Annotated in this window: 107 protein-coding genes and 1 pseudogene (1 of these 108 running past the window's edge); 43 read left to right on the forward strand and 65 right to left on the reverse strand. The window is 64.3% G+C overall.

Annotation, left to right across the window (positions count from 1 at the left end):
• The 4 genes from ACXAED_RS15955 to ACXAED_RS15970 form a co-directional block, all read right to left on the reverse strand.
• Positions 1-644 carry the 5' end (the start) of an amidase family protein gene (locus ACXAED_RS15955; protein ID WP_475051322.1) on the reverse strand. The gene continues 802 nt to the left of window position 1, outside the view, so 644 of the gene's 1,446 nt are visible here — the first part of the coding sequence; it begins with the start codon at positions 642-644; its stop codon lies off the left edge, out of view.
• Positions 645-789: 145 nt separating this feature from the next.
• The gene (prpE, locus tag ACXAED_RS15960; RefSeq protein WP_475051323.1) at positions 790-2,679 is read right to left on the reverse strand and encodes a propionate-CoA ligase PrpE; all 1,890 of its coding nucleotides are present in this window, start codon (positions 2,677-2,679) and stop codon (positions 790-792) included.
• 263 nt (positions 2,680-2,942) lie between these two features.
• Positions 2,943-3,335 carry a GFA family protein gene (locus ACXAED_RS15965; protein ID WP_475051324.1) on the reverse strand — a complete coding sequence of 131 codons (393 nt, stop codon included), beginning with the start codon at positions 3,333-3,335 and terminating at the stop codon, positions 2,943-2,945.
• Between the two features lie 48 nt (positions 3,336-3,383).
• Positions 3,384-5,657, reverse strand: a complete 2,274-nt coding sequence (locus tag ACXAED_RS15970) for an NADP-dependent malic enzyme (RefSeq protein WP_475051325.1) — start codon at positions 5,655-5,657, stop codon at positions 3,384-3,386.
• Positions 5,658-5,821: 164 nt separating this feature from the next.
• Between ACXAED_RS15970 and ACXAED_RS15975 the strand changes: the two genes are divergently transcribed.
• The 6 genes from ACXAED_RS15975 to ACXAED_RS16000 all read left to right on the forward strand — a co-directional run bounded on the left by ACXAED_RS15975 (position 5,822) and on the right by ACXAED_RS16000 (position 12,145).
• Entirely contained in the window at positions 5,822-6,910 is a 1,089-nt protein-coding gene (locus tag ACXAED_RS15975) for a cupin domain-containing protein (RefSeq protein WP_475051326.1), read from the forward strand.
• A 65-nt stretch (positions 6,911-6,975) separates the two neighbouring features.
• On the forward strand, positions 6,976-7,392 hold the full coding sequence (locus ACXAED_RS15980) for a cytidine deaminase (RefSeq protein ID WP_475051328.1): 417 nt from the start codon (positions 6,976-6,978) through the stop codon (positions 7,390-7,392).
• Complete coding sequence (locus tag ACXAED_RS15985) at positions 7,392-8,696, forward strand: thymidine phosphorylase (protein ID WP_475051329.1); 1,305 nt, start codon at positions 7,392-7,394, stop codon at positions 8,694-8,696. The genes ACXAED_RS15980 and ACXAED_RS15985 overlap by 1 nt, the downstream gene beginning before the upstream one ends.
• Positions 8,696-9,907, forward strand: coding sequence for a phosphopentomutase (locus ACXAED_RS15990; protein ID WP_475051330.1), 1,212 nt, complete (start codon positions 8,696-8,698; stop codon positions 9,905-9,907). The genes ACXAED_RS15985 and ACXAED_RS15990 overlap by 1 nt, the downstream gene beginning before the upstream one ends.
• Before the next feature lie 75 nt (positions 9,908-9,982).
• Complete coding sequence (gene upp / locus ACXAED_RS15995; protein ID WP_475051332.1) at positions 9,983-10,615, forward strand: uracil phosphoribosyltransferase; 633 nt, start codon at positions 9,983-9,985, stop codon at positions 10,613-10,615.
• A 180-nt stretch (positions 10,616-10,795) separates the two neighbouring features.
• Positions 10,796-12,145, forward strand: a complete 1,350-nt coding sequence (locus tag ACXAED_RS16000; RefSeq protein WP_475051334.1) for an SPOR domain-containing protein — start codon at positions 10,796-10,798, stop codon at positions 12,143-12,145.
• Positions 12,146-12,230: 85 nt separating this feature from the next.
• On the opposite strand, the gene ACXAED_RS16005 is transcribed toward ACXAED_RS16000, so the two are convergent.
• From ACXAED_RS16005 to ACXAED_RS16015, 3 genes are all read right to left on the reverse strand, one after another.
• Positions 12,231-13,043 carry a class I SAM-dependent methyltransferase gene (locus tag ACXAED_RS16005; protein WP_475051336.1) on the reverse strand — a complete coding sequence of 271 codons (813 nt, stop codon included), beginning with the start codon at positions 13,041-13,043 and terminating at the stop codon, positions 12,231-12,233.
• Between the two features lie 112 nt (positions 13,044-13,155).
• A complete protein-coding gene (locus ACXAED_RS16010) occupies positions 13,156-14,166 on the reverse strand; it encodes a hypothetical protein (protein WP_475051337.1) in 1,011 nt (336 codons plus the stop codon).
• A gap of 104 nt (positions 14,167-14,270) precedes the next feature.
• Positions 14,271-15,899: an AMP-binding protein gene (locus ACXAED_RS16015; RefSeq protein WP_475051339.1), complete on the reverse strand. Its 1,629-nt coding sequence runs from the start codon at positions 15,897-15,899 to the stop codon at positions 14,271-14,273.
• Between the two features lie 75 nt (positions 15,900-15,974).
• Here ACXAED_RS16015 and ACXAED_RS16020 point away from each other — a divergent pair, with 75 nt between their 5' ends.
• The 3 genes from ACXAED_RS16020 to ACXAED_RS16030 all read left to right on the forward strand — a co-directional run bounded on the left by ACXAED_RS16020 (position 15,975) and on the right by ACXAED_RS16030 (position 18,570).
• Positions 15,975-16,898: a DMT family transporter gene (locus ACXAED_RS16020; RefSeq protein ID WP_475051340.1), complete on the forward strand. Its 924-nt coding sequence runs from the start codon at positions 15,975-15,977 to the stop codon at positions 16,896-16,898.
• Between the two features lie 143 nt (positions 16,899-17,041).
• A complete protein-coding gene (locus ACXAED_RS16025) occupies positions 17,042-17,707 on the forward strand; it encodes a sulfotransferase family 2 domain-containing protein (protein WP_475051342.1) in 666 nt (221 codons plus the stop codon).
• Positions 17,708-17,889: 182 nt separating this feature from the next.
• Complete coding sequence (locus tag ACXAED_RS16030) at positions 17,890-18,570, forward strand: Hint domain-containing protein (protein ID WP_475051344.1); 681 nt, start codon at positions 17,890-17,892, stop codon at positions 18,568-18,570.
• Positions 18,571-18,640: 70 nt separating this feature from the next.
• Here the strand turns inward: ACXAED_RS16030 and ACXAED_RS16035 are convergent, their stop codons facing one another.
• From ACXAED_RS16035 to ACXAED_RS16075, 9 genes are all read right to left on the reverse strand, one after another.
• The gene (locus ACXAED_RS16035; protein ID WP_475051345.1) at positions 18,641-20,842 is read right to left on the reverse strand and encodes a 3-hydroxyacyl-CoA dehydrogenase NAD-binding domain-containing protein; all 2,202 of its coding nucleotides are present in this window, start codon (positions 20,840-20,842) and stop codon (positions 18,641-18,643) included.
• A complete protein-coding gene (locus tag ACXAED_RS16040) occupies positions 20,839-21,324 on the reverse strand; it encodes a cupin domain-containing protein (protein WP_475051347.1) in 486 nt (161 codons plus the stop codon). The genes ACXAED_RS16035 and ACXAED_RS16040 overlap by 4 nt, the downstream gene beginning before the upstream one ends.
• Positions 21,324-22,535, reverse strand: a complete 1,212-nt coding sequence (locus tag ACXAED_RS16045) for an acetyl-CoA C-acetyltransferase (protein ID WP_475051348.1) — start codon at positions 22,533-22,535, stop codon at positions 21,324-21,326. The genes ACXAED_RS16040 and ACXAED_RS16045 overlap by 1 nt, the downstream gene beginning before the upstream one ends.
• 10 nt (positions 22,536-22,545) lie before the next feature.
• Entirely contained in the window at positions 22,546-23,178 is a 633-nt protein-coding gene (locus ACXAED_RS16050) for a glutathione S-transferase family protein (RefSeq protein ID WP_475051349.1), read from the reverse strand.
• A 278-nt stretch (positions 23,179-23,456) separates the two neighbouring features.
• Positions 23,457-24,605: an acyl-CoA dehydrogenase family protein gene (locus tag ACXAED_RS16055; protein WP_475051351.1), complete on the reverse strand. Its 1,149-nt coding sequence runs from the start codon at positions 24,603-24,605 to the stop codon at positions 23,457-23,459.
• Between the two features lie 26 nt (positions 24,606-24,631).
• Complete coding sequence (locus tag ACXAED_RS16060; protein WP_008556741.1) at positions 24,632-24,844, reverse strand: hypothetical protein; 213 nt, start codon at positions 24,842-24,844, stop codon at positions 24,632-24,634.
• 73 nt (positions 24,845-24,917) lie between these two features.
• Positions 24,918-26,699, reverse strand: coding sequence for an acyl-CoA dehydrogenase C-terminal domain-containing protein (locus ACXAED_RS16065; RefSeq protein WP_475051353.1), 1,782 nt, complete (start codon positions 26,697-26,699; stop codon positions 24,918-24,920).
• 75 nt (positions 26,700-26,774) lie between these two features.
• Entirely contained in the window at positions 26,775-27,176 is a 402-nt protein-coding gene (locus ACXAED_RS16070) for a MerR family transcriptional regulator (RefSeq protein WP_475051355.1), read from the reverse strand.
• Between the two features lie 413 nt (positions 27,177-27,589).
• Positions 27,590-27,958 (reverse strand): MerR family transcriptional regulator, encoded by a 369-nt coding sequence (locus ACXAED_RS16075; protein WP_475051356.1) that lies wholly within the window; start codon positions 27,956-27,958, stop codon positions 27,590-27,592.
• Positions 27,959-28,082: 124 nt separating this feature from the next.
• On the opposite strand from ACXAED_RS16075, the gene ACXAED_RS16080 reads away from it, so the two are divergent.
• From ACXAED_RS16080 to ACXAED_RS16090, 3 genes are read left to right on the forward strand one after another with little or no spacing between them, the layout of a single operon-like run.
• Positions 28,083-28,505, forward strand: a complete 423-nt coding sequence (locus tag ACXAED_RS16080) for a PaaI family thioesterase (RefSeq protein WP_475051358.1) — start codon at positions 28,083-28,085, stop codon at positions 28,503-28,505.
• A complete protein-coding gene (locus tag ACXAED_RS16085; RefSeq protein ID WP_475051359.1) occupies positions 28,502-29,020 on the forward strand; it encodes a PaaI family thioesterase in 519 nt (172 codons plus the stop codon). The genes ACXAED_RS16080 and ACXAED_RS16085 overlap by 4 nt, the downstream gene beginning before the upstream one ends.
• Positions 29,021-29,024: 4 nt before the next feature.
• Positions 29,025-30,344, forward strand: coding sequence for an MATE family efflux transporter (locus ACXAED_RS16090; protein ID WP_475051361.1), 1,320 nt, complete (start codon positions 29,025-29,027; stop codon positions 30,342-30,344).
• 111 nt (positions 30,345-30,455) lie between these two features.
• Here ACXAED_RS16090 and arsC read toward each other — a convergent pair whose 3' ends face one another.
• Genes arsC through ACXAED_RS16105 form a run of 3 tightly spaced genes read right to left on the reverse strand, consistent with a single transcriptional unit; the run spans position 30,456 to position 32,187 of the window.
• The gene (gene arsC, locus ACXAED_RS16095) at positions 30,456-30,797 is read right to left on the reverse strand and encodes an arsenate reductase (glutaredoxin) (protein ID WP_475051363.1); all 342 of its coding nucleotides are present in this window, start codon (positions 30,795-30,797) and stop codon (positions 30,456-30,458) included.
• Positions 30,794-31,852: a quinone-dependent dihydroorotate dehydrogenase gene (locus ACXAED_RS16100; protein WP_475051364.1), complete on the reverse strand. Its 1,059-nt coding sequence runs from the start codon at positions 31,850-31,852 to the stop codon at positions 30,794-30,796. Before ACXAED_RS16100 ends, arsC begins: the two co-directional genes overlap by 4 nt.
• Positions 31,849-32,187, reverse strand: coding sequence for a DUF952 domain-containing protein (locus ACXAED_RS16105; RefSeq protein ID WP_475051366.1), 339 nt, complete (start codon positions 32,185-32,187; stop codon positions 31,849-31,851). The genes ACXAED_RS16100 and ACXAED_RS16105 overlap by 4 nt, the downstream gene beginning before the upstream one ends.
• A 253-nt stretch (positions 32,188-32,440) precedes the next feature.
• Here ACXAED_RS16105 and ACXAED_RS16110 point away from each other — a divergent pair, with 253 nt between their 5' ends.
• Positions 32,441-34,021, forward strand: coding sequence for a bifunctional metallophosphatase/5'-nucleotidase (locus ACXAED_RS16110; protein ID WP_475051367.1), 1,581 nt, complete (start codon positions 32,441-32,443; stop codon positions 34,019-34,021).
• A gap of 152 nt (positions 34,022-34,173) precedes the next feature.
• Positions 34,174-34,482 carry a DnaJ family domain-containing protein gene (locus ACXAED_RS16115; RefSeq protein WP_475051368.1) on the forward strand — a complete coding sequence of 103 codons (309 nt, stop codon included), beginning with the start codon at positions 34,174-34,176 and terminating at the stop codon, positions 34,480-34,482.
• A gap of 6 nt (positions 34,483-34,488) precedes the next feature.
• Here ACXAED_RS16115 and ACXAED_RS16120 read toward each other — a convergent pair whose 3' ends face one another.
• Entirely contained in the window at positions 34,489-36,237 is a 1,749-nt protein-coding gene (locus tag ACXAED_RS16120; protein ID WP_475051369.1) for a tetratricopeptide repeat-containing sulfotransferase family protein, read from the reverse strand.
• A gap of 90 nt (positions 36,238-36,327) precedes the next feature.
• Between ACXAED_RS16120 and ACXAED_RS16125 the strand changes: the two genes are divergently transcribed.
• Positions 36,328-37,017, forward strand: coding sequence for an SOS response-associated peptidase (locus ACXAED_RS16125; RefSeq protein WP_475051371.1), 690 nt, complete (start codon positions 36,328-36,330; stop codon positions 37,015-37,017).
• A 4-nt stretch (positions 37,018-37,021) separates the two neighbouring features.
• Here ACXAED_RS16125 and ACXAED_RS16130 read toward each other — a convergent pair whose 3' ends face one another.
• Positions 37,022-37,513 (reverse strand): MarR family winged helix-turn-helix transcriptional regulator, encoded by a 492-nt coding sequence (locus ACXAED_RS16130; RefSeq protein ID WP_475051372.1) that lies wholly within the window; start codon positions 37,511-37,513, stop codon positions 37,022-37,024.
• A 163-nt stretch (positions 37,514-37,676) separates the two neighbouring features.
• Between ACXAED_RS16130 and mnmH the strand changes: the two genes are divergently transcribed.
• The gene (gene mnmH / locus ACXAED_RS16135; RefSeq protein ID WP_475051373.1) at positions 37,677-38,729 is read left to right on the forward strand and encodes a tRNA 2-selenouridine(34) synthase MnmH; all 1,053 of its coding nucleotides are present in this window, start codon (positions 37,677-37,679) and stop codon (positions 38,727-38,729) included.
• Between the two features lie 171 nt (positions 38,730-38,900).
• Here the strand turns inward: mnmH and selD are convergent, their stop codons facing one another.
• From selD to ACXAED_RS16170, 7 genes are read right to left on the reverse strand one after another with little or no spacing between them, the layout of a single operon-like run.
• The gene (selD, locus tag ACXAED_RS16140; RefSeq protein WP_475051374.1) at positions 38,901-41,063 is read right to left on the reverse strand and encodes a selenide, water dikinase SelD; all 2,163 of its coding nucleotides are present in this window, start codon (positions 41,061-41,063) and stop codon (positions 38,901-38,903) included.
• 48 nt (positions 41,064-41,111) lie between these two features.
• Positions 41,112-41,510 carry a Na+/H+ antiporter subunit G gene (locus ACXAED_RS16145; protein WP_475051375.1) on the reverse strand — a complete coding sequence of 133 codons (399 nt, stop codon included), beginning with the start codon at positions 41,508-41,510 and terminating at the stop codon, positions 41,112-41,114.
• A 9-nt stretch (positions 41,511-41,519) separates the two neighbouring features.
• The gene (locus tag ACXAED_RS16150; RefSeq protein ID WP_421056042.1) at positions 41,520-41,789 is read right to left on the reverse strand and encodes a K+/H+ antiporter subunit F; all 270 of its coding nucleotides are present in this window, start codon (positions 41,787-41,789) and stop codon (positions 41,520-41,522) included.
• Positions 41,786-42,283: a Na+/H+ antiporter subunit E gene (locus ACXAED_RS16155; protein WP_475051376.1), complete on the reverse strand. Its 498-nt coding sequence runs from the start codon at positions 42,281-42,283 to the stop codon at positions 41,786-41,788. The genes ACXAED_RS16150 and ACXAED_RS16155 overlap by 4 nt, the downstream gene beginning before the upstream one ends.
• Entirely contained in the window at positions 42,280-43,818 is a 1,539-nt protein-coding gene (locus ACXAED_RS16160; RefSeq protein ID WP_475053128.1) for a monovalent cation/H+ antiporter subunit D, read from the reverse strand. The genes ACXAED_RS16155 and ACXAED_RS16160 overlap by 4 nt, the downstream gene beginning before the upstream one ends.
• A complete protein-coding gene (locus tag ACXAED_RS16165; RefSeq protein WP_475051377.1) occupies positions 43,818-44,171 on the reverse strand; it encodes a Na+/H+ antiporter subunit C in 354 nt (117 codons plus the stop codon). Before ACXAED_RS16165 ends, ACXAED_RS16160 begins: the two co-directional genes overlap by 1 nt.
• A 2-nt stretch (positions 44,172-44,173) precedes the next feature.
• The gene (locus ACXAED_RS16170) at positions 44,174-47,035 is read right to left on the reverse strand and encodes a monovalent cation/H+ antiporter subunit A (RefSeq protein ID WP_475051379.1); all 2,862 of its coding nucleotides are present in this window, start codon (positions 47,033-47,035) and stop codon (positions 44,174-44,176) included.
• 281 nt (positions 47,036-47,316) lie between these two features.
• On the opposite strand from ACXAED_RS16170, the gene ACXAED_RS16175 reads away from it, so the two are divergent.
• Positions 47,317-47,790 (forward strand): rhodanese-like domain-containing protein, encoded by a 474-nt coding sequence (locus tag ACXAED_RS16175; RefSeq protein ID WP_475051380.1) that lies wholly within the window; start codon positions 47,317-47,319, stop codon positions 47,788-47,790.
• Positions 47,787-48,626 carry a CE1 family esterase gene (locus ACXAED_RS16180; RefSeq protein WP_475053129.1) on the forward strand — a complete coding sequence of 280 codons (840 nt, stop codon included), beginning with the start codon at positions 47,787-47,789 and terminating at the stop codon, positions 48,624-48,626. Before ACXAED_RS16175 ends, ACXAED_RS16180 begins: the two co-directional genes overlap by 4 nt.
• 270 nt (positions 48,627-48,896) lie before the next feature.
• Here the strand turns inward: ACXAED_RS16180 and mdoH are convergent, their stop codons facing one another.
• The 11 genes from mdoH to ACXAED_RS16235 all read right to left on the reverse strand — a co-directional run bounded on the left by mdoH (position 48,897) and on the right by ACXAED_RS16235 (position 62,839).
• The gene (gene mdoH / locus ACXAED_RS16185) at positions 48,897-50,783 is read right to left on the reverse strand and encodes a glucans biosynthesis glucosyltransferase MdoH (protein WP_475053131.1); all 1,887 of its coding nucleotides are present in this window, start codon (positions 50,781-50,783) and stop codon (positions 48,897-48,899) included.
• 2 nt (positions 50,784-50,785) lie between these two features.
• Positions 50,786-52,294: an OpgD/OpgG family glucan biosynthesis protein gene (locus ACXAED_RS16190; protein ID WP_475051381.1), complete on the reverse strand. Its 1,509-nt coding sequence runs from the start codon at positions 52,292-52,294 to the stop codon at positions 50,786-50,788.
• Positions 52,291-53,553 (reverse strand): OpgC family protein, encoded by a 1,263-nt coding sequence (locus tag ACXAED_RS16195; protein ID WP_475051383.1) that lies wholly within the window; start codon positions 53,551-53,553, stop codon positions 52,291-52,293. The genes ACXAED_RS16190 and ACXAED_RS16195 overlap by 4 nt, the downstream gene beginning before the upstream one ends.
• 24 nt (positions 53,554-53,577) lie before the next feature.
• On the reverse strand, positions 53,578-54,939 hold the full coding sequence (locus tag ACXAED_RS16200) for a tetratricopeptide repeat protein (protein ID WP_475051384.1): 1,362 nt from the start codon (positions 54,937-54,939) through the stop codon (positions 53,578-53,580).
• Between the two features lie 261 nt (positions 54,940-55,200).
• Complete coding sequence (locus ACXAED_RS16205) at positions 55,201-56,400, reverse strand: CaiB/BaiF CoA transferase family protein (RefSeq protein WP_475051386.1); 1,200 nt, start codon at positions 56,398-56,400, stop codon at positions 55,201-55,203.
• Positions 56,387-58,000, reverse strand: a complete 1,614-nt coding sequence (locus ACXAED_RS16210) for a thiamine pyrophosphate-binding protein (protein WP_475051387.1) — start codon at positions 57,998-58,000, stop codon at positions 56,387-56,389. Before ACXAED_RS16210 ends, ACXAED_RS16205 begins: the two co-directional genes overlap by 14 nt.
• A gap of 147 nt (positions 58,001-58,147) precedes the next feature.
• Entirely contained in the window at positions 58,148-58,618 is a 471-nt protein-coding gene (locus ACXAED_RS16215) for a DUF302 domain-containing protein (RefSeq protein ID WP_475051388.1), read from the reverse strand.
• 154 nt (positions 58,619-58,772) lie between these two features.
• Entirely contained in the window at positions 58,773-60,806 is a 2,034-nt protein-coding gene (locus tag ACXAED_RS16220) for a PhoX family protein (RefSeq protein WP_475051390.1), read from the reverse strand.
• Between the two features lie 171 nt (positions 60,807-60,977).
• Positions 60,978-62,036, reverse strand: a complete 1,059-nt coding sequence (locus tag ACXAED_RS16225) for a YeeE/YedE family protein (protein WP_475051392.1) — start codon at positions 62,034-62,036, stop codon at positions 60,978-60,980.
• Positions 62,037-62,056: 20 nt separating this feature from the next.
• Positions 62,057-62,395 (reverse strand): ArsR/SmtB family transcription factor, encoded by a 339-nt coding sequence (locus tag ACXAED_RS16230; RefSeq protein WP_475051393.1) that lies wholly within the window; start codon positions 62,393-62,395, stop codon positions 62,057-62,059.
• Between the two features lie 60 nt (positions 62,396-62,455).
• Entirely contained in the window at positions 62,456-62,839 is a 384-nt protein-coding gene (locus ACXAED_RS16235; RefSeq protein WP_475053133.1) for a hypothetical protein, read from the reverse strand.
• Positions 62,840-62,948: 109 nt separating this feature from the next.
• Here ACXAED_RS16235 and ACXAED_RS16240 point away from each other — a divergent pair.
• From ACXAED_RS16240 to ACXAED_RS16280, 9 genes and pseudogenes are all read left to right on the forward strand, one after another.
• A pseudogene (locus ACXAED_RS16240) lies at positions 62,949-63,687 on the forward strand (cytochrome c biogenesis CcdA family protein).
• Between the two features lie 19 nt (positions 63,688-63,706).
• Positions 63,707-64,288: a thioredoxin family protein gene (locus tag ACXAED_RS16245; RefSeq protein WP_475051395.1), complete on the forward strand. Its 582-nt coding sequence runs from the start codon at positions 63,707-63,709 to the stop codon at positions 64,286-64,288.
• Positions 64,289-64,415: 127 nt separating this feature from the next.
• Positions 64,416-64,892: a sulfur oxidation c-type cytochrome SoxX gene (gene soxX / locus ACXAED_RS16250; RefSeq protein ID WP_475051396.1), complete on the forward strand. Its 477-nt coding sequence runs from the start codon at positions 64,416-64,418 to the stop codon at positions 64,890-64,892.
• Positions 64,893-64,950: 58 nt separating this feature from the next.
• The gene (gene soxY / locus ACXAED_RS16255; RefSeq protein ID WP_475051397.1) at positions 64,951-65,367 is read left to right on the forward strand and encodes a thiosulfate oxidation carrier protein SoxY; all 417 of its coding nucleotides are present in this window, start codon (positions 64,951-64,953) and stop codon (positions 65,365-65,367) included.
• A gap of 44 nt (positions 65,368-65,411) precedes the next feature.
• On the forward strand, positions 65,412-65,741 hold the full coding sequence (gene soxZ, locus ACXAED_RS16260; RefSeq protein ID WP_475051398.1) for a thiosulfate oxidation carrier complex protein SoxZ: 330 nt from the start codon (positions 65,412-65,414) through the stop codon (positions 65,739-65,741).
• A 75-nt stretch (positions 65,742-65,816) separates the two neighbouring features.
• A complete protein-coding gene (soxA, locus tag ACXAED_RS16265) occupies positions 65,817-66,668 on the forward strand; it encodes a sulfur oxidation c-type cytochrome SoxA (RefSeq protein ID WP_475051401.1) in 852 nt (283 codons plus the stop codon).
• Between the two features lie 99 nt (positions 66,669-66,767).
• The gene (gene soxB / locus ACXAED_RS16270; protein ID WP_475051403.1) at positions 66,768-68,465 is read left to right on the forward strand and encodes a thiosulfohydrolase SoxB; all 1,698 of its coding nucleotides are present in this window, start codon (positions 66,768-66,770) and stop codon (positions 68,463-68,465) included.
• A 117-nt stretch (positions 68,466-68,582) separates the two neighbouring features.
• Positions 68,583-69,854 (forward strand): sulfite dehydrogenase, encoded by a 1,272-nt coding sequence (gene soxC, locus ACXAED_RS16275; RefSeq protein WP_475051405.1) that lies wholly within the window; start codon positions 68,583-68,585, stop codon positions 69,852-69,854.
• Between the two features lie 88 nt (positions 69,855-69,942).
• On the forward strand, positions 69,943-70,989 hold the full coding sequence (locus ACXAED_RS16280) for a c-type cytochrome (protein WP_475053134.1): 1,047 nt from the start codon (positions 69,943-69,945) through the stop codon (positions 70,987-70,989).
• A gap of 68 nt (positions 70,990-71,057) precedes the next feature.
• Here ACXAED_RS16280 and ACXAED_RS16285 read toward each other — a convergent pair whose 3' ends face one another.
• Together ACXAED_RS16285 and ACXAED_RS16290 are read right to left on the reverse strand one after the other, a co-directional pair.
• Positions 71,058-72,413 carry a hypothetical protein gene (locus tag ACXAED_RS16285; protein WP_475051407.1) on the reverse strand — a complete coding sequence of 452 codons (1,356 nt, stop codon included), beginning with the start codon at positions 72,411-72,413 and terminating at the stop codon, positions 71,058-71,060.
• A 413-nt stretch (positions 72,414-72,826) separates the two neighbouring features.
• Positions 72,827-73,834: a GlxA family transcriptional regulator gene (locus tag ACXAED_RS16290; RefSeq protein WP_475051408.1), complete on the reverse strand. Its 1,008-nt coding sequence runs from the start codon at positions 73,832-73,834 to the stop codon at positions 72,827-72,829.
• Between the two features lie 255 nt (positions 73,835-74,089).
• On the opposite strand from ACXAED_RS16290, the gene ACXAED_RS16295 reads away from it, so the two are divergent.
• From ACXAED_RS16295 to ACXAED_RS16320, 6 genes are all read left to right on the forward strand, one after another.
• Positions 74,090-74,722, forward strand: a complete 633-nt coding sequence (locus ACXAED_RS16295; RefSeq protein ID WP_058287204.1) for an ATP-dependent Clp protease proteolytic subunit — start codon at positions 74,090-74,092, stop codon at positions 74,720-74,722.
• Positions 74,723-74,871: 149 nt separating this feature from the next.
• The gene (clpX, locus tag ACXAED_RS16300; protein WP_475051411.1) at positions 74,872-76,140 is read left to right on the forward strand and encodes an ATP-dependent Clp protease ATP-binding subunit ClpX; all 1,269 of its coding nucleotides are present in this window, start codon (positions 74,872-74,874) and stop codon (positions 76,138-76,140) included.
• Between the two features lie 142 nt (positions 76,141-76,282).
• Positions 76,283-76,648 (forward strand): RidA family protein, encoded by a 366-nt coding sequence (locus ACXAED_RS16305; RefSeq protein WP_475051412.1) that lies wholly within the window; start codon positions 76,283-76,285, stop codon positions 76,646-76,648.
• A gap of 137 nt (positions 76,649-76,785) precedes the next feature.
• The gene (locus tag ACXAED_RS16310; protein ID WP_027237966.1) at positions 76,786-77,172 is read left to right on the forward strand and encodes an NADH:ubiquinone oxidoreductase subunit NDUFA12; all 387 of its coding nucleotides are present in this window, start codon (positions 76,786-76,788) and stop codon (positions 77,170-77,172) included.
• A gap of 23 nt (positions 77,173-77,195) precedes the next feature.
• Entirely contained in the window at positions 77,196-77,648 is a 453-nt protein-coding gene (gene mlaD, locus ACXAED_RS16315; RefSeq protein WP_475051415.1) for an outer membrane lipid asymmetry maintenance protein MlaD, read from the forward strand.
• Positions 77,645-78,007, forward strand: coding sequence for a DUF2155 domain-containing protein (locus ACXAED_RS16320; protein ID WP_475051417.1), 363 nt, complete (start codon positions 77,645-77,647; stop codon positions 78,005-78,007). The genes mlaD and ACXAED_RS16320 overlap by 4 nt, the downstream gene beginning before the upstream one ends.
• On the opposite strand, the gene aat is transcribed toward ACXAED_RS16320, so the two are convergent.
• From aat to ACXAED_RS16340, 4 genes are all read right to left on the reverse strand, one after another.
• Positions 77,971-78,603 carry a leucyl/phenylalanyl-tRNA--protein transferase gene (aat, locus tag ACXAED_RS16325; RefSeq protein ID WP_475051418.1) on the reverse strand — a complete coding sequence of 211 codons (633 nt, stop codon included), beginning with the start codon at positions 78,601-78,603 and terminating at the stop codon, positions 77,971-77,973. The genes ACXAED_RS16320 and aat overlap by 37 nt on opposite strands.
• 74 nt (positions 78,604-78,677) lie before the next feature.
• Complete coding sequence (accC, locus tag ACXAED_RS16330) at positions 78,678-80,027, reverse strand: acetyl-CoA carboxylase biotin carboxylase subunit (protein ID WP_475051419.1); 1,350 nt, start codon at positions 80,025-80,027, stop codon at positions 78,678-78,680.
• Positions 80,028-80,036: 9 nt separating this feature from the next.
• Positions 80,037-80,540 carry an acetyl-CoA carboxylase biotin carboxyl carrier protein gene (accB, locus tag ACXAED_RS16335; protein WP_475051421.1) on the reverse strand — a complete coding sequence of 168 codons (504 nt, stop codon included), beginning with the start codon at positions 80,538-80,540 and terminating at the stop codon, positions 80,037-80,039.
• Positions 80,541-80,708: 168 nt separating this feature from the next.
• Entirely contained in the window at positions 80,709-81,245 is a 537-nt protein-coding gene (locus ACXAED_RS16340; RefSeq protein WP_475051424.1) for a LuxR C-terminal-related transcriptional regulator, read from the reverse strand.
• Between the two features lie 88 nt (positions 81,246-81,333).
• Here ACXAED_RS16340 and ACXAED_RS16345 point away from each other — a divergent pair, with 88 nt between their 5' ends.
• The gene (locus ACXAED_RS16345; protein ID WP_475051426.1) at positions 81,334-82,830 is read left to right on the forward strand and encodes a class I adenylate-forming enzyme family protein; all 1,497 of its coding nucleotides are present in this window, start codon (positions 81,334-81,336) and stop codon (positions 82,828-82,830) included.
• A gap of 7 nt (positions 82,831-82,837) precedes the next feature.
• Here ACXAED_RS16345 and ACXAED_RS16350 read toward each other — a convergent pair whose 3' ends face one another.
• The 8 genes from ACXAED_RS16350 to ACXAED_RS16385 all read right to left on the reverse strand — a co-directional run bounded on the left by ACXAED_RS16350 (position 82,838) and on the right by ACXAED_RS16385 (position 89,759).
• Positions 82,838-83,389, reverse strand: a complete 552-nt coding sequence (locus ACXAED_RS16350) for a helix-turn-helix transcriptional regulator (protein WP_475051428.1) — start codon at positions 83,387-83,389, stop codon at positions 82,838-82,840.
• 2 nt (positions 83,390-83,391) lie between these two features.
• Positions 83,392-83,928, reverse strand: a complete 537-nt coding sequence (locus tag ACXAED_RS16355; protein WP_475051430.1) for a cytochrome b/b6 domain-containing protein — start codon at positions 83,926-83,928, stop codon at positions 83,392-83,394.
• A gap of 61 nt (positions 83,929-83,989) precedes the next feature.
• On the reverse strand, positions 83,990-84,241 hold the full coding sequence (locus tag ACXAED_RS16360) for a PepSY domain-containing protein (RefSeq protein WP_475051432.1): 252 nt from the start codon (positions 84,239-84,241) through the stop codon (positions 83,990-83,992).
• A 278-nt stretch (positions 84,242-84,519) separates the two neighbouring features.
• A complete protein-coding gene (locus ACXAED_RS16365) occupies positions 84,520-85,275 on the reverse strand; it encodes an ABC transporter ATP-binding protein (RefSeq protein WP_421056005.1) in 756 nt (251 codons plus the stop codon).
• Positions 85,276-85,287: 12 nt separating this feature from the next.
• On the reverse strand, positions 85,288-86,043 hold the full coding sequence (locus ACXAED_RS16370) for an ABC transporter ATP-binding protein (RefSeq protein WP_475051434.1): 756 nt from the start codon (positions 86,041-86,043) through the stop codon (positions 85,288-85,290).
• Positions 86,044-86,055: 12 nt separating this feature from the next.
• Positions 86,056-87,258, reverse strand: a complete 1,203-nt coding sequence (locus ACXAED_RS16375; RefSeq protein ID WP_475051435.1) for a branched-chain amino acid ABC transporter permease — start codon at positions 87,256-87,258, stop codon at positions 86,056-86,058.
• A gap of 3 nt (positions 87,259-87,261) precedes the next feature.
• A complete protein-coding gene (locus tag ACXAED_RS16380; protein WP_475051437.1) occupies positions 87,262-88,284 on the reverse strand; it encodes a branched-chain amino acid ABC transporter permease in 1,023 nt (340 codons plus the stop codon).
• Between the two features lie 128 nt (positions 88,285-88,412).
• A complete protein-coding gene (locus tag ACXAED_RS16385; protein WP_475051439.1) occupies positions 88,413-89,759 on the reverse strand; it encodes a substrate-binding protein in 1,347 nt (448 codons plus the stop codon).
• Between the two features lie 231 nt (positions 89,760-89,990).
• On the opposite strand from ACXAED_RS16385, the gene ACXAED_RS16390 reads away from it, so the two are divergent.
• The 5 genes from ACXAED_RS16390 to ACXAED_RS16410 all read left to right on the forward strand — a co-directional run bounded on the left by ACXAED_RS16390 (position 89,991) and on the right by ACXAED_RS16410 (position 96,173).
• Positions 89,991-91,289: a short-chain fatty acyl-CoA regulator family protein gene (locus ACXAED_RS16390; RefSeq protein WP_475051441.1), complete on the forward strand. Its 1,299-nt coding sequence runs from the start codon at positions 89,991-89,993 to the stop codon at positions 91,287-91,289.
• Between the two features lie 92 nt (positions 91,290-91,381).
• Positions 91,382-91,762: a response regulator transcription factor gene (locus tag ACXAED_RS16395; RefSeq protein WP_475053136.1), complete on the forward strand. Its 381-nt coding sequence runs from the start codon at positions 91,382-91,384 to the stop codon at positions 91,760-91,762.
• Complete coding sequence (locus ACXAED_RS16400) at positions 91,759-92,103, forward strand: hypothetical protein (protein WP_475051443.1); 345 nt, start codon at positions 91,759-91,761, stop codon at positions 92,101-92,103. The genes ACXAED_RS16395 and ACXAED_RS16400 overlap by 4 nt, the downstream gene beginning before the upstream one ends.
• Complete coding sequence (locus tag ACXAED_RS16405; RefSeq protein ID WP_475051444.1) at positions 92,103-94,781, forward strand: ATP-binding protein; 2,679 nt, start codon at positions 92,103-92,105, stop codon at positions 94,779-94,781. The genes ACXAED_RS16400 and ACXAED_RS16405 overlap by 1 nt, the downstream gene beginning before the upstream one ends.
• An 84-nt stretch (positions 94,782-94,865) precedes the next feature.
• Positions 94,866-96,173 carry a FliM/FliN family flagellar motor switch protein gene (locus ACXAED_RS16410; RefSeq protein WP_475051445.1) on the forward strand — a complete coding sequence of 436 codons (1,308 nt, stop codon included), beginning with the start codon at positions 94,866-94,868 and terminating at the stop codon, positions 96,171-96,173.
• Between the two features lie 323 nt (positions 96,174-96,496).
• Here ACXAED_RS16410 and ACXAED_RS16415 read toward each other — a convergent pair whose 3' ends face one another.
• The 4 genes from ACXAED_RS16415 to ACXAED_RS16430 are packed head-to-tail and all read right to left on the reverse strand — an operon-like array spanning position 96,497 to position 98,681.
• Positions 96,497-96,922 carry a protein tyrosine phosphatase family protein gene (locus tag ACXAED_RS16415; RefSeq protein WP_475051448.1) on the reverse strand — a complete coding sequence of 142 codons (426 nt, stop codon included), beginning with the start codon at positions 96,920-96,922 and terminating at the stop codon, positions 96,497-96,499.
• A gap of 10 nt (positions 96,923-96,932) precedes the next feature.
• On the reverse strand, positions 96,933-97,367 hold the full coding sequence (locus ACXAED_RS16420; protein WP_475051450.1) for a DUF6691 family protein: 435 nt from the start codon (positions 97,365-97,367) through the stop codon (positions 96,933-96,935).
• On the reverse strand, positions 97,367-97,795 hold the full coding sequence (locus tag ACXAED_RS16425) for a YeeE/YedE family protein (protein ID WP_475051451.1): 429 nt from the start codon (positions 97,793-97,795) through the stop codon (positions 97,367-97,369). Before ACXAED_RS16425 ends, ACXAED_RS16420 begins: the two co-directional genes overlap by 1 nt.
• Positions 97,796-97,817: 22 nt before the next feature.
• Positions 97,818-98,681 (reverse strand): MBL fold metallo-hydrolase, encoded by an 864-nt coding sequence (locus ACXAED_RS16430; RefSeq protein ID WP_475051453.1) that lies wholly within the window; start codon positions 98,679-98,681, stop codon positions 97,818-97,820.
• A gap of 290 nt (positions 98,682-98,971) precedes the next feature.
• Between ACXAED_RS16430 and ACXAED_RS16435 the strand changes: the two genes are divergently transcribed.
• Positions 98,972-99,187, forward strand: a complete 216-nt coding sequence (locus ACXAED_RS16435) for a hypothetical protein (RefSeq protein WP_475051454.1) — start codon at positions 98,972-98,974, stop codon at positions 99,185-99,187.
• Between the two features lie 20 nt (positions 99,188-99,207).
• On the opposite strand, the gene ACXAED_RS16440 is transcribed toward ACXAED_RS16435, so the two are convergent.
• Complete coding sequence (locus tag ACXAED_RS16440) at positions 99,208-99,426, reverse strand: hypothetical protein (protein WP_475051457.1); 219 nt, start codon at positions 99,424-99,426, stop codon at positions 99,208-99,210.
• Positions 99,427-99,619: 193 nt separating this feature from the next.
• Here ACXAED_RS16440 and ACXAED_RS16445 point away from each other — a divergent pair, with 193 nt between their 5' ends.
• A complete protein-coding gene (locus ACXAED_RS16445; protein WP_475051459.1) occupies positions 99,620-99,886 on the forward strand; it encodes a DUF2312 domain-containing protein in 267 nt (88 codons plus the stop codon).
• A 1,213-nt stretch (positions 99,887-101,099) separates the two neighbouring features.
• Here ACXAED_RS16445 and istB read toward each other — a convergent pair.
• The 3 genes from istB to ACXAED_RS16460 form a co-directional block, all read right to left on the reverse strand.
• Positions 101,100-101,831: an IS21-like element helper ATPase IstB gene (istB, locus tag ACXAED_RS16450; protein ID WP_027234437.1), complete on the reverse strand. Its 732-nt coding sequence runs from the start codon at positions 101,829-101,831 to the stop codon at positions 101,100-101,102.
• Positions 101,828-103,327 carry an IS21 family transposase gene (gene istA, locus ACXAED_RS16455; protein ID WP_475046390.1) on the reverse strand — a complete coding sequence of 500 codons (1,500 nt, stop codon included), beginning with the start codon at positions 103,325-103,327 and terminating at the stop codon, positions 101,828-101,830. Before istA ends, istB begins: the two co-directional genes overlap by 4 nt.
• Positions 103,328-103,392: 65 nt before the next feature.
• Positions 103,393-104,064: a TetR/AcrR family transcriptional regulator gene (locus ACXAED_RS16460; protein ID WP_475051460.1), complete on the reverse strand. Its 672-nt coding sequence runs from the start codon at positions 104,062-104,064 to the stop codon at positions 103,393-103,395.
• Between the two features lie 181 nt (positions 104,065-104,245).
• On the opposite strand from ACXAED_RS16460, the gene ACXAED_RS16465 reads away from it, so the two are divergent.
• Both ACXAED_RS16465 and ACXAED_RS16470 read left to right on the forward strand, forming a co-directional pair.
• The gene (locus ACXAED_RS16465; protein ID WP_475051462.1) at positions 104,246-104,482 is read left to right on the forward strand and encodes a gamma-butyrobetaine hydroxylase-like domain-containing protein; all 237 of its coding nucleotides are present in this window, start codon (positions 104,246-104,248) and stop codon (positions 104,480-104,482) included.
• A gap of 48 nt (positions 104,483-104,530) precedes the next feature.
• A complete protein-coding gene (locus tag ACXAED_RS16470) occupies positions 104,531-104,908 on the forward strand; it encodes a TauD/TfdA family dioxygenase (RefSeq protein ID WP_475051464.1) in 378 nt (125 codons plus the stop codon).
• An 89-nt stretch (positions 104,909-104,997) separates the two neighbouring features.
• Here ACXAED_RS16470 and ACXAED_RS16475 read toward each other — a convergent pair whose 3' ends face one another.
• The 4 genes from ACXAED_RS16475 to ACXAED_RS16490 are packed head-to-tail and all read right to left on the reverse strand — an operon-like array spanning position 104,998 to position 110,065.
• The gene (locus ACXAED_RS16475) at positions 104,998-105,639 is read right to left on the reverse strand and encodes a sarcosine oxidase subunit gamma (RefSeq protein WP_475051466.1); all 642 of its coding nucleotides are present in this window, start codon (positions 105,637-105,639) and stop codon (positions 104,998-105,000) included.
• Positions 105,626-108,529, reverse strand: a complete 2,904-nt coding sequence (locus ACXAED_RS16480; protein ID WP_475051469.1) for a sarcosine oxidase subunit alpha family protein — start codon at positions 108,527-108,529, stop codon at positions 105,626-105,628. Before ACXAED_RS16480 ends, ACXAED_RS16475 begins: the two co-directional genes overlap by 14 nt.
• Positions 108,526-108,795: a sarcosine oxidase subunit delta gene (locus tag ACXAED_RS16485; protein WP_222505217.1), complete on the reverse strand. Its 270-nt coding sequence runs from the start codon at positions 108,793-108,795 to the stop codon at positions 108,526-108,528. The genes ACXAED_RS16480 and ACXAED_RS16485 overlap by 4 nt, the downstream gene beginning before the upstream one ends.
• 16 nt (positions 108,796-108,811) lie before the next feature.
• A complete protein-coding gene (locus ACXAED_RS16490; protein ID WP_475051472.1) occupies positions 108,812-110,065 on the reverse strand; it encodes a sarcosine oxidase subunit beta family protein in 1,254 nt (417 codons plus the stop codon).
• Between the last annotated feature and the right edge of the window lie 124 nt (positions 110,066-110,189).

Consider the following 110,189-nt stretch of genomic DNA (forward strand, 5'->3'; position numbering starts at 1 on the left):
AGCAGCCCGCGTTCGACCGTCTGGCTGGGGTTCCAGGCAGGCACGCGCCCCAGGCCCGGCTTCACAGTGACGGCGCCGTTGGCCGCGGCGGGAAACCGCAGGGAGCCGCCGATGTCATTGCCGTGCGCCAGCGCGCCGATCCCGGCCATCACGGCCGCCCCCGCGCCGCCCGAGGATCCGCCGGGCGAGATATGGCGCCCCCAAGGGTTATGGGTGCGGCCAAACAGCGGGTTCTCTGTGTCTGCGCGGAAGGAGAACTCCGGAGTATTGGTGCGCCCGATAACCACCGCGCCGGCCTTGTGCAGGTTCTCCACCACCGGGGCGTCCGCCGGGGCAATCAGGTCTTTCAGCGCGGTAACGCCGTTGGAGGTGGCGTGGCCCTTCTGGTCAACGTTGATCTTGATGGTGACCGGCACCCCTTGCAGCGGGCCGGGCTGCGCGCCGCCTGCACGCGCCGTGTCCAGCGCGCGGGCGCGTTCCAGCGCCTCGGCACTCAGATCCTCAACCACTGCGTTCAGGCCGGGGTTCACCGCGTTCATCCGGCTGATGGAGGCTTGCACTGCGTCCTCGGCGCTCAGATCCCCGGCGCGGGTCAGGGCAGTCAGTTCAGTGGCGCTCAGTTGCCAGAGTTCCGGTTTTGTCATGCTCAAGCCTCCCTGGCCGCAGCCTAGGCGGGCAGGGCGGAGTTGCAAGCAAAACCGGACGGAAAACAGGCTCCGCCTGCGGGCGGAGCCTTCAAAAAATCCTCGCAGGATTTTTGGCCGTTTCCCGTGCCGGGAAACGCGCGCGTTACTTGGCGTAGCCGATGGTCTGCAGCGCCGCCGTGATCTCGTCCAGGATCGCGGGATCGTCGATGGTCGCAGGCATCTTCCAGGGCGTGCCGTCGGCGATGTTCACCATGGTACCGCGCAGGATCTTGCCAGAGCGGGTCTTGGGCAGACGGTCGACCACAACCGCCAGCTTGAAGGCAGCCACCGGGCCGATCTTCTCGCGTACCAGTTTCACGACCTCGGACACCACTTCGCCATGATCGCGGTCCGCACCCGCGTTCAGGCACAGGAAGCCCACGGGCATCTGCCCCTTGAGGCTGTCCGCCACGCCGATCACCGCGCATTCGGCGACATCCGGATGGCCCGCCAGTACTTCCTCCATGCCGCCTGTCGACAGCCGGTGGCCGGCCACGTTGATCACGTCATCGGTGCGCGCCATGATGTAGAGGTAGCCGTCCTCGTCCTTCATGCCGGCATCGCCCGTCTCGTAATAGCCGGGGAAAGTGGTGAGATAGCTCTTCTTGAACCGGTCTTCCGCATTCCACAAAGTCGGCAGCGTGCCCGGCGGCAGTGGCAGCTTTACCGCAATTGCGCCCAGCTCGCCCGCCGCGACCGGGTTGCCGCCCTCGTCAAGGATATCCACTTCATAGCCCGGCATCGGAACCGCAGGCGAGCCAAGCTTGGTCGGCAGCTCCTCGATCCCCAGCGGATTGGCGGCAATCGACCAGCCGGTCTCGGTCTGCCACCAGTGGTCGACGACCGGCACCTTCAGCTGCTCCTGCGCCCAGGTGATGGTGTCCGGGTCAGCGCGCTCGCCCGCCAGATAGACTTGGCGAAGGCAGCTGAGGTCGTACTTCTTGACGTACTCGCCCTTGGGATCCTCCCGCTTCACCGCGCGGAATGCGGTGGGGGCGGTGAAGAAGCTTTTGACTTTGTGCTCCGAAATCACCCGCCAGAAGGTCCCTGCATCCGGGGTGCCGACCGGCTTGCCCTCGAACACGATGGTGGTGTTGCCGTGGATCAGCGGCCCGTAGCAGATGTAGCTGTGGCCCACGACCCAGCCCACGTCCGACGCGGCCCAGAACACATCGCCGGGATCGACGTTGTAGATGTTCTTCATGGTCCAGTTCAGCGCCACCAGCTGGCCTGCGGTGTGGCGGATCACCCCCTTGGGCTGGCCAGTGGTGCCGGAGGTGTAGAGGATGTAGGAGGGGTGGTTGCCCTCGACCGGCACACATTCGGCCGGTTCCACGCCGTACTGGAAGCCGTGCCAGTTCACGTCGCGGCCCGGGATCAGCTCTGCCACTTCTTGCTCGCGCTGGAAGATCACGCAGAACTCCGGCTTGTGCTCCGCCAAGTCGATGGCGCCATCCAGCAGCGGCTTGTAATGCACGATGCGGCCCGGCTCGATGCCGCAGGAGGCAGCGATGATCGCCTTGGGCTTGGCATCGTCGATCCGCACCGCCAACTCGTTAGAGGCAAAGCCGCCGAATACCACCGAATGCACCGCGCCAATGCGGGCGCAGGCCAGCATCGCCTCCAGCGCCTCGGGGATCATCGGCATGTAGATGATGACGCGGTCGCCTTTCTCCACCCCCTTGGCGCGCAGCGCGCCGGCCAGGGTGGCCACGCGGTTGCGCAGCTCGACATAGGAGATTTCACGCTTGGTATGGGTGACCGGGCTGTCATAGATGATCGCGGTTTGCTCGCCGCGCCCCTCTTCCACATGGCGGTCAACAGCGTTGTAGCAGGTGTTCACCTTGGCATCGGCAAACCACTCATAAAGGCCGTCGCCCTTGTCAAACAGCGCCTGCTTCGGGGCCTCGTCCCAGCTGATGCCCTTGGCGGCCTCCATCCAGAAACCTTCCGGGTCCTGTTTCCAGGCGGCGTAAATGTCCTGATATCCCATGGTGTCTATCTCCTCCTGCCAAATGGGTAGGCGAGGAACCGGGGAGCGGGCAAGTTTTGCCGTTTCCGTACGCAAGGTTCGTCAAGGAATTTACAGGTTTCACCCGGATTCGCGCAGATGGTTTACCAGATTTACAAGTCTTGGCCGGTTTGCAGCCCGTCTGCTTTGCAAACCGGAGTTTGCTGCAGAATAATCCGGCAAGGCGCCGAAATTTTGCAAACCTGCAAATTCAGTTGCGGCCCCGCAGGCCCTGCCGCCGGGAATCACCCGGTAGAGGATTTGGCGTAGCGCGGCAGGCTGTCTTTCAGCTCCAGCCAGCTCACGTGGTCGGAATGGAACACATGGAACCTGGGCGGCATAGCGGCGGGGCTTTCCAGCGTGGCCGTGTAGAGGTGAATGTTCACCGGATCGCGGGCGGTGCGGTAGGCCATCTGGGTGCCGCAGGCGCCGCAGAACAGGCGTTCGACGCCTTCCGATGAATTGTAGACCTTGGGTTCCGCACCGGACCAATTGACCGCCTCATGCGGCAGTCCGAAGAATGCGGTGACAGGTGCCGCGCAAATACGGCGGCAGTCGGCGCAGTGGCAATAGCAGCTCCAGGCCGCCTCGGCCTGGCTTTCCCAATGCACGGCGCCGCAGTGGCAATGCCCTTTCATGGCTGGCCTCCCTGGATGGGCGGCCAGCGGTAATTCGCGGCCGCGCAGTTAACCGTAGTGCGCCACCGGGGTGCCGGCAATGGCGGCCATGTTCAGTAGCCCGCGCGCGGTGATCGAGGGTGAGACGATGTGGGCGCGGTTGCCCATGCCCATCAGGATCGGCCCCACTTCCAGCCCGCCGGCCCGCATCTTCAGAATGTTACGCACGCCCGAAGCCGCATCGGCATGGGCAAAGATCAGCACATTCGCCGCGCCCTCCAGCCGCGAATTGGGGAAGATCCTTTCCCGCAATTCCGGATCCAGCGCGGTGTCGATATTCATCTCGCCCTCATAGGCAAAGTCCCGGCGCTTGTCGTCGAGGATCTCCAGCGCGGCGCGCAGACGGCTGCCGGTATCGCAGGAGATATTGCCGAACTGCGACTGCGAGCACAGCGCGATCTTGGGCTCGATCCCGAAGCGGCGCACGTGGCGGGCCGCCCCGATCACCGTTTCGGCAATCTGCTCCGGCGTCGGTTCGATCCGCACATGGGTGTCGGCGATGAACAGCGGCCCGTCCTCCAGGATCATCATCGACAGTGCCCCATGCGGGGAATAGCTGTTGCCGCCCAGAACCTGCTGCACATAGTTCAGATGCCAGCGGTACTCGCCGAAGGTGCCGCACAGCAGGCTGTCCGCCTCACCGCGGTGCACCATGATGGCGCCAATTGCGGTGGTATTGGTGCGCATGATCGCCTTTGCCAGATCCGGCGTCACGCCTTGGCGCTGCATCACCTTGTGATAGCTGTTCCAGTAATCGTAATAGCGCGGGTCGTTTTCCGGGTTCACCAGCTGGAAATCGCGGCCCGGACGCACGTCCAGTCCCAGCTTCTCGCAGCGGCGCTCGATCACCTCGGGCCGGCCGATCAGGATCGGGGTTTCGGTGGTCTCCTCCAGGATCGCTTGCGCCGCGCGCAGCACACGCTCGTCTTCGCCTTCGGCAAAGACAATGCGGCGGGCAGCGGCACGGGCGGCCTCGAACACCGGGCGCATCAGCAGGGCCGATTTGAAGACCGTCTGGTTCAGCTTCTGCTTATAGGCTTGGATGTCCTCGATCGGGCGGGTCGCAACACCGCTCTCCATCGCGGCCTTGGCCACGGCAGAGGAGACCACTGCCACCAGCCGCGGATCAAACGGCTTGGGGATCAGGTAATCGGCGCCAAATGTCAGCTGCTCACCCTTGTAGGCCGCTGCCGCCTCGGCCGAAGTGGTGGCGCGGGCCAGCTCGGCGATGCCGTCGACGCAGGCAATCTGCATCTCGTCGTTGATCTCGGTCGCCCCCACGTCCAGCGCCCCGCGGAAGATGAAGGGGAAGCACAGCACGTTGTTGACCTGATTGGGGAAATCGCTGCGGCCTGTGGCAATGATCGCATTCGGCGCGACCTTGCGCGCCAGGTCGGGCATGATTTCCGGGGTCGGGTTGGCGAGCGCAAAGATGATCGGCCGCTCCGCCATCTTCTCCACCATCTCCGGCTTCAGCACATTGGGGCCGGAGAGACCAAGGAACAGGTCCGCACCATCCATCACCTCATCCAGCGTGCGCAGGTCCGAGGACTGGGCAAAGGCCGCCTTCTGCGGGTTCATGTCCTCCTCGCGGCCCTCGTAGACCAGCCCGTGAATGTCGCACAGCCAGATGTTTTCCCGCTTCACGCCCAGCTTCACCAGCATGTTGAGGCAGGCAATCCCCGCCGCGCCGCCGCCGGTGGAGACGATCTTGATCTCCTCGAACGACTTGCCCGCTACGTGCAGCGCGTTCTTGGCCGCGGCGCCGACCACAATTGCGGTGCCGTGCTGGTCGTCGTGGAACACCGGAATGTTCATGCGCTCGCGGCAGATCTTTTCCACCACAAAGCAATCCGGCGCCTTGATGTCCTCCAGATTGATGGCGCCAAAGGTCGGCTCCAGCGAGCAGACGATGTCGGCCAGCTTTTCCGGATCGCTTTCGTTGACCTCAATATCGAAGCAGTCAATGCCCGCGAAATTCTTGAACAGAACCGCCTTGCCTTCCATCACCGGCTTGGAGGCCAGCGCGCCGATGTTGCCCAGCCCCAGCACCGCCGAGCCGTTTGACACCACCGCCACCAGGTTCCCGCGCGAAGTATAGCGGGCCGCATTGGCTTCATCCGCCTTGATCTCGGTGCAAGCCTCCGCGACGCCGGGCGAATAGGCGCGCGCCAGATCGCGCCCGTTGGCCATCGGCTTGGTCGCCCGGATCTCCAGCTTACCGGGGCGCGGAAACTCGTGATAATTGAGTGCGGCTTGGCGCAGGTTCTGTGAATCGGACATCTGGCGCTCCTCGAAAATCGTATTGTTTAGCGTTAAACCATTTTTCCTGCCGGAAACCTAGCGCAAACTGACGCAATCGGACGCGGCGGCGGGCAAGCGGCGGCTTCTTGCATAAATCCTGCCCCGCGGCCACAGTTCCGGGCAAATGAAAAGGGAGTGAAAACGTGAGCGATACAATCGCCGAAATCCGCCTGCCCACGCAGGAACTGCGCGACGATATTCCGTTCTACACCAAGGTCTTGGGCATGAAGATGGACATGATCTATCCGGCGGATGATCCGCGCACCGCAGTGTTTTCCGGCCACGGGCTGCGCCTGCGCATCGAAAAAGGGGCAGAGGAAAGCCCCGGCACAATCCGCATTCTGACTGAAAATCCTGATGGATTTGCCGAAGGCCAGCGCCGCCTGACCGCGCCCAATGGCACCAAAGTCGAGATCGAGGAGCGCCACCCGCCGATGGTGATGCCGGAGACGGTGCACAGCTTCGTGGTCCGCCGTCTCAAGGACCAGGCGCCCTGGATCATTGGCCGTGCGGGGATGCACTACCGCGACCTGGTGCCGGACCGTTTGGGCGGCTCGATCATTGCCAGCCACATCCGTATCCCGGACGGCGGCCCGGTGCCGGACATGGTGCATTTCCACCGCGTCGGCTTCCAGCTGATCTTCTGCATCCACGGCTGGGTCGATGTGGTCTATGAGGACCAGGGAGACAAGATGCGCCTGACCGCAGGAGATTGCTTCATCCAGCCGCCGGAAATCCGCCACCGGGTGCTGGAGGCCAGCGACAACGTGCAGGTGATCGAGATCGGCGTGCCCGCAGAACATGTCACTGAAATCGACCACGAGATGACCCTGCCGACCCCGCACTACCGCCCCGAACGGGAATGGCAGGGCCAGCGCTTTGTCTACAACAAGGCCGAGGGCGCCGCGTGGATGCCGTTCCGCCTGCCGGGCTACATCTGCCGCGACACCACGATTGCTGAGAACACCAAGGGCGTGGCCGGCGTGCAGGTGGTGCGCCGGGGCGAGGGCGCGCCGCAATGGGCGGCGCATGATACTGACATCCATTTCACGTTCGTCATGAACGGCGAGGTGACGCTGGAGGGCGAGGGCCGCGAGCACTACCGGCTGGAGCAGGGCGACGCCTTTGTCATCCCGCCCGGCATGAAGACCCGCCTCAGCGAGCCGTCGCAGGACGTGGAACTGCTGGAGGTGACCTTGCCCGGCGTGTTCAATACCATGCTGGGGCAGTGACGGAACCGCACCCGGGGGCTTTCGCTTCCCGGGCCGTTTCCGCTATCCTGCGGCATCTTGACCAAATGATCAAAAACCGGGGAATCGCCATGAGCCTCAAAGCCGCTGCCGCCGCCGTCCGCGAAAACGCCCACGCGCCTTATTCCAACTTCAAGGTCGGCGCTGCCGTGCGCTCTGCCTCCGGCCAGATCTACGTTGGCTGCAACGTCGAAAACGTCGCCTATCCCGAAGGCACCTGCGCCGAGGCGGGCGCCATTGCGGCAATGGTGGCCGCGGGGGAGACGGAGCTGGCAGAGGTCTATGTGATCGCAGACTGCCCGACCCCGATCACGCCCTGCGGAGGCTGCCGTCAGAAGATCAAGGAATTCGCCAGCGGCGATGTGAAGGTCATCATGGCGACCACCGACGGCGCTGAGCAGGAGACCACCATTGGCGGCCTGCTGCCGGGGGCCTTTGACGCGGATCACATGGAGCGGAGCTGATGGACGCCCGTGCCATCAACGCAAAGCTCCGGCGCGGCGAGACACCGGGCGAAGCGGACTTGCGCTGGTTTGCCGAAGGCCTGGCCAGCGGCGCGGTTTCTGACGCGCAGGCCGGGGCTTTTGCCATGGCCGTCTGCCTGCAAGGCCTCAGCGTCGAGGGCCGCCGCGCCCTGACGCTGGCGATGCGTGACACCGGCGATGTGCTGCAATGGGATCTGGACGGCCCGGTGCTGGACAAGCATTCCACCGGCGGGGTGGGGGACTGCGTCTCGCTGCTGCTGGCGCCGGCGCTTGCGGCCTGCGGCGCCTATGTGCCGATGATTTCGGGGCGCGGGCTTGGGCACACCGGCGGCACACTGGACAAGCTGGAGGCCATTCCCGGCGTCTCCATCAACGTCAGCGAAGACCATCTGCGGGGCATGATGCGGGATGCTGGCTGCGCCATTGTCGGCGCTACTGCCCAGATAGCACCTGCGGACAAGCGGCTCTATGCTATCCGCGATGTAACCGCGACCGTGGAAAGCGTCGACCTGATCACCGCCTCAATCCTGTCCAAGAAACTGGCCGCGTCCCCGGACGCGCTGGTTCTGGACGTGAAAATCGGCTCCGGCGCCTTCATGAAAACCGCCGATGAGGCCCTCGCGCTGGCGCAATCGCTTTGCGATACGGCCAACGCGGCGGGCTGCCGGACCTCGGCGCTGATCACCGATATGAACCAGCCGCTGGCGCCCGCGCTTGGCAACGCGCTGGAAGTGGCGGAGGTAATGCAGGTGCTGACAGGCGATGCGTCCGGCCCGCTGGCGGAAATCTCCGCGGTGCTGGGCGGCGAGCTGCTGGCCCACGCCGGTCTGGCCGTGGATGCGGCAAAGGGTGCGGCTCAGATCGCCGCCACGCTCTCCGATGGCCGCGCTGCGGACCGCTTTGCCCGGATGATATCGGCCTTGGGCGGCCCTGCGGATTTTGCCGCCACGTGGCAGGACCATCTGCCCGGTGCCGAAGTCGTGCGTGACGTCAAGGCACCATCGGCGGGTCATATCTCTGCCATGAACGGCGAGGCGCTGGGGCTGGCCGTTGTCAGCCTGGGCGGCGGCCGCATGGTGGAAAGCGACCGCATCCACCCCGGCGTCGGGATTTCGGACATCGTCCGCTTGGGCCAGCAGGTCGGGGCAGGGGACACTCTTGCCCGCATCCACGCGGCCAGCGATGATGCGGCAGAGGTGGCGGAGGCGGCCATTCTCGCGGCAATCTCCATCGGGGAGGCGCCGGACGCCCTGCCGCCGCTGGTTCACGAAAGGATCTCCTGATGCCCCGTGCCTTTCTTGTGGTGATGGACTCCGCCGGCATCGGCGGCGCGCCGGATGCCGGGACCTTTTTTAATGGCGACTTGCCGGACCTGGGCGCCAATACGCTGGCCCATATCGCCCAGGCCTGCGCTGCCGGCAAAGCGGAGGACGGCCGCAGCGGGCCGCTGCACGTGCCGAACATGGAACGCCTCGGTCTCGGCGCAGCAATGCGGCTGGCGTCCTCGGTCCCGTTTCCGGGGCTGGAGGCAGAGCCGCAGGGCCGTTGGGGCTGCGCCCGCGAACTGAGCCGCGGCAAGGACACGCCCTCAGGCCATTGGGAGCTGGCGGGCCTGCCGGTCCCCTGGGACTGGCACTATTTCCCTGATCAGGCGCCGTCCTTTCCCGATGACCTGACCGCCTTCGTCGCGGAGCAGGCGGGCACCGATGGCATCCTGGGCAACTGCCACGCCTCCGGCACGGTAATTCTGGACGACCTCGGCGCGGAACACATGCGGACCGGCAAACCGATCTGCTATACCTCCGCCGACAGCGTTTTCCAGATCGCCGCGCATGAGGAGACCTTCGGCCTCGACCGTCTCCTGAAACTGTGCGAAGCCATCGCCCCGCGCCTTCACGCGATGAAGGTGGGCCGGGTCATTGCGCGTCCCTTCCTTGGCTCGGCGGAGGAGGGCTTCACCCGCACCACCAACCGCCGCGACTACGCCATCACCCCGCCGGCACCGGTGCTGACCAATTGGGTGCAGCAGGCGGGCGGCAAGGTCCACGCCATTGGAAAGATCGGCGATATCTTCTCCATGTCCGGTATCGACACACTGAATAAAGGCTCTGATGCCAGGCTGATGGAGCACTTGGTTGAAGCGGTGGAGACGGCGGAGGACGGCAGCTTTACATTCGCCAACTTCGTCGAGTTCGACAGCCTGTTCGGCCACACCCGCGATATCTCCGGCTATGCCCGTGCGCTGGAGTGGTTCGACGGTGAAATCGGCCGCCTGCTGCCCAAGCTGCGCAAGGGCGACATGCTGGTGCTGACCGCCGATCACGGCAATGATCCCAGCTGGCCCGGCTCCGACCACACCCGCGAACAGGTGCCGGTACTGATCGCGGGGCTTGACGCAGGCCCCATCGGGCAGGTCAAATTCGCCGATGTGGGCGTCTCCGTCGCGGCCCACCTGAATGTCCCGGCCCAAGGCCCCGGCAAGAGTTTTCTTTGACCTCATGGTCAAATCCCGCTTGCCTGCCGCGGCCAAGCCCGTAAAAGCGCTGCAACCAAATCTGAGGAGTGCCCCATGACCGACCACCTGACCGTTGTTGATCACCCGCTTGTGCAGCACAAGCTGACCCTGATGCGGGACAAGGGCACGTCCACCGCGGGCTTCCGCCGCCTGCTGCGCGAGATCACCCAGCTGCTGGCCTATGAAATCACCCGCGAGATGCCGCTGACCACCACCAACATCGAAACCCCGATGGAGGAAATGGAAGCGCCGATCCTGGCGGGCAAGAAGCTGGCGCTGGTCTCCATCCTGCGGGCGGGCAACGGCATGCTCGACGGCGTGCTGGAGCTGATCCCCTCGGCCCGTGTCGGTTTTGTCGGCCTCTACCGCGACGAGGAAACCCTGCAGCCGGTGCAATACTACTTCAAGGCGCCCGAAGGGTTGAAGGACCGGCTGGTGATTGCTGTGGATCCGATGCTGGCCACCGGCAACAGCTCCGCTGCGGCCATTGACCTGCTGAAAGAAGCAGGCGCCAACAACATCCGCTTCCTGTGCCTGCTGGCCTCGCCCGAGGGCGTTGCCAAGATGAAGGAAGCCCACCCCGACGTGCCGATCGTCACCGCCTCGCTGGACCGCGAGATCAACGCCAAGGGGTATATCCTGCCGGGCCTGGGCGATGCCGGCGACCGGATGTTCGGCACCAAGTAACCGCTGGTGCGCCAAGGCGCCGCCGCGCGCCTTGGCCGCTTTCCGGGACAATCCGGAACCGGTGCCAATTAGGTTCAATTGGCGCAAAAATTGCCGGGATGCGGCCGTATTGTTGCCGCAGAATCTTTACTCACTGACCAGAGTCGGGCATCCTGCAGCCATATTTTGTGGGGCGCAGGAATGAAAATAACTAGAATTATTGCACTGGCCATCATCGCGGGGACAACAGGCGCAGCAGGTATACAGGCACAAACCCTGCGTCCGTCCAGCCCGCCGTCCGAGTATCCGCCAGCCTCTTACAAGGGGCGGCAATTCGTCGACAGCCGCGGTTGTGTCTACATCCGGGCGGGCATTGACGGCAATGTAACCTGGGTGCCGCGGGTAACCCGCTCGCGCAAGCAGGTTTGCGGATACAAGCCGACCAGGCTGGCCGGGACCACACGGCAGCAGCCGCAAGCCTCGGCGCCGGAACTGATCACGCTGGAACCCAGCCAGCAGCCCGCTCAGTCCGCAGCCGCCAAGCCAGCCCCCGCGAAACCTGCGCCTGCCGCGGCCCAGCCGGCGGCGGCCAGCCCGCCGCCCAAGGTGGTGACCACCTCCAAGCCGCGGCGCACGCCGCAAACCACCAGCGCCCGTCCAGCCCCCGCGGCCGCCCCGTCGCCCAAACCCGCAGCCAGAAAAGTGGTGCGTACGGCCCCGAAACCGGCACCGGCACCGGCACCGGCCGCTGCTGCGCCGCAGCCCTCCGCCGGCAGCCCCTGCGCAGGTATTTCGGAGATCAGCCGCAAGTACACGAACTCCACCGGCGCGCGCTGCGGCCCGCAAACAGCCCCGCCTGTTACCTACGTTGGGCCGCAATCGTCTTTGCGGCTGACACCCAACACACGCGTTGTGCAGGCACACATCCACCAGGACCGCCGCCTCAGCAACAGTTTCACGGTGCCCAAGGGCTACCGCCCGGTCTGGACCGACGGCCGCCTGAACCCGCAGCGGGCGACACGCACGGTGCGCCCCGCGGTGGTGACCGGCTTCTCCCAAACTCCTGCCGGGTATCTGATGGTGGAGCGCGCGGATGGCCGCCTGAACCCCATGCGCGGTGTCCGCACGCCTCAAGGGGACGCGCAGATGGCGCAAATCTGGAGCGACGGCGTGCCGCGCAAACTGGTGCAGCTGCCGCTCGACCGCCCCACGGTCAGGCTGCCGCGCGAAGCCCGCCGCAGCCCGGCTGAGGCCAGGGTATCAAAGCTGCGCCTTTCCACCCGCTCTGCCCCCGGCGCGGCTGCGCCCAAGCAAGCCGTGACCGCGCAGCGCTATGTCCGGGCCGCAACCTATGCAAACGCGGATCAGGCCCGGGCCGCCGCCCGCAAGCTGGCGGCGTCCGGCCTGCCGGTGCGGATGGGGACCGTCAGCCGCAAGGGGAGGCCCCTGAAAGTCGTTCTGGCGGGACCGTACCGCGATAGCGGCCAGGCAGCAGCGGCATTGGCCAAGGTGCAGCGCGCAGGTTTCAGCGGCGCCCGGCTCAGCAAGTAGCATCATTGGCGCAATCGGATGCAAAGGCCGGGTTTCTGCCCGGCCTTTTGACGTTGTGTTGCCGGCAAAAGCCCGCGGCGGGCTGCTACTGCCGCCGGCAGGTAAACACGACAGCGGCAAGGGGCATTTGCAACGGCGGCGGCCCGAAGCGGCGGCGCAAGGCGTCGAGAATGGCACTGGCGACTTCGTCGGGATCCACCCCGCCGCGGGAACGGATTTCTTCGATCAGCGGGTTGCCATAGACCAGCGCTTCGGCAAATCTTTCCGCGTCACCGATGGGTTTTTCCAGCCTGACCCCGTCGTGGCTGACATCTGCCCAGTCGTCACCGTTCAGGTCTGCGGTCACAGCCGCGATATCGCCATAGTGGAACGGCACCTTGTAGAACCCCGGCGGATCATCGGGAAAAAACTGTGCTGCTTCAGCGTGGGCAATCTCTGCAAACGGGTTCTCCGTCATGGGTGCCCACACACTGAAAAGATAGTGCCCGCCGGGTTTCAGCACCCGCGCGGCCTCCCGGAAGGCGGCAGCCTTGTCCGGAAAGAACATCACCCCGAACTGGCAGGCAACCAGGTCAAAGCTGCCGTCCTCAAAAGGAAGCTTCATCGCATCGGCAGCGTGAAAAGATACATTCGTGATGCCGGACAGCTTGGCCTGCGCCAGTTTCAGCATCGGCTCGTTGAGGTCCGTGACGGTCAGTTTGCTTTCCGCAGGCAGCCTCCTCCTCAGCCGCTGCGACACGATCCCGGTTCCTGCGGCAAGCTCCAGGACATCTTTCGGGCTGTGTCGGCGGCACCGGTCCGCCAGATCATCTGCATAGTCATGAAAAATGACCGGCCCCAGGCCCCTGTCGTAATGGCTTGGAATATCCCCCGTGAAACTGGTTGCATTCCCCGGCATGGCGCAATCCCCCCTGAATGTGCATGTGCCCAGATGCGGCGGATCATAGCAGATCCGGCACGTTCAGGCGATTGCCGGGGACTTCAAGCGGGCCGGAGGGCAGCAGGCAGGGTCAGCCGCAGATGTTTTGCAGCTGCACCCAGTCACGGTCGTTCAGCACCGGCTGCAACTCGCGGCCGGCCATCGGGTCGGCCTCGATCAGCCCCAGAACCGACTCGCCGGTGATGTCCAGCGCATAGGCATAGGGCGAGGAGGGCAGGGCGGCGCGGGCGAACTCCGCCAGCAGCACCTGGTCCGGCACAGCGGGCCGCGGGCTGGCCAGGGTGGCTTCGGAATAGGCGTCCAGCGTGGACCGGTCCAGATCCCCGGTGGTCAGCAGCTTGAACGCGGCTGTCACCCCGCCTGCCTGCAGCAGCTCGTGCATCGGATCGCTGGCTTCAGCGCGCGCGCGTTCAGCCAGGATCGCGCCGGCCGCAACCGCCGGATCTTCGAAGTCCTCAACAAAGGACCGGTTCAGCAGCACGATGCCGCCGGGCAGATGCAGGCTGCCGGGAATGCCGGAGCGCAGGATCGCCAGCTGCCGGACCCCGGTCCGCTGCGCCAGGTCCCTCAGGATCGGGGCCGCTTCGGGGGTGGCGCAGGCAGGGCCGGAGACCCGCTCGATCCGGCCCAGCAGGGCCTGGCCGATGGCCTTGCGCTTGATCTCAGGCACCACGCTGACGGCATGGCGGGTGACCGCCCCCGGCAGCCACAGCACCATCAGCGCCAGAACCAGCGCGAGGGCCCCCAGGATACTCACCGCACGCAGCCGCCCGGGGTGCGCGCGGGACCGGCCGATGGCGTTCTGCACCCGTGCAATCGCTTCCAGCATTGCGGTCTCGTCCTGGGTGATTTCCAGCGTCTCGCCCGGGTCGCCATCAGGGTGGAAGAGGGCCGGAAACTCGCCGGGATTGGCCCGCTCCACCGCGGCCAGCGACCAATGCGCCAAAGGGCGGTCGTTCATGCTGGCAATGGTCAGCGTCGCATCGCCCAGCGAGATGATCACATCCCGCCGCTGTGCCTCAGGATCTGCGCGCCACAAGCCCGCAGCCTCCAGCCGCTCAAATTCCTTCAATGCCGTCATGCAGCCTGCCCGGCCCCCGTGTTTTTGATTGCCGCCAGAATAATCACATAAAACAGGGGCGGCAATTTGCTTTGCCGCCCCGGATGCCATTTCGTCCGAAAATCTTAGAGCGACTTGGCGATTTTTCTCAGTTCGAACTTCTGGATCTTGCCGGTGGAGGTCTTGGGCAGCTCCTGGAACACCACTTTCTTGGGCGCCTTGAACCCCGCCAGGGTCTCCCGCGAGAAGGCGATCAGCGCGGCCTCGTCGGTGCTGGAGCCGGGTTTCAGCTCTACAAAGGCGCAAGGCACCTCGCCCCATTTCTCATCCGGCATCGCCGCAACCGCGGCCAGCAGCACATCAGGATGCGCCATCAGCACGCCCTCCACCTCGACAGAGGAGATATTCTCGCCGCCCGAGATGATAATGTCCTTGGCGCGGTCGGCGATCTGGATATAGCCGTCCGGGTGCTGCACGGCGAGGTCGCCGGAGTTGAAATAGCCGCCTTTGAAGGCCTCGGCGGTGGCCTCCGGGTTCTTCAGATAGCCCTTCATCACCACATTGCCGCGGAGCGCGATTTCACCCTGGCTCTGGCCGTCCATCGGCAGCACATTGTGCTCGCTGTCGCGCACCACCACCGGCTCCAGCATCGGCATCGCGACACCCTGGCGGGATTTCCTGGCGGCAATACCCGCCTTGTCCAGCCCGTCCCATTCGCCTGCCTTCCAGTAGCATTCGGTTACATGGCCGAAGGTCTCGGTCAGCCCGTAGACATGGGTGATGTTGAAGCCGAGGTCCTCGATCTTCGACAGCGTTGCCGGGGCGGGCGGGGCGCCTGCGGTGAACACCTCGACCGTGTGATCGAACGTGCGGCGCTCTTCATCCAGGGCGTTGACCAGCATGTTCAGCACGATCGGAGCGCCGCCGAAATGGGTGACGCCTTCGTAATGGATGGCGTTGTAGATGTTTTGCGCACTGATATCGCGGCAGCACACCAGGGTGCCGCCGACCAGCGGCATCATCCAGGTGTGGTTCCACCCGTTGCAGTGGAACAGCGGCACGATGGTCAGATAAACCGGGTGCAGCACCATCCGCCAGGACACCACCGTGCCCATGGTCATGAGATAGGCGCCGCGGTGGTGGTAGACCACGCCCTTGGGCCGCCCGGTGGTGCCGGAGGTGTAGTTCAGCGCCAGGCTTTCCCACTCGTCCTCAGGCATGATCCACTGGAACTCCGGATCGCCGCCGGCCAGCAGTGCCTCATATTCCGTATGCCGGCCGGTCGCGTGCCAGCTTGCCTGATCATCCGCCACCTCGATCAGCACCGGGGCGGGGCCTTCCATCTCTTCCACCGCGGCCTCGGCCAGTTCCAGGAACTGGGGGTCGACCAGCACTGCCTTGGCCTCGCCGTGATCAAAGATGTAGGACACCGTGCCCGCATCCAGCCGGGTGTTTATGGTGTTCAGCACCGCGCCGCAGGCAGGCACGCCGAAATGCGCCTCGGCCTGGGCCGGGATGTTGGGCAGCAGAGTCGCCACCACATCGCCAGGTTTCACCCCCAGCTTCGCCAGGCCCGAGGCGAGGCGGCTGCAGCGCCCGTGGTACTCGGCATAAGTCTTGCGGTGCTTTCCATAGCTTACTGCCAAGTGGTCCGGGAACACCTGCGCCGCCCGTTTCAGATGCGACAGCGGCGTCAGCGGCACATAATTCGCGGCGGTCTTCTCCAGACCGGTTTCATCCGCCATCCACCCCATCAGTTTCCTCCCTGAATCACTTTGATGTCGTTTAGAGAACAGATATTGCGGAAAGTTGCGGGCAATGGGAAGAGCATGAAACAAACAGCAACGCTTAATGCGGAGACCAGCAGCCAGGCGGCAGCAGCCCAAGCCATGCTTACGGCCATGCTGATCATCGGCATCACCGACAATGCCGTGCCGCTGATGGCTGAGCATATCGGCCTGGGGCAGTTCTATCTGATGCGCAGCTTTGTGGCGCTGCCGTTCCTGTGGCTGATGGCACGGGCCGGGCTGGGCGGGCTCCGCTGCCGCAACTTCGGCGCCGTGCTGTTGCGCGCGGTTCTGGTGGCGGTGTCGATGGTGTTTTACTTCTCCGCCGTGGCGCTGATGCCGATTGCGCAGGCGCTGGCGGGGCTGTTCACCTCGCCGATTCTGATCGTGGTGATCTCTGTCCTGTTCCTCAGAATGCGGATCGGCTGGGTCCGGGTTGCGGCCGTGCTCTGCGGCTTTGCAGGCGTGCTGATGGTGCTGCAGCCTGATCCCGCGGCCTTCAACTGGCTGATCCTGGTTCCGGTGGCGGGCGGGCTGTTCTATGCGCTCGGTTCGCTGGCGACCGGATTGTACTGCCAGGGGGAAAGCACAGTTGCGATGCTGTTCATCTACCTGCTGGTCCAGGGTTTTCTGGGCGCGATGCTGCTGGCCGGGCTGGAGATCTGGCCGCAGGCGGTGCCCGCGGGCGCCGATGGCTTTGTCACCCGCGGATGGGTCTGGCCGCTGTGGGATATATCGCATCTGATCCTGCTGCAGGGCTGCGCCGCGGTCGGCGGCGTGTTCCTGATCACCAAGGCCTACCAGCTCGGCGAGGCGTCCTTTGTGGCAGTTTTCGAGTATTCGGTGATGATCGTCGGCCCGGGCGTTGCCTGGGCCTATTGGGGGCAAGCCCTGAACGTCTGGCAGCTGCTGGGGATCGCGCTGATCATCGCGGCGGGGTCCACCATCGCGCTGCGGTCGCGATAGCCGGGGCAGGGGCGCTGCCCCTCTTGGCCCCTCGGGCCAATTCACCCCGGAGTATTTTTGCAAAGGTGAAACGGCGGGGGCGTCTGAGCCGGCGGGTGCGGATCGGCATTTCCATCTCCGGATCAATGCCATAGGGTTTGCTCATGATCCTGTCTCAAGGCCGCCGGTACGTCTTTATCCATATTCCCAAGACCGGCGGCACCGCGCTGTCGCTGGCGCTGGAGGCGCGCGCCATGGCGGACGACATGATGCTGGGCGACACGCCGAAAGCGCTGAAACGCCGCCGCCGGCTGAAGGACGCACAGGCGCGCGGCCGTCTGTGGAAGCACTCCTCCCTTGCCGATATCGACGGGCTGGTGCCGGAAGAAACCCTGCGCGGGCTGTTTGCCTTTACCATGGTGCGCAACCCCTGGGACCGCGCGGTGAGCTATTATCACTGGCTGCGGGAGCAAAGCTTTGATCATCCGGCCATCGGCCTGGCGCAAAGCCTGGCGTTCCGCGCCTTTGTGCAGCACCCTGATGTCATCAAAGCCTTCCGCGGCAGCCCGGCGTCCTCCTACATGCGCCATGCCGACGGGACTGAGCAGTGCGGTCTCTATATCCGGCTGGAGCATTTCAAGGACGACGCGCAGCCGCTGTTCGACCATCTCGGCTTTGCGCTGGATCTGCCGCGCGCCAACGAAAGCGGACGGCAGCGCGACTGGCGGCCCTATTATGACGAGGCCTCTGCTGACGCCATTGCCACCGCCTGCGCGCAGGATATCGCGCAATTTGAATACTCTTTTAACGATTCCCTCCTATCCAAGTGACGTGATGCAGCGCTGAGATTGCCAGGCTGGGACTTGAACCGGCACCGGCCATCCTGATTGGCGCGAAAACGTAAACATTGACCGGTTTTTGCCTCAATTCCGGCCCATAAGCGGCAAGGAATAAAAGAAAAGATCGGATCGGCCAAAGGGCGCGCCGCCTTGGCTGCAGGAAAGGAACGCAGATGCTGGATTGGCTTCTGAAACGCTCACAGGTGCCGATGGAACGCGCCATGAACAGCGGCTTTCCCCTGATCCCTGTGGGTCAGGGCGGTTTTCTGGCGGGCACGCATGTGGCCTCCAACCTGGGCTGGCGTCCGGTGGAGGCACTGACGCCGGGCGACAAGGTGCTGACTTTTGATCACGGAATGCAGGTGATTGCGGAACTGCAGCGCGAAACCATACTGCCGGGCGAGGGGGAGCTGGAACCGGCCCGATGCCCGCTGCTGGTGCCGCGCGATGCGCTGATGAACCGGGTGCCCCTGTGGCTGATGCCGGATCAGGGCGTGCTCTTGGAGAGCGAGCTGGTCGAGGACGCACAGGGCGACCCATTTGCTGTTGTTCCGGCCTGCGCGCTGGAAGGCTACCGCGGCATCCGCCGCATGCATCCGGGCGCGCAGCTGGATCTGGTCACGCCGCGCTTTGCCCAGGACCAGGTGATCTATCTGGAGGCCGGCATGCTGGGCTTCTCAGCCGCGCCGCGCAACCTGATGTGCGGCCGGGTGTTCCAGGAGGACAGCGCCTACAGGGTGCTGCCGCCCGAGGAGGCGCGCGGGCTGGTGCTGTCGATCATGGCTGAGGATGAGCATTGGACTGCCCCTGGCGCCGGCGGGGTCCGGGCAGACTGCCAGCCGCCGCTGAGCTGATAGGCGGCACCGGAGTTTCAACTGAAAACGGCCAGGGTCATCCCTGGCCGTTCTGTGTTTACAAAGGCCGTCAGGCCGCCGCGGAGTCTTCCGGGGCAAAGCGGGTGTAGAAGCTCTGGCCTTTCTCCGCCATCTCGCGCAGCAGCGCCGGGCAGGTGAAACGCTCGCCGAACTTCTCCGTCAGGCTGTCGCAACGCTCGGCTGCGTAGGGCGTGCCCAGGATGTCCAGCCAGCTGAGCGGCCCGCCCGACCAAGGCGCAAAGCCCCAGGCCAGGATCGCGCCCACGTCGCCCTCGCGGATGTCCATCAGCACGCCTTCCTCCAGCGCCCGCACGGCCTCAAGCACCTGCGCAAACATCAGCCGTTCCTGCACTTCGATCAGATCGGGCTGTTCGGCCGCCAGCGGGTATTTCTCCTGCAGGCCCTTCCAGTATTCGACGCGCTTGCCCTTGTCGTCGTATTCGAAGAAGCCCGCATTGGCCTTGCGCCCCAGACGGCCCTGTTCCTCCATCCAGAAGATCAGGTCATCCGCCGGGCTTTCCGGATAGGCATCGCCCATCGCCGCCTTGGTGGCGCGGGCAATCTTGGCCCCCAGATCAATCGAGGTCTCATCGGTCAGCTGCACCGGCCCCACCGGGAAGCCCAGCTGCCGCGCCGCGTTGTCGATCAGCACGGGCGAGACGCCCTCGGTGATCATCCGCATCCCTTCGTTGATGTAGGGGATGATGCAGCGGTTGGCGTAGAAGAAGCGCGCATCGTTGACCACGATCGGCGTCTTGCGGATCTGGCGCACATAGTCCAGCGCCTTGGCCACCGCGCGGTCCCCGGTTTCCTTGCCCTTGATGATCTCCACCAGGAACATCTTCTCGACCGGCGAGAAGAAGTGGATGCCGATGAACTGCTCCGGACGGCTCGAGGCCTTGGCCAGCTCGGTGATCGGCAGGGTGGAGGTGTTGGAGGCAAAGATGCAGTCCTCGGGGATGATCGCCTCGACCTTCTTGGTCATCTCGGCCTTGACACCCGGATCCTCGAACACCGCCTCAATGATCAGGTCGCAGCCCTTCAGCGCCTCCAGATCGGTGGTCGCGGTGATCTGTGCGAGCAGCGCTTCCTTCTTCTCCTCGGTCGCCTTGCCGCGCTTGATGCCCTTATCCATATAGGACGCGGAATAGGCCTTGCCCTTGTCGGCAGCCTCCTGGTCGCGGTCGATCAGCACCACTTCCATACCCGCCTGGGCGGAGACCAGCGCGATGCCTGCGCCCATCATGCCGGCACCCAGCACGCCGACCTTCTTGACCGACTGGTCCGGCACACCCTTGGGCCGCACCGCGCCTTTTTCCAGCGCCTGCTTGTTCAGGAACAGCGAGCGGATCATGGCGGAGGACGAGGGGTTCATCAGCACCGAAGTGAAGTGCCTTGCCTCGATCTTCAGTGCGGTGTCGAAATCGACCAGGGCGCCCTCATAGATCGACGACAGCAGCGCCTTGGCCGCCGGAAACGCGCCTTGGGTCTTGCCGTGCACCATTGCCGAGGCGCCGACAAAGGTCATGAAGCCCGCGGGGTGATAGGGCGCGCCGCCCGGCATCTTGTAACCCTTGGCGTCCCAGGGCTTGACCAGATCGGCGTCCTTGGCGTTCAGCACCCATTCCTTGGCCGCCGCCAGCGGATCCTCGGCCACGGCGTCGATCAGCTGCGCGCCCTTGGCCTTCTTCGGGTCCATCATCTTGCCTTCCAGCAGGACCGGAGCCGCCGCCATCGCGCCCACCATACGGGAATAGCGCATGGTGCCGCCGCCGCCGGGGAAGATACCGATCATGATTTCCGGCAGGCCGATCTTGGCCTTCGGGTTGTCGGTCATCACCCGGTGATGGCAGGCCAGCGCAATCTCGGTGCCGATGCCCGCGCAGGTGCCGTTGATGGCGCAGGCCACCGGCTTGCCGCCCTTCTTGGTCTTCGGGTCCATGCCCGCCAGCTCCAGCTTGCGCAGGATGCGGTGGCCGCCCATGGTGAAGTCGAACAGGCCCTGGGCCGGGTTGTCGCCAAACTCCTCGCGGATGGTGGCCAGCACGTTCAGATCCATGCCACCGGCAAAGTCTTTCTTGCCAGAGGTGATGACGATGCCTTTGACGGCTTCGTCTTCCAGTGCCCGGTCAACATATTCTTCCACCAGGCCAAAGGCTTCGCGGGTGAGCACGTTCATGCTCTTGCCCTCGGCGTCCCAGGTGATGATTGCGACGCCGTCCGCGTCCACGTTGTATTTGAAATCGCTCATGAATTTTCTCCAGTCTGGTCAGCCGTCAGCGGGCTGCCGTCCTTACGGGTGAAGGTGAACTGCCCTTCGGCAAATTTCACCATCATGTCCAAATCGCTGTAATAGCCGGTCTCGGTTGCGGTGCGGGTGCCCGCCACCAGAAAGGCGGCAGGCTTGTCCGACCGGTTCACCAGATGATGGCCGTTCTCGTCTCCCGCCGGGAAGGCGGCGCAGTCGCCCGGCATCATCTCGTGCGCGCCCTGATCGTCGATCAGGGTGCAGGTGCCCTCAGTCACCATCACGAACTCGTCCTGCTCCATGTGGTAGTGGCGCAGGGACGACATCGCGCCCGGCTCCAGCCGCACGATGTTGACGCCGAACTGGCTGAGCCCGCCCGGATCGCCCAGCGGCTGCACGCTGCGGCCGGCACAGGCCTCAGCCAGCTTGCCGGGGTAGCCCGAGCCGGTCCGCCAGGGGAGCTGGGAAAGGTCCAGCTTCGGCATCAGACCCGCTCGATGATGGTGGCTGCACCCATGCCGGATGCAATGCACAGGGTGGCGAGACCGGTCTGCTTGTCCTGCCGTTCCAGCTCATCCAGCAGGGTGCCGATGATGATCGCGCCGGTGGCGCCCAGCGGGTGGCCCATAGCGATGGAGCCGCCGTTGACGTTCACCAGCTCCGGGTCGACGTCAAAAGCCTGCTGGAACCGCAGCACGACAGAGGCGAAGGCTTCATTGACTTCGAACAGGTCGATGTCGCCGATCTGCATGCCGTTGTCGGCCAGGATTTTCTCGGTCACCGGCACCGGGCCGGTCAGCATGATGGTGGGATCGGTGCCGATCTTGGCGGTCGCCTTGATCCGCGCGCGCGGCTTCAGGCCGTGCTTCTCGCCAAACTCCTTGTTGCCGATCAGCAGCGCCGCGGCGCCGTCGACGATGCCGGAGGAGTTGCCCGCATGGTGAATGTGGTTGATCCGCTCCAGATGCGGATACTTCAGCATCGCCACCTTGTCGAAGCCCGGCATCTGTTCGCCCATCATCTGGAAGGCCGGGTTCAGCGAGCCAAGCGCCTGCATGTCGGTGCCGGGGCGCATGTATTCGTCATGATCCAGGATCGGCAGGCCGTTCTGATCGCGCACGGTAATCACCGACTTCTCGAACCGCTTCTCTTCCCACGCCTTCGCCGCGCGGCGCTGGGATTCCATCGCCAAAGCGTCCGCCTGATCGCGGGTAAAGCCGTATTCGGTTGCGATGATATCTGCCGAGATACCCTGCGGCACGAAATAGGTCTCCATCGCGAGACTCGGGTCAACGGCAATCGCGGCGCCGTCGCTGCCCATGGCCACCCGGCCCATCATCTCGACGCCGCCCGCGATATAGGCATCGCCCGCGCCGCCCTTCACCTGGTTTGCGGCCAGGTTCACGGCTTCCATGCCGGAGGCACAGAAGCGGTTGATGGCGAGGCCCGGAATGCGCTCATCCAGATCAGAGGCCAGCACGGCGGAGCGCGCCAGGCAGCCGCCCTGTTCCATCACCTGGGTCACGTTGCCCCAGATCACATCCTCGACCGCGTGGCCTTCCAGATTGTTGCGCTCCTTGATCGCGTTCAGCGTCAGGGCGGAGAGGCGCACAGAGGTCACCTCATGCAAGGAGCCGTCCTTGCGTCCCTTGCCGCGCGGGGTGCGCAGCGCGTCATAGATATATGCGTCTGTCATCTTGCTCTCCTCAGGCCCGGTCCGACGGGTTGCCGGGCATCAAGTCATAGGGGTGTTTCCAGCCGGGCAGGGCGCTGATGCGGTCCAGCCAGGCGTCGATATGGGGCCATGCGGCCCGGTCGAAGCCAAAGGGCTCCGGGTAAAACAGATAGCCGCAGCAGGTCAGATCGGCGTTGGTGACGCCGTCGCCCACGATCCACTCGCGGCCCTGCAGATGGGTGTCCAGGGTTTTGAAGGCAGCCTTCAGGCGGCCCTGCATGAAGGCAATCACCTCCTGCGGGCGTTTGTCTTCGGGGATGAAGTTCATCAGAAAGCGGGTCATGCCGGCCTGGCTGGACAGTTTGTGGTTGTCCCACAGCACCCAGCGCAGCACTTCGTACTTGTCTTCCGGCGCGCCGGCGAACTTGCCGGTCTTGTCGCTGATGTATTGCTGGATCACGCCGGACTGCGACAGGCGCAGATCGCCGTCCACCAGCACCGGCGCTTCGGCCATCACATTGAGGCCGCGATAATCATCGGTGCGGTGCGCGCCGCCGAAGAAATCGACAAACACCGGCTCCCAGGCCAGGCCCGACAGCTCCAGCGCCAAGGCTGCCTTGTAGGAATGGCCGCTTTCGCCGAAGCAATGCAGTTTGATTGTCATGTGTTGCTCCCTGTGTCTGCTGGCGGAGCGGGGGTTTCACACCCCCGCGCCCCCGTGGAGTATTTTTGGAAAGATGATGGGGCATTAACCCGCGTCTGCGCGCGGCGTGCTACCCTGGTCTTGCGGTACAGGCTGGAGAGCCGATGGCCGTGAAAGGTGAAGACGTCCCTGCCCATTTGGCGAAGGCTTGGGGGCAGGGACACTGCCTTTGCTTCATCTTTCCCCAAATACTCAAAATCCATCATCGGCATCCCGCGTCGCGGCCGCGGCCCCTGTGCCTACAGCGACCGCGCAATCAGCTCCTTCATGATCTCATTGGTGCCGCCATAGATCCGCTGCACCCGGGCATCGGCCCACATCTCGCCCACCGCATATTCCTGCATGTAGCCATAGCCGCCGTGCAGCTGCAGGCATTCGTCCAGCACCTCGCCTTGGGTGTCGGTGATCCAGTATTTCGCCATCGCCGCCTTTTCGACGGTCAGCTTGCCCTCCAGGTGCTCGGCGATGCATTCGTCGAGGAAGGCGCGCGCGACCTTGGTCTTGGTCAGGCATTCGGCCAGCTTGAAGCGGGTGTTCTGAAATTGCAGGATCGGGCCGCCAAAGGCTTCGCGCTCCTTGCAGTAGGCGATGGTGCGCTCCACCGCGCCTTCCATCGCGCCGACCGCGCCGCAGGCGATGATCAGGCGCTCTTGCGGCAGCTGCTGCATCATCTGGTAGAAGCCCTGGCCTTCGGCACCGCCCAGGATGTTCTCCGGCGGGATCTCCACGTTATCAAAGAACAGCTCAGAGGTATCCGCCGCGTGGCAGCCGATCTTGTCGAGGTTACGGCCGCGGCTGAAGCCCGCGGCGCCGTCGGTTTCCACCGCCACCAGCGACACCCCCTTGGCACCTGCCGCCGGGTCGGTCTTGGCCGCGACCAGGATCAGGTTGGCGTGCTGGCCGTTGGTGATGAAGGTCTTCTGGCCGGTCAGCCGGTAGGCGTTGCCGTCTTTCAGCGCTTTGGTCTTGATCGCCTGCACGTCGGAGCCGGTGGAGGGCTCGGTCATCGCCAGCGCGCCGACCAGCTCGCCGGTCACCATCTTGGGCAGCCAGCGCGCCTTCTGCTCCTCTGTCCCGTAGGACAGGATGTAATGCGCCACGATGCCGGAGTGGATGCCGTGGCCCCAGCTCGCCAGATTGGCGCGGCTGCCTTCCATCAGGATCACAGCTTCATGCCCGAAATCGCCGCCCGCGCCGCCGTGTTCTTCGGGAACCGAAGGGCACAGCAGGCCCAGTTCGCCGGCCTGCTGCCAGGTCTCCCGGTCCATCATGCCCTGCTTGCGCCAGGTCTCGAACTTGGGCGTCCATTCATTGGTGATGAACTGAGCCGTCATTTCGGCAAGCATCTGGTGCTCTTCGGTCATCCATGCGGACTGCGTGCTGGTCATCTCTCTCCCCTTGGCCGCGTGCGGCCCTATTTCTTGCGTGCCTCCAGCTCGGCGTTGAACAGCCGCAGCCGGTGGGTCAGGTTCTCTTGGTCCGTCACACTGTCGAAATGCTCGAACAGGAATGACAGTGCTTCTCCCTCATCCAGCCCGGCCTCCTGGGCAAACTTCCTGAGCTTGCGGTAGCCGTCCTCGGTCATCGCGACAGGGAAGCGGCGGGTCAGGCGGAATCGTTTCGGCATTGTTCGGTCCTTTGCATGTCAAGGCACCGGCCGGGGCTGGTCCGGGCGCCCCGCGAGGGGGCGCCCAAAGGCATCAGAAGGCGTCCGCGTCCAGTGCCATCACCGTGTCCGCGCCGCTTTCGATGCGGGCCAGGTGCAGCTTGGTGGCGGGCAGCCGACGTGCCATATAGTACCGGCCGGTTGCGAGCTTCGTCTCATAGAACGCCGCGTCATCGGCCCCGGCGTCAAGCGCTTCCTGCGCCGCCTTGCCCATCTTGGCCCACATCAGGCCCAGGCAGACCTGACCGAACAGATGCATGAAGTCATAAGAGCCCGCCAGCGCATGGTTGGGATCCTTCATGCCGTTCTGCATGAAGAACATGCCAGCCGCCTGCAGATCCTTGGAGGCCGCCTGCAGGGGTTTGATGAAGTCCTTGGTGTAGTCCTCGGAAATATCTTTGTTTTCCTGGCAGAAGCTCTTCACCAGATCAAAGAACGCGAGGACGTACTTGCCGCCGTGCTGGCCCAGCTTGCGGCCCACCAGGTCCAGCGCCTGCACGCCGTTGGCGCCCTCGTAGATCATCGCGATGCGGGCGTCGCGGGTGTATTGCGACATGCCCCATTCCTCGATGTAGCCGTGGCCGCCATAGACCTGCTGCGCCTGCACGGTCATGTCATAGCCCTGATCGGTCAGGAAGCCCTTGATCACCGGCGTCATCAGCGAGATCAGGCCGTCGGCGTCCTTGTCGCCCGCACGGTGCGCCTGGTCGATCAGGGTGGCGCCCCACAAAAGGAACGCGCGCGCGCCTTCGGCAAAGCTTTTCTGGTCCATCAGCGAGCGGCGGATGTCCGGGTGCACGATCAGCGGATCGGCGGGGCCGTCCGGGTTCTTGGCGCCGGTCACGTCGCGGCCCTGCAGCCGGTCCTTGGCGTATTCCAGCGCGTTCTGATAGGCGGCCTCGGCCTGCGCCAGACCCTGCATGCCGACACCCAGGCGCGCTTCGTTCATCATGGTGAACATGGCGCGCATGCCCTTGTGCTCTTCGCCCAGCAGCCAGCCCACCGCGCCGTCATAGTTCATGACGCAGGTGGAGTTGCCGTGGATTCCCATCTTCTCTTCGATCTTGCCGACCGAGACGCCGTTGCGCTCGCCCAGCGAACCGTCCTCGTTCACCAGGAATTTGGGCACGATGAACAGGCTGACACCCTTGATGCCCTCGGGGCCGCCGGGGATCTTGGCCAGCACCAGGTGCACGATGTTGTCCGCCATGTCGTGATCGCCGGAGGAGATAAAGATCTTCTGGCCGGAGATGCGGAAGCTGCCGTCGCCCTGCGGTTCCGCCTTGGTGCGCATCAGGCCCAGGTCGGTGCCGCAATGCGGCTCGGTCAGGTTCATGGTGCCGGTCCACTCGCAGGAGACCATCTTGGGAAGATAGGTGTTCTTCTGCGCGTCGGTGCCATGCGCCAGGATCGCCGAGGCGGCGCCGTGGGTCAGGCCCTGGTACATCGTGAACGCCTGGTTCGCGGCCGAGAAGAACTCGCCCACTGCGGTGCCGATCACATAGGGCATGTTCTGGCCGCCGAACTCTTCCGGCATGTCGATGCCCGGCCAGCCGCCTTCCTTGACCTGCTCAAAGGCTTCCAGGAACCCTTTGGGCGTGTAGACCACGCCGTTTTCCAGGCGGCAGCCCTCCTGGTCGCCCACCACGTTCAGCGGGTGCAGCACTTCGCTGGCGATCTTGCCCGCTTCTTCCAGCACGGCACCGGTGAACTCCGGCTCCAGCTCGTTGTAGCCGGGAATATCCTGGCCGGAGACCTTCAGGACATCATGCAGGATAAACTGAGCGTCTTTCGCGGGGGCTGTATAAGAAGGCATTAGGATCCTCTTCGGGGGGCTTGTTGGACTTGGTTTGGGTGCCGGACAAGCCGGCAGATGGGGCAGGTCGGCTGCCTATTCGGCAGCCTTTTTCTGGGCCCGCATTGAGGCGATCATCTTTTCACCCCAGGCGAGCTGGTCTTTCAGGTCCTCGATCGCCTCGGTCAGCTCCTCGCGCTGGCGCTCCATATCGTTGAGCCGGTCCTTGGCAATCTCGTATGTCTTGGTCAGCTGCGTCACCTGCTGGTCGCCGACATGGTACAGGTCCAGCAGCTGGCGGATTTCCTCCAGGCTGAATCCGAACCGCTTGCCGCGCAGAATCAGCTTCAGGCGGGCGCGGTCGCGTTTGGTGAACAGCCGCTTCTGGCCGTCACGGATCGGGAACAGCAGTTCCTTGGCTTCGTAGAACCGCAAGGTACGGGGCGTTACGTCAAAGGCCTCGCACATCTCGCGGATGGTCATGGTTTTCTCTGTCATCATCGTCACTCTTACGGCTTGGTGCAGGCCTAAGCTGAGCACTTCCGGCTTTTCGATCAAGACTGACTTTACGTTTACGTAAGTTGTACGTTACGTCACTTCTGGGGGCGGTAACAGTTCGCAAAACGAACGTTAAATGACGCAACGTATCAATGAAGGGCAGAGGCCCGACCGGCAGCGGCCCCTGCTTGAAAGGGGCGGGCAGGGCCAAATCCGGTGGCCGGAACGCAGGCCGCAGGCACCGGGCCAGCGCCTGCCTGCGTCACGCGGGCCGGTGCTATTGCGGTGCAGAAGCTTGTTCAGAAATGAGAGCTGGCAGGCAGGGAATAGGTTGCCAGCACGCGGTGCCGGCGCCATCCCGCCGGAGGGGGCGCTAGTCCGGCAGGCGCTTGCGCCAAGCCGGACCTGGCGTCTTATTTCAGCTGCGCCTTGGTGCTGGCGCGCAGAGCGCTCAGCTCGTCGATGGCTTCGGTGATCTGTTCGCGCTGCTTTTCCAGCTCCACCAGCTGGCGGTCGGCCATTTCCATAAAGGCGTGGTTCTGGGCGTCGTTGCCCTCTTCCTCATAGATCAGCAGCCACTGGCGGATCTCTTCCAGCTGGAAGCCGAATTTGCGCCCGCGCAGGATCAGCTTCATCCGGGCGCGCTCGCGCGCACCGTAATACCGCGACCGGCCTTCGCGGTCCGGCTGCAGCAATTCGATGTATTCATAGTAGCGCAGCGTCCGCGGCGTAACGTCGAACTCTGCGCACATTTCTTTGAATGACAATCTGTTGTCGGTCATCCGTCGTCTCCCTTGCCGGGAACCTATGCACTTGCAGCGAACAGTGCAACCTCCGTGGCGGCACACTTGCGCTTTCGCCGGGCGGCAGCCAAAGATAGGGCAGAGATTTCAAAGGGACAGCCCCATGGCCGACAAGACCCAGCTCGCTCGCCAGTTCATCGAAGCGATCCCCCATGCCAAGCAACTGGGGATGAAACTGACGGAGATCGGCGACGGCACTGCAGAGATCCGCATGGCCTATGACGAAAAGCTGATCGGCGACCCGGCGACCGGGGTGATTCACGGCGGCGCGGTGTCGGCCCTGATGGACACATGCTGCGGCGCGGCTGTGATGAGCCACCCTTCGGCCCCCGGCGGCACCGCCACCATCGACCTGCGCATCGACTATATGCGGCCCGCCACACCCGGCCAGGCAATCACCACCCGCGCCACCTGCCACCACATCACCCGCACCGTTGCCTTTGTCCGCGCCGTGGCGATGGATGAGGACGCGGACCGCCCCGTCGCCACCGCCGCAGGCGCCTTTACCGTGGAGAAGAAGTTTTGAGCCGCCCCCGTCCCGAACCGATCCAGGTGGTCAAACAGCGCCGCGATGCCGCGCTGTCGGCGCTGGTGGACTCGGTGCCGTACATCCGCTTCCTGAACGTGACCTTCGACCGCCGCGGCGATGAGCTGACGGCGCAGCTCAACTTCGATGACAAGCTGATCGGCAATCCCTTCCTGCCGGCCATCCACGGCGGCGTGACCGCGGCGTTTCTCGAGATCACGTCGATGGTCACTCTCAACTGGTCCTTCCTCTGGCCGCGCATCGAATCCGGCGATCTGGACCCGGCGGAGATGGCCAAGGGCAACCTGCCGCGCCAGCCCAAGACCATCGACTTCACCGTCGACTACCTGCGCTCCGGCCTGCCGCGCGATGCCTATGCCCGCGCCCGGGTGAACCGCTCCGGCCGCCGCTACGCCTCGGTGCATGTGGAGGCCTGGCAGGACCACAAGGACAAGCTGTTTGCCCAGGCCACCGGCCATTTCCTGATGCCGCAGGACCCGAACGGCGAAGGCTGATTTCATGACCAGCGCGGCTTCGGACATCACCCACAAACGGGTGCTCAGCATCGCGTTGCCGATTGTCCTGTCCAATGTCACCGTGCCGATACTGGGGGCCGTGGACACCGGCGTGGTCGGCCAGATGGGCGAGGCCGCACCGATTGGCGCAGTCGGCATCGGTGCCGCGATCCTGGCGGCGGTCTACTGGATTTTCGGCTTCCTGCGCATGGGCACCACCGGCCTCGCCGCTCAGGCGCGCGGGGCAGGGGACTGGGCCGAGACCGGGGCGCTCCTGATGCGCGGGCTGCTGCTGGCCTTTGCCGCCGGAGCGCTGTTTATCATCGCGCAAGCCGCGGTGTTCTGGGGCGCCTTCGCGCTGGCACCTGCCAGCCCGGAAGTCGAAACCCTGGCTCGCGGTTATTTGGAGATCCGCATTTGGGGTGCGCCGGCCACCATCGGCCTTTATGCAGTGACCGGTTGGCTGATCGCGGTGGAGCGCACCCGCGGCGTGTTTCTGCTGCAGGTCTGGATGAACGGGTTGAACATCGTTCTGGACCTGTGGTTCGTGCTGGGCCTTGGCTGGGGCGTGGAGGGTGTCGCCCTGGCCACGCTGATTGCCGAATGGACCGGTCTGGCGCTGGGGCTGTACCTGTGCCGCGATGCCTTTGCCGGCGATCAGTGGCGCGACTGGGTGCGGGTGTTCGATGCGGTGCGGCTCAAGCGGATGATGCAGGTGAACGGCGACATCATGGTGCGCTCGGTTCTGCTCACGGGGTCCTTCACCACCTTCCTGTTCATCAGCTCAGGCGTGGGTGACGTGAACTTGGCCGCCAACCAGATCCTGCTGCAGTTCCTGTCGGTCACCGCCTTTGCGCTGGACGGCTTTGCCTTCGCCGCCGAAGCGCTGGTGGGCGGTGCGGTCGGCGCCCGGGCCCGCGTCAGGCTGCGCCGTGCGGCGGTGATTGCCGCGCAATGGAGCACCGGCGGTGCGCTGCTGCTGGGGGCGGGGTTCGCCTTGGCCGGACCTGCGGTGATCGACCTGATGGCCACCGCGCCGGAGGTGCGCGATGCGGGCCGTGTCTATCTGCTGTGGGTGGTGCTGGCGCCGGTGCTGAGCGTCGCGAGCTACATGTTCGATGGCATCTATATCGGCGCCACCTGGACCCGCGAGATGCGGCGGGCGATGGTGCAGGCGGTGGCGGTCTATGTGCTGGCACTGCTGCTGCTGGTGCCAGCGTTCGGCAATCACGGGCTGTGGGCGTCGCTGATGGTTCTTAACGTGGCCCGCGGAGTGACCTTGGGCCTGCGCTATCCGCGGCTGGAGGCGCAGGTGGGGGCTTGAGCGCACCGGAATTCTGCGAGAATTCCGGCCCGTTTTCCGGCGCGGAAAACAGGCGCTTCGCGCCAAAAAATCCTCGCAGGATTTTTGGCCGTTTCCCGCGCCGGGAAACGTTTACAGCAGCGTTTCAATTGCCTCGGTGGGGCGGCCGATCACCGCTTTGCCGTCTTTGATTGCAATCGGGCGTTCGATCAGGATCGGATGCGCGGCCATCGCCGCCAGCAGGTCCGTTTCGGCGCTGTCTTTCGTAAGGCCCAGCTCCTTGAAGACCTTCTCGCCGGTGCGCATCATCTCCACCGCGGATACGCCAAGCGCGGCTTGCACCTGCTTGATCTCCTCAACTGACGGTGCGTCCTGCAAATAGAGCCGCGGCTCGACCTCAGCGCCGCGCTCTTCCAGCAGCGCCAGGCCGGCCCGGGATTTCGAACAGCGGGGGTTATGCCAGTAGGTGATCACAGCCAATCCTTCCGTTTCGTGCCAACCGCTTGCGCGACGTTCTCAAATCCGTCGCGGGCCAGCAATTCATCCAGCCCGCGGGCAATATCGCCCGCCAGCGACAGCCCGCCATAGACCATCGCGGTGTAGAACTGCACCGCCGAGGCGCCGGCGCAGATCTTGGCATAGGCCTGTTCCGCCGTGCTGATGCCGCCGACACCGACCAGCGGCACTTGGCCCTCCAGAAGCTCCGACAGCTGCGCCAGGACCCGGGTGGATTTCTCAAACAGCGGCGCGCCGGACAACCCGCCGGCCTCGCCCTTGTGGGCGCTCCGCAGACCGTCGCGGGACAGGGTGGTGTTGGTGGCAATCACCGCATCGATGCCGCTCTCAACGGCGACGGCGGCAATGTCCTCGATCCCGGCGCGGTCCAGATCCGGCGCGATCTTCAGGAACACCGGCACCCGGCGGCTGAGGCTGTTGCGGGTTTCAATCACACCGGCCAGCAGCGCCGACAAGGCCGCCTTGCCCTGCAGGTCGCGCAGCTTCTCGGTGTTGGGCGACGACACATTGACGGTAGCGAAGTCCAGATGCGCGCCGCAATGCGCTAGCACCTTGGCGAAATCCGCAGCGCGGTCGGCGCTGTCTTTGTTGGCGCCCAGGTTCAGCCCGATCACTGCATCGCGCGGCCGCTGGGAGAGGCGCATGCCAATCGCCTCCATGCCCTCGTTGTTGAAGCCGAAGCGGTTGATCGCGGCCTTGTCCTCGGTCAGGCGGAACAGGCGCGGTTTGGGGTTTCCGGGCTGCGGGCGGGGCGTTGCTGCGCCGACCTCAATGAAGCCGAAGCCTGATTCCGCCAGCGGCGCCAGCGCCTCAGCGTTCTTGTCATAGCCCGCGGCCAGACCAACCGGGTTCGGCAGCTCAACCCCCGCCAGCGTGGTCTTCAGCCGCGCCGAAGTCACCGGGCCGGGAGCAGGCGCGAGCCCCATGGTCAGCGCCTTGACCGACAGCCCGTGCGCTGCTTCCGGATCAATCCGGTGCATCGCCGCCAGGGCCAGTTTCTCCGTCAGCTTCATGCCATCTCCTCCGGGAAACGGTGGCTGCCCTCCACCAGCGGCAGCGGCTTGGCCCAGATCACGTCGGACATGCGGATGTTGCGGTAGAGATGCGGGAACTTGGCACCGCCGCGGGACACTTCCCACTTCAGGTCATCGCCCATCGCGTCTGCATCGCAGGCCAGCAGGGTCAGCCCCGCGGCGCCTGCAAAGTGCTTGGCTGCGGTTTCCGCGGCCTGGGTTGCGGTGGAGAAATGGACATAGCCGTCCGCCACATCAATCGGCGCGCCCGGCGTCTCGCCCTCGGCTTGCAGCGCGGCCCATTCGTCCGCCCGGAAAATCTTGTAAATCAGCATGCAGGCCTGATGCCCTGCGTCGGCGGATGAATCAAGGGGGATTGGGGATAACTGCAATTTCGGAGGGCCGCGCCTGACCCTGGGAGGGTGTGAAAGCGCCCTCCCGTGGGGAGGGTCGGGCGCGGCCCGGGCTTTTGCCCGGACCAATATGTTCTGCTGACGTGAGGGGACACAGACTTCTGTCTTTTCCCCTTTGACCGGCGCGGGCTTTGGGCGCAGGCTTGGTCAAAACGGAACAACGGGAGCGCTCCTCATGATTGCACGCATTCTCACATCGGTTGCAGCCCTGGCCCTGACCGCCGGTGCGGCGGCGGCGGAGTACAAGCTGACCATCCTGCACACCAACGACTTCCACTCGCGGTTCGAGCCGATCAACAAATACGACAGCACCTGCGATGCCGAGGATCAGGCCGAGGGGAAGTGCTTTGGCGGCACCGCGCGGCTGGTGACGGCCATAGCGGACGCGCGGGCGCGGGCGGAGAATGCGATCCTGGTGGATGGCGGCGACCAGTTCCAGGGCTCGCTGTTCTACACCTATTACAAGGGCAAGGCCGCGGCGGAGTTCATGAACCAGCTGGACTATGACGGGATGACCGTCGGCAACCATGAGTTCGACGACGGCCCGGAGGTGTTGCGCGGCTTCATGGATGCGGTGGGTTTTCCTGTCCTGATGTCCAATGCGGATGTGTCCGCCGAACCGGCGCTGGCCGATGTGCTGAAGAAATCCACGGTGATCGAGCGGGGCGGCGAGAGGATCGGCCTGATCGGCCTGACGCCGGAGGACACGCATGAACTGGCGAGCCCCGGCAAGAACGTGCATTTCTCTGATCCCGTGGCGGCGGTGCAGGCGGAGGTGGACCGGCTGACCGCCGAAGGGGTGAACAAGATCGTGGTGCTCAGCCACTCCGGCTATGGCGTCGACCAGCGGGTGGCGGCGGAAACCACCGGAGTCGATGTGATCGTCGGCGGTCATTCGAACACCTATCTGTCCAACACCTCGGACAAGGCTGTTGGACCGTATCCCACCGTGGTGAATGGGGTACAGATCGTGCAGGCCTATGCCTATGGCAAGTTCCTGGGCGAGCTGAACGTGACCTTCGACAATGCAGGCAATGTGGTCAGCGCCGTTGGCGAGCCGCTGATCATGGATGCCGCGGTCAGTGAGGACGCGGACACCCTGGACCGGATTGCTGAGCTGGCGCAGCCCTTGGACGAGATCCGCAATAAGGTGGTGGCGGAGGCGGCTGAACCCATCGAAGGAAGCCGCGAAGTGTGCCGGGTGCAGGAATGCCAGATGGGCAATCTGGTGGCTGACGCGATGCTCGACCGGGTCAAGGATCAAGGCGTGACCATCGCCATCGCGAACTCTGGCGGGATCCGTGCCAGCCTGGACGCGGGGGAGGTCACCATGGGCGAGGTGCTGACCATCCTGCCATTCCAGAACACGCTTTCCACTTTCGAAATTGACGGCAAAACGCTGGTGGCAGCGCTGGAAAACGGGGTCAGCCAGGTGGAGGACGTCAAGGGCCGCTTCCCGCAGGTGGCGGGGCTGAAATTCAGCTGGGACAGCTCTGCCGCGCCGAACGCGGGCCGCATCACCGAGGTGATGGTGGCAGAGGGGGATGGCTTCGTTCCCATTGATCCCGCCAAGACCTATGTGGTGGTCACCAACGACTATGTCCGCAATGGCGGTGATGGCTATGCGATGTTCGAAGGGGACGACAAGAACGCCTACGACTTTGGCCCGGACCTGGCCGATGTTTTGGCGGAATACCTGGCGGCGCAAGGCCCGTATACGCCCTATACCGACGGGCGGATTGCGCAGGTGAACTAAGCGTCTGCATATAGGTCCGGACCGGACCTAATGTTGCGCGCGCGAAACATTCGGGCAGGAGGGCTGCCGCATTATTTTGAGAGGCTGGCAACCTTTGCCGGCGCTTCGTTAACGGGCTGGCGGGTGGCTTGGCGGCATGGCAGAATGCCCCCATGGACCACCCGCTGATCGACCTCATCAACGCCCGCATCGAAGCAGCCGAGAAGGATGGCGCCTTTGACAATCTGCAAGGCGCGGGAAAGCCGCTGCCCAAATGCGATGACCCGGAAAATGAGCTGGTCAACCGGCTGGTGCGCGAGAGCGGCGGGGTGCCGGAGTTCGTCAGCCTGTCGCGTGAGCTGCAGCGGCTGCGAACCGAACTGCGCGAGACCGGCGACCGCAGCCGCCGGCAGGAGATCCTGAAAGAGATGTCGATGATGGACGCGCGGATCGAGCTGGCGCGCAAGGCCTACGCGAAGTAGGCCCTTTTATCCTTTGATTTCCGGCCAGATTTCCGGGTCCAGCCCGTCGATGAACGGCGCCAGAACGTCCGCGTATTTCTCCCACTTGCCGATCGAGCGGGTGTGCGCCGTCTGCCGGACCTGGGTGTTTGAGAGCGTCAGCACCTGGCCCTCGTGCCGTTCCGGGTGGGCCATGTCTTCGACCCAGTCCAGTCCGCAGAAGTCTGCCAGCTTGCGGCTTTCGCCCTCGATATCCGCAACCAGATCTTCATAACGCAGGTCATAGATCCGCCCCGGCATCACCTGCCGCCAGTGCTGCATCAGCTGGCCGTAGAGGTTGAAGCGGTGCGCCATCGCCTTGAGGTCGTAGGCATAGGTGAGCGAGCTGCCGGAGAAATAGCCGCGCCAGATCGACAGCGCCACATCGCGCGGGTCGCGGCAAAGATGAACAAAGCGTGCATCCGGGCAGGCGGTCAGCAGATGGCCCAGGAGGCGGTAATTGTCGGGCATCTTGTCGACATAGGCCGTGGTGCCTTCGGGCATCTCCGGCAGGCGGCTGATGTCCTCCGCTGCGAAATTGCGGGCGGCCTCGGGCGTGAACTCCTGGTCCTTGTCGATATAGGGATGCAGCAGGAAGGCCGGCACGCCGCGTTCGCCCAGCGGGAACACATCGGGATGCAGGCCGATCACGGTTTCGGTGAGAGTGGTGCCAGAGCGCGGCATCCCCACCACATAGATCGGGCGCGGGCCTTCGGGTGCGGTGTCTGCCGGGGTGATCTGGCCTGGGAAGGCGGCCATGATGCGGCTGAACTGGCGTTCGCTTTCCTCGTAGTCATAGGGGGTCTGCGCCGCCATACAGGCGTTGGCCTCGTCATTGTGGGCTGCAAAGGCCTCCTTGTCGCCGGCCTGATCGGCAATCCGGGCCAGAGCAAAGGCGGCGTTGGCGCGGTCGAGCGAGCGGGCCGGTGCCGCCTTGAGCGCTTTCTGTGCGATGGGCAGCAGTTCCGCGTTCTGCTCGCGGCTGTTGATCCGGGCCAGCATCTCCAGCACCTGGGTGTCCTTGGGGTCCAGCTCCAGCAGCGCTAGGCAGTGGCCGCGGGCTGCGGCGGAGTCACCGTTGGAGATCAGCTGGCTGGCCAGGCGCCTGCGCGCCTCAATGTTTTGCGGCGCCGCGGCGACGGCCTTTTGTGCGGCCTCGGTGGCCTCATCCTGCCGCATCAGGCGGGCGAGCAGCAGGCTGGCGTTCTGCAGCGCGTCAGCGTCGTTGGGGTTCACCTTCAGCGCCGCCTGGTAATCCGCCAGCGCCGCCTTTTCATCGCCCAGCGTGTTCCAGGCAGTGGCGCGCAGCCGCAGCATCCGCGGCTGGCGCGGGTCGCGGGCCAGCGCGGCGGTGGCGGTCTCAATCGCGGCCTCGGGGGCGTTCATAACCAGATGCGCCTGCGCCTGCAGATACAGTGCCGCCTGATCTCCGGGCTGGTCCTTGAGCACCCGGTCCAGCAGCTTCATCGCCGGTTCGCCCTGCTGCAGGAACAGCAGCGTCTGCGCCAGGTTCTTGCGGGCGTCGTGAAAGCCGGGGGCCAGCGCCAGTGCTTTTTTGAAATACGGGACGGCATCGCGGTGCTTGCCGAGGCCGGACAGGGAGATGCCGGCGATATTGGGAAAGTCCGGGTGGCTCTTGTGCCGCTTCATGCCGCCCTTGGATTGTTTCAGCGCCTGCTTGAATTTGCCCTGATTGAGAAAGCCCAAGGCGGACTGGAGATCATTCTGAAAAGTCATGAGGCCTATCTATCATCCTGTCAGGGCGGCTGAAAACCGGCGGCCAAGGGAAGCTTTGCATCTGCGCCCCGGCCCGGGTTAGAAATCAGCATGTGCGGACGATTTGCCACAACCCTGCCTGCGGATGCAATGGCACAGCTGTTTGCGGCGCAGCCCGCGAATGATCTGCCCAAGGTGCCCGATTACAACGTCTGCCCGACCAACCCGGTGCATGCGGTACAGGCGGGGGAGGCCGGGCGGCAGCTGGTGGCGATGCGCTGGGGCTTCCTGCCGCATTGGTACAAGACAGAAACCGCCGGGCCGCTGCTGATCAACGCGCGGGCAGAGACGATTGCGGAGAAGCCCGCCTTTGCCAAATCCTGCCGCGAGCGGCGCTGCCTGATCCCGGCCAGCGGGTTTTATGAGTGGACCAAGTCGGAGGAGGGCGCCCGGCTGCCCTGGTACATATTCCGCAGCGACGGCGCGCCGCTGGCGTTCGCCGCCGTGTGGCGCAGCTGGGGGGCGGAGGATCCCGTCAAGACCTGCGCCATTGTCACCACCGCGGCCAATCAGGGGCTGTCGGCGATCCACCACCGGATGCCGCTGATCCTGGAGCCTGAGGACTGGGGCAAATGGCTGGGCGAGGAGGGGCATGGCGCCGCGGCGCTGATGCAGCCGGGGGCGGAAGGCGTGCTGGAGTATCACCGGGTCGATCCGGCGGTGAACTCCAACCGCGCCGAAGGGCCGGAGCTGATCGAGCCGTTTGAAGAGGGCGACACCCCGCGCGGGCACCTGATCTGAGCGTTTATTCTGCCGCCTGGCTGCCGGGCAGGTCGCGCTGCGGCGCCCGGCTCAGCTCGTTTGCAGCCAGCGTCGCCTTGCGCAGCAGCGCCACGAAGGTTTCCCGCTCCGCCTCGGTGAGGCCGGTGAAGATTGCGGGCTGGGCGGCCTGAACCACCGGCAAAAGCCGCTCCAGCAGCGCCTCGCCGTCGCGGGTCAGGCTGACCTCGCGGGCGCGGCGGTCCGCGGCAGAGATCCGGCGCGCCACCAGTCCCTTGTCCACCAGCCGGTCCACCACCTTGCCCAGGGTGGCGCGGTCATAGGCGATCAGCCCCGCAACCGAGGCCTGGTCGATGCCGGGATGGCGGCGGATGGCGGCCATGGCGGAAAACTGCACCGGGGTCAGGTCGGTGCCTTCTTCGGCCATCCGCTCCATGAACTGGGCGACGGAGATCTGGTGCAGCCGCCGGATCAGATGACCGGGCAGCGCGTGTATGTCCAAAGGGTCGGTGTCCATGGGTCCTGGTCCTTGCCGGTGCGGCGCCGCGGGGCCTTCTGCCCGGGCTGGTCTGTTCGCTCCGTTTGCCTTACTGCCCCGTGCGCAGTGCGCGCAAGTATTATTGCCGCGGAGCGGGCATTTGCGGCTTTTCCTTGCGCATGGGGCGCGGTAGGCATGGGCCATGGCGCTGACATTCACCTCCCTGCAAGAGTTCTATGGCCACGGGTTCGATACCGTGATTGACGTGCGCAGCCCGGCGGAATACGCCGAGGACCACGTGCCCGGTGCGATCAGCCTGCCGGTTCTGGACAACGAGGAACGCGCTGAGGTCGGCACCATCTATGTGCAAGAGAGCCCCTTCAAGGCGCGCAAGCTGGGCGCGGCGCTGGTGTTCCGCAATGCCGCGAACCACATCGAGCAGAGCCTGAGCCACCATGAGGGCGGCTGGAAGCCGCTGGTCTATTGCTGGCGCGGCGGCCAGAGGTCGGGGTCGTTCACCTGGATGCTGCAGCAGATCGGCTGGCGTGCCGAGGTGGTGCAGGGCGGTTATCAGACCTACCGCCGGCTGGTGCACAAGGCGATGTACGAGACCGCGCTGCCGCACCGGCTGGTGGCGCTGGACGGCTATACCGGATCGGCCAAGACCGAGGTGCTGAAACGTGCAGGAGAGCTGGGCGTGCAGGTGCTGGACCTGGAGGGGCTGGCCAATCACCGCGGTTCCCTGCTGGGGGATATGCCGACGCCGCAGCCCTCGCAAAAGGGTTTTGAATCCGCGGTTGCCGGGGCGCTGATGCGGCTGGACCCGGCCCGGCCGGTGCTGGTCGAGGCGGAGTCCAACAAGATCGGCCAGCGGATCATTCCGCCTGCGGTCTGGGACGCCATGAAGCAGGCGCCCCGCATCGAACTGCAAGTGCCGGTGGCGGCGCGCTGCCGGTATCTGGTGCAGGCCTATGACGACATCCTGTCGGACGCGGACAGGCTGCGCGAGAAGCTGGGCCCCTTGCGCGCGCACCGCTCCGGGGCGGTGGTGGACGGCTGGATTGCGCGGATTGCCGAGGGCGACAAGGCGGGGCTGACCGGGGCGCTGATGACAGAGCATTACGATCCCGCCTACCGCAAGTCCCGGGCCGCGATCGGGGCGGAGGTGGCCGCCACGGTGGAGGCCGCTGACCTGGACGAGCCGGGCCTGAATGCGGCGGCGGCCCGAATTGCAGAGATCATGGCAGGATTATAAGCGGCAACAGGGCACTCCCGCCCGTCGCCGGGGCATCTGCTATGCCCCGCTCCCGTTGGGCGTGGCGCTGCGCTGACGCGCAGCGCGCCTCCGGCGGGAGTATTTTTGCAAAGGAGAAGACCAGGAACAGCGCTTCTATCCGGCCCGGAGTTTTCCTTGGACCGGCAGCCGTTAGCTGCTGAACGTGATTGCCCCCGGGTTTGACGTCACTTTGCCGATATTGGCTGCGGGGCAGCCAGCAGCGCGCAGCTGCTCCAGCAGGTTTTCCGCCCGGTCTGCGGCAACAGCCGCCAGCAGCCCGCCTGCGGTTTGCGGGTCGAACAGCAGGTCTTGCCAGCCGGCGGTTTTCAGCTCCGGCAGCGCGGCCTGGTTGGCGGGCAGCAGCGAGGAGCGGATGCCGCGCTCGGCCAGTTCGGCGGCGCCCTGCATCAGGGGCACCTGACCAGTGAAGACCTCGGCGCCTGCGCGGGACGCCTCGCAGATGCCGAGCAGGTGCCCGAGCAGTCCAAAGCCGGTGACATCGGTCATTGCATGGGCGTCTTGCAGGATGCGGGCGGCTTCGCCTTGCGGCTGGCTCATCTGCTCCAGCGCCGCGGCCACCCAGTCTCCTTTGGCCTCGCCCGCCATCTCGGCGGCCATCAGCACGCCGGAGCCGATCGGCTTGGTCAGGATCAGCGCGTCGCCGGGCTTGGCGCCTGCAAGGGTGATTACGGGGCGGGGGCAGAGGCCGGTAACAGTGAAGCCCACGGTCAGCTCATCACCCAGCGAAGTGTGGCCGCCGATGATGGCGGCGCCAGCGTCCTGCATGACCTCAGTTGCGGCCGCCATGATTTCCAGCAGGGTGCGGCTCTGCAGCTCCGGCGACATCCGCGGCAGGATCAGGTTGGCGGTGGCCGCCTGCGGTTCGGCTCCCATCGCCCAGATGTCCCCCAGCGCGTGAACGGCAGCGATCCGGGCCATCATCACCGGATCGTTCGTGAAGCTGCGCAGGTGGTCGGTGCTGATGACCTGTTTGACGCCGCCGGTGGTCAGCAGGGCGGCATCGTCGCCGGGCAGGGGTGTGATGTCATCACGGCCATGGCTGTTCAGCCCGGCCAGCGTGCCCAGCAGCGCGCCGCGGCCGACCTTGGCGCCGCAGCCGCCGCAGAGGGGCTTGTCCCCCAGCGCCTCCTCCATGCCTTGCGTGTGTTCAGCCGGCAGGTCCGGCGGGTCCATCGCAGGCAGGTCGCGGAACTTTTCCATGAAGGCCTGGTCGATCCTGTCCTTCCAGCTCCACATCATCGGCCCCGCCAGTGTGGTGCCGAAACGCTCCCCCAGCGCTTCCCTGGAGCCCATGGAGATCAGTTTCAGGTAATCCTTCTGCGGGCGGTACTTGCGCAAGGGATCTCCGGTCAGGAAGCCGCGCAGGTTGTGGCAGAGCACCGGGGCCTGGCGCACCGCATAGACGCCGGCCTTGGGGCGCGGGGCGAAGTCCATATGGGCGCAGTCGCCCGCGGCAAAGACATTGGCGGCGGAGGTTTGCAGGGTTTCACCCACCCGGATGAACCCGTCCTGAAGGTCAAGCCCGCTGTCTGCGAGCCAGCCGTAGGGACGGGCGCCCGCGGCGCCGGTGGTGAAATCCGACAGGACCTCGCGCCCGTCCTGCAGGACGATATAGCCGTCCTCGATCCGCTCGACCGGCGCGTTCTCCTTCAGCCGGACGCCTTGTTCCACGAGGGCGCGCAGGAGCTTGCGGCGGGCGGTGTCCCCGATGGCGCGCAAGGCCTGGTCGCTGTCGATCAGCGTCGCCTGGGCCAGGCGGCCGCGGGATTTCAGGGCATAGGCCATGGCCAGGATCAGCTCCGCACCGGCAACCCCGCCGCCGATCACCGCGGCATGGGCGGGGCCGCTGCCCTCGCGGAAGGCGGCCCACTGCGCGGCGAAGCGTCCCAGCGGCTTGGCTGGGATGCCGTGCTCGGGAAAGCCCGGCAGGTCCGGCATGGCGGAGGTGATGCCGACGTCGATCGAGGCCACGTCATAGGCAATTGGCGGGCGGCCCGCCACATGCACCAGCTGGGCTGCGGTGTCGATATGCTCTGCCGCGCCCAGCACCACGCGGGCGCCTGCAAAACGCGCAAGGCGCACCAGGTCGATGTCCAGCTCCTCGCGCGCGTAATGGCCTGCAACAAAACCGGGCAGCATGCCGGAATAAGGTGCGGAGGGACCCGGGTTGATGACCGTCAGCCGGGCGCCGGGCAGGGGCCGCATGCCCCATTTGCGCAGCACCAGCGCGTGGGTGTGGCCGCCGCCGATCAGTACCAGATCGCGGGTGAGCGGCAATCGCGAAGGTTCCATATGCTGTCCTGCCTCTGCGGCGGGCCGGCCCCGGCGGGGCGGCTGCGCTTATTGCGCGGCGTCCGGGCGGCCTGCGGTTCTCTGTTCCTCGTCCTCCGGCGTGTCATGTGTGGCCCAATGGTCATCCTCGCCCGCCGGGGGCATGGTTTCGCGGGTTTCTTGCCGGTGGATGTGCACCTTGGCAATGAAATTCGCGGTGATTGGCGCGGTCAGGAACAGGAACATGGTGATCATCAGCTCATGCACCGAGACATATTCCTCGAACACCGCCGCATGCAGCAGCGAGGCCAGCAGCACCCCGCCGACCCCCAGGGTGGTGGCCTTGGTCGGCGCGTGCAGGCGCGACATCGGATCGTCGAGCTTGATCAGCCCGAAGGAGCCGACGATTCCGAAGATCCCGGCAATCACCAGGAAGGCGGCGACAAGGAATTCAAACAGGCTTGCCATCTTTCCCCCTCACTCGATGATGTTGCCGCGCAGGATGAAGCGCGCGTAGGCCACGGTGGAGACAAAGCCGAGCATGGCGATGATCATCGCCGCCTCAAAGAACATCTCGGTCCCCAGCGCCATGCCGTAAAGCACCATCAGCGCGATGGCGTTGATGAACATGGTATCGAGCGCCAGGATGCGGTCGGCGATATCCGGGGCGGTGACGACCTTCCACAGGTTCATCAGCATCGCCAGGGCGAAACAGGCAAAGGCGAAATAGGCAGCGTTTTCGATCATTCGAAGATCTCCATCAGCCGGCGCTCATAGCGCTGTTTGATCTCGTCGCGCACCGCGTCCGGGTTGGGCGCGTCCAGGCAGTGGACCAGCAGCGCGTGGCCCTCGTCCGAAACATCCGCCGACAGGGTGCCGGGGGTCATGGTGATGGTGCCGGCCAGGGCGGTGATCGCCTCGGGCGTTTTCAGGTCCAGCGGGATGGTGATCCAGTTGGGGCGGCGGTCGGCGTTGGGTTTGAACAGCACGATCCGGGCCACGATGATATTGGCCTGAATGATGTCCATCAGCACGACCAGGACGTATTCCGCGATCTTCAGCGGTTTGCTGAGCCGCGGCCGGTTGGGCCAGTAGGGCTGGGTGAAAAACGGGATCAGCACCCCCAGCATAAAGCCGAAGAGCAGCGAGTTCAGCGACCATCCGTTGACAAGCAGCAGCCAGGTGAGGGTCAGCAGCAGTGTGAGCAATGGGTGCGGCAGCAGCCGCCGGAACAGTTTCATTTCTCCTCCTCCCCCAGCACGGTACCGATATAGGCTTCAGGCGCAAAGAGCTGCGCTGCGGTGGCCTCTGCATAGCGGGTGGCGGGGCCGGCAAAGACGGTGAGCGCCACAAGCCCTGCCAGAAGCCCGAAGCACGCGACAAACGGCAGCGGTGCCGGTCTGGAAGCCAGATCTTCCACAGGGGGCTCCTCACTGGTGCCAGTGTTCTCCTGCGGCAGGCCGTGGCCCTTCCAGAACAGCAGCGAGCCTGCGCGCGCCATGCCGATGATGGTGATCAGCGACCCGATCAGGATCACCGCCCAGATCCAGGTGGCAAGCTCCGAGCCGCGGGTGGCATCCAGCACCAGCAGCTTGCCCAGGAAGCCCGACAGCGGCGGCATCCCCGCCAGCGCGATAGCGGCGGCAAAGAACAGCGCCGAGATCAGCCCGGTCTGCGGCATCGGCAGCTGCGGCAGGATCCAGCCGCCCTGCCGCTCCATCACCAGGTCGGCAACCAGGAACAGCAGCGCCGCGGCCAGGGTGGAATGCACCAGGTAGTAAAGCGCGGCGGCGGTGGCGGTCTGGGTGAACAGCGACACCGCAATCAGAAGCGTGCCCATTGAGGCGATAGCGCCAAAGGCAGCCAGGCGGCCGATCTTGTTGGAGCCGAGCACCCCGACCGCGCCTGCAATCAGCGTCAGCAGCGCGGCGGGCAGCAGCCAGCTTTCGGTCAGCCCGGAGGTGGCCTCGACCTCAGGGCCGAAGACCAGCGTGTACATGCGCAGGATCGAATAGGCGCCGACCTTGGTCATGATGGCAAAGAGCGCCGCCACCGGCATCGGCGCGTTGGCATAAGCCGAGGGCAGCCAGAAATGCAGCGGCAGCAGCGCGGCCTTGATGGCAAAAACCAGCAGCAGCATCACCGCGCCGGCCCGCAGGAGGGCGGTGTCTTCGGCCGGGATCTGTGCGACCTTAACCGCAAGGTCGGCCATGTTCAGCGTGCCGGTCACCGAGTAAAGCGTGCCGAGCGCGAACAGGAACAGGGTGGAGCCCAGGAGGTTGAACACCACATACTGCACGCCCGCCTGGAACCGGCGGGTGCCGCCGGAGTGGATCATGAGGCCATAGGAGGCGATCAGCAGCACCTCGAAGAAGACGAACAGGTTGAAGGCGTCGCCGGTCAGGAAAGCGCCCATGATGCCCATCAGCTGGAACTGGAACAGCGCGTGGAAGTTGCTGCCGCGGGTGTCCCAGCCTGAACCAATGGTATAAAGCAGCACCGGCAGCGCCAAAAGCGAGGTCAGCACGATCATCATGCCCGACAGCCGGTCCAGCACCAGCACAATGCCAAAGGGCGCGGGCCAGTCGCCCAGCTCATAGACCTTGACGGTGCCGTCCGCAGCCTGTGCGGCCAGCGCCAAGGTCACGCCGGCCAGCAGCACCGCGCTGGCGACCGAGAAGATCCGCTGCAGGTCCAGGTGGTGGCGCAGCACCATGATGATGAAAGGCGCAACCAGGGCAGGCAGCACCACCGGCGCGATCAGAAGATGCTCCATCATGCGTCCTCCCCTGCGCCTTCGGGCTCTGCGGGCAGGGCGGTGCGGTCATCGCGCGACGACAGGAAGGCCCCCAGCGCGATCATCACCACCACCGCTGTCATGCCAAAGGAGATCACGATGGCAGTCAGCACCAGCGCCTGCGGCAGCGGATCGGTATAGACCACCTCCTCGTATTTGTTGAGAATCGGCGGTGCGGCGGTCATCAGCCGCCCGGAGGCAAACAGGAAGACGTTCACCGCATAGGTGATCAGCGACAGGCCCAGGATCACCGGGAAGCTGCGGCGGCGCAGGATCAGGTAGATGCCGGCCGCAGTCAGGATGCCCACGGCCGAGGCGACGAGAAGTTCCATGCTTATCCCTCCGTCCCGGTCTTGGCCGCGTCCTCGCGGGCCGGGTTGATATCCATCGCGTGTTCAGAGCTGATGCCCGGCTGCCAGGCAAAGCGCGACAGGCTTTCCAGTGCCAGCAGCACCGCGCCCACAACCGCCAGGAAGACGCCGAGGTCGAAGAGCGCGGCAGTGGCCCACTCGAACTCCTCCAGCGGAGCCCAGTGGATATAGCCGAAGGCGCTGGTAAGGAACGGCATCCCGTTGAACCAGGCGCCCATGCCGGTGGAGGCGGCAATCAGCACGCCGGAGCCGATAATGGCGTGATAGGGATAGCGCTGCCGCTCGGTCGCCCAGGCAAAGCCCGAGGCCATGTACTGCATGATGATCGCGATCGCCGCGACCAGGCCGGCAATAAAGCCGCCGCCCGGCAGGTTGTGGCCGCGGAAAAAGATATAGGCCGCCACCATCAGCGCCAGCGGCATCATCACCCGGGTCGCCACCACCATCATCAGCGGGTGGCTGTCGCCCGCCTGCGGCAGGTCCGGCTCGCGGTTCAACAGGTAGGCACGCACGCGGGAGCCCAGCACCGCCTCGGTCAGGGCAAAGATCACCATGGCGGCGATCCCCAGCACGATGATCTCGCCAAAGGTGTCATAGCCGCGGAAGTCGACCAGGATCACGTTCACCACATTGGTGCCGCCGCCGCCCTTGTAGGAATTGGCGAGGTGAAAATCCGAGATTGTCGGGAAGGCAAAATCGCGCATCAAGAGCGCATAGATCAGCCCGCCTGCGCCCAGGCCCGCGACCACCGAAATGGCGCCATCGCGCACACGGGTTAGCACCGGGGTTTCGACCGGGGTTTCCTTGGGCATGAAGTTCAGCGCCAGCAGCATCAGGATGATGGTCACCACCTCGACCGAGATCTGGGTCAGCGCCAGGTCCGGCGCCGAGAGGTAGTTGAACGACATCGACACCACCAGGCCGATCACGCCGATCAGCACCAGCGACAGCAGGCGGTTGCGGTGCTTCACCACGATGAACAGCGTTGCAACAACCATGGCGAACCAGCCGGTCACCGGCAGCAGGCCGGGTTCCTGCAAGCTGCGCGTCGGCGCGCCCAGGGTGCCGCCCCGATAGGCCAGGTAGGCAATCACCACGGTAAAGGTAACCATCACCGCGGAGTAACGGGTCAGGGCACCGTTGTGCAGCCCGCCGGTAACTGCCTGGCTGAGGCGGGTAAAGGCGCCGATAAGGCCCTCAAAGATCACCTTGGCCTCGGGCCGCGGGGCCGCGTCCCAGGCGCGGGCCAGCGGTTTATGCAGCGCCAGCAGGACCGCACCGCCGATCACCGCAAAGATCGACATATACAGCGCCGGGGTCAGCCCGTGCCAGAGTTTGAGCGAGTAATAGGGCAGCTTCTCGCCGCCGATCACCGCGCTGGCGGCGGTGGCGACCATCGGGCCTGCGATCTTGGCCGAGGCAAAGCCGATCAGCACCACCAGCAGCACCAGGAAGGCGGGGCCGATCCACATGCCGGTGTTGGGGTCATGCGGGTGGCCGGGGTAATCCTCGCGCTTGGGGCCAAGGAAGACATGGGCGATGAAGCGGAAGGAATAGGCCGCCGAGAACACCGCGGCTGCCGTGACCAGTGCGGGCACGATCAGGTGCGAGCCGTTCCAGATGGTGTGGGAGGCTTCCTCCAGCATCATCTCCTTGGACAGGAAACCGTTCAGAGGCGGAACTCCCGCCATCGACAGCGCTGCCACCGTGCCGATGGTGAAGGTGACAGGCATCAGGTGGCGCAATCCGCCAAGGCGCTTGATGTCGCGGGTGCCGGCCTCATGGTCGACAATGCCCGCGGTCATGAACAGCGCCGCCTTGAAAGTGGCGTGGTTGATGATGTGAAAGACCGCGGCGACCGCGGCGAACTTGGTGCCAAAGCCCAGCAGCATGGTGATCAGGCCCAGGTGGCTGACGGTGGAAAACGCCAAGAGCGCCTTGAGGTCATCCTTGAACAGCGCGATCACAGCACCGATCAGCATCGTGACAAGGCCGGTGGTGGCAACGATGTAGAACCATTCCGGCGTGCCTGCCAGAACCGGCCACAGCCGCGCCATCAGGAACAGCCCGGCCTTCACCATGGTGGCGGAGTGCAGGTAGGCCGACACCGGCGTCGGCGCGGCCATCGCGTGCGGCAGCCAGAAGTGAAAGGGGAACTGCGCCGATTTGGTGAAGGCGCCCAGAAGGATCAGGATCAGCGCGGGCAGATACAGCGGCGAGGCCTGGATCGCCTCCTTGTTCTGCAGGATCACGCTGAGGTCATAGGAGCCTGCGATATGGCCCAGGATCAGCATCCCCGCAATCATCGCCAGCCCGCCGGAGCCTGTGACGGCCAGCGCCATCCGCGCGCCTTGGCGGCCTTCGGGCAGATGCTTCCAATATCCGATCAGCAGGAAGGAGCTGAGCGAGGTAAGCTCCCAGAACACCAGCAAAAGCAGGATGTTGTCGGACAGAACGATACCGACCATGGCGCCCTGAAACAGCAAGAGATAGCTGTAGAACTGGCCCATCGGATCTTCGCGCGAGAGGTAGAACCGGGCGTAGAGGATGATCAGCAGGCCGATCCCGAGGATCATTGCCGCAAACAGGAAGCCCAGCCCGTCGAGGAAGAAATGGGCGTTGAGGCCAAGGGCGGGCAGCCAATTCACTGCGGCAAATACCGTCTCGCCGCGGAAGATGGCCGGGATATGCAGCATCAGACCCGTAAAGGCGAGGAATGTGGTCAGCCCGGCGGCTGAAGCTGCGGCATTGCGTCCGGCGCGGATCAAAAGCGCTGGGAAGACGGCTCCGAGAAAGGGCAGGGCCGCAATCAGGAAAAGGGACACGTGCAGGTCTCCTGTCGGGTTGGCGCGTCGTTATTTTTTGGTCCAGTGCTAAGCAATTTTTCAGCCCAGAACCACCCCCGCCGCCCCTGATACGGTAAGAATGCCGCAGCCCCGGGACGGAATTGATACTATTGTTGCGCCTATATTTGGGGGATGCGCGCGCAATAACAAGAACTTGACTGTCCGAAACCCTCCATTTCTGGTGATTGGAAAGCTTCAAGCTGCTAGATCTGGGGGCAGGACCACGGTCCAGTGGCGGCAAGCGGAGATGCGGAGGCCGAATGCCCGGAGCACAGGCGGATACTGCAACCCTGACGCGGCGGCTGATGCTGCTGGGCGGCGCGGCGGCCGCAGGCGGCTTTGGCTACTGGTGGCACCGCAGGCAGCCGCCCGCGCATGACCAGCCGCGGCTGAGCGCGGCAGAGGCCTTTGCCGCGGCCCGGGACGGCGGCATCATCCTGGTGGACATCCGCACGCCGCAGGAATGGCGCGCGTCGGGGGTGCCCGTGGGCAGCCACCAGATCGACATGCGGCGCGAGGATTTCATTGCCGCCTTGCAGGCGGTGGCCGGGCCGGACCGCGCGGCGCCGGTGGCGCTGATCTGCGCCCGGGGCGTGCGCTCGGCGCGGATGACGCTGGCGCTGGCGGAGGCGGGCTTCACCAATGTGATCGACGTCCCCGAAGGCATGCTGGGTTCTGCCGCGGGTCCCGGGTGGATTGCAGGCAACCTGCCGGTGGCCCGGTGGCAGGGGTGATCAGGGGGCTGGCCAAGGGCGCCACGGCTGCGGCGCTGTTTGCGGCATGGACCAGCGGGGCGGCCGCGGGCTGCGGCGCGGAGCCGGAACCCTGCGCGGTGGAAGACGGCCGCTATCACATCGTGCTGCCGGAGGCGTCCGCTGCGCCGCTGCCGGTGGTGATGATCCTGCACGGCTACGGCGGCAGCGGTGCGCAAGTGCTGAAGAACGCGGCGCTTGTGCAGGGGCTTACGGCACGCGGCTACGCAGTGATTGCACCGGAGGGCCGCAAACGCGGCGGCACCGGGCCGCAGAACTGGGGCTTCGGCCCTTTTGATGAAGGCCGGGATGAAGGCGCGTTCTTTGCCTCGGTGCTGGCAGATGCCTCGGGCCGGTTTGGCACATCCCGGGCGCAGACCGTCCTGGCCGGGTTCTCCGCAGGTGCCTTCATGGTCCATTACCTGGCCTGCCGCAACTCCGGGGCCTTTGCCGCCTATGCGCCGCTGTCGGGTGGCTTCTGGCGACCGCAGCCGGAGCGCTGCGAGGGGCCGGTGCGGCTGTTACAGGTGCATGGCTGGCGCGACGAGGTGGTGCCGCTGGAAGGCCGTGTGCTGGGCGGCGGGCGCTGGGAGCAGGGCGATGTCTTTGCCGGGCTGGAACTGTGGCGGCAGGCCAATGGCTGCACCTCTCATGCGCCGGACAGAGCATGGAGCGAAGACGGCCTGCTGCGCCGCCGCTGGGACTGCGGGCCGGGGGCGGATATCGAAATGGTGCTGTTTGACGGTGGCCATACGGTGCCAAAGGGCTGGGCGGGCTGGATGGCGGATTGGTTCGAGAGTGAACCGGCTGTGCGCTGAATATCCCGTAGCGCCCGGTCCGGGCCGCGGTCTCCCGCCCCTTTGCCCGTAAATCAGAGATTTCCGTCAAAGCGTTGGGCCCGGCAGCGCGCCCTTGCGGGCGCGCTGCTGTGGTTCTGTGATGGCGGCGGACTGCCCTCGGACAGGCGGTTGCGGTTTTACGCAACAGCGCCGCGCGTCAGCGCGGCGCCGGGCCCAAGGCTGCCAAGGATGTCCCGGCGCAGCCGGGGTATCCTGCGGGCGCGGGAGACTTTCCCCTGCGGTCCGGGCTTACTCTGCCGGGGTGCCGCGGACGGGGCTGCCGTCCAGCAGCGCCTTCAGCTCGGCGCGGGCGGCACGGGCGGCGCGGGTGATCTGGGGTTCGGTGAACTCCTCCCGCGTGGCCATCCAGTGGCGGATGCGGTTCACTGTCTTGACACCCGACAGTGCCGACAGCGGCACCGCCAGCACCAGCGACAGCGCAATCGGGGCCAGCCACAGCGACACGGTGCCAGTCAGAATCCCGGCCCAGAGCGCAACGCCGCTGACAGTTTCCAGCGCGTGGCAGGTGAGCAGCGTGCGCAAGGAGTAGCTGCCGCCGTCGCGGGCCTGGGGCGCCCAGCCGCGCTGCAGGCCGAGCGCGGTGCGGAACACCGCGATCATCTGCTGCACCATCAGGATCGGCGCATAAAGGATCGCGAGAACCACCTCGGACAGGAAGGACAGCGCGAAATGCACCGGGCCGCCGTATTCGGAAAACCGGCTGCCGGTCAGCGGCAGAGCCGCAGCCGCCAGGATCTTGGGGGCCAGCAGCATCGCGTAGATCAGGATGATCACCAGCACGTGCTTGGGCTCCGACATATCCGGCCAGTTGGGGCGGAACGGGTTGGCCTCGCTGAAATAGCTGATGACGGACGCCTCTTCGCTGCGGCCGATGATGGCCCAGAGGACCAGCAGCGCAAACCACACCGGCGCCATCAGGTAGCCGATCGCGCCCGCAAACAGGTGGAAGCGGGAGATCGCGCGGAAGCCCTTGGCGTGCAGCAGGTTCAGGTGCTGCAGGTTGCCTTGGCACCAGCGGCGGTCGCGCAGGATGTGGTCGATCAGTGTGGCCGGAGTTTCCTCATACGATCCGCGGATGCGGGGCAGGAAGCGCACCGACCAGCCGGCCCGGCGCAGCAGGCCGGCCTCGACAAAATCATGGCTCATGATCAGCTTTTCACCGCCGCCGAAGCGCGAGCGCAGGAGCGGCAGGCCGGCACAGGCGGCAAAGGCGCGGGTGCGGATGATGGCGTTGTGGCCCCAGTAGTTGCCCTCATGCCCGGCCCAGCGGGCCAGGCCCTCGGCCAGCGCGAGGCCATAGACGCCATTTGCGAACTGCTGCATGCGGCCAAAGACCGACTGTGCGCCAATAAGCTGCGGATAGCTTTGGATCAGGCCGGCGCTTGGATCGCGGGCCAGCGCATCGGCAAGGCGGGCAATGGCGCGGCCGGTCATCAGGCTGTCGGCGTCCAGCACCAGCATCGCCTCATAGCCTGCGCCCCAGCGGCGCACCCAGTCGGAGATATTGCCGACCTTGCGGCCTTCGTTGTCGGCGCGGCGGCGGTAGTAGAGCTCAGCGCCTTCGGGCAGCATGGTGCGCAGCGCCTCGACGCTGGCGCGCTCCTGTTCGGCAATCGCGTCGTCGCGGGTGTCGGACAGGATGAACATCGCGTATTCATGCTGGCCGCCGCGGCCGTGCAGCTCTTGCAGCATGGTCTGGGCGTTGCCCAGCACATACCAGGGCACTTCGTTGTAGACCGGCATCAGCAGCGCCACCTTCATCGGGCGCGCGGGGCCGCGCGCCACGGTCTTTTCCCGGCGCGACAGGCCGTAAAGGCCCAGCAGCACGGTGGAGACGGTGAAGGCGATCCAGAAGAAGTTGAAGGCGATCAATGCGAGCAGAACGGCTTCCAGCACGGAAAAGCCATCATCGGCGAACCAGCCCTGCATCACCCAGGTGAGCACACCCGTGGCGGCCATCGCCGGCGAAAACGCCAGCAGGCGCCACAGCGCCACCTGGCGGGGCGCAGCGTCGCCGGGGGCGGCGGCGTCCCTGAAGTCCTTGCTGAAATCCTGCTCCGGCATCGCCAGCGGCTGTTCCGGGGGCATAAGATCACATGTGGTCATGCGGTCCATGTTCATGCGGTCCACCTGTAAAGCCAGACCTCGGAAGCGGGGCTGCCGTCTTTCCTGAGCTGGGCGCGAAGTTCAACGTGATCCTGATCGCCAGGATCGAAGTAGAAGGCGAGACGCAGGCCGCCGGTTTCCGGGTTGCGCTGCAGCACGCCTTCGCTGGTCGCCACATGGGGAGAGTGAATGTGCACGTCAAGGGCTTCGGGCCCGTCCTCGAACAGGGGATGGGCATCGAAGTCGATGGTGACGATCCGGCCCGGCCCGCCAAAGATCCGGGCACCCTCGGCGGTGTCGATCACCCGCGGCATCGGCAGCACCGGCTCCTCGCCCCAGGTGAGGCGGTAGCTGAGGCTGATCTCCGATCCGGCGGCATAGGGCTCGCGCGGGCGCCAGTAGGCAACAGTGTTGTCGTAGATTTCCTTGTCGGCGGGGATTTCCACCAGGGTGACGGCACCCTTGCCCCAGTCCTCCTTGGGTTCCACCCACAGGCAGGGACGGTTGTGGTAAAACGCTTCGAGGTCGTTGAAATCCGACAGCTTGCGCGAGCGCTGCATCAGGCCGAAGCCGCGCGGGTTGTCATCGACGAAGGACGAGACCTGCAGCCGCGTGGGGTTGGCCAGCGGCCGCCATAGGGTTTCGCCGTTGCCGTTGACCACCAGCAGGCCGTCGCTGTCATGGACCGCCGGGCGGAAGTCGTCAAAGCGGTTGCGGTTGGTGGCGTCGAACAGGAACATCGAGGTGAGCGGCGCAAGGCCCGCGTGGTTCAGGTCCTCGCGGGCGAACAGGGTCGCCTCCACCTCCATCACCGTGCTGCTGCCGGGGGTGATGGTGAACCGGTAGGCGCCGGTGACGGAGGGCGAGTCCATCAGCGCGTGCACCACCATGTGGCGCTGGCCGGGGGCAGGGGCCTCCAGCCAGAATTCGATAAACTCGGGGAACTCTTCGCCTTCGGGATCTGCGGTCTTGAGCGCCAGGCCGCGGGCCGACAGCCCGTAGGCGTTGCCGATGCCGATGGCGCGGAAATAGCTGGCCCCCTGGAAGACGCAGAACTCGGTCTTCTGGGTGGGATCATCAAGAACAGTGCGCAGGCGCAGGCCGGAATATCCGAGGTGGCCTTCGGTTGTCAGCTCTGGTGCCTTGTCGGTCTTGTCAAACAGCGACAGGTCAAAGGCCACGGGCTGCGCCAGCCCGCCGGTCACGGTGTTGATCTGAACCGCACGCGGGAAATAGAGCCCGGGCAGGAAGAAATCGACGTTGTAGCTGCGGTCTGTCTTGGACCACAACGCATCCTTGCTGCGGAACCAGCGCGCCTTGTAGTCGTCATAAGACTGGTCCAGCCAGTCCTGCGGCACGGCCGGGCGTTCGGCATAGTCTTGTGCGGCCAGCGCGCGCGCCTTGGCCACCACCGCGTCGCGGCTGAAGGGCTCGGCGTCGCTGGCCAGCCCGGGCAGCGCGGACAGGGCGGTGCTGCCAAGCGCGGCAGCCAGAAAGGTACGGCGGGAAAAAGAGCTCATTTCTTGGCTCTCCAGGGTTGTGACTTGAACCAGGCGGCGCCGTAAGCGCAGCCAATGATTAGGAAAAATCCAATGATATTGGCGAATGCCGTGGTCATAACCGCACGGTCGGTCTGGTCAAGCGCAAAGCCGATGAAGCGGGCCAGCGCCATCGAAAACACAAACACCGCAAGCGATTGCTGGCCGACTTTGGTAACGACCTGCAACAATACGGCCCAAATTCTTGCAGCCAGTGACTGGCCGGTGGCAATCAGCCGTTTTCCTCCCTCACCGGCAGCGGCCCAGCCCAGATAGGCGAGCGACAGGAAGTGGGTATAGCGCAGCAGGCCGAAGTCTGTTTTTTCGCGCCATTCGCTGCTGGGCTTCCAGGTTTCACGGATGGCATCGGCCAGATCCATGTTCCAGTACTCGACCCAGCCCAGCACCTTGCCGGAGCCGAAGGGCGCGGAGAAGATGACGAAACCGGCGGCCAGCACAACCAGCACCTTGGAAACCGGCGGCTTGGGCAGCCAGCCCTTCATGAAGGCAAAGCCGGTGAAGAACAGCAGCTGCCAGCCGAAGGGGTTGAAGAACCACTCGCGGTCTGACCACGGCTCTGCCGGCAGCGAGACACCGTTGGGGCCGAGGCCGAGAATGTAGGGGTTGGCGGTCAGCCAGATCAGCACGGACGCCATCGCCACGGCCCACACCCCGGCCTTCTCCAGCCCCATCATCAGCGGCATCAGCAGCAGCACCACCAGATACATCGGCAGGATGTCGAAGTAGTTGGGGACATAGGTCAGGGTGAAGATGCCGGTGAGCTGCTGCACGGTGTTGTTGAAGAACCAGTGCAGGTTCAAGGAGCCGATATAGCTCTTGTCGAAGCTGCCATAGAGGTCCAGTGCCGCCATTGATGCGGCAAGGAAGAAGAACAGCCCGATATGGGCCCAGTAGACCTGCCAGCAGCGGTAGGCGACGCGGGCAGTGCCCAGCCACCAGCCTTGGCGGTCAAAAGAGCTGCCGAAGGCGATGGCAGAAGCCATGCCGGAGCAGAAGACAAAAATCTCGGTTGCATCGGAAAACCCGAACCGCGCTGGGATCCATCCCGCCCAGCGGTTGCCCGGGATATGGGCTGCCAGGATGATGAACATGGCGATGCCGCGGTAGAAGTCGAGCCGCGGGTCGCGCACGCGCGTCTGGACCGCCTGCGGCGGGGGCACTGCGCGGTTGGCGGCGGCTGGGTCTTTTTGAGGCCCGGGAAAGGGCGCAACGCTGGACATCTGTGGTTTTGGTCCTTGAGGGTCTTATTCGGCAGGTACGCTTTTGGCCCCGGACGGATCTCGGGCCTCGGCAATCAGGGTGCGGCGGGCAAGCGCATAGTTGTCCTCTGCGCCGCCCCGCTTGGCGCGGCGGTCATCAAGGATTGCTTCGACTTCGTCAAGCTGGCCTGAGCGGATTCCCGCGTCTATGGTTATGCGTTCAAAAACATCGCGTTGCGCGTGGCTGCCGCCGGCCAGCTGCAGGGTGGCGCGGGCTGTGGATAAGTGGTTGAAAGCGGCCTTGTAATTACCGTCTCCGAAGGCTTCCAGCCCGTCCGCGGCGGCGCAGCCGGGGTCCGCCATGCGCGCCCGCGCCTCGGTGCCGCCGCGTTCCGCATCGGCGTAAATCCGCTGCACCAGCCGGTGAGCGTCTTCCTTGCGGTGCCCGGTCAGGGCCAGCAGATAGTGCAGATCGGCAAAAATCAGGCTGCCGTCCTCGGTCCGGGCGGCACAGAGATTCGCCAGCTCCTCCCAGCGGCTGCCCACGTCCACCCCCTCCAGCTCCAGCCGCGACAGCAGCGAGGTCGCGTTGGAGATGTCGCGGTAGTCGTCCGTCCGGTCCTTGCGCACCTCGGTGTCATAAAGCGCGATGGCCTCATCCATCTGGCCCAGGTCCAGATGCATCAGCGCCTTGTGCCACCAGACGTGATAGCGGAAGTTGTTGCAATGCGCCCAGGCTTCCTCGCGGCCGTGCAGCCAGTCGAGCCCGGCTTCGGCGTTGCCGGTCATGTCGTGCACATGCGCCACCGCATGCAGGCCCCAGGCATCATCCGGCGCCATCCACAGCGCCTGCCGGCCGGCATTGGCGGCGCGCTCATAATCGCCGGTTTCCTCCAGCGCAAAGGAATGGCAGCCCAGCAGGTAACCGCGGCCCGCATGGTCCGGCGCGTAGGCCGGCAGCACCCGCTCGATCGAGGCGCGCATCCCTGCGGGATCGCCCATGATAAAGCGGATGCCGTGGCTGAGCTTCATCGCCAGGGTGTCCTGCGGGCAGACGTCCAGCACCTCTTCCATCCGCTGGATCGCCAGGGTGGGGCGGCCGGCCAGCCAGTTTTCCAGCGCATCCACGTATTTGCGCTCACGCGGCAGGGCGCCCTCGTAACAGGCCTTGGCATCGCGCAGCGCTTCGCGCGCAGCCGGCACCAGCTCAGAGCGCCCCAGCATCAGCAGCGACAGCCCCTTGATCGCATGGCCCAGGGCAAACTCAGGCGCGGCCTTCAGCACCGCGCCCAGGTGATCCGCGGTCACGGCTGCGTGGGACAGAACTCCCAGCTGCACGGCGTTCCAATCCTGCTGTGCGGCTGCATCGGTCAGGCTGCTGTCTTGGCCGAAGATATCATGCGTCATGAGAGTCCAATCATTGTTCTGAATTGAGCGCAGTGTCTGTGTCCTGCTGAACAGTAGGCCATAGGATTGGCCCGGGCGAACCCTGCTCGCGGTTTGGTGATAGCCTGTGTGCGCCTGGCCGGAAATTTCACCGGATGTGTAGGTTTTCCGGGCAAATTTCTGCAAGAGGCGCGGTTAGCAGCCGGCAATTACCGCGCTGTTTTGGCGGTGATTTGCCGGAAACTGTAACACTTGGCAGAAAGCCGCCGCGGTTCTGCCTGCTCAAGACCCGTCAAAGGGCGAGTCGGACCCCAGCAGCTCCTCCGTGCCTTCGCCGCAGCGGGGCGGCGCGTGCCGGTATGTCACCGGCGTGCGGGAGAAATTCAGCGGGTTGCCCAACAGCTTGACCGGACCGGCCGCGGTGTCCATGCCTATGGCCATATTGCGGGCTTCGACCTGGCCGGTGGCGAACAGGGTCTCCAGGTTTTGCACCGGACCGGCAGGCACCTTGCGGGCCTCCATGGCGGCCAGAACCTCATCCGTGGTGAACCGCTGCACGGACGGGATCAGGATCGCATTCAGCGCATCGCGGTGCTGCAAACGGGCCGGGTTGGTGGCAAACCGCGCATCCTCGGCCAGGCCCTCAAGCTTGAGGAACTCCATGAAACGGCGGAACTGGCTGTCGTTGCCCACTGCCAGGATCACGTGCCCGTCAGAGGTTTCATACACTCCATAGGGCATGATGCTGGGATGCTCATTGCCGCGGCGCTTGGGGATCTGGCCGGTGTTCAGATAGGCGACGCCCTCGTTGATCAGCCAGGCGATCTGGGCATCGACCAGCGCCAGGTCGATCTGCTGGCCTTCGCCGGTCTTTTCCCGGTGGTGGAGGGCGGACAGGATGCCGATGCAGGCGTACATGCCGCACATCACATCAGCGATGCCGACGCCTGCCTTCATCGGCTGGCCGTCCGGCTCTCCGGTCAGGGACATGATGCCGCCAAAGCCTTGGGCCATGATGTCATAGCCGGGCTTGTGGCTGTTGGGGCCGGTCTGGCCGTATCCCGAAATGGAGCAGTAGATCAGGCCGGGCAGATCATCCTTGAGGCTGGCGTAATCCAGCCCGTATTTGGCCAGCCCGCCGGGTTTGAAGTTCTCGATCAGGATATCGGCCTCGGCCGCCAGACGCCGGATGGCCTGCTGGCCTTCTTCCGTTGCAATATCAATGGCTACCGAGCGTTTGTTGCGGTTGGCGGCCATGAAATAGGCCGAGAGGTCGGATTGGTTTCCGTCCGCATCGGTCACATAGGGAGGCCCCCACTGGCGGGTGTCATCCCCGCCGGTCTTGGGGTTTTCAACCTTGATCACTGTGGCGCCGAGATCGCCCAAGAGCTGGGTGCAGGTGGGCCCAGCCAGGATGCGGGAGAGGTCGAGAACCTTGACCCCGTTCAGGGCGCCGTGGGGGAGCATGTCAGATGCGGCCATCGTAGCCTCCGCGTTCGATCACTGCCGAAATCACTGTGAACTTGTCTGCTGTCAGCGCGTCCTGCAAGGCGGCGCGCAGTTCGGCACGGCTGGTCACCGTCACCCCATTGCCGCCAAAGGCCCGGCCCATCGCGGCAAAGTCGTGTTCCGCAAAATCCACCCCGCCGTTGGCAAGCTGCCGCTGCCGCTGCTTGAGCTCGATCAGCGCAAGGCTGGCATCCGCAAAGACCACGAAGATCGGCGCCACGCCCAGCTCTGCCGCGGTGGAGAGTTCGCCCGCGACCATCAGAAACCCGGCGTCGCCCGAGAAGCTGACAACCGGGCGCTCCGGCTGCGCCAGCTTGCGCCCGATCGCCATCGGCACTGCGCAGCCCATGGTGCACAACGCTGAGGACTGGATCAGGCCGCGCGGCTCGGAGCATTCCCACATCTGGCTCAGCAGAATGCGGTGGGCGCCGCTGTCGGCGGTTGCAAGGGTATCCGGGGGCAGCACGGCACGGCATTCGGCGATGACACCGGCAGGCCCCCAGTCGTCGTCTTGCGGGAAAGCCTCTGCCAGCGCCGCCTTTACAGCGGCCGGGCGGCCGCAGGTCCAGGCCTCGCGAGGTTCGGTTCCATCGGACAGCGCCTCCAGCGTGGGGGCAATGGCGGACAGGAAGTTCAGGCCCGCCTGATGCATGTAGTGGGTGTTGGCCACGGGGGCGATGTCGATGACGTTCTGGGTCTCCGCGTCCCAGACATTGCGCCAGCCGGGGCGCATCTCGATCGGGTCGTACCCGATGCAGAGCACCAGATCGGCTTCCCGCACCAGCGGCAGCAGGTGCTTGTCCGCCAGCGGAGACAGGCCCGCGCCGCCAAGGCACAGCGGGTGATCCTCGGGGAGGATGCCCTTGGCCTTGTAGCTGGTGACGAAGGGGATCTGGTGTTGTTCGAGGAAGGTGCGGAGGGCAGTACCGGCGTTCTCCTGCAGCGCATCCAGCCCGATCACCGCCACCGGGCGCTCCGCCGCCGCCAGCCAGGAACGCGCCTGCGCCAGCGCCTCACCGCTTGGCGCGGTTGCACTTGCAGGCGCGCGGCGGATGCCGCGGTCCCTGGCCGGCGCGTCTGCGGTGGAGATCGGCACGTCGATATGCACCGGCCCGTTGCGCGGCGCGGTTGCGATGGCGACCGCCTTGTCTACGATCAGGTCCGCGGCGTCTGCGTCCAGCCGGAAGGTGGCCTTGGTGATCGGGGCATAGACCGCGCGGTGGTCGAGGACCTGATGGGTGTAGCTCTGCTCCTCCGCTGCGTCGACGCAGCCCGTCAGCACCAGCATTGGTACCCGGTCCTGATGGGCGTTGGCGACCACGTTGATGCCGTTCAGCGCGCCGGGCCCGAGGGTGGCGACCAGGATGACCGGCGCGCCGTCCGCATGGTGAACGCCTTCGCCGATGAAACCTGCACAGTTTTCATGCTTGGCCAGGTGAAAGGCGATGCCCGCCTTGGTCAGCGCATCAACCAGCGTCAGCACCTCGCCGCCGGGCATCCCGAAAGCATGGCGGCAGCCCGCCTCGTAAAGCCGCCGGGCCAGAACGTCGGTTGCGCGCAAGGGATCTGTCATCTTGTCCGTCCAATCCGTTGAATTACCGCCAGATTGCCGAGGCTGCGCCCGCGCGCAAGCCCGCTCACGCCAGTGTGAGAAATGCTGCGGCGGAAACCGGCGCATTCCTTGCGCTGCCGGCCGCATCGCGGAAACAGCCCGGAGCGGTTATTTCAGCGCCCGTCCGGCGATCAGCGCAAAGCGGCGGTCGAGCTGGCCTGCGAGGGCCGCCAGCCCCGCGCCGCCTTCGTCCGCGTAAGGCGCAAAGACGTAGGTGGGCAGCTTGTAGGACAGGGTGGCGCTGCCGTCCGCCTCCTCGGTCACATACATCCGCACCGGCGCCTCGATCATCGCGGCGGTGGAGAGGGCGAGGATCTTCACCGCGAAGTCATTGTTGAACAGGCCAATGACACGGTTGCCGGGGATGGTGATGCCGCGGGCCGCTGCCGCCTGGGTGGGGCCCGCCTGGGTGACCACCCCCAGCCCTTCGGCCTTGGCGGCGGCTTTGACGTCTTCAATCAGCTGCGCATAGGGTTTTGCGGTTTCATGCACCGCCCAGCCATCGCGCGGTGCGATGCTTCCGGCAGCCGCGGCAGAGGCAGCAAGGATCAGGACGGCTGTCAGGCGCTTGGCATACATGGCAGGTCTCCACGGTGTTTCTCCCGCTATTAAAGCACGCCGGCGGCCTTGCTGCTCACAATCGCGTGCATCAGGCGGCAGGCGGCCCGCCAGGGCTGAACCCTGCGCGCGCCCCGGGCGGGGCGCGCTCCGCTTGATAACGGCGATTTCCGGATCAGACGGCGATCTTGCCGCCGCCCTGTCTGGTCACCGCAACAACCGAGGGCCGCGGCGGCATTTGCGGATCAAAATCCGGCCAGCGTGTGGCCGGGTCCTCAAACGTCGAAGCGCGCCCGAAGCCCTTCAGGTCCTTGGTGCCGTCGGTGCCGGGATGCTGCACGGCCAGGAACAGCGTCTCACCGTCCGGGGTAAAGCAAGGGCCGCACAGCTCAGCCCCCACCGGGCAGCGGAAGAACAGCTTGGAATGGCCGCGCAGGCTGCCTTCGGTCTCCAGCCCGTAAAGCCCGTCCGACTTGCCGGTCTTGCCCCATTTGCTGCCCTGGTCGGTGGCCACCCATAACCGCCCCGCTGCGTCCATCGCGCTGTTGTCGGGGGAGCCGAACCAGCCGTGCTGCGACGTCTCCGGGTGCCACTCGGCGCCGACCGCGGCAATCCCCGGGTCGCCGCATTTCACCAGGATCGACCATCGGCCGCTTGCGGCTGCATGGTCGCCGCCGTCCTCCTTGATTTCGATGATATGCCCGAACCGCAACTCCGGCCTCGGGTTGGCGGCATCGGTCTGGTCGGCCTTGCGCTTGGCGTTGTTGGTCAGCATCACATAGGCAGTGCCGTCTCCGCGCGGCGAGGCATCCTCGGGCCGGTCCATCGGAGTGGCCCCCAGCGCATCCGCCGCCAGCCGTGTATCAATCAGCACATCCGCCTGGCTGGCAAAGCCGTTTTCTGCCGTCAGCGGACCCTGGCCATGCACCAGCGGCAGCCAGCGGCAGGTGCCGTCCGCCTCAAACCGGGCCACGTAGAGCGTGCCTTCGCTCAGCAGCCGGGAGTTGGCCGCGCGATCCTCTGACACCGTGCCGTGGGAGACGTATTTGTAAACATACTCAAACCGCGCATCGTCTCCCATGTAGACCACCAGCCGGCCGTCCTGGGACAGGGTTGTTTCCGCGCCCTCATGGGCGAAACGGCCCAGGGCGGTGTGCTTCACCGGTTTCGACAGCGGGTCCATCGGGTCGACCTCAACAACCCAGCCGAAACGGTTCACTTCATTGGGTTCTTTGCCGGTATTGAAGCGGTCGTGGTACTTGCCCCAGGCGTACCACATGCCGGGCACGCCGTAGCGCGCCATTTGCGCCGCCTCCGGCTGGCCGGAAAGGTCCGGCTCGCCTTCGGCGTCGAGGCGGTCGGTCCAGAAATAGCCGTGAAAGTTCTCCTCGGCCATCAGCCAGGTGCCCCAGGGTGTCATGCCGCCGGCGCAGTTGTTGAGGGTGCCGATAACCTCGCGTCCGCTGGGATCGGCGCTGGTCTGCATCCGCGGGTGGCCTGCGGCGGGGCCGTCAATGGCCATCACCGTGTTCAAAGGCGAGATCCGGCGGTTCATCGCGCCGTCAGGCACCACGGCCCACTTCCCATCAGCGCCGCGGGCAATCTCCACAACCGAGCCTCCATGCGCCGCCATCTCGACCTCAACCAGCTCGCGGGTCATGCCGGCGAACTCCGCCTTGTCCTGGCGGCCGAGGCCCGGGAACATCACCTCCTCGTTGGTGTATTCGTGGTTCACGCAGAGCAGGCCGCGGGTTCCCTCAGCGTTGAGCGGCACAAAGCCGACGTAGTCGTTGTTGTAGCCGAACTGCTGCAGTTGGGCCTCTGCCGTCTGGTTCATCACGTCGAATTCGGGCGCGCCGGCAAAGATCGGATCGCCCCAGCGCAGCAGGATCTCCGCGTCATAGCCCGGCGCCACATGGTGCGTTTCGTCATTGCCCCACGCCAGCTCGTCAAAGGCATAGCGGCTTCGGGCCGCAGGTGACGCGGCGCTGGCCTGGCGCGGAGCGGTCAGGGCGGAGGTGCCGAACAGGGCAGTGGCGGCAGAGGTGCCCAGCATGCCTTTCAGCATTGCGCGGCGGCCATAGCGGGCGGCGATCACATCGCCGATGGTGCGGCTGGGGGCCGGGTTCACCGGAATGTCGTCAGAGGCCTCAAAAGCTTCCGCCTTGTTTCCGTTTTGCGGGTCTTTGATGATCTGCTCACGGTTCACGGGGGTCTCCGGAGTGTTAAGGGGCGTCTATGCGGTGGATGCAGGGCGGATACACCCGGATGTCTTAGGAATGGTGTGTAACACGTATGTAATCGTTAATGAAAATTAACCAAGACTTCACATTTGCGCGGGCAATCTGAAACCCCGGCCTGTCCCCGCGGGGACAGCGGATTATTCTGCCGGCCGGAAGCCTTCGATCAGCTGCCGCAGCCCGATGGCGGCGCCGGCAAAGATCGCCAGCATGGTGACAGGCGCCGAGACCGCCAGAAGCGAAAACGCGCTGAGGCCCTGGCCGACGGTGCAGCCCATCGCAATCACCGCGCCTGCGCCCATGATCGCGGCGCCGATAATCTGGCGGCGCAGCTCGCGCGGGTCCTCGCAGGCCTCCCAGCGGAAATGGCCCTTGATCAGTGAGCCGAGGAACGCGCCGGTCCAGACCCCCGCGATGGAGCCGACGGCAAAGGACAGCGGGCGCAGGGAACCGGTCATGGTCCACAGGATCGTCTCGCCCAACGGCGCGGAGAAGGAGTGGGAAACCACCGGCAGCGCCTCGAACCCTGCGGTGTTCACAAAGGTGGTTCCGGCCCAGCCGGAGGTGACTGCAAGCCCCACAACCGCGGACCAGAACAGCGCCTGCCTGTCGCGGCGCAGTTCGGCATTGGCGAGGGAGACCAGCAGGATCAGCAGGCCCGCGGTGGTGCCGATGGCGGCCAGCGGCAGCCCGCTCCAGGCGGCGGCGTAATGGGCGAGTCCCGGCGGGATCTCGTTGGTGACGTCCTGCTGGGCAAAGAAATAGTTCCGCACAGGGGCGAGGGGGCCTGCGAGGACGACATAAGTGGAAACGCCCATCACCAGCACGATCACAAAGCTGCGCAGGTCGCCGCCGCCCAGCCGGGCAATTGCGCCATAACCGCAGTTGCCGCTGAGCGCCATGCCGTAGCCGAACATCAGGCCGCCTAGGATCGAGGCGGCGGGCATCCAGCGGATCGACAGGTAAAAGGACTGGCCCGCATCCACCAGGCCCAGCCCGATCAGTGCAAAGCTGGTGGTGACCGCCACACCGATGGCCACCCCCCACATCCGCATCCGCAGGGACGAGCCGCCATAAAGCAGGTCTTCGATAGCTCCCAAAGTGCAGAACCGCCCCAGCCGGGCGGCAAGTCCCAGCAGAACACCGCCCAGCAGCCCGATGCAGGCGGCCAGCTGGTGTTCTGTCAGGATGTCAAACATGTCAGGATTTCAATCGGGCGTCAGCCGTCGTCCTTGCAGAACAGGTCATAGACCACTTCCAGCATCCGGCGGGGCTTGTCGTCGGCCAGTCGGTAGAAAATCGCCTTGCCTTCCCGGCGGGGAATGACCAGCCCTTCCAGACGCAGGCGGGAGAGTTGCTGGGAGACGGCGGCCTGGCGGGCTGACAAGAGCTCTTCCAGTTCGGTCACGGATTTCTCGCCGGAGACCAGATGGCACAGGATCATCAGCCGGCCCTCGTGGCTGATCGCCTTGAGGAAATTGGACGCCTTGGTCGCGTTTTCGACCATCCGGTCCATCTCCTCCGGGTCCATGTCAGCGGTAAACTGTGGTAGTGCCATGTGCCGTCTCCTGAGCGGCACCGCGGTGCCGCACTCCTATCACTTGCCCCAACAGGGCGGTCAGCTGCCGCCCTTTGAGTTCGTATTATCAACAAACCCTGTATGGGCGCTTAGCAAATCTGCAAGCAAAGGCCAAAAAAAATCTTCACCCGGGTAGCCTTCGAGGCGCGCGCGCTCCTGTCCGTCTTCGACCACCAGGAAGGTCGGTGTGAACATGACCCTGCGGGTAACTTGCAAATCATCGGGCAGGGCGCGCAGATCCACACGGCGCAAGGGCGCGTGTTTGCCCTCAGCCGTTTTGGGGTAGATCGGGGCGATCTCCGCGTTCCAGCGGGCGCACCACTCGCAGCCCGGCTGTTCGACCATCACCAGTTCCGCCGCCCAGGCGGGCAGCGTTGCAAAGGCTATGGCCGCAGCTGCAGCCAAATGCCGGAAGGAGCGCATGCGTTTCATTCCATCTGTTGACGGTACCGTTAGAAACAACATAATTCGAATATGTGAATGACACAAGCCGGGCCCGGATAACGTTCGCGTAGGGCCTTTTGGGGGTGCGATGCTCGAAATTACCCTGTTTGGCGCCTTGATCGCAGGTTTGCTGAGCTTTTTCACCCCCTGCATTTTGCCGATGGTGCCGTTTTACCTGTCCTACATGGGCGGGCTGTCGATGGCAGAACTGCGCGGGGACGGGGCGATTGCCGCCGGTGCGCAGCGGCGGCTGCTGGTGTCGGCCGTGTGTTTTGCCGCCGGGGTCACCACGGTGTTCATGCTGATGGGCATGGGGGCAACCGCGCTGGGGCAGCTGTTCGGGCAGTATCTGGAGGTTCTGTCCTATGGCGCGGCGGCGCTGCTGCTGCTGTTCGGGCTGCATTTTCTGGGCGTGGTGAGGATCCCGCTTCTGTACCGCGAGGCGCGGATGGAGAGCAGCGCGGAGCCGTCCACAGTCTTGGGTGCCTATCTGATGGGGCTGGCGTTCGGGTTCGGCTGGACGCCTTGCGTCGGGCCGGCTCTTGGCGTCGATCCTGATGATCGCCTCCGGCATGGGCGAGGTGTGGCGGGGCGGGGTGCTGCTGCTGGTCTACGGGCTGGGCATGACGGCGCCCTTTGTGGTCGCGGCGCTGTTTGCCAAACCGTTCCTGGGCTGGGTCGCGCGCCACCGCAGCGCCTTTGCCTGGGTGGAAAAGGGCATGGGCGCAATGCTGGTTTTGTTTGCGGTGCTGATCGCCACCGGCGGGGTGCGGCTGATCGCTGAGGCGATGATCCGCTGGGTGCCGGGGTTCAGCGCAATCGGGTAAATGAGGTTTGGAGGTCAACATGCTGAGAAATATTGCGAAAGTGTTAATGGCCGTGGTTCTGGCCGGGCCGCTGGCAGCGGCGGAGCTGGGCGACGACGGGCTGCACAAGACGTCGTGGATGCGGGACACCTTCAAGGACCTGCGCGAGGACCTGGAGGAGGCCAACGGCGAGGGCAAACGGCTGGCGCTGATCTTTGAGCAGCGCGGTTGCGTCTACTGCACCAAGATGCATGAGGAGATCTTTCCCCGGCCGGAGATCAGCCAGTATATTGAGGACAATTTCTTTGTCGTGCAGCTGAACCTTTACGGCGACGTGGAGGTCACCGACTTTGATGGCGAGACGCTGGCGGAGAAGGACATGGCCCGCAAATGGGGGGTGCTGTTCACGCCGACGATTCTGTTCCTGCCCGAAGAGGTGGGGGACAATGCCACAGCACCCGAGGCCGCGGTGGCGATCATGCCTGGCGCATTTGGCGCGGGAACCACGCAGGACATGTTTACATGGGTCAATGAAAAGCGCTATGCGCTTGATAACGGGGAAGATTTCCAGCGCTATCACGCGCGCCGCATTCAGGAGCGCAACAATGGGTCCACAGACTGACGATTTGCGCATCATCTACAAAAATTCACAATAATGAATTTGTTGTTGCGTAGCGGGGGCGCTGTGCCCTACGGTATGCAAAGCTAAGCAAGCCGCCCGGTAAAAGCGGCAGCCAATGGGAGGAAACATGAAGCTTACATCTCTGACACTGGCGCTAAGCCTGGCCGGGACTGCGGCTTTGGCCGGGGAGGTTGCTCCGAAGGCGGTGGAGTATGGCGAGTCGGGTGAGGTTGCAGCCTCGCTGACCGGCGTTGCCGGCGATGCGGCCAGCGGCGCGGTGATTGCCGGCACCAAGTCCAAGGGCAACTGTGTGGCCTGCCATCAGGTGACAGCCCTGGCGGATGTGCCGTTCCATGGCGAAATCGGCCCGTCGCTGGATGGCGCCGGCGACCGCTGGACCGAGGAAGAGCTGCGCGGCCTGATCGCCAATGCAAAGATGACATTCGAGGACACGATGATGCCGGCCTTCTACAAGGTCGAAGGCTTCATCCGTCCGGGCGATGCCTATACCGGCGAGGCCGGGGCTGAGCCGCTGCCGCCGATCCTGACGGCGCAGGAGATCGAGGATGTGGTCGCGTTCCTCGCGACGCTGAAAGAAGAGTAAGGCACGGGCGGGGGGCGTCCCGCGCTCCGCACCGATGTGAATTCAAAGGAGAGATATGATGGAGTTCTCACGCCGTGAGACCCTGGCGATGGGCCTGGGCGCTGCCGTGGTTACCGTGCTGCCGTTCCGTGCGACTGCGGCGGCGGATGACCGGATCGCCGCCTTTACCGGCGGTGCCGATATGGCCGAAGGGGGCGTGACCCTGACCGCGCCCGAGATTGCCGAAAACGGCAACACCGTTCCGGTTTCGGTCGAGGCGCCGGGCGCCACCGCGATCCTGGTGCTGGCCACCGGCAACCCGGAACCGGGTGTGGCCACCTTCAACTTCGGCCCTGGCGCAGCGCAGCAGTCGGCCTCCACCCGGATCCGCCTGGCAGGCACCCAGGACGTGGTTGCGGTTGCCAAGATGGCAGACGGCTCCTTTGCCAAGGCCAGCGCCACCGTCAAAGTCACCATCGGCGGCTGCGGCGGCTGAGGCCGCCCGCTCCCTGAACGGAATTCCTAAGGAGAATTAAAGACATGGCATCCGGTGTTAAACCCCGCGTCAAGGTCCCGAAAACCGCTGCCGCCGGTGAGGCGGTCACCATCAAGACGCTGATCAGCCACAAGATGGAAAGCGGCCAGCGCAAGGACAAGGAAGGAAACCTGATCCCGCGCTCGATCATCAACCGCTTCACCTGCGAGTTCAACGGCACCATGGTGCTGGACGTCGCGATGGAGCCCGCGATCTCCACCAACCCGTATTTCGAGTTCGACGCGACCGTGCCGGAAGCGGGCGAGTTCGTCTTTACCTGGTATGACGACGACGGCTCCGTCTACGACACCAAAAAGAAAATCGCCATCGGCTGATCCGTTCCGGATCTTCAGGCACGCGTCCTGTCCGGTTCGCGCCGGGCAGGGCAGGCACCCAAGGGAGGAAAAGGAATGAACAAAAAGGCAATCACAGCAATTGCCGCGGTGCTGGCGCTGCCGGTGGCAGCGGGCGCAGGCCCCGATGACGACAAGCTGGTGGTCAACGAGGACATCGAGATGGTTACCAAGGCCGCAGCACCCGCCCATGTGGCGGATGTGCTGGATGAGGTGATGTCGGGCTGGCACTTCCGCTCCGACGAAACGCAGGCCCTGCAGATGGATGACTTCGAGAACCCGGCGATGGTGTTTGTCGATCAGGCGCAGGAAGCCTGGGACACTGCCGACGGCTCCGAGGGCAAGTCCTGCGCGTCGTGCCACGGCGATGTCGAGGAAAGCATGGCAGGCGTGCGCGCGGTGTATCCGAAGTGGAACGAAGCCGCCGGCGAAGTCCGCACCTTGAACATGCAGATCAACGACTGCCGCGAAAACCAGATGGGCGCCGAGAAGTGGAAATACTCCGGCGGCAAGATGGCCGCGATGGAAGCTTTGATTTCGGTCCAGTCCCGCGGGATGCCGGTGAACGTGGCCATCGACGGCCCGGTCCAGGCGACCTGGGAGAAGGGCAAGGAGATGTATTACACGCGCACCGGCCAGCTGGAGCTGTCCTGCGCCAACTGCCATGAGGACAACTATGGCAACATGATCCGCGCCGACCATCTGAGCCAGGGCCAGATCAACGGCTTCCCGGTGTACCGCTTGAAGAACACCAAGCTGAACACCGCGCATGCGCGCTTTAAGGGCTGCGTGCGCGACACCCGCGCCGAGACCTACAAGCCGGGCTCGGCCGAATTTGTCGCGCTGGAACTCTATGTCGCCTCGCGCGGCAACGGGCTGTCGGTCGAAGCTCCTTCCGTCCGCAACTGATCTTTGCGCCCCGTGCCTGTAACCAGGTGCGGGGCGTGTCTCTTCTAAAACATTCATTCACGTGAATATGTCGCGTGAGCATACAGGATACCGGTACTCATGATCTCGCGCCGCGATTTTCTGCAGGTTTCCATGGCCGCCTCGGCCATGGTGGGGGCGTCAGGCTTTGGCAATTGGGCGCGGCTGGCTGCGCAGCAGTCGCTGACCCAGGACCAGCTGCTGGAGTTTGACACCTTTGGCAACATCAGCCTGATCCATGTGACCGATATTCACGGGCAGCTTAAGCCGATCTATTTCCGCGAGCCGTCGATCAATCTGGGGGTTGGCGAGAACAAGGGCCATGTGCCCCACATTACCGGCGCCGACTTCCGCAAGGCCTATGGCATCGCTGACGGCAGCCCCTCGGCCTATGCGCTGACCTATGATGATTTCTCGGCGCTGGCCGCCATGTACGGCCGTGTCGGCGGGATGGACCGGGTGGCGACGATCATCAACTCCATCCGTGCCGACCGTCCCGATGCGCTGCTGTTTGACGGCGGCGATACCTGGCATGGCTCCTACACCTGCCATCACACGCAAGGCCAGGACATGGTCAACGTGATGAACGCGCTGAAGCCGGATGCAATGACCTTCCACTGGGAATTCACGCTGGGCAGCGACCGGGTGAACGAGATTGTCGAGGGCCTGCCCTTTGCCGCGCTTGGCCAGAATATCTTTGATGCCGAATGGGATGAGCCGGCCGAGCTGTTCAAGCCCTACAAGTTCTTTGAGCGCGGCGGCGCCAAGGTGGCGGTTATCGGCCAGGCCTTCCCCTATATGCCGATCGCCAACCCGCGCTGGATGTTCCCGGAGTATTCGTTCGGCATCCGTGACGAGAACATGCAGATGATGGTGGATGAGGTCCGCGCCGCGGGCGCGGATCTGGTGGTGGTGCTGAGCCACAACGGTTTCGACGTCGACAAGAAGATGGCCGGCAAGGTGCAGGGCATCGACGTTATTCTGTCGGGCCACACCCACGACGCGCTGCCGGAGCCGGTGCTGGTCGGCAAAACCCATATCATCGCGTCCGGTTCCAATGGCAAGTTCGTCTCCCGCGTCGATCTGGATGTGCGTGACGGCCAGCTGATGGGGCTGCGGCATAAGCTGATCCCGGTGTTCTCGGACGTGATCGCGCCGGACCCGGCGGTGGCACAGCTGATCGACGCCGAACGCGCGCCCTACAAGGCGCAGCTGGAGGAGGTGATCGGCCAGACCGATACGCTGCTGTACCGCCGCGGCAACTTCAACGGCACCTGGGACGACCTGATCTGCGATGCGCTGCTGAGCGAGCGGGAAGCGGATATTGCCATGTCGCCCGGCGTGCGCTGGGGCCCGTCGCTGGTGCCGGGGGATGATATCACCCGCGAGGATATCTGGAACGTGACCTCTATGTCCTACGGCGAGGCCTACCGGAGCGAGATGACAGGCGAGTTCATCAAGGTGATCCTGGAGGACGTTGCCGACAACATCTTCAACCCCGATCCCTATTACCAGCAGGGCGGCGACATGGTGCGGATCGGCGGCATGGGCTACCGCATCGACATCACCAAGCCGCAGGGCGAGCGTATCAGCGAGATGACGCTGCTGAAAACGGGCGAAGCGATCGACCCGGCGAAGTCCTATGTGGTGGCCGGCTGGGCCAGTGTGAATGAAGGCACAGAGGGGCCGATGATCTGGGATGTTGTCGAGGATCATATCCGCAAGCTGGGCACCGTGAGCCTGAAACCGAATACCTCCGTGCAGGTGGCGGGCGCCTAATCAGCGCCTGCCCCGGCAGGGGCAGATCACACCCGCCCTGGCGGCGGGCAGACCGAAAAAATTTTGCGCAGTTGAATTCACGAACGTGAATTTATCTATGTAAGGAGGCAAATAAAGATGAGTGACGACGCCAAGAGCCTGGCGCCCTCGCGCCGCCAGTTCCTGACCGGAGCGGCAGCGGCTGGCGCAGGGGCAGTGGCGGCCGGGGCTGCCAAGGCAGCAACACCCGATCCGCTGATCACCGAAGTGCAGGAGTGGGCCAGCGGTCTGGGCGAGGGGGTGGATGCCACGCCCTATGGCCTGCCGATCAAATACGAAAGCGACGTGGTGCGCCGCAACGTGGAGTGGCTGACGGCGGACACCATCAGTTCGATCAACTTCACGCCGATCCATGCGCTGGACGGCACGATCACGCCGCAGGGGTGTGCGTTCGAGCGTCATCATTCGGGCGCCATCGAGCTGCGCAAGGAAGATTACCGGCTGATGATCAACGGTCTGGTCGATACGCCGCTGGTGTTCACTTACGAAGACCTGGAGCGTTTCCCGCGTGAGAACCGTGTCTATTTCTGCGAATGCGCGGCGAATTCCGGCATGGAATGGGCGGGCGCGCAGCTCAATGGCGCGCAGTTCACCCACGGGATGATCCACAATATGGAATACTCCGGCGTGTCCCTGCGGACGCTGCTGGAGGAAGCTGGCGTCAATCCCGAGGGCAAATGGGTCTATGTGGAAGGCGCGGATGCGTCCTCCAACGGGCGCTCGATCCCGCTGGAGAAGGCGATGGACGACGTGCTGGTGGCCTTCAAGGCCAATGGCGAGGCGCTGCGCAAGGAGCATGGCTATCCCGTCCGCCTGGTGGTGCCGGGCTGGGAAGGCAACATGTGGGTCAAATGGCTGCGCCGGGTCGAGGTCATGGACCAGCCGGTCGAAAGCCGCGAGGAGACCTCGAAATACACCGACACGCTGGCCAATGGCGTCAGCCGCAAGTGGACCTGGGAGATGGATGCGAAATCCGTCGTCACCAGCCCCAGCCCGCAGGCGCCCATCAAGCATGGCGCGGGGCCGCTGGTGATCACCGGTCTGGCCTGGTCGGGCCGCGGCGCGATCACGGGAGTGGATGTGTCGCTGGACGGCGGCAAAACCTGGGCCGAGGCGCGGCTGGCGGCGCCGGGAACGGACAAGGCGCTGACCCGGTTCTACCTGGATATCAACTGGGACGGCTCCGAGATGCTGCTGCAGAGCCGGGCCAAGGATTCTTCCGGCTATGTGCAGCCCACCAAGGCGCAGCTGCGCGAGGTGCGGGGCTTGAATTCGATCTATCACAACAACGCCATCCAGACCTGGTGGGTCAAGGCAAACGGGGAGGCGGAAAATGTCGAGGTTTCCTAACAGGCTGAACAACAGAGCAGAGGGCAGCGCCCGGCCGCGGGCGGAAAGCGAAGCGCCCGCCCATGAGGGCGGCCGGGCGCTGCCCGGCCTGTCGGCCGGGCGGAACATTCTATTGGCTGTATCGCTGGCGGCTCTGGGTGCTGGGCCTGTTGCGGCGGAGAAATTCGGCCTGGGCCGTCCGGCCTTGCCGGAGGAAATCGCGGCCTGGGATCTGGACGTGGCGCCGGATGGCACCGGCTTGCCTGCGGGCTCGGGCGATGTGTTCACCGGTGAGGAGGTCTTTGCCGAGAAATGCGCGGTCTGCCATGGCGATTTTGCCGAGGGCGTGGGCAACTGGCCCAAGCTGGCAGGCGGGCAGGGTACGCTGGACCATGAGGACCCGCTGAAGACGGTGGGCAGCTACTGGCCCTACTTGTCGACCACCTGGGACTACGTGAACCGGTCGATGCCTTTCGGCGATGCGCAGTCGCTGACGCCGGACGAGGTCTATGCCATTGTGGCCTACATCCTCTATTCCAACGATCTGGTGGATGACGAGTTCGTTCTTTCGGAAGAGACCTTCCTGGAAGTGGAGCTTCCGAATGCGGATGGTTTCATTCTGGATGACCGGCTGGAGGCGGAGAAGCACTTCTGGAACCCGGAGCCTTGCATTGAGAACTGCAAGGAAAACGTCGAGATCACCATGCGCGCCTTGGTGCTGGATGTGACGCCGGAGGAGGAAAGCGCAGAAGCGCCTGCCGGAGCGGCGCCCGCACAGGAAGCAGCAGCGGAAGAGGCGGTTGAAGAACCCGTTGAAACTGCTGCGGTTCTTGACCCGGAGCTGGTGGCCAAGGGTGAGAAGACCTTCAAGAAGTGCAAGGCTTGCCACCAGGTCGGCGAGGGCGCCAAGTCCAAGACCGGGCCGATCCTGAACGGCATCGTCGGTGCGCCGGCGGGGCATGAGGAAGGCTTCCGCTATTCCAAGGCGATGAAGGCCGCGGCGGAAGGCGGACTGGTCTGGGATGAAGCCGAGCTGGCGGCCTTTCTGGCTAAGCCCAAGAAGTACATGAAGGGCACCAAGATGTCCTTTGCCGGGCTGAAAAAGGAAAGCGATATCGAGGCGGTGATCGCCTATCTGCAGTCCTATTCACAGTAAGCAGCAGCCCTGAAGGGTGTTGAGAAAGGGCGCTAAAGGCGCCCTTTTTCACTTGGGAGCCGGACCTTCTATTGCCGCGGCGGGAACACAAGGACGCTTGCGCCCTTGAAACGTTCCAGCCGGGCTTGCGGCTGCGGCTCCGGCGCGGGGCTGCGCAGGTCTGGCGGCAGATGGGCGCAGGTTTCGGCAGTTGTCCCGCAGAGGGAGACTTGGCGCCCGGTCAGAAGCTCCAGCCGGCTGGCCAGGCTGCTGGCCCGGTGAAGCCCTGCCTTGCGCGCTGCCGGGTGGTCCAGAATGCTGCCAGTGGCGTAGACCGGCCCCGGTTGCGCGGCAATGGCGGCGGCCATCGCGCGGGTCTCGTGCTGCCAGTCGCGAAAACGGGTGAATTGCACCGCGGTCTGCACCAGGTAGCTGAGCGCAACCAGCAGCACGGCATTGCGGGCCAGCCGCCCCGGCAGGCCAGGGCCGCGGCTGAGTTCTTGCGCGGCGCGCACGATCAGCACCGCATAGAGGATCCAAGTGAAATGAAAGGCCCGCACCGGGATTGTCACGCCCAGTTTCAGTACCTGCAGGGCCATCAGGGCCATCCCTGCCGCAAGCGCGGTCCAGAGATACAGCGCTTCGAGCGGCTGGCGGCGCAGCAGCACTGCTGTGGCAGTACTCATCAGGCACAGGTGAAACAGCAGAACCGGCGTGGACTGGAAGCTGAGCTTGCCGAGCAGGACCGACAGTGTTTCTTTCAGCAGCGGCAGATGCGGCCACAGCCCTGCCAGATCCCGCGCCGGGTCGGGGCTGCGGGCGGGGTCCAGCGGGATGCCAAGAACACCGTGGGACTGCCAGTTCAGGGTATAGACCGCCAGCACGGCAGCGGCGAAACTGGCCCCGAACAGGATCACCAGACCGGTGAGATCCCGCAGCGAGCGCTGACGGGTGCTGATCAGGCAGATCGCGAACAGGATCAGCGGGAAAGTGGTGTAGGCGGTGAACGCAAGCAGCGTGAACGGCGGCAGCAGCCAGCGCAGCGCGGCTTGTGACAGCACAAGGGCGAGGCAGGCAAACAGCGCCAGCACCGCGAACCCGGGGATGAGAGTGCTGGACCAGGGCGCCATCAGAAACACCGGTGGAGCGGGCAGCAGGGTCAGAGCCAGGACAATGGCAAACCACCTGCGGTTGCCGGGCGGGGTAGCGGCAGTGGCAATGGCGGTTGCGGTCACGCCCCACAGGATTTGGAACAGAACGAAATTCAGCCAGGCCGGCGTGACGACGCCGCGCAGGTGCCACAGGTAGTTGAGCCAGCGGCCTTCGGTCAGGGTTTTCTGCCAAAACCCTTCGGGCTGGGCCAACAGGGCTGGATAGTCGTCGTAACGGACTATCGGGTCCGCAAGGTTCCCCGCCGACACGGCGAGCAGCACCGGGACCGCCACGGCACTAGCCGTTAAGAACGTGCTTATGCTGCTGCCCGCCGCGCGTCTGTCTTGCGGCAGGTCGGTGACTGGGAAACGGCGCATAGAATACCTGATTGGTTAAAGAAATTAAGTCGCTCCGTTTCCTGAAATGGGTGGAGGGGAGCGGGGGGTATTAAAGGGCAGCTAAAAAGTACTATCCGGCCGATCCGGCTGCTGGGGGCCTGTGCCGGACTGCAGTTTCCGGCAGGTGTGGTGTCTTCTTCTTGATCTCCTTTGGCGTGTGGCTTGGGATAGAGGAAAAATCAGGCAAATATGTGGCTGATGCTACCATGGATTGAGAGCGCAAGTAAGCGTTGCACCGCGGCATCACTGCAGTGCCCCGCCGGGGCGGGGCGCCTCAAGCTCAGCTATTTCTTCGGGCAGAACGGCGCTCAGCTCCAACCCTTGCGGAAGAAATGCGGGGAGGCGCCGAACTTGCGTTTGAACTGGCGCGAGAAATGGGTGGCGGAGTTGAAGCCCGAGGCCAGCGCGATTTCGGTGACGGACATCGAGGTTTCGTTCATCAGCGCAAAGGCGTGGCTCAGGCGCATGTCGAAATAGACGTGCATCGGGCTTTGGTTCAGATAGCGCGAGAACAGCCGTTCCAACTGGCGGCGGGAGATGTCGAGCCGGTCGCAGAGCTCGCCGATCGACAGCGGCTCCTCGATTAATTCCTGCATCAGCTGCAGCGCATTGAGCAGGCGCTGGTTTCGGCTGCCGATGGCCACCGCATAGTTCGATTTCTGCGGCGCCGCCTGGCCGCCGGAGCGCACGTGCAGGCACATGTCGGCGACGATGATCGCCAGCTGCTTGCCGTGGCGCTCTTCGATCAGGTGCAGCATCATGTCGGTTGCGGCATTGCCGCCGCCGCAAGTCATCAGTGGGCCGGAGATTTCGAAGATATTCGGCGAGGGCTCCAGGTTCGGATAGCTTTCCAGAAAGCCCGGCTGGTTTTCCCAGTGGAGGGTGAACTTGTGATTCTTGATCAACCCGGCCTGGGCCAGCGCAAAGGCACCGGTGCAGATGCCGCCGATGGAGCGGCCAAAGCGGCTCTCGCGGCGCAGCCAGTTCAGGGTGACCTCGCTGGCGGCGGCGTGCGGTTCGACGCCTGCACAGACAAAACCCAGCGAATCCGAAGGCAGCGGTTGCAGCGGGGTGTCCGGCGTTACCACCATGCCGTTGGAGCAGCGCACCGGCTGGCCGTCCTCCGTCATGATGTACCAGCGGTAAAGCCGTGTGCCGGTGACCTGGTTGGCGATGCGCAAAGGTTCGATGGCGGCGGCCACCGGCAGCATCGTCGCCTTGGGCAGCAGCAGGAAATAGAAATCCTGCGGCTCGCCCTCAAACGGGATGGCGAGATTGGCGGCGGCGCCTTTCTGAACGAAACTGTCATCGGCCATGACGGGACCCCAGCGCAGCACCCGGGCAGCACAGCAGCCGGGCGGAATTCGGACTTGGTTTTGCTACCTAAGGCGCTGCCGCTGGCCGCAGCCCGAGAATAGCGACAGCGTTCCTGCGGATTGCGACACCGCACGCAGGTTTGCGGCAGCGTAAAATGCCCGCCGCCCCTTGCAGGTCAAATGGGGCGATACTAAAACTCGGGTAACACTCTGTCGGGTATGGTGCCGGACATAATTCAAAGCAGGCAGGTCGAAATGATTGATCCCAGAGAAACATACATGAACACCCTGGTCCCGATGGTGGTTGAGCAGACCAGCCGGGGCGAGCGGGCCTATGACATCTTTTCCCGCCTGCTGAAGGAGCGGATCATCTTTGTGAACGGGCCGGTTCACGATGGCATGAGCTCTTTGATCGTGGCGCAGCTGCTGCATCTTGAGGCGGAAAACCCGTCCAAGGAAATCTCAATGTACATCAACTCGCCCGGCGGCGTCGTGACCTCTGGCCTGTCGATCTATGACACCATGCAGTACATCAAGCCCAAGGTCTCGACCCTGGTTATCGGCCAGGCGGCGTCGATGGGTTCGCTGCTGCTGACCGCCGGCGAAAAGGGCATGCGCTTCAGCTTGCCGAACTCCCGCGTGATGGTGCACCAGCCCTCTGGCGGCTTCCAGGGCCAGGCGACCGATATCATGATCCACGCCGAAGAGACCCTGAAGCTGAAGAAGCGCCTGAACGAGATCTACGTCAAGCACACCGGCCAGGACTATGACACCGTGGTCAACGCGCTGGAGCGCGACAATTTCATGTCGCCGGAAGAGGCCAAGGAATTCGGTCTGATCGACGAGATCGTTGAAAACCGAGCCAAAGGCGATGACGAGCAGGCCTGACGCCTGATCTTGTGAACAGCGGTGCGCCCCGCGGTGAATTTGGGGCGCACTTTCACATTGTGGCGGCCTAAGCACTGGCTTAAGCTGGCAGAAAGATGAAATGCCCCGCAGCGCGGGTGCAGCGGACCGGGCGGACTGAAAGGTAGACCATGGCGACGAATTCAGGCGGCGACAGCAAAAACACCCTCTACTGCAGCTTCTGCGGCAAGAGCCAGCATGAAGTGCGCAAGCTGATCGCAGGCCCCACCGTATTCATTTGCGATGAATGCGTTGAACTGTGCATGGATATCATCCGTGAAGAGACCAAGGCCTCCGGGCTGAAGGCCACCGACGGGGTGCCTTCGCCCAAGGACATCTGCCAGGTGCTGGATGATTACGTGATCGGCCAGGCCACCGCTAAGCGGGTGCTTTCGGTTGCGGTGCACAACCATTACAAGCGTCTGAATCATGCGCAAAAAGCGGGCTCGGACATTGAACTGGCAAAGTCGAACATCCTGCTGATCGGCCCCACCGGTTGCGGCAAAACCCTGCTGGCGCAGACGCTGGCGCGGATCCTGGATGTGCCCTTCACCATGGCGGATGCCACCACGCTCACTGAGGCCGGTTACGTGGGCGAGGATGTTGAGAACATCATCCTGAAGCTGCTGCAGGCGTCGGAATACAACGTCGAGCGTGCGCAGCGCGGCATCGTCTATATCGACGAGGTCGATAAGATCACCCGCAAGTCGGAAAACCCCTCGATCACCCGCGACGTCTCGGGCGAGGGCGTGCAGCAGGCACTGCTGAAGCTGATGGAAGGCACAGTGGCTTCCGTTCCGCCGCAGGGCGGGCGCAAACATCCGCAGCAGGAATTCCTGCAGGTGGACACCACCAACATCCTGTTCATCTGCGGCGGCGCCTTTGCCGGCCTCGACAAAATCATCGCGCAGCGCGGCAAGGGCTCGGCGATGGGCTTTGGCGCCGATGTGCGCGACAACGACGACCGCGGCGTTGGCGAGATCTTCCAGGACCTGGAGCCGGAAGACCTGCTGAAATTCGGCCTGATCCCGGAATTCGTCGGCCGTCTGCCGGTTCTGGCGACGCTGGAGGACCTGGACGAGGACGCGCTGGTCACCATCCTGACCCAGCCGAAAAACGCCCTGGTCAAGCAGTACCAGCGCCTGTTCGAACTGGAAGACACCGAGCTGGACTTTACCGACGAGGCGCTGAAGGCGATTGCCCGCAAGGCGATCGAACGCAAGACCGGCGCCCGCGGCCTGCGCTCGATCATGGAGGACATCCTCTTGGATACCATGTTCGATCTGCCGGGCATGGACAGCGTGACCAAGGTGGTCGTCAACGAAGAGGCGGTGACCTCGGACGCGCAGCCGCTGATGATCCACGCGGATGCCGAGAAAGAGCCGGCGTCTGCGGGGTGAGCGGATAGAACTTGGTTCAAACGGCGCGGTTTCTTCCGCGCCGTTTCTTTTTTGGAGGACGGCTTGGCTTGGGGGCTCTGCCCCCGCAGCAGCACGCCGCTGCTCCCCCGGGATATTTTCAGCCAGAAGAAGGTAAAGGGCTATGATCAAACGGATTTCCTCCGGCGGTGAATTCGAGGCCAAGATCGGCTATTGCCGCGCCGTAGTTGCGGGCGGTTTTGTGCATGTGGCCGGAACGGTCGGGCAGGGCGAGGATGTGGTGGCGCAGTGCCGGTCGGCATTGGACACCATCGGCGCGGCGCTGGAGAAAGCGGGCGCCAGCTTTGCCGATGTGGTGCGAGTCAACTACTACCTGCCGGACGCGGCAGAGTTTGAGCCCTGCTGGCCGGTTCTGGCCGAGACCTTTGGCGCCAACCCGCCGGCGGCAACGATGATTGAGTGCAACCTGATCGATCCCAAGTTCCGTATCGAGATTGAAGTGACGGCGCTGGCACCGGCGGAAAGCTGAGCCGGGGTTAACGCCACATTGACCGGGCTGAGGCAAAACTGCCCCTTCCCGCCGGGAGGGCTCCAGCGAGGGCGCAAGCCACTGGACCTTGGCGGGAAATTGGGCCATATCAAGGTCGGAAAACTCCGGAGGCATCCATGGGAATCCTGAACACTCTTCTGCGCGCTGTGACCTGGTGGAACGGCTCCACCCTGAACACCCGGATCTTCACCGCCCGCAAGGGCATCAAGGTAGGGGAAGACGATCAGGGCAACGTGTTCTACCGCAATGCGGACGACAGCAAGCGCTGGGTGATGTTCAACGGCGAAGTGGAAGCCTCGCGCGTCAGCCCCGATTGGCACGGCTGGCTGCACCGTACCTTTGACGAGGTGCCGAGCGAGAAGCCGCTGAAGCACAAGGCCTGGGAAAAGCCGCACCAGGAAAACCTGACCGGCACCATGATGGCCTATGCGCCGGCTGGCTCTATCCGCGCGGGCGGTGAGCCCAAGGAGCGCCGCGATTACGAGGCCTGGGTGCCTGAATAAACATCTGCCAGAAGGCTGGTTACATGTCCCACAATCCTACTGAAGTTTTTGCCGGCGGTGTTGTGCTGGCCGCCGCGGTTGCGTTTGCCGTTTATGCAGGGCAGGCGGCGGGCCTGTCGCGCGCCGGCGCCACCTATGACCTGAGCGCGTCTTTCCGGTCGCTGGAGGGCGTCAGCGTCGGCACCGATGTGCGGCTGGCGGGCGTCAAGATCGGCACCGTGACCGGCGTCGATCTGAACCCCGAGACTTTTCGCGCCGACACCCGGTTTTCGGTGAAGGAAGGGATCGAAATCCCTGATGACAGCGCGGTGGTGATTTCTTCCGAAGGTTTGCTGGGCGGCAATTTCGTCGAGATTATGCCCGGCGGCTCTCAGTTTGCCTTTGAGGCAGGCGACGAGATCGAGGACACGCAAGGCGCGGTCAGCCTGATTTCGCTGCTGGTCAAATTCGTCGCAGGCGGCGGGGAAGAGTCGTGAAACGCCTGGCCGCAGCGCTGACAGCCGCTGTGCTGGCGCTGCCTGCGGTGGCGCAGGAGCAGGCGGCGCAAGGGACCGCAGCGGTGCTGCGGGCGCTGGACAAGGTCAACGGCCACAGCATGGACGCCGAAGTCGCCGTTGGCGCCAGTGCGGAGATGTTCGGAGTTCTGGTCACAGTGTCGGAGTGCCGGTATCCGGCGGACAACCCGACAGGGGACGCCTTTGCCTATCTCACCGTGCGTAACCCCGATGACGGCGCGGTGCAGTTCGAGGGCTGGATGATCGCCTCCAGCCCGGCGCTGAACGCGCTGGACCACAGCCGTTACGATGTCTGGGTCATCCGCTGCAGCAGCAGCTGAGGCGAAGGCACCGAGGGGCGGGTGAAGTCAGCATCCTGTGACAAAGCTTCCCGCAGCAGCGCGCGGTAGCGGGCGCGGCTGACCTCGATACCGCCGAGCGAGGCCAGATGCGGGGTCAGGAACTGGGTGTCGCATAAGGTGAATCCCGCCTGCACCAGCCGGTCGGTCAGATAGGCCAGCGCCACTTTGGAGGCGTCGCGGCGGCGCGAGAACATGCTTTCACCGAAGAACGCACCGCCCAGCGAGACGCCATAGGTGCCGCCGGCCAGCACGCCCTGATGCCAGACCTCCAGTGAATGGGCGTTGCCCATCATGTGAAGTTCCAGATAGCGGTCGCGGATTTCGGCGCTGATCCAGGTCTCGGCCCGGTCGGCGCAGCCGTCGACCACCCCGGCAAAGTCGCGGTTCACAGTGATTTCAAAGCCGCCGTTGCGGATGCGCTTGGCCAGGGAGCGGGAGATGCGGAAACCGTCCAGCGGCAGGATCCCGCGCCGCTTGGGATCGACCCAGAACACGTCCGGGTCGTCGCGGTGTTCGGCCATCGGGAAAACACCGGCGGAATAGGCGTGCAGCAGAAGGTCCGCAGTCAAGCTCATGGTGCTGGCAGTATAACGGGAAAAGGCAGGCAAAAGTAAAACGGGGCGCAACCGATGGTGCGCCCCGTCGAATTTTAGCCCGGCGTGTTCTCTTCCAGCCAGCGTTCCAGCCAGTGGATGCCGTAGTCGCCGGTGTGGATGTCTTTCTCCTGCAACAGCGCATGGAACAGCGGCACGGTGGTGTCGATACCGTCGATGATCAGCTCGCCCAGGGCGCGGTTCAGGCGCGCCAGTGCTTCGGTCCGGTCGCGGCCGTGCACGATCAGCTTACCGATCAGCAAGTCGTAGTACGGCGGGATCGAATAGCCGTCATAGAGCGCCGAATCCATCCGGACACCCAGGCCGCCGGGCGCGTGGTACTGGGTGATCTTGCCCGGGCAGGGTGCAAAGTTCGGCAGTTTCTCGGCGTTGATCCGGACTTCGATGGCGTGGCCGTTGATCTCCAGGTCGTCCTGGGTGAACGACATCGGCAAGCCTTCGGCCACCCGGATCTGCTCGCGCACCAGGTCGACGCCAAAGATGGCCTCGGTCACCGGGTGCTCCACCTGCAGGCGGGTGTTCATCTCGATGAAGTAGAACTCGCCGTCTTCATACAGAAACTCGACGGTGCCGGCGCCGGAATAGCCCATCTTGCCAATTGCGTCGGCACAGATTTTACCAATCTTGGCGCGCTCTTCCGGGGTGATGCAGGGGCCGGGGGCTTCCTCGAACACCTTCTGGTGGCGGCGCTGCAGGGAGCAGTCGCGCTCAGCCAGATGGATACCGGTGCCCTTGCCGTCGCCAAAGACCTGGACTTCGATGTGACGCGGCTTCTGGAGGTATTTCTCCATGTAGACTTCGTCATTGCCGAAGGCGGCCTTGGCCTCGGAGCGGGCGGTGGAGAAGGCTGAGGTCAGCTCTTTCTCGTCCTTGGCCACCTTCATGCCGCGGCCGCCGCCGCCGGCGGTGGCCTTGATGATGACCGGGTAGCCCATGTCCTTGGCGGCCTTTTTGGCCGCGGCAATGTCGGGCACGCCGCCGTCGGACCCGGGAACCACCGGAATGCCGAGGTTCTTGGCGGTTTCCTTGGCGGTGATCTTGTCACCCATGATGCGGATATGTTCGGCCGAGGGGCCGATGAACGTCAGCCCGTGGTCCTCGATGATCTGCACGAAGTTGGCGTTTTCCGACAGGAAGCCGTAGCCCGGGTGGATCGCCTGGGCGCCGGTGATCTCGCACGCCGAGATGATGGCGGGAATCGACAGGTAGCTTTGCGCGCCGGACGGCGGGCCGATGCAGACCAATTCATCGGCCATGCGCACGTGCATCGCGTCGGCGTCGGCGGTGGAATGCACCGCGACCGATTTGATGCCCATTTCCCGGCAGGCACGGATCACGCGCAGGGCGATCTCGCCGCGGTTGGCAATCAGGATCTTGTCAAACATGGCAGATCCTTATTCGATGATGACCAGGGGCGACCCGAATTCAACGGCAGCGCCGTCTTCGACCAGGATGCGCTTCACGGTGCCTGCCTTGGGCGCCGGGATGTGGTTCATGGTCTTCATCGCCTCGACGATCAGCAGGGTGTCGCCTTCGCTGACTTGCTTGCCCACAGAGATAAACGCGGGCGCGCCCGGCTCAGCCTGCAGGTACACGGTGCCGACCATCGGCGAGGTCACGGCGCCGGGGTGGCTGGCCGGATCGTCGTTGGCGGCGGCAGGCGCGGCTGCGGCAGCCGGAGCTGCAGCGGCAGCAACCGGGGCGGGGGCGGCGGCAGCAGGCACGGCCATCTGCACCGGCGCGGCAGCCATCGCGGTCTGGCGCGAGACGCGGACATTGAGGCTGTCCTCCTCGCCGTATTCCCGCTTGACCTGCAATTCGGTCAGATCGTTTTCGCGCAGCAGTTCCGCCAGCGCCTTGATGAATGCCACATCCGCTTCGTGAGATTTGTTCGTCATTTTGTCCTCAAGCCGGTTCCGACACGCCCGCCCAGGCCCATGAGGCCCGGCAGGCAGGAAATTAGCGCGCTTATAGGGCAAGGATTACCGCAAGGAAAGCGCTGTCGATGCTTGCCGTAACATGGAGGCGGATTGACGGATTTGCAATTGCCTGCCGCTTTTTGTGCCCTACAGCGGCATTCCGGTCAGTTTAGCCACCAGTTCCGGGAGCTTGCGGGCGCCGAATTTTTGCAGCAGGCGGGCGCGGTGGGTTTCCACCGTGCGGTAGGACAGATCCAGCTGCTTGCCGATTTCCTTGGCCGAAAGCCCCTTGCAGGTGAGGATCGCCACTTCGCGCTCCCGCGGGGTCAGGGAGACCACCGGGCGGTCCTCGGAGATATCGGCAAAGGACCAGATGCCGGTCTGGAACGGCGCCCCTGGCGTGACCGAACGGCCGCGCACCCGGCACCAGAACAGTTCCCCGGCGCGGCGGCGCATGATGCGCTCGTCGCTGTAGCTGCCGCTTTGCGCCTCAGGCCGCTGCAGCAGGGCGCCGATGCGGTTGAAATCCTCCTGGCTGGGGTAGAGTCCGGCCACAAGCATCCCGGTGTAGTCCGCGGGGGCGCCGCCGAAGGTGGCGGCAAACTGCAGATTGCACCGCGTGATGACGCGGCGTTCCAGCACGGCGAGGCCCACGGGGGCATGGTCAAAGGCAAGATCGCTCATATGGTATTCTTAGCCCGGTTATTCCGGTAAATTGAAGGGGTTGCCGTGACGCGCCTTGTGGCGGGCAATTGGGCACCGGGAGGAGCAGATGAACATAGCAGTGTGGCTGCAGCGGATGGCAGCGGCGGAGGGGGCGCGGCCTGCGCTGTTTCTGGGGCAGGAGCTGGTGGCGGATTATGCAGAGTTCCATGCGCGGGCGGCGTCGGTGGCGGGCTGGCTGCTGGCGCAGGGCGTCTCACCCGGCGACCGGGTCGGCATCTTCATGAAGAACTGCCCGGACTACCTGATAGCGCTTTACGGTATCTGGTATGCCGGGGCGGCGGCTGTGCCGATCAATGCCAAGCTGCACGGAAAAGAGGCGGAGTTCATCCTGCGGAACTCCGGCGCAGAATTGGTGTTCACCTCTCCGGGGCTGACCGAGGCGGTCGCGGAAACCGGTGCCGCTGTGCGCTGCGTGGATGTTGCCGGCGCTGAATACGCGGCAGCGTTGGATGCCGGACCGGTGGCGGAGCCTGCCTCGCGTCTGCCGGAGGACCTGGCCTGGCTGTTTTATACCTCGGGCACCACTGGGCGGCCCAAGGGGGTGATGATCACCCACCGGATGCTGACGGCCATGGCCATCGCCTATTTCGCCGATGTGGATCAGGTGAGCGCCGATGATCACGTGCTATATGCTGCGCCGATGAGTCATGGGGCGGGGATCTATGCGCTCCAGCATGTTCTGGCAGGCGCCCGCCATGTTTGTCCCGAGTTGGGCGCATTTGATGAAGCTGAGATCTTCGGCCTCGCCGCTCATTTCGGGCGCGTCCACATGTTTGCAGCACCCACGATGGTCACACGAATGACCTCGGAAGCCAAACGGCTGGGCCGCAAGGGGGAGGGGCTCCGGACCGTGGTCTATGCCGGCGGGCCGATGTATGCCGCTGATATCATCGAGGCGGTGGATCATTTCGGCCCAGTCTTCGTGCAGGTTTACGGACAGGGCGAATGCCCGATGGCCATCACCGCGCTGCCCCGCCATGACGTGCAGGACCGCACGCATCCGCGCTGGCGCGAGCGGCTGGCCAGTGTCGGCAGGGCGCAAAGCGTGGTGGAGGTTCGGATCGGCACACCGGAGGGGGAGTTCCTGCCCGCAGGCAGCCACGGCGAAATCATGGTGCGCGGGGATGCTGTGATGCCGGGCTATTGGCAGAACCCGGAGGCGACAGAGAAAACACTGGTCAACGGCTGGCTTATGACCGGCGACATGGGGGTGCTGGACGAAGACGGCTACCTCACGTTGCAGGACCGCTCCAAGGACATGATTATCACCGGCGGCTCCAACGTTTATCCGCGCGAGGTGGAGGAGGTGCTGCTGATGCACCCGCAGGTGCGCGAGGTCTCGGTGGTGGGGCGGCCCCACGCGGACTGGGGCGAGGAAGTGGTGGCCTTTGTCGTTGGGGATGCGCCTGACGCGGAACTGGATGAACTATGCAACAGCCGGATTGCGCGGTTTAAACGGCCCAAGGCGTATTTGCGGATTGAGGCGTTGCCCAAGAATAATTACGGCAAGGTGCTGAAGACGGAACTGCGGAAGCTGGTCTGACTTTGGATCAGGCCGGCCGGGCAGCGGCGGTGCCTTCGCCGCGGCCGGTCTGGCGCTGGCCCATCATGGTGTCGATCAGCAGGCTCATCAGCTCGGCCCGGTTGGCGGTGCCGGACTTGCGGTATATCGCATTAAGCTGCGCTTTGACGGTGCCCTCGGCACTGCCGCGCATGGCGGCGATTTCGGCGGTGCTGAGGCCCTTGACCAGGAACGTCGCAACATCCAGCTCGGCAGGCGTCAGTTTCCAGGTGGCGAACTCTGTGTCGATCACCTCCTGAATCGCGGCTTGTGCCGAACTCAGGCTTTCCTCCAGATGCGCCTTGCGCCGCAGCAGCCACATCAGAATGCGGGTTTCGATCACAATGGCTGCGGTCAGCGCCAGCGCGGCAAGCCCTTCGATATAGGTATGGCTGCGTTCGCCGTCGTCGGTCTCACCAGCCTCGAGCCCGCTGAGATCCGCAATCACATCGCCAAGGAACACCGCCGCGCAGAGGGCCTGCACGGCGATGACGGCAATCAGGATCCAGGGTTTGGCCGGGTCTTGCCGGTTCTGGCGCATTGTCAGGTCTCCGCTGAGGTGCCGGGCATCTCCTTGTAGCCAGTGACCATCGCGCGCGCCAGATTGACTTTGGTCCGGCGGCTTTCGAACAGCACCGCTGCCACATGCAGCACGATGGCGATTTCGGCCCAGGAGACCAGCATTTCATGCAGCTCTTCCGGCCATTCGGCGCCCCAGAATGGGGTGGTCGTCATCAGATAGCCGGTGAAGGCGATGCCTGTGATCGTCAGCAGCAGATTGTAGATCATCAGCGCGCCCAGCGGAGAGTGGCCGGGATGCCGCCGGATCCGGCCCGTGGCGATATCGCTGAGCTGACCGGCCGCAGCACCGGCATCAGGCGGAAAGCTGGAGAACCGCGCATAGCGGCTGCCGATTAGGCCCCAGATCACCCGGATGCCGATCAGCGCGGCAATGACATAGCCGATGTAAAGATGAATATCGCCCTCCGGATCGGTGAACAGCGCATTGGCGGCAAAGCCCGCGGCCAGCGACCAGTGAAACAGCCGGACCACAGGGTCCCAGACGTATGTGCGGCGCATTTCAGCCCTCCTATCAAAGCGGGCGCCGGGAGTTGGCGCCCGGTGTGCTGGTCTGTAGGGCTCAGTCGTTTTCTTCGATCTTCACCACCTCAAGCTTGCCGTTCAGGTAGACCTCGTATTTCTTGCCGTCCTTCAGGGCGTAGGCTTCGTACTGGCCGTCTTCGCTTTCGATCTTGCGCACGTCATAGCCCTGCGCGGTCAGCAGGTCGCGGATCTTGGCCTGGGTTTCGGCGCTGGGTGTACCCTCGGAGGCTAAGGCCGCTGCGGCGGGCAGGGCGAGGGCAATGGCGAGGAGTTTCAGCGAGTGGCGCATGGGGTGTCCTTTCTGTGTCCTGTCAGGTGCCGTGCCGGAATGGCGCGGGCTGTGGCAGAGACATCGCGTCCGGAGCGGCTGCGAAGAATAGGCGCCAAGTTGGAAGGGTGCAGAAACCGGGGCCGTATAACCGCGGTTTATTGCGTCAAAAACTGATGTTTTCAGCTTAGGCGCAGCAGTTTTCAAAAAAGGCCGGCTGAGGGGAGAGCCGGCCTCAGTCTGCCAATGCCGGCACGCGGGTGGCCGGCAAGACGGAGATGTATTGCTTGGCGCGCGCCTCAGATCGCCAGGTATTCGGCGCGCAGCTCTTCGTTGGCCAGGACCTCGGCGGCGGTGCCGTCAAAGACGATGCCGCCGGTATCGAGGATCACTGCACGGTCCGCCAGTTCCAGGGCGCGGACCGCGTTCTGCTCGACAATGATGGTTGTCATGCCCTGTTCCTTGATGTGGATGAGGGTCTTTTCGATTTCGTCGACGATCACCGGCGCCAGGCCCTCGTAGGGTTCGTCCAGCAACAGCACCTTGATGTCGCGGGCCAGCGCGCGGGCAATCGCCAGCATCTGCTGTTCGCCGCCGGACAGTGTCACGCCCTCTTGCTTGCGGCGCTCGCCGAGGCGCGGGAACAGGTCATACAGGCGCTCCAGCGACCAGCCGATGGGCGGGGCAATCTGCGCCAGCTGCAGGTTTTCCTCCACCGTCAGGCCGGGGATGATACGGCGGTCTTCGGGCACAAGGCCCAGACCCTCGGCAGCGGCCTCATAGGATGTCATCTTGTGCAGCGGCTTGTGATCCAGCCAGATCTCGCCCCGGGTCACCATCGGGGAGCCGGTGCGCGCGATCGAACGCAGGGTCGAGGTCTTGCCCGCGCCGTTGCGGCCCAGCAGTGCCAGGATCTCGCCCTCGTGGACGTTGAAGTTGATGCCCTGCACGATGTAGCTCTCGCCGTAGTAGGCGTGCACATCCCAGACCGACAGGAAGGCCGGGGCGGTGGATGCCACATTGGCGTTCTTGGAGAAATCGGGTTTGACGTTCATGGTGTTTCTCCTTTACGCGCTCTCGCCCAGATAGGCTTCACGCACCTTCGGGTTGCCGCGGATGTTCTGCGGATCGTCCTCGACCAGCGGGGTGCCCTGGGCCAGCACGGTGATCCGGTTGGCGAGGCTGAACACCACGTGCATGTCGTGCTCGATGATGGCGATGGTAATGTCACGCTCGTCGCTGATCTGTTTCAGCAGGTCGATGGTGTTGTTGGTATCGGCCCGCGCCATGCCCGCGGTCGGCTCGTCCAGCAGCAGCAGGCGGGGTTCTTGCGAAAGGCACATGCCGATCTCCAGCCGCCGCTTGTCGCCGCGGGACATGGCGGCGGCGTGCATGTGCCGCTTGTCCGCCATGTTCATCTCTTCCAGCATGTGCTCGGCCTTTTCCAGAATGTCCTTCTGCCGCAGCACCGCGGACAGGGCGTTCAGCTCAAACGCGCCGTCCCGTTTTGCAAAGCAGGGGATCATCATGTTTTCCAGCACCGTCAGGTCGCCGAAGATCTCGGGCGTCTGGAACACTCGGCTGATGCCCATCTGGTTGATCTCATAGGGCGCGCGGCCCAGCACCGACTGGCCGTCGAACATGACGGATCCGGTGTCGGGGATCAGCTTGCCCACCAGGCAGTTCAGGAGGGTGGACTTGCCTGCACCGTTCGGCCCGATGATCGCGTGGACCGAGTTTTCCTGGACGCTGAGGTTCACATCGGACAGCGCTTGCAGGCCGCCGAACCGTTTCCCCACGTCTTTGACTTCAAGGATACCCATTGTTCTGTCTCCTTATTCCGCGGGGTTGGTTTCGCCAGAGGCGTTGCTGTCCTTGGCCTTGCGGCGGCTGAGCCAGCCCTTGATCCGCTGGCCGCCTTCGACCAGGCCGCCGGGCAGGAAGATCACCACCAGCATGAACAGGATGCCCAAGGTCAGGTGCCAGCCCTTGCCGATGAAGGGGTGGATCAGGAACACGACCGCGTCCTCCATCCCGTCCGGCAGGAAGCTGAACCAGGTGTGCAGCACGTTGTCGTTGATCTTGGAGAAGATGTTCTCGAAGTACTTGATGAAGCCTGCGCCCAGCACCGGACCGATCAGCGTGCCGGCGCCGCCCAGGATGGTCATCAGCACCACCTCGCCGGAGGCGGTCCACTGCATCCGCTCAGCGCCTGCCAGCGGGTCCATTGAGGCCATAAGCCCGCCCGCAAGACCCGCGTACATGCCGGAGATTACAAAGGCCGCCAGGGTGTAGGGCCGGGTGTTGAGGCCGGTGTAGTTCATCCGCTGCTGGTTCGATTTCACCGCCCGCAGCATCATGCCGAAAGGCGAGCGGAAGATGCGGATCGCCAGGTAGAAGGCGGCCAGCATGATAAGAGCGCAGAGGTAATAGCCCGCGTTGAACTGGAATGCCCAGGGACCCACGGCGAGTTCGAATGTGGAGCGCATCTCCAGCCCGAACAGGTTGGTCACGGGGATCGAGCCGTCGGCGGTGGCGGAGACGCCCAGGATACGGGGGTCTTCCAGCGTTAGCTGCAGGCCGGTTTCACCGTTGGTGATCGGGGTCAGCACCGAATAGGCGAGGTTGAAGGACATTTGCGCAAAGGCCAGCGTCAGGATCGAGAAGTAGATGCCCGAGCGCCGCAGGCTGATGAAGCCGATGAGCAGCGCAAACAGGCCCGCGACGATCACCGACAGAACGATGGCCGGGATCACGTTCATGCCGATGAGCTTGAACATCCAGACGGCGGAGTAGGAACCGACGCCGAGGAAGGCAGCATGGCCGAACGACAGGTAGCCGGTGAGGCCGAACAGGATGTTGAAGCCGATAGCGAAGATCCCGAAAATCACGAAGCGCTGCATCAGGTCCGGATAGCCCGCGTTGAACTGCGCCATGGCGCTGCCGGCCGGGAAGGGATTCAGGATGAAGGGTGCAAACAGCGTCAGGATGGCGACGATGATCAGCAGGGAAGTGTCTCTTTTGTCCAGTCCGAACATGTCTTAGTCCTCCATCACGCCTTTGCGGCCCATCAGGCCCCGCGGGCGGGTCAGCAGAATGATGATTGCGACCACATAGATGATGATCTGGTCGATGCCGGGGATCAGCGACTTGATCTCGTTCATCGAGGCAAAGCTCTCCAGAATGCCCAGCAGGAAGCCCGCCAGCACCGCGCCGGGCAGGGAGCCCATTCCGCCGACAACCACCACCACGAAGCTGAGGACCAGGAAGTCCATGCCCATGTGGTAATTGGGGGAGTTGATCGGCGTGTACATGACACCGGCCAGGCCCGCGACGGCGGCGGCGATTCCGAACATAATGGTGAAGCGGCGGTCGATGTTGATGCCCAGAAGGCCCACTGTCTCGCGGTCGGCCATGCCCGCGCGCACCACCATGCCGAAGGTGGTGAATTGCAGGAAGCTGAAGATACCGCCGATGATCAGCACGGCAAAGAAGAAATAGACCACGCGCCAGACAGGATAGATGATGTCCATGCCAATCACGGCACCCAGGTTCACCACGCCGTTCAGCGCGTCCGGCGCCGGGGTCTGGATCGGGTTGGCGCCGTAGAAATACTTGACCACTTCCTGCAGCACGATGGCGAGACCGAAGGTCACCAGGATCTGGTCGGCGTGGGGGCGCTTGTAGAAATGCTTGATCAGCCCGCGCTCCATCACATAGCCGACGCCGATCATGATCGGGATGGCAAAGAGGATCGCCAGCGGCACCGCCCAGTCGATGATGGCACCGCCGAACTCGGGGCCGAACCAGGCCTCGACATAGGGGGTCTTCACCTTGAGCGGGTTGCCGAGGAAGTCGGTCTGGGTCTCGTCGACCACCTCATAGCTGAGGTTCAGAATGCGTTGCAGGGTAACGGCGCAGAAGGCGCCGATCATGAACAGGGCCCCATGGGCAAAGTTCACCACGCCCAGCGTGCCGAAGATAAGTGTCAATCCCAGCGCGATCAGCGCATAGGCCGAGCCCTTGTCGAGCCCGTTCAGGATTTGCAGGAGAATGGCGTCCATGGGTCCCACCGTGCGTCAGGTTCGGGATGGCCCGTCCGGCGGGGGAGCGGACGGGCCGGTTGGGGCAGCCGGATTCCGGAACGGAATCCGGCACGGAATTTTTTAAATTCCGGCGCCCTGTGGCTGGCTTATGCGCCCGGGTTGCAGGCGCCCAGGTTGCCGCCAGCGAACATCGGGTGATCCGGTGCGTATTCCACCTGTGCCCGCGGGGTGACCTCGACCACTTCCAGAAGGTCGAACTCCGAGGTCGGGTTCTCTTTCCCGCGCACCACCAGAACATCTTTGAAGCACTGGTGGTCTTCGGCACGGTAGAGCGTCGGACCGTTGCCCAGGCCGTCGAACTCATAGCCTTCGAGCGCTTCGACAACGGCGCAGGGGTTGAAGCTGCCTGCGCGCTCGACCGCATCCGCGTAAAGCAGGGTCTGCACATAGCAGGTGTGCGCGGCCTGGCTCGGCGGGAAGCCGTATTTGGTGCCGAAGGACTTCACGAAGGCCTTGGAACCCTCGTCCTGCAGCGTCCAGTGCCAGTTGGTGGAGCCATGGATGCCCTTCACGTTGGCACCGGCGCCTTTGGCCATCAGACGGGAGTAGAGCGGCACGACGATCTCGAAGTTTTTGCCGTTCACCACCTTTTCGCGCAGGCCGAACTGCACCGCGTTGGTCAGCGAGTTCACCATGTTGCCGCCATAGTGGTTCAGCACCAGCACGTCGGCGCCCGAGTTCAGCACCGGAGCGATGTAGGAGGAGAAGTCGGTGGCGGCCAGCGGTGTGCGGACCTTGTTCACGGTCTGCCAGCCCAGCGCCTCGGTGGCGGCGGCGATCGATTCCTCCTGGGTCCAGCCCCAAGTGTAGTCGGCTGTCAGGTGATAGGCGATACGGTCGGTGCCATAAAGGTTCTTGAGCACCGGCGCCAGCGCTGCACCCGACATGTAGCCGTTGAAGAAATGGCGGAAGCCGTTGGCCTTCTTGTCCTTGCCGGTCGTGTCGTTGGAGTGGGTGAGACCAGCCATGAAGATCACGCCTGCCTCTTGGCAGAGGCCCTGCACGGCGATTGCCACACCGGAGGAGGAGCCGCCGGTGATCATCACCGCACCGTCCTTCTCGATCATCGACTTGGCGGAGGCGCGGGCGGCGTCGGATTTGGTCTGGGTGTCGCCGGTGACGTATTCCACCTTCTTGCCCAGAATGCCGCTGCCCTGCAGCGCCTTGGAGCTGAAGGTGTTCATCATGCCGCCGTCGCCGCCGCCGTTCAGATGCTCGACCGCCAGCTCATAGGCGCGCAGCTCGTCTGCGCCTTCGTCGGCATAGGGGCCGGTCTGCGGCACGTTAAAGCCCAGGGTGACGGTGCCGCCGGTCGGCTCATTGGTGAAAGCGGCGGCGGAAGAGGCGGTAAAGATAGTCGGCAGCGCCACACCGGCGCCTGCGAGTGCGCCGGTCCTCAGGACACCACGACGCGAAACGTCAAATTTAGACATGTATTCCTCCCTAATATGATTGGTGCCTTGCAGCTCCTCACTTCTGCGCGGTACCAGCACTGTTCGTGCAAAATCAGTATGAGAGCGTCATGTAAACCCAAGCAATAAAACCCTTTTGCAGCTTGAAAATTCTGTAAATAAATGAACAATATTCCGCGGCATACTGTAAACAAAGTTATATTGCGTTGCAGAAAGCCCTTGAATTGGAAGTGTTTTGGGAGGCCCGCCTGAATGGCACGCGACACCCTCACTGGCAGCCGGATCCGCGAGCGCAGGCTCATCCTTGGATTGCGCCAGGCCGAATTGGCGCGGGAGGCAGGGATTTCAGCCTCTTATCTCAACCTGATTGAGCACAACCGGCGCAGAATTGGCGGCAAGCTTCTGGTCGGCATTGCCGGGGTTTTGGGGGTCGAACCCTCGATGCTGAGCGAGGGGGCGGAGGCGGCGCTGATCTCCACCCTGCGGGAGGCGGCAGCAGACAGCGGCGTGCCGGTGGCGGAGCTGGACCGGGTGGACGAATTTGCAGGCCGCTTTCCCGGCTGGGCCGAGGTGCTGGCCTCCGGCCACCGCCGTATCGCCACGCTGGAGCGGACGGTGGAAACCCTGTCGGACCGGCTGACCCATGACCCCAATCTGGCGGCCTCGGTGCATGAGGTGCTGTCGACCGCCGCCGCGATCCGCTCCACCGCGTCGATTCTGGCGGAAACCGGTGAGCTGGAGCCGGAATGGCGCGACCGCTTTCATAAGAACCTCAACGAGGATTCGCTGCGGCTGTCGGAAAGCAGCCGGGCGCTGGTGAGTTTTCTGGATGAGGGGGATACCGGCGAGGACCGCCGTGGCATGCCGCAGGAGGAGGCCGAAGCCTTCTTGCAGGCCAGCCGTTTCCACTTCCCGGCACTGGAGGAGGACGCTGCTGCACCGGAGGATCTGGTGCGGGACGCTCCCGAGCTGGTAAGCGAAGCCGCCCGCAGCCTGGCCCGCGCTGCGCTGGAGCAATACCAGGCAGATGCCCGCGCCATGCCGCTGCCGGCACTGTCGCGCCAGATACGCTCGGGCGGGCTCGACCCGGTGGCGCTGGCGCGGCAGTTCGGTTGCAGCCTGCCAGTGGTGCTGCGGCGTCTGGCCGCGCTGCCGGAGGAGGTGCTGGGGCGGGAAGCCGGGCTGGTGATCTGCGATGCCTCCGGCACGCTGTTGTTCCGCAAGCCGGTCACCGGCTTTGCCATGCCGCGCTTCGGGGCGTCCTGTCCGCTGTGGCCGCTTTATAGCGCGCTGGTGCGCGCGCACGTGCCGGTGCGGCGCAGCGTGGTGCAGCAGGGGCGCAATGCGGCGGCCTTTGATTGCATGGCGGTCGCCTGGCCGCTTGAGATGCCGGATTTCGGGGCTGACCCGCTGTACCGGGCGGTGATGCTTATTCTGCCCGGCGGCCAGGAGGCACAGGACCCGCAGCCGGTGGGCGCCAGCTGCCGGATCTGCCCGCGCCAGGGCTGTCCGGCCCGGCGCGAGCCGTCGATCCTGAAGGAAGAGTTTTGACAGCCGTATGGCCGCGGGGCTAACCTGCGCAAAAAGGAATGCGTACCCGCACCGGCTTGTCCGGCAAGGAGCGCCGGGAGGAAATTCTGCTGATGGGCAGGCATGTTGTACTGATCGAAGATGAGCCGAATATCACCGAGGCCATCCGGTTTCTGCTGACCCGGGACGGGTGGAGTGTGGATGCGCATACCGATGGCGCTACCGCTGTCGAGGTGATCCGGGAGGCCGATCCCGACCTGGTGATTCTCGATCTGATGCTGCCGGGCAAGAGCGGGCTGGAGATTGTCCGCGAACTGCGCGCCGAGAGCGCCATGCAGGCGCTGCCGGTGCTGATGCTGACCGCCCGCGGCCAGATGCGCGACCGCGAGATGGCGGAGAAAGCGGGCGTCACCCGTTTCATGACCAAACCCTTTTCCAATGCCGAGGTGCTGACCGCAGTGCGGGACCTGCACGCCCAGGCCGGGCAGGGATGACCCGGGAGGCCGGCGCCAAAGAGCAAACGGGCACCCGCGCGGAGCGCCAGACATACCGCCGCCGCCGCCTGATGGATATCGCCCGGCTGCTGCCGGTGCTGGGGGCGCTGCTGCTGGCGCTGCCGCTGTTGTGGCCTGAGGCGTCCACCCATCCGGCGGCCCGAGACGGGGTCAGCATGTCTTCGGCCGTTATCTATGTGTTTTCGGTTTGGATCGGGCTGATCGGCGCTTGTTTTGTCTTCAGCATGGCGGTGCAGCGATGGGCCGATCACTGGACCGGCGGAGGGCCGGACGGGGCAGGGCTGCCCGGTGACCGGCCGGATCACGGGGAGGACGGCTGATGGCCTCCCTCAACGTGCTGGCCTTTGTCTGCCTTGCCTATGTGGCGTTTTTGTTCTTCATCGCCTTTTGGGCCGACCGGATGGCAAGCCGCGGCCGCAGCGCGGCCTGGATGCGCTCGCCGCTGATCTACACGCTGTCGCTGTCGGTCTATTGCACCGCCTGGACTTTTTACGGCGCGGTAGGCTACGCGGCGCGCTCGGGGCTGGAGTTCGTGACCATCTACCTCGGCCCCTCGCTTGTCATGATCGGCTGGTGGTGGGGCCTGCGCAAGCTGGTGCGGATCGGGCGCAGCCAGCGGATCACCTCCATCGCCGACCTCATATCCTCGCGCTATGGCAAGTCGAACCTGCTGGCCACAGGGGTGACCATCCTCGCGGTGATTGGCGTCACTCCCTATATCTCGCTGCAGCTGCAGTCGGTCACCCTGTCCTTTGCCATCTTCGCCGAAGCCGACCCCATACGCGGCTATAACGAGACCTCGACCGTGTTCTGGGTGGCCGCCGGGCTGGCGGTGTTCGCAATCCTGTTCGGGACCCGCAACCTCAACGCCAATGAACGCCACCACGGGGTGGTGACTGCCATTGCACTCGAGGCCATCGTCAAACTGGCAGCGCTGCTGGCAGTGGGGGTATTTGTAGTCTGGGGTGTGGCCGGCGGTGTCGGCGAGACGCTGGAGCGTATCGACGCGTCGCAGATCGGCCAGTGGAACGTCGACGGCAGCCGCTGGGCAACCATCACCTTCCTGGCCGCTGCCGCCTTTGTCTGCCTGCCGCGGATGTTCCAGGTGATGGTGGTGGAGAATGAGGACGAGCGCCACCTGCGCATCGCCTCCTGGGCGTTCCCGCTGTATCTGCTGCTGATCTCCATGTTCGTGGTGCCCATCGCCGTCGTCGGACTGGAGCTGCTGCCCGCGGGTGCCAATCCGGACATGTTCGTGCTGACGGTGCCTTTGCAGCAAGGCCAGCAGGGGCTGGCGGTGCTGTCTTTCCTTGGCGGCTTTTCCTCCGCGACGTCGATGGTGATCGTGGCGGCGATGGCGCTGTCGACGATGGTGTCGAACCATATCGTGATGCCGGTCTGGCTGCGGCTGCAAAGCCGCCAGGCCTCGGTTTCCGGCGATGTGCGCGACGTGGTGCTGTTCTCCCGCCGGGTGTCGATCGCGGTGATCATGGCGCTGGGGTATTTCTACTATCACCTCTCGGGCGGCGCTGCGGCGCTGGCGGCCATCGGCCTGATCTCCTTTGCCGGTGTGGCGCAGATCCTTCCGGCGCTGGTCGGCGGGCTGTTCTGGCGCGGCGCCACCCGCAGCGGTGCCTTGGCCGGTCTCACCGTGGGATTTGCCATCTGGCTCTATACGATGCTGCTGCCCGCACTGGGCGGCGGGCTGCTGCCGGAACACATCCTGCGTGAAGGGCTTTTCGGCCTCAGCTGGCTGCGGCCCGAAGCGCTGTTCGGGATCGAGGGAATGGACCCGACGGTGCATGCGGTAATGTGGTCGATGAGCCTCAATGCCACGGCCTTCTGCCTGGTGTCGCTGATGAGCTTCCCCAGCCCGCTGGAACGGTTGCAGGGCGCGCAATTCGTCAATGTCTTCGACCATTCCGCGGGCCCGCGCGGCTGGACCGGTTCGGTTGCGCAATCCGAAGACCTGATGATCATGTCGCAGCGGATTCTCGGTGCCTCAGAGGCGCAGGCCTTCTTCCAGCGGGAACGTTTGCGCCAGGGCGGCCGCGGCCCGCTGCCGGAGCCGACGCCTGCCTTCCTGGAGCGGCTGGAGCGCGAGCTCAGCGCCTCTATCGGGGCGGCGGCGGCGCATGCGATGATCGGCCAGATCGTCGGCGGCTCGTCGGTCTCGGTGCAGGATCTGCTGGCAGTGGCGGATGAGACGGCGCAGATGCTGGAATACTCCAGCCGGCTGGAGGCGCAATCGGCGGAGCTGTCGGCAACGGCTCGCAAGTTGCGGGAAACAAACGAGAAACTTACGCAGATTTCAGAGCAGAAAGACGCGTTTCTCAGCCAGGTGAGCCATGAGCTGCGCACGCCGATGACGTCGATCCGGGCGTTCTCTGAGATCCTGCGCGATGACGCCCAGCTCAGCCCGCAGGAACAGCGCCACTATGCCGGCATCATCCATGACGAGACGCTGCGGCTGACCCGGCTGCTCAACGACCTTCTGGACCTCAGCGTGCTGGAGAACGGCCAGGTGAGCCTCAACATGACGGCAGGCACTCTGACGGAAGTGCTGGACCACGCGGTCGCCGCTGCGCTGGCGGGGTCGGACAGGCCGCTCAAGGTGACCCGCAGCCCCGAGGCAGAGGCATACCGCATCTCCTCCGACCTCGACAGGCTGGCGCAGGTGTTCATCAACCTGATCGCCAACGCTCAGAAATACTGCGACGCGGACGACCCGGAGCTGACCATCTCCACCACCGCCGCCGGCGGGCGGTTGCATATTGATTTCACGGACAATGGCAGCGGCGTGCCTGCGGATTTCCAGCAGATGATTTTCGAGAAATTCTCCCGCGTCAGCCCTGAACGCGCGGGCGGGGCCGGGCTGGGTCTGGCGATCTGCCGCGAGGTCATGCAGCGGCTTGGCGGCGACATTCGCTACCTGCCTGGGCGCAGCGGCGGCGCTTTCCGGGTTTCCTTACCCGCCGCGGGCGAAAAGGCGGCGTAACCTGCGCGGGAATACAGAAGTTGTTAACCTCCTTTCGGGTAAAACCAAGGAAACGGGACGCGTATGGGGCAGGTTAAACAGCCTATGTCTGAGACAGAAGCAGCACAGGCGGGCAGCGGTAAGCAAAGTGTGCTTGCACGCAAGCTGGCAGCAACCAAGGAAGGCGCCGGGGCGATCAACAGCTCCCTGACGCTGAAGGCGTTGCGCCGTTCTGTCGCGCGCGCGGCTGCGGATCTGTGCGAGCTGCCGATGGCCGTGCTGGCGGCCCGCCAGTGCAATCGCATCCCTGAGGATCTTGCCCAGAACCTGTCCGACAAGGATCTTCTGGTGGTGCTGGATTGCCCGAACGGGCGGATCGGTGCGGCCAGCATGGACGCGGCCACCGTGACCGCGCTGATCCAGCAGCAGACAATTGGCGCGGTGATCGGCAAGGCGCCGGCTGAACGCGTCTATACCCCCACCGATGCTGCCATGACCGCCGAATTTCTGGAACGCACCTTTGCCAAGGTCATGTCGATGCTGGACGGCCACGCGGATCAGGCCATCTTCTCCGGATACCGCTTTGGCGCACAGGTTGATAATGTGCGCAGCCTGGTGCTGGGGCTGGAGGCTGAGGATTACCGGGTGATCGAATTGAACCTGGATCTTGCCTGCGGCGCCATGCAGGGCGTGATGAAGCTGATCTTGCCGGAACCAACGGCGGAGGAACTGCAGGACGGCCAGGGCGGCGGCTCTCAGGGGCCGTCACTGGGCCGCAATCTCAATTCAATCCGCGCTGAGCTGACGGCGGTTCTGTGCAAGATGCGCGTGCCGCTGCGCGACTTTGCCGGGTTGAAGGTTGGCGACACGCTGCCGCTGGATCAGGCCTACCTTTATGAAACCGATTTGCTGACCATCGGCGGCAAGCCTGTTGCGCAGGGGCGGCTGGGGCAGATGAACGGGGCCCGTGCGGTCCGTCTGAACCAGCCCAGAACCACGCTGGTCAGCGATGCCGGCGCGGACGATATGGCGTTCTCCGACGGCGCTGGCATGGATGCGATGCCGGATGGCCCGCCGGCGCTCGGCATGGGCATCGCCGACCAGGGGCTGCAGGACCCGATGGAAGATAACGGACTGCCCGCGCTGGAGGCAGCCCCAGCGCTGGATGGCGGCGGAATGAGCGGCGGTATGGGGGCAATGGATGCCGGCTTGGATGGCTTGGACCTGTCCGGCCTCGACGGCGATGGCGGGCTGGGTATGGATGGCCTGGACGGCGGCTTGCCGGACCTTCCCGACCTGCCGGATCTGCCTGATTTGCCTGCCGCCGACCTCGGCGATTTCGAGTCGGGCGATGCGGCAGCAGAAATCTCGCAGCTGGCCGGCCTGGACAGCGCTCTGACGGAAAACGGCTGATTGCATCAGCTGGAACTGCCTGGTCGCGGCCCTGCTCAGGCGAATGACCTGCAGACTTATACGCCAGACCAGTAAATGTCCTGGATACGGTCCCCCGCACCGGCCGGCAGCCCGGAAGCGGTTGAGGCATGGCGCGCACGAAGCGATGCCAGACGTTCAGTCCCTTCCTCTGAACCATTGCGGCACCTTCCGCCCGACCCATCAGCGCTGACAGGAGGCAGCCCTTTCATTACCGCTCGGTGCGCGGTGTACACATTGGGTCATATAGGTGAGTGCTTGGAAGCGCCTGCCATGCTGGGGCAGGCACACTTCCGGTCAACGGCTCAGCGGCTTGCCAGTGAGTCCAGCGCCGGGCGCAGCCCATCCAGCTGATAGCCAGCCGCGCTGGTTTTCTCCAGAATATCGTCCGCGCTCATGTCGCTTGCCTGGCTCAAGGCCCAGACCACAGAGCTGCGCGTGCCGGAAGCGCAATAGGCCAGCACCGGGCCTTCGCCGCCCTCATACAGCTCCCGCTGCAGCGCCACGTTTTCCGGCGTCATGGTCTGATGGGTCAGAGGCAGAACCTCAAACCGCAGCCCGGCTGCCTCTGCCGCGGCACGGATCGCCTCGGCCTGATGGCTGGGCGGCACTTCTTCATCCGGGCGGTTGCAGATCACAGTCTTGTAACCGGCGGCGGCAATGGCGGGCAGATCCTCAGCCGAGATCTGCGGCGAGACCGAATAGCGGGGGGTGATTACGCGTGCTTCCATGGGTGAGTCCTTACGCGTTTGCGGCGCCCCGGTCCAGATGCCGGCTGACCGCAGGGGCGGCTATCATGCCGCAGGCCATCGCCGCCAGGAACAGCGCACCCTTCCAGCTGTTATAGCTGAGCGAGGCCATTGCCGGGCCGGGGCAGAGGCCCACCAGGCCCCAGCCGATGCCGAACAGCACCGAACCAAGGACAAGCCGCCGGTCCAGCTCTGCAGAGGGCGGGGAGGGGAAACTTCCGCCGGCGGCGGGTTTGCGGCCTGCGGTCAACCGCCATGCCAGCGCCATCGGCAGCAGCGCCCCGCCCATCACAAAGGCCAGGGTGGGATCCCAATGGCCGAAGATATCCAGGAAGCCCTGCACCTTGGCGGTGTCAGTCATGCCCGACAGCATCAGTCCTGCCCCGAACAGGCTGCCTGCAAGCAAAGCCAGGATAATACGAAGCATCAGATCACCCCCAGCATCTGGCGCAGCACCGCGAGTGTGAGGACGCCTGCCAGCATGAAGACCGCAGTGGCCGCAATCCCCCGCAGGGACAGGCGGGAAATGCCGCAGACCCCGTGGCCGGAGGTGCAGCCATTGGCAACGCGCGTGCCGATGCCCACCAGAAGGCCGGCCAGCACCAGAACCGCAGCATTGCTTGTGACATGGGTATCCGGAGTGCTGCCAGTCAGCAACGCGATCAGCAGCGGCATGCCAATCACCCCGGCGATGAAGGCGATCCGCTCTGCCGCGGTGTTGCGGCCGCTGCCATCCAGCAGCCCGCCCAGGATACCGCTGGCACCCATGATCCGGCCGTTGCCTAGCAGGTACACCGCACCGCCAAGCCCGATCAGCAGGCCGCCGCCCAGTCCCCAAATCCAGTCTGCTTGCATTGTCTTTCTCCGTCTGGCCCGGTCAGATCTTGTTCACCGGGATCTTCAGGAACACATCGCCCTGGTCATCCGGCTCAGGCATCTGGCCTGCGCGCATGTTCACCTGCAGTGATGGCAGGATCAGCCGCGGCATTCCCAGCGTCGCATCGCGGGCGTCGCGCATTTCGACGAATTCCTCGATGCTGCGGCCCGCGCCCACATGCACGTTCAGCGCTTTCTGCTCGCCCACGGTGGTTTCCCAGGCATAGTCGTCGCGGCCCGGTGCCTTGTAGTCATGGCCGACGAAGATCCGGGTCTCATCCGGCAGCGCCAGGATTTTCTGGATGGAGTTGTAAAGGTCGGCAGAGGAGCCGCCTGGAAAATCGCAGCGGGCGGTGCCGAAGTCGGGCATGAACAGCGTATCGCCGACAAAGGCGGCATCGCCGATCACATAGGTGAGGCAGGCTGGTGTATGGCCGGGTGTATGCAGCACCTCGCCGCGCAGCTGGCCGATCATGAAGCTGTCGCCTTCGCGGAACAGCTGGTCGAACTGGCTGCCGTCGCGCTGAAACTCGGTGCCTTCGTTGAACACCTTGCCGAATGTGTCCTGCACCACGGTAATCTGGTCGCCGATGCCGATTTTACCGCCCAGATGCTCTTGCAGATAGGGGGCGGCGGACAGGTGGTCGGCATGCACGTGGCTTTCCAGGATCCACTCCACCCGCAGCCCCTCGGCCTTGACCCAGGCGATGATGGTGTCGGCGGAGGCAGTGCTGGTGCGCCCGGCCGCGTGGTCAAAGTCGAGGACTGAGTTGATGATGGCGCAGGCCGTGCCTTCCGGATCGCGCACTGCATAAGACACCGTGTTGGTGGCTTCGTCGAAAAAAGCTTTGACGGCGGGGGTCATTTGTCAGTCTCCCTGGATGATGGGAAATCATATATTGATTTGAGAATATGTTTCAAGGCCGCCAGTGCTGAGAGCGGCAGGCGCCCTTCAAATCATCGCAGCAGTCTGATGTGTGTCAAGGTGGGCGATGCGGCGCTGCGATAGCATGCCGGGGTGTTTAGTAAAGCCGCAAAAGCGGCAGCAGGCCGTAAAAGATGCGCAAATTTACGGCATGGAGAATAATTTTTGCGGGATTTCGTATTCCTGTTGCGAAATACTGTCAAAATCGCAGGACGTAGGGAGGACTGCTTATGACAATGGACGATCTGTTTCACACCGTCGAACAGCTGGAAAGCAGAATTCAGCGGGAGACCGGAGCCACCCGGCTGGCGATGCGGCCCGAATTCATCCGGCTTTTGGATCACATGCGCAAAAAGGGCGCAGAGGTCCCGCGCCGGTTCCGCCGGCTGGAAGCCGCGCTGTGCGAAGAGGCGGTGGAAGAGATGTTCGACAACATGCCGGTTTGACGGCAGGGGCGAGCCAGGCTTCAGCCCAGGAAAATGCCCACCATCACCAGCATCAGGCCCAAAACCGACAACAACAGTGCGCCCAGATTATAGGGCAGCACCGATTGCACCACAGCACGCAGCGCGTCGTCATCCAGTTTCTGGCGGCGGGCGCGTGCGACCTTGATGATGCACCAGACCAGCCCAAGCAGCCCGGCAACGGACAAGGCGGCTCCGGTCCAGACAATTAGATCGAACATAGGCGTGCTCCTGCGGGTTTTTCGCTGCGCCGCGCCTAGCTGATCCGGGCCGCGCGTGCAAGCCGTGGGGGCGCAGGTGCCGGAATTTGCCGCTTGGCGGGGCTCTGCCGCTTTCCCGGCTTGCGGCGCGGCGGGCGGGACGCTATCCCCTTGCTCCGACAGCAACAGACAGCATGTGCCGACGGAGCCGCAGATGGACATCACCGAAGACGAAAAGAGCGAAAACTACCGTGTGACCGCTGGCGAACTGCGCCAGTTTATCGAGCGGTTCGAGCGTCTGGACGAAGAGAAGAAGACCATCGCCGAGCAGCAGAAGGAAGTGATGGCCGAAGCCAAGGGGCGCGGCTATGACACCAAGGTGATGCGCAAAATCATCGCCCTGCGCAAGCGCGACGAGAACGACATCGCCGAAGAAGAGGCGGTGCTGGAAATGTACAAGGAAGCCTTGGATATGAAATAAAAGCGCTTACACGTGCTTTTAAGGACAAGTTCTCGGTAAGAGGGTTCATGTCGACAGCAGGTCCGGAATAGCGTCGCCCATAGATGGCGCAGTTGTTCCGGGCCAGCGGGCAACGAACACTCAAGTTATGTATTGAGGGATAAACCCTGGCTGCTACTCGCGACTAAGCGGGTACCACCGGGGAAGGTCTGACGCGCTTGTAGAAGCAAAAAAGGCAGATCCTCTCCTTAAGGCCCGCACTTTTGTTTTGGCGCCTTCGGCGCCGGAAGAAGTAAGGTCTGCTCTAGATAGATCATTGCGTCAATTTTGGTTGTGATGTGGTCTTTGCCGGTTGGTACGGTTTCTTTCGTAAAGAGTTGGGGCTGGATGGCGCGGGCAGCATTCCTACGACTGAAATTGAAGTCTGTCTGTTATGTCTATTCGAAGGTGCTGTGAAATGCGTGTCAGCATGAAACGCTCACACTGCAGATTTAGAAGTCTGAGGGAAAAATAGACATAGAACGCCGTACACCGCTGCGGTAGGGCTCTAGGGAGCTTCCTGGGTTTCCTTCACACCCTGACAGACAGTTCCTTGGCTGATCCAACCTGAACTTAGGCTGATTTGGTGCCTTTCTGCTAACTTCCCATGTCCGTAACTGAACTGGCCCACTGTTATGTTTAGGAAGCGGAGGACTGAAAATGGCGAACAAGCGGCACAAGCCGGAGGAAATAGTTCGGAAGCTGCGGCAGGTTGATGTGCTTGTCGGCCAGACCCGCCTTTTGCCCTTGCAGCTATTGCTACCGCAGAAACCCCTCGCTCCTGCAGCGCGAGGTTTCCGGCCGCGCGGCGAACTTCCCGTTTGCAGTCATTCGGGTCCGCGGAAATCGGCGGAGCGCAAACCGCCTTTCGCTGCAGTCATGTCAGACAAACGAGACGCGGACCAAGCGGCCAATTGGAAGACCAGACTAATTGCAAGCAGGTAAAGTCTGGTAATTCTCTACGTCGCAGCGATTGGCATCGTTGAACCTGAACCAATTAGTACTATGCAGGCTGCACAACCGTGACACCAAAACAGGTCCAGACGATGGAACACGTCAGGCAGGGGCTGTCAATGAGCGTTCAAAACTGACCCGGTTTCAGCGTTTGAATTTGACCCACCCCTTGTGGCGCAAAGGCCCCAGGCGGGCCGCCCTCATATAGCGAGTCCGACTGGGGGCTTTGCTTGCGCGACGTTTATGTTTTTCTGCGTCGCTTGCTCTGTGCGAACCGGTATGACGTGTTGCCTGTCTCGATGATTGCGCAGTGATGGGTTACGCGATCCAGAAGCGCGGTTGTCATCTTGGCGTCACCGAAGACCGAGACCCATTCGCCGAACTCCAGGTTCGTCGTGATGATGACACTGGTCTTCTCATAGAGCTTGCTGATCAGATGGAACAGCAACGCGCCGCCGGACTTGGGGAACGGGATGTAGCCCAGCTCGTCGATGATGACGCAGTCCAGGGCCGAGAGCTGCCGGATGATCTTCCCGGCATTGCCCTCGGCCTGTTCCTTGATCAGGGCGTTGATCAGGTCGACGGCGTTGAAGAAGCGCGCCTTCTTGCCGTTGCTGATCAGGGTGGTTCCAAGCGCGATGGCGATGTGGGTTTTGCCGGTGCCGGTTCCGCCCACCAGGATGAGATTATGTGCCTCTTCTGTGAATTGGCCTGAGCAGAACGGCTCGATTTGGGGCTGGGTGACGGCGGCCGCGCTGTAATCGAAGGTGGCGAAGTCCTTGTGGTGGGGGAACTTCGCAATCCTCATTTGATACTGGATGGAGCGCACCCGCCGCTCTACAGTCTCAGCGTCGATCAGTTGCTTTATCGCTGTGGTCAGACTTGGTGGCTTGCGCGCGGACAGCAAATCATGGGCGCAAGCTGCCATCCCGTGCAGCCTCAGGGCGGTCAGTTGGTCGATGAGGGCGTTCATGCGGCAGCCTCCTCAGCCGAGCACAGCGTCTCATAGCGCTTGCAATCGGCCTCGGGCCGCAAGGTCAGCTGCGGATAGGTATAGGCGTCGCTGAGCGGCGTGATGACCGGCTCCACCAACTGGTTAATCAGGTTGATGATGGCGGGCAGGCGCAGGGTGTTTTGTTCCACCGCCAGTTCGCAAGCCGTCTCGACCACCTCGACCCCGTGATCCTGGGCCAGCAGAAGCAGATCGACGAACTCCCGATCCCCGCCTTTGCCGGCCATGTAGTGCTCCCTGATCTGATGCATGGCCTCAGGCAGTTGCCAGTCCACAAAGGGGGCGCCGTCGCGCAGGGCGCCGGGCTTGCGATCCAGCAGCGGCACGTAGTGCCAAGGTTCAAAATAGCTGACATTGCGGGTGAAGCGACGCTTGTGCTCGGCGATGACATCCTGGCCCGACACCAGCACGATCCGGCCTGCATAGGCGCGCAGCGACACATGTTGCCCCGCGAACCGGGACGGCACGCTGTAGCGATTGCTGGCATATTGAACCAGGCAGGTGGAGCGAACACGAACGGTCTTTTCCACGTATCCGTCAAATGCTCGCCCCAGAGGGCGCAGTTCGGCGCGTTCGTCTTCGAACAGCTCTGCAATCGTGCGATCCGATTGCTCGGGATGGGGCCGGTTTGCCAGCTCTTCACAGCGCAGGCGCAGCCAATCGTTCAGCGCATCGAGATCATCAAAGGCAGGTTTGGGCACAAACAACCGGCCGCGCAAAAACTGGACCTGGTTCTCGACCTGTCCCTTCTCCCAGCCCGCAGCCGGGGTGCAGGCCACCGGCTCCATAACGTAATGGTTCATCAAGGCAAGGAACCGGGGATGGAATATCCGGTCCTTGGAGCGGGAGACATAGGTCACCATGGTCTTGGGGTTGTCGATGATCACCCGGCGTGGAACCCCGCCATAGAAAGACAGCGCCTGCGCAAAGGCATCCAGCACCATCTCCTGGGCTTCGCCGGGATAGGCGACGACAAAGGGCTTGCGGCTGTGGCACAGGCGGAAATGGGCAACCTTCACCTTCTGCTCGATACCGCCCAGGACAACCCGTTCTTCGCTCCAGTCAAATTGCAGCGCATCGCCTGCCGCAAAATGCAGCGGGATAAAGGCCTCGCCCGAACCGGCACCGGCCCGCCTCAGATCGCGGACAAATCGCTGAACTGGCGAATAGGAACCGGTGTAGCCTTCCACCACGAGCTGCTCATAGAGCTTCTGGGCCGTCCGCCGCTCCCGGCGTGGTCGCTTCTGGTCCTGATCGAACAGCTCCTGAAGCCGAAGATCAAACCCGTTGCACAGTTTGTGCCGAACCGGCGGGGCCTGGCGCTGGTAGCTCGGCGGGCTCTCATCCTTCAGATACTTCTTGATCGTGTTCCGCGATAATCCCGTCGCCCGCGCAACAGACCGGATGCTGCGTCCCTCAACCAATACCCATCGTCGGATCTTCGACACGCTTTCCATCAGTAACACCTGCTCTTTCCTCCGCACTTTTTGTGCGGATGTTAACGAAAACAGGTGGGTCAATTTTACTCGCTCATAACCCACCCAAGTGGGTCAATTTTGCACGCCAATTCACAGGCAGGGGCTGTGCTTTTAGCGGCCAAGTAACATTCCAGCCAGTCCCAGCAGAAAACCTGAATTCTTGCCTTGTCGACAGCCTTTGGGTTCAAGCAGCTTTCAAACCAGACACCTTCGAGGAATACCAAGAGGAAAGTAGCGAAAGTATGCGAATCCACAGATATTTTGCGTTCTTCGATAAGGCCTTGAATAAGGAGTTCGAAGGCTGCCCGCTGCTCCTGAAACGTTTCCTCGAAAGCAGATTTTAAAGCCGGGTTTGTCTGTGAAAGGCTCCAGAAACCTGTGTAGGTTCCAATAACGCCGTCGTTTGACCATTCGTTTGAAAAGTACAGCTGAAACAGCTGTTTCAACCTCTCTTCGGCACTCAGTTCTGTGTTGCCGGTGATTGCGCGGACTTCGGCAAGGTATTGCTTTGCCATGTCCTGGTAGGCCTCGAGGAACAGGCTGTCCTTGCCGTCAAAGTAGTGGGTGAGCAGGCCCGGGGAAACCCCCAGGTCCTTGCAGATTTCCCGGACGCCAGTGCCTTGGGCACCGTATTTCGCAAGCGAATCCCTGGCTCCTTGCAGCATCAGCCGACGCCGGTCTTCGGGGTTTAGGCGCTGTCTCTTCTGGTTGGCCAAGGTTGATCCATCCCTGCCTGTTTTCGGGTAATTGTATACTTGTACAGCAACCGGCGGGAAGTGCAAACCATTTGCCCGTCACTGAAAATACCCAATTGTACAACTGATTAGTAAGCCTTCACGTTAGCTGTGCATGTTTCCAATAGTTTGTGGCAGCACAGTTGGAATCGCAAACAGGAGCATGGGGATGTCTGCCAAAATCGAGTCTTTTCAGATGTCTGGCACGCAACTGGAGATTTGCTGGGCCGGCACCGGCCGGGTCGCCCGCTATCCGGCGGTTTGGCTGCGCGACCACTGCCATAGTGCCCGCAGCATTAATCCGGAATCGCTGCAGCAGTCAGTTGACACCTTTGCAATTCCCGCTGATCTGGCACCTGTTTCTGCGCGGCTGGAGACTGGGACGGTTTACGTGGCCTGACCGCAGGAGGCTGACGAAAGCGAGTACCCGGTATCCTTCCTGGAGGCTATGGCAGAACCGGGCCTGTGGCAGGAGGACCGTCCGAAGAACCTGTGGATGGCGGCGGATCTGGAGGATGGGCTGTGGGCGATGTCCAACGATGCGGTGATGGCGGAGGACAGCAGCGGCTTGGCGGAGTGGCTGGATCCCGTCGACCGCCACGGGATTGCACTGGTGACCGGCGTCCCGGCCACTCCGGAGGCCACCGAGGAACTGCTGAAGAGGGTGGGCTATATCCGCCAGACCATTTTTGGCGGCTTCTGGGACTTCACCGCCAACAAGGCCTTTGCTGATACCGCCTATTCGACAGTGGAGATCGGCCCGCACACCGATGGCACCTATGCCATCGACTCTCCCGGCTACCCGTTGGAGGAGTTCGAGGTTTAGCCCCGGAGACTCAGCGAACGCCCAAGGGCCGCCAGTTTTTCTCGGGCGGCCTTTTTGCGTTCGCACGGCGACTGGTGGAAGGCTGGGGGCTATGCGGAAAGGGCCACCGATACTGGGCAGCTGTCCTCCTGTGTGGTCGGAAATATCTCAACCGCCAGCCCGAATTCAGCGGCGGACAGGGCGAGCCACTCCCAGAGGCTGGCGGCATGGCTGGCCGGGATCAGCAGATCGAACTCCGAAGCGGAACAGCGGCGCAGGTGCAGCCTGGTGTGGGCCATCAGGGTGACGGCGCTGTGGCCGGGCCGGAAGCGGTCCAGATCCAGAACGCATCCCTTGGCCATCAGTGCGCAGGAGGCCGCGCCGCCAATCTGCAGCCGCAGCATGCCGCCGCCGGCGCTCCTGACGGCGGCATACCCGCCAAGCGACTGTTTCAGCTCCTGCTCCAGCGCAGGGGCAGGGCGCGGGCTGATCAGGTGCCAGCAGTTGCTGGCCGCCCAGGCCAGGCAGTTGCCGCCAGCCACGCCGCTGCGTCCGGGGCGGGGCAGGTAGTTGAAACCGAAAGGTGCCAGCGCGGCGCCGGCGGCCGCTGCCTGGTCCCGGAAGGGCATGATCCGCAGCACGGTGGTGCCAGTCACGATCCGGACCTTCACCCCGGCAGGGCCTGCGGCAGGAATTCCGGCCAGGTCCAGGCCTTCGAGGCAGAACAGGGGGCTGGCTTCAGCTGCGCACACGGGCATTCTCCGGATCATAGAAATGGTGGGACACAATGGTGGCCGGGACGGGGTCTTCGCCATGCAAGGGGTCAATGATCTCAATCACCTCGCCCAGCCGCTCGCGCCCGCGTTGCACCAGGGCGATGGCGATATGGCTCTTGAGTGTCGGGCTCCAGGCGGCGGAGGTGATATAGCCGTCGTCGCTTTCCGGCACGAGGGGGGCGCCCCTTGCGTTGATGTGGGCGCCCTGGCGGAAGCTGTGCGAGGGATCCAGGGGTTTCAGCCCCACCACTACTTCGCGGTCCGGGTCGGTCAGCCCGGGGCGGCTGCTGAGGGCGCGGCCGACAAAGTCCTTCTTGGCGGACATCATCATGCCAAGGCCCAGGTCCGCCGCGGTGGTGAATTTATTCAGCTCCGAACTGACATGGCCCTTTTCGATGCGCAGCACGTCCAGCGCCTCGACCCCGTAAGGCGTGATGCCGAAGTCCGCGCCTTCGCGCTCCAGCGCCTCGGCCAGGGGGCGGCCATAGGGGGACGGCACATAGATTTCATAGGCCAGCTCGCCCGAGAAGGAGATCCGGAACAGCCGTGCGGGCACGCCGTCCAACACGGTGCATTCGCGCGCCGCCAGGAAGGGCAGGGCGGCATTGCTCACATCCAGTTCCGGGGCGATCCGGGCCAGCACGTCGCGGGCGCGGGGGCCTGCCAGGGCGATGCCCGCCCAATCCTCGCCCGCATCGGCAAAAACAACGTCCAGCTCCGGCCAGAGTACCTGATGGCAGTATTCCAGATGGCTGATAACACTATCGGATTCTGCCGATGTGGTGGTGATGAAGTAGTGATCCTCTGCCAGCCTCGAGACGGTGCCGTCGTCCATCACGATGCCGTCCTCGCGCAGCATCAGCCCGTAGCGGGACTTGCCCACCGGCAGCTTGGCGAAGCCGTTGCTGTAGACCCGGTCGAGGAAGGCCGGAGCATCAGGGCCTTGAAGGTCGATCTTGCCCAGGGTGGAGACATCGCAGAAGCCCACCGCGCTGCGCACCGCCTGAACCTCACGGCTGATGGCCTGGCTCATGGTCTCGCCGGGTTTGGGGAAATACTGGCTGCGGTGCCAGAGGCCGGATTCGATGAACACCCCGCCTTTGTCCTCGACCCAGCCATGCAGCGGGGTGCGCAGGATCGGGCGCCAGTGCCTGCCGCGGGAGCGGCCCGCCAGCGCGCCGAGGCTGACCGGGCGGTAGGGCGGGCGAAAGCCGGTGGTGCCGATTTGGCCCATCGGCTTGTCCAGCGCCTTGGACATGGCCGCGATACCGTGGATGTTGGAGGTCTTGCCCTGGTCGGTGGCCATGCCAAGGGTGGTGTAGCGTTTGACGTGCTCGACCGAGCGGTAGCCCTCGCGGGCCGCCAGCGAGACGTCTGCCGCTGTCACGTCATGCTGCAAGTCTATGAATTTCTTTGACTTACCTGCGCTGGTCTCGAAATAGGCGAAGTTGGCGGCGCGCGCCTCATTGGCCTCCAGATAGCTGTGGTAGTCCGCCAGGCTGGCGCTGTCCGGGGCGGCAAACCGCTGGGCTGCAACCTCACCCGCCATCCGGCCGTGGGTCAGGCAGTCTTCGCGTGTTTCCAGCCCGGCCAGGCTGCCGGTGCAGAGAAAATCCGCGCCCTCCATCTCCTGCGGCAGGAAGGCCTGCAGGTTACCGCTCCAGCGCGGTTTCTGGCCGCGCTGTGCCAGCAGCTGCACCGCCGGGTTCCAGCCGCTGGAGACGCAGACCGCGTCGCAGTCCACGGTGCGGCGGCTGCCGTCCTTGTGGCGCAGGGTGACGCCGGTGACAGCAGTGCGGCCATGCACGGTTTCGATCTCATCGCCGTTGCGGGCGTCGGCCACCGCGGCGACGGTCACGCCAGCCGCGCCCAGTGCCTTGGCCAGGCCTGCGGTGCTGTCGTTGGTGGTGAAGATCACCGCGCGGCTGCCGGGGCGGACGCCATAGTCGCGCAAGTAGCGCTCGGCGGCGGAGGCGAGCATCACGCCGGGGCGGTCGTTGTTGCCAAAGACCAGCGAGCGTTCATGGGCGCCGGTGGCGAGAACCACCTGAGGGGCCACGATCTTCCACATCCGCTGGCGCGGCTGGTGGGCGGCGGGGACGGGCAGGTGGTCGGAGACCTGCTCAACCGCGCCGAAGGTGTTGTTGTCATACCAGCCGAACACCATGGTGCGGGGCAGGATGCGGACGTTCTCCAGCGCCTCCAGTTCGGCGATGTCCTGTTCCAGGCCGGTGCTGTCAAATCCGCCGAGGCGGGCGTGTTCCTCCACCAGGGTCACCCGGGCGCCGCTTTGGGCCGCGGCGCGGGCGGCGCTGAGGCCTGCGGCGCCGCCGCCGATCACCAGGATATCGCAGTGGTGGTGGATCTTCTCATACGTGTCGGGGTCGATGCCGCCGGACAGGCGGCCCATGCCTGCGGCGCGGCGGATTACCGGCTCATAGAGGCCAGTCCAGAACTTTGCGGGCCATTTGAAGGTCTTGTAGTAGAACCCCGCGGCAAAGAACGGCGAAAACAACTGGTTCACTGACAAGAGGTCGTAGCGCAGTGAGGGCCAGCGGTTCTGGCTGGCGGCCTCCAGCCCGTCATAGAGCTCCACCATGGTGGCGGGGATGTTGGGTTCCTGCCGGGCGCCGCTGCGCAGCTGCACAAGGGCGCTGGGTTCATGCGGGTCGCAGGTGAAGATGCCGCGCGGGCGGTGGTACTTGAAGCTGCGCGCGACCAGCCGGACGCCATTGGCGAGGAGGGCAGAGGCGAGGGTGTCGCCCTCAAAGCCGCTGTAGCGCTTGCCGTCGAAGATGAAGCTGATGGGCTTGCTGCGGTTCAGGCGGCGGCCTGTGCCATTCAGCCGGTGGGTTTGGCGGGTCATCGCTGCACCTCCCCGCCGGGGCGGGCCTGAATGGCCTGAGTGATCTCATGGGTGACGGTGTTGCGGTCCACAACCAGCCAGCTGCCGCAGCCCTGGGCGTGGCGCCAGTGTTCGCGGTGCGGGCCCTTGGGGTTGTCGCGCAGGTAGACGTAATCGACCCAGGCCTCCATCGGGGCGTCTGCGGCAGGGCGGGTGAGGGTGGCGTCGCCGCGGTAGGTGAATTCTTCCAGCGGGCGGTCGCCGCACAGCGGGCAGGGGATGCGCATGGGGTGTCAGCCCTCCTCAGTGGTGGTTGGGGAAGGGGCCGCCGCCGGTGGCATCCACCGGGCGGCCTTCGGCAAAACGGCCGAGGTGAAACGGCGCGTTGTACTTGTGCGGCGCGTCGTTGGCGACGGTATGGGCAAAGCACCAGGAGGCACCGGGGATTGCCTTGAAGCCGGTATAGTTCCAGCCGCCGTTCAGATAGAGACCCTCGACCGGTGTCTTGCAGATGTAGGGTGAGCCATCCATGGTCATGTCGACCACACCGGCCCAGTGGCGCAGCAGGCGCACCCGGCCCAGGCTGGGCAGGAACATCATCATCGCCTCGGCCACGTCCTCGACAATCGGCAGGTTGCCGCGCTGCGCAAAGCTGTTGTAGCCGTCCAGCATGCCGCCGAAGACCAGACCGCCCTTGTCGGACTGGCTGATGTAGAGGTGGCCGACGCCAAAGGTGGCGACGGTGTCGACGCAGGGTTTCACCGCCTCGGAGACGAAGGCCTGCAGCTTGTGGCTTTCGACCGGCAGCTTGATCCCGGCCATCTGCATCACCTGGCTGGTGTGGCCCGCCACCGCGACGGCGACCTTGGCCGCGCCGATGCGGCCGCGGGTGGTCTCCACCCCGGTCATGCGGCCATTGGCGTCGCGTTCAAAGCCGGTGACCTCGCAGTTCTGGATGATGTCGACGCCCAGCCGGTCGGCGGCGCGGGCATAGCCCCAGACCACGGCGTCGTGGCGGGCGTTGCCCGCGCGCGGCTGCAGGAGGCCGCCCAGCACCGGGAAGCGGCCATTGTTTTCGTCAACCAGCGGCATCATTTCCAGCACCTGCTTGCGGTCCAGCATCACCGCGTCGACGCCGTTCATGATCATCGCGTTGCCGCGGCGCACCGCCTCGTCGCGCTGGCCGTCGGTGTGGAAGATGTCGAGCACGCCGCGCTGGGAGAACATCACGTTGTAATTCAGCTCCTCGCTGAGGCCCTCCCACAGTTTCAGCGACCACTCCAGCAGAGGAATTTCGCTGTTCAAGAGGTAGTTGGAGCGCACGATGGTGGTGTTGCGTCCGACGTTGCCGCTGCCGATCCAGCCCTTTTCCAGCACCGCCACATTGGTGATGCCATGGTTCTTGGCCAGGTAATAGGCGGTCGCCAGGCCGTGGCCGCCGCCGCCGATGATCACCACGTCATAGTGTTTCCGTGGTTCCGGATGGCGGAAGGCCTCGGGCCAGCCCTGATGGCCGCGGAGGGCCTGTTTCACCAAGGATGTGATCGAATACTGCATCGTCTCCGGCGCCCGTTACAGGCTTCGTTGTGCTGGGAATTTTACCGGACGATGATGGAGCGGCGGGGGCTGCCGCTGACAGGGCAAAAAAATTCAGTGGTGGCACAAAATAAATCTTCAATTG

Source organism: Leisingera sp. ABM4_103 (genome assembly GCF_056158685.1).

What these genes read in the sequence shown, in the direction of transcription:
- ACXAED_RS16150 (WP_421056042.1), bottom strand. Translation starts at nt 41,789, where the DNA reads ATGATCGAAAACGCTGCCTATTTCGCCTTTGCCTGTTTCGCCCTGGCG.
- ACXAED_RS16440 (WP_475051457.1), bottom strand. Translation starts at nt 99,426, where the DNA reads ATGTTCGATCTAATTGTCTGGACCGGAGCCGCCTTGTCCGTTGCCGGG.
- upp (WP_475051332.1), top strand. Translation starts at nt 9,983, where the DNA reads ATGACCGACCACCTGACCGTTGTTGATCACCCGCTTGTGCAGCACAAG.
- ACXAED_RS16390 (WP_475051441.1), top strand. Translation starts at nt 89,991, where the DNA reads ATGGCACGCGACACCCTCACTGGCAGCCGGATCCGCGAGCGCAGGCTC.
- mdoH (WP_475053131.1), bottom strand. Translation starts at nt 50,783, where the DNA reads ATGGACCGCATGACCACATGTGATCTTATGCCCCCGGAACAGCCGCTG.
- soxB (WP_475051403.1), top strand. Translation starts at nt 66,768, where the DNA reads ATGATCTCGCGCCGCGATTTTCTGCAGGTTTCCATGGCCGCCTCGGCC.
- prpE (WP_475051323.1), bottom strand. Translation starts at nt 2,679, where the DNA reads ATGGGATATCAGGACATTTACGCCGCCTGGAAACAGGACCCGGAAGGT.
- ACXAED_RS16305 (WP_475051412.1), top strand. Translation starts at nt 76,283, where the DNA reads ATGATCAAACGGATTTCCTCCGGCGGTGAATTCGAGGCCAAGATCGGC.
- ACXAED_RS15980 (WP_475051328.1), top strand. Translation starts at nt 6,976, where the DNA reads ATGATCAAAAACCGGGGAATCGCCATGAGCCTCAAAGCCGCTGCCGCC.
- ACXAED_RS16110 (WP_475051367.1), top strand. Translation starts at nt 32,441, where the DNA reads ATGATTGCACGCATTCTCACATCGGTTGCAGCCCTGGCCCTGACCGCC.
- ACXAED_RS16210 (WP_475051387.1), bottom strand. Translation starts at nt 58,000, where the DNA reads ATGACAGATCCCTTGCGCGCAACCGACGTTCTGGCCCGGCGGCTTTAC.
- soxX (WP_475051396.1), top strand. Translation starts at nt 64,416, where the DNA reads ATGAAGCTTACATCTCTGACACTGGCGCTAAGCCTGGCCGGGACTGCG.
- mnmH (WP_475051373.1), top strand. Translation starts at nt 37,677, where the DNA reads ATGGCGCTGACATTCACCTCCCTGCAAGAGTTCTATGGCCACGGGTTC.
- ACXAED_RS16190 (WP_475051381.1), bottom strand. Translation starts at nt 52,294, where the DNA reads ATGAGCTCTTTTTCCCGCCGTACCTTTCTGGCTGCCGCGCTTGGCAGC.
- ACXAED_RS16340 (WP_475051424.1), bottom strand. Translation starts at nt 81,245, where the DNA reads ATGAGCGATCTTGCCTTTGACCATGCCCCCGTGGGCCTCGCCGTGCTG.
- ACXAED_RS16040 (WP_475051347.1), bottom strand. Translation starts at nt 21,324, where the DNA reads ATGCCGAAGCTGGACCTTTCCCAGCTCCCCTGGCGGACCGGCTCGGGC.
- ACXAED_RS16015 (WP_475051339.1), bottom strand. Translation starts at nt 15,899, where the DNA reads ATGGGGTGGATGGCGGATGAAACCGGTCTGGAGAAGACCGCCGCGAAT.
- ACXAED_RS16360 (WP_475051432.1), bottom strand. Translation starts at nt 84,241, where the DNA reads ATGCGCCACTCGCTGAAACTCCTCGCCATTGCCCTCGCCCTGCCCGCC.
- selD (WP_475051374.1), bottom strand. Translation starts at nt 41,063, where the DNA reads ATGGAACCTTCGCGATTGCCGCTCACCCGCGATCTGGTACTGATCGGC.
- ACXAED_RS16035 (WP_475051345.1), bottom strand. Translation starts at nt 20,842, where the DNA reads ATGAGCGATTTCAAATACAACGTGGACGCGGACGGCGTCGCAATCATC.
- ACXAED_RS16470 (WP_475051464.1), top strand. Translation starts at nt 104,531, where the DNA reads ATGGCAGAACCGGGCCTGTGGCAGGAGGACCGTCCGAAGAACCTGTGG.
- soxY (WP_475051397.1), top strand. Translation starts at nt 64,951, where the DNA reads ATGGAGTTCTCACGCCGTGAGACCCTGGCGATGGGCCTGGGCGCTGCC.
- mlaD (WP_475051415.1), top strand. Translation starts at nt 77,196, where the DNA reads ATGTCCCACAATCCTACTGAAGTTTTTGCCGGCGGTGTTGTGCTGGCC.
- ACXAED_RS16490 (WP_475051472.1), bottom strand. Translation starts at nt 110,065, where the DNA reads ATGCAGTATTCGATCACATCCTTGGTGAAACAGGCCCTCCGCGGCCAT.
- ACXAED_RS15985 (WP_475051329.1), top strand. Translation starts at nt 7,392, where the DNA reads ATGGACGCCCGTGCCATCAACGCAAAGCTCCGGCGCGGCGAGACACCG.
- ACXAED_RS16100 (WP_475051364.1), bottom strand. Translation starts at nt 31,852, where the DNA reads ATGAAGCTGACGGAGAAACTGGCCCTGGCGGCGATGCACCGGATTGAT.
- ACXAED_RS16400 (WP_475051443.1), top strand. Translation starts at nt 91,759, where the DNA reads ATGACCCGGGAGGCCGGCGCCAAAGAGCAAACGGGCACCCGCGCGGAG.
- soxC (WP_475051405.1), top strand. Translation starts at nt 68,583, where the DNA reads ATGAGTGACGACGCCAAGAGCCTGGCGCCCTCGCGCCGCCAGTTCCTG.
- ACXAED_RS16395 (WP_475053136.1), top strand. Translation starts at nt 91,382, where the DNA reads ATGGGCAGGCATGTTGTACTGATCGAAGATGAGCCGAATATCACCGAG.
- ACXAED_RS16005 (WP_475051336.1), bottom strand. Translation starts at nt 13,043, where the DNA reads ATGCCGGGGAATGCAACCAGTTTCACGGGGGATATTCCAAGCCATTAC.
- ACXAED_RS16105 (WP_475051366.1), bottom strand. Translation starts at nt 32,187, where the DNA reads ATGCTGATTTACAAGATTTTCCGGGCGGACGAATGGGCCGCGCTGCAA.
- ACXAED_RS16225 (WP_475051392.1), bottom strand. Translation starts at nt 62,036, where the DNA reads ATGTTTGACATCCTGACAGAACACCAGCTGGCCGCCTGCATCGGGCTG.
- ACXAED_RS16435 (WP_475051454.1), top strand. Translation starts at nt 98,972, where the DNA reads ATGACAATGGACGATCTGTTTCACACCGTCGAACAGCTGGAAAGCAGA.
- ACXAED_RS16345 (WP_475051426.1), top strand. Translation starts at nt 81,334, where the DNA reads ATGAACATAGCAGTGTGGCTGCAGCGGATGGCAGCGGCGGAGGGGGCG.
- ACXAED_RS16445 (WP_475051459.1), top strand. Translation starts at nt 99,620, where the DNA reads ATGGACATCACCGAAGACGAAAAGAGCGAAAACTACCGTGTGACCGCT.
- ACXAED_RS16175 (WP_475051380.1), top strand. Translation starts at nt 47,317, where the DNA reads ATGCCCGGAGCACAGGCGGATACTGCAACCCTGACGCGGCGGCTGATG.
- ACXAED_RS16165 (WP_475051377.1), bottom strand. Translation starts at nt 44,171, where the DNA reads ATGGAACTTCTCGTCGCCTCGGCCGTGGGCATCCTGACTGCGGCCGGC.
- ACXAED_RS16230 (WP_475051393.1), bottom strand. Translation starts at nt 62,395, where the DNA reads ATGGCACTACCACAGTTTACCGCTGACATGGACCCGGAGGAGATGGAC.
- ACXAED_RS16195 (WP_475051383.1), bottom strand. Translation starts at nt 53,553, where the DNA reads ATGTCCAGCGTTGCGCCCTTTCCCGGGCCTCAAAAAGACCCAGCCGCC.
- ACXAED_RS16050 (WP_475051349.1), bottom strand. Translation starts at nt 23,178, where the DNA reads ATGACAATCAAACTGCATTGCTTCGGCGAAAGCGGCCATTCCTACAAG.
- ACXAED_RS16215 (WP_475051388.1), bottom strand. Translation starts at nt 58,618, where the DNA reads ATGTATGCCAAGCGCCTGACAGCCGTCCTGATCCTTGCTGCCTCTGCC.
- ACXAED_RS16465 (WP_475051462.1), top strand. Translation starts at nt 104,246, where the DNA reads ATGGGGATGTCTGCCAAAATCGAGTCTTTTCAGATGTCTGGCACGCAA.
- ACXAED_RS16065 (WP_475051353.1), bottom strand. Translation starts at nt 26,699, where the DNA reads ATGCCTTCTTATACAGCCCCCGCGAAAGACGCTCAGTTTATCCTGCAT.
- ACXAED_RS16380 (WP_475051437.1), bottom strand. Translation starts at nt 88,284, where the DNA reads ATGGACGCCATTCTCCTGCAAATCCTGAACGGGCTCGACAAGGGCTCG.
- ACXAED_RS15990 (WP_475051330.1), top strand. Translation starts at nt 8,696, where the DNA reads ATGCCCCGTGCCTTTCTTGTGGTGATGGACTCCGCCGGCATCGGCGGC.
- ACXAED_RS16310 (WP_027237966.1), top strand. Translation starts at nt 76,786, where the DNA reads ATGGGAATCCTGAACACTCTTCTGCGCGCTGTGACCTGGTGGAACGGC.
- ACXAED_RS16375 (WP_475051435.1), bottom strand. Translation starts at nt 87,258, where the DNA reads ATGTTCGGACTGGACAAAAGAGACACTTCCCTGCTGATCATCGTCGCC.
- ACXAED_RS16205 (WP_475051386.1), bottom strand. Translation starts at nt 56,400, where the DNA reads ATGGCCGCATCTGACATGCTCCCCCACGGCGCCCTGAACGGGGTCAAG.
- ACXAED_RS16010 (WP_475051337.1), bottom strand. Translation starts at nt 14,166, where the DNA reads ATGACGGCATTGAAGGAATTTGAGCGGCTGGAGGCTGCGGGCTTGTGG.
- ACXAED_RS16245 (WP_475051395.1), top strand. Translation starts at nt 63,707, where the DNA reads ATGCTGAGAAATATTGCGAAAGTGTTAATGGCCGTGGTTCTGGCCGGG.
- ACXAED_RS16130 (WP_475051372.1), bottom strand. Translation starts at nt 37,513, where the DNA reads ATGGACACCGACCCTTTGGACATACACGCGCTGCCCGGTCATCTGATC.
- ACXAED_RS16235 (WP_475053133.1), bottom strand. Translation starts at nt 62,839, where the DNA reads ATGCGCTCCTTCCGGCATTTGGCTGCAGCTGCGGCCATAGCCTTTGCA.
- ACXAED_RS16485 (WP_222505217.1), bottom strand. Translation starts at nt 108,795, where the DNA reads ATGCGCATCCCCTGCCCGCTGTGCGGCGACCGCCCGCTGGAAGAATTC.
- accB (WP_475051421.1), bottom strand. Translation starts at nt 80,540, where the DNA reads ATGACGAACAAATCTCACGAAGCGGATGTGGCATTCATCAAGGCGCTG.
- ACXAED_RS16295 (WP_058287204.1), top strand. Translation starts at nt 74,090, where the DNA reads ATGATTGATCCCAGAGAAACATACATGAACACCCTGGTCCCGATGGTG.
- ACXAED_RS16350 (WP_475051428.1), bottom strand. Translation starts at nt 83,389, where the DNA reads ATGCGCCAGAACCGGCAAGACCCGGCCAAACCCTGGATCCTGATTGCC.
- ACXAED_RS16055 (WP_475051351.1), bottom strand. Translation starts at nt 24,605, where the DNA reads ATGACCAGCACGCAGTCCGCATGGATGACCGAAGAGCACCAGATGCTT.
- soxA (WP_475051401.1), top strand. Translation starts at nt 65,817, where the DNA reads ATGAACAAAAAGGCAATCACAGCAATTGCCGCGGTGCTGGCGCTGCCG.
- ACXAED_RS16070 (WP_475051355.1), bottom strand. Translation starts at nt 27,176, where the DNA reads ATGACAGAGAAAACCATGACCATCCGCGAGATGTGCGAGGCCTTTGAC.
- ACXAED_RS16415 (WP_475051448.1), bottom strand. Translation starts at nt 96,922, where the DNA reads ATGGAAGCACGCGTAATCACCCCCCGCTATTCGGTCTCGCCGCAGATC.
- aat (WP_475051418.1), bottom strand. Translation starts at nt 78,603, where the DNA reads ATGAGCTTGACTGCGGACCTTCTGCTGCACGCCTATTCCGCCGGTGTT.
- ACXAED_RS16420 (WP_475051450.1), bottom strand. Translation starts at nt 97,367, where the DNA reads ATGCTTCGTATTATCCTGGCTTTGCTTGCAGGCAGCCTGTTCGGGGCA.
- ACXAED_RS16090 (WP_475051361.1), top strand. Translation starts at nt 29,025, where the DNA reads ATGACCAGCGCGGCTTCGGACATCACCCACAAACGGGTGCTCAGCATC.
- ACXAED_RS16160 (WP_475053128.1), bottom strand. Translation starts at nt 43,818, where the DNA reads ATGGAGCATCTTCTGATCGCGCCGGTGGTGCTGCCTGCCCTGGTTGCG.
- ACXAED_RS16145 (WP_475051375.1), bottom strand. Translation starts at nt 41,510, where the DNA reads ATGGCAAGCCTGTTTGAATTCCTTGTCGCCGCCTTCCTGGTGATTGCC.
- ACXAED_RS16155 (WP_475051376.1), bottom strand. Translation starts at nt 42,283, where the DNA reads ATGAAACTGTTCCGGCGGCTGCTGCCGCACCCATTGCTCACACTGCTG.
- ACXAED_RS16125 (WP_475051371.1), top strand. Translation starts at nt 36,328, where the DNA reads ATGTGCGGACGATTTGCCACAACCCTGCCTGCGGATGCAATGGCACAG.
- ACXAED_RS15965 (WP_475051324.1), bottom strand. Translation starts at nt 3,335, where the DNA reads ATGAAAGGGCATTGCCACTGCGGCGCCGTGCATTGGGAAAGCCAGGCC.
- ACXAED_RS16430 (WP_475051453.1), bottom strand. Translation starts at nt 98,681, where the DNA reads ATGACCCCCGCCGTCAAAGCTTTTTTCGACGAAGCCACCAACACGGTG.
- ACXAED_RS16385 (WP_475051439.1), bottom strand. Translation starts at nt 89,759, where the DNA reads ATGTCTAAATTTGACGTTTCGCGTCGTGGTGTCCTGAGGACCGGCGCA.
- ACXAED_RS16030 (WP_475051344.1), top strand. Translation starts at nt 17,890, where the DNA reads ATGCTGGATTGGCTTCTGAAACGCTCACAGGTGCCGATGGAACGCGCC.
- ACXAED_RS16425 (WP_475051451.1), bottom strand. Translation starts at nt 97,795, where the DNA reads ATGCAAGCAGACTGGATTTGGGGACTGGGCGGCGGCCTGCTGATCGGG.
- ACXAED_RS16355 (WP_475051430.1), bottom strand. Translation starts at nt 83,928, where the DNA reads ATGCGCCGCACATACGTCTGGGACCCTGTGGTCCGGCTGTTTCACTGG.
- ACXAED_RS16020 (WP_475051340.1), top strand. Translation starts at nt 15,975, where the DNA reads ATGAAACAAACAGCAACGCTTAATGCGGAGACCAGCAGCCAGGCGGCA.
- ACXAED_RS15970 (WP_475051325.1), bottom strand. Translation starts at nt 5,657, where the DNA reads ATGTCCGATTCACAGAACCTGCGCCAAGCCGCACTCAATTATCACGAG.
- ACXAED_RS16000 (WP_475051334.1), top strand. Translation starts at nt 10,796, where the DNA reads ATGAAAATAACTAGAATTATTGCACTGGCCATCATCGCGGGGACAACA.
- ACXAED_RS16410 (WP_475051445.1), top strand. Translation starts at nt 94,866, where the DNA reads ATGTCTGAGACAGAAGCAGCACAGGCGGGCAGCGGTAAGCAAAGTGTG.
- ACXAED_RS16115 (WP_475051368.1), top strand. Translation starts at nt 34,174, where the DNA reads ATGGACCACCCGCTGATCGACCTCATCAACGCCCGCATCGAAGCAGCC.
- clpX (WP_475051411.1), top strand. Translation starts at nt 74,872, where the DNA reads ATGGCGACGAATTCAGGCGGCGACAGCAAAAACACCCTCTACTGCAGC.
- istA (WP_475046390.1), bottom strand. Translation starts at nt 103,327, where the DNA reads ATGGAAAGCGTGTCGAAGATCCGACGATGGGTATTGGTTGAGGGACGC.
- ACXAED_RS16060 (WP_008556741.1), bottom strand. Translation starts at nt 24,844, where the DNA reads ATGCCGAAACGATTCCGCCTGACCCGCCGCTTCCCTGTCGCGATGACC.
- ACXAED_RS16480 (WP_475051469.1), bottom strand. Translation starts at nt 108,529, where the DNA reads ATGACCCGCCAAACCCACCGGCTGAATGGCACAGGCCGCCGCCTGAAC.
- soxZ (WP_475051398.1), top strand. Translation starts at nt 65,412, where the DNA reads ATGGCATCCGGTGTTAAACCCCGCGTCAAGGTCCCGAAAACCGCTGCC.
- ACXAED_RS16045 (WP_475051348.1), bottom strand. Translation starts at nt 22,535, where the DNA reads ATGACAGACGCATATATCTATGACGCGCTGCGCACCCCGCGCGGCAAG.
- ACXAED_RS16080 (WP_475051358.1), top strand. Translation starts at nt 28,083, where the DNA reads ATGGCCGACAAGACCCAGCTCGCTCGCCAGTTCATCGAAGCGATCCCC.
- ACXAED_RS16200 (WP_475051384.1), bottom strand. Translation starts at nt 54,939, where the DNA reads ATGACGCATGATATCTTCGGCCAAGACAGCAGCCTGACCGATGCAGCC.
- ACXAED_RS16365 (WP_421056005.1), bottom strand. Translation starts at nt 85,275, where the DNA reads ATGAACGTCAAACCCGATTTCTCCAAGAACGCCAATGTGGCATCCACC.
- ACXAED_RS16370 (WP_475051434.1), bottom strand. Translation starts at nt 86,043, where the DNA reads ATGGGTATCCTTGAAGTCAAAGACGTGGGGAAACGGTTCGGCGGCCTG.
- ACXAED_RS16120 (WP_475051369.1), bottom strand. Translation starts at nt 36,237, where the DNA reads ATGACTTTTCAGAATGATCTCCAGTCCGCCTTGGGCTTTCTCAATCAG.
- accC (WP_475051419.1), bottom strand. Translation starts at nt 80,027, where the DNA reads ATGTTTGACAAGATCCTGATTGCCAACCGCGGCGAGATCGCCCTGCGC.
- ACXAED_RS16075 (WP_475051356.1), bottom strand. Translation starts at nt 27,958, where the DNA reads ATGACCGACAACAGATTGTCATTCAAAGAAATGTGCGCAGAGTTCGAC.
- istB (WP_027234437.1), bottom strand. Translation starts at nt 101,831, where the DNA reads ATGAACGCCCTCATCGACCAACTGACCGCCCTGAGGCTGCACGGGATG.
- ACXAED_RS16290 (WP_475051408.1), bottom strand. Translation starts at nt 73,834, where the DNA reads ATGGCCGATGACAGTTTCGTTCAGAAAGGCGCCGCCGCCAATCTCGCC.
- ACXAED_RS16025 (WP_475051342.1), top strand. Translation starts at nt 17,042, where the DNA reads ATGATCCTGTCTCAAGGCCGCCGGTACGTCTTTATCCATATTCCCAAG.
- ACXAED_RS16405 (WP_475051444.1), top strand. Translation starts at nt 92,103, where the DNA reads ATGGCCTCCCTCAACGTGCTGGCCTTTGTCTGCCTTGCCTATGTGGCG.